The organism is Pseudomonas sp. ACN8 (assembly GCF_002303925.1).
Taxonomy (GTDB): domain Bacteria; phylum Pseudomonadota; class Gammaproteobacteria; order Pseudomonadales; family Pseudomonadaceae; genus Aquipseudomonas.
In genome coordinates this window covers 1-115,343 of sequence record NZ_MRCS01000012.1, presented here as the reverse complement: position 1 = coordinate 115,343, position 115,343 = coordinate 1, and the positions used below count along the sequence as shown (strand labels likewise).

Here is a 115,343-nt window from a genome sequence, read left to right as displayed (position 1 = left end):
ATCGCCGGCCTCTTTGGCGGCCAGCCGCTTGGCCAGGGCGCGCTGGTAGGCCAGGCGCCGGGCCGCCACACTGAGGCCGCGCACGAAGGTGGCTTCGATCACCAACCAGAACATCAGCAGGTACAGGGTGTTGATCAAGCGGTCGCTGAGCTTCAGCGCGGTGTAGTAGTAGCCGAAGCACACCGCCACGAACAGCGCGACGGGCAGGGCGGTGAACAGGATTCCCACCAGTTTGCGGAACAGCGAAGCGTTTTCGTGGGTCGGGCTGCTGATGAGCAGGCGGCTGAGCAGCAGGGTCATCAAGGCGTAGCAGATCAGTACCACCGGCATGCCGAGCACGTCATCGGCCAGTGCCGCCGGTTGCAGTTCGGCAACGGCGACGACAGTCACCAGTGCCATGACCACGATGCCGAGGCGGCGGATCCATCTGCGCAGGAACTCCACCTGGGGCTTTTCCCAGCGGAAATGCAGCTCTGCCACGCCACCTGGCGCGAGGATCCGGTAGGCGGTGTAGAACACCAGCCAGGCCCCGGCCATTTGCAGCAGCGCCGCGCCCATATTGGCGTTCTGCCCACGGGCGTCGATTTGCAGGGCCAGCCCGCACAAGGCGAGGCCCAGGGAAACCGGCATCGCCAGCAGAATATTGATCAGAATCGCCTGTGGCGTGTGCCACTGGCTGTCGCGCTTGAAGTGACCGATGTCCTGGTGAACCTTGATCAGTCGCGCGTACAGATTCTTGCGCCGCCACAGCAGCGCACCGATCAGCAGGGCCAGCGGCAGGAACAGCAGCGGGCGCTGGGTCAGGCCGTCGGTCAGTTCGCTCAGGCTTGAAAGGACCGGCAGCGAATCGAGTTGCCGCTGCAGGCGATCCGGCACACTGTGAACCCACTCCAGGTCCAGCGGCTTGTTGCTGGGAATCCAGAACATCTGCTCATCGAGGGTCGCCCGCAGGCTTTGCGCCGTGCTGAGCAGTTGCTTCTGGTTCAGTTGCAGGGTGATGGATTCATTGAGCACCGCGCTCAGTTCGCGGTTCAGTCGCTCCAGCAGGTCGGCGCGGGTGGTGGCCAGTTCCATCAGGCTTTTGCGCAGCTGCGCCGTGACTTGCTCGGGAGGTTGGGTCGACAGCAGGTTTTCGACGTAGGTGGTCGGATTGCTCAGCAATTCCCGTTGCTGGCTGACTTCGAACTGATACAGGCGAATGTCGGCGATCTGGTCGGCCAGGTTGCGGTCGAGCCGCAGGCGCGGCAACGCCTGTTTCTGTTTGTAGAGAATCTTCGAGAGCAGCAGGCTGCCTTTGAGCACATTGATTTGCTCGTCCAGTGCCGCATCGCTCTGGGTCAGGCTGTCCAGTTGTTGCTTGGTCTGCAGGTTCTGCTGGGTGACTTCGTTCAGGCGGTCGGTACTTTTGAGCAGGTAGTCCGAGAGCTTCAGGTTGGCCGCGCTTTCGGTGGCCAAAAGGCTGCTGCCGCCGGCCTTCTGCGCTTCGATGGATTGCTGGGTGACCGTTTCCTGGGACAGCGCCAGGCGCTTCTGGTTGATCAGGGTTTGCAGTTCCTGGATTTCCTGATCCAGGCGGTCGGATCGCTCCGACAACAGGTCATGCTGGCTGTTGCCGAGGTCTTGCAGCTGGGTATTGCCGGCCAGTTCCTGGCGCCGCAGCGGGATCAGGGCGTTCAGCGCTGCCAACTCGGCATTGAGCTGGTCGCGCTGCTCGGCGCTCAGGGTCTTGCCGGCGTCCTTGCCGACCTTGAGGGTGTTGTTGATCTGCTGAATGCGCGTCTGGCTGCTGGATATCTCTGCCTGGGCGCGCTCGGGGCGGGTCTGGGCGGTGATGATCAGGCTGTTGGCATCGGCCAGGGCTTTTTGCAGGTCGCTTTGCTGGGTGGAACGCTCGGTGAGCAATTGTTCAAGCTGCTGGATCGGCTCCTTGGCGAAACGCTGCGCCACCGGCACCACGGTACTGGCCTTGAGGCGGGTCAGTTCACGCTGGTTCTCGATGGTCTGTTTGGGCGCACTGCTCAATTGCTGCTTGAGCGCGACCAGCTTCTGCTCGTAGTCACGCTTGTTGTTGAGCTGGCTCAGCGTGCCTTGCAGGACCGATTGCAGGGCCTTCTGATCGGCTTCCGGCAGTTTGCGGTCGGCGATCTTGTCCAGACTCGCTTGCACGGCTTCGCTGGAGGGCGGTTCGGCCGCTTGCAAAGTACTGACAGAGAGACTCAAACCCAGCAGGGCGATGGCGAAGATGGAGCGCAGATTAGGCATAAAGACCGGTCAAGCAAGTGATAGTGGAAGCAGTTTAGAGGAAGAGTCCGGGACCCGGGCGACTTCCTTCGGGGAATCTGACGCCCACTTTACCGATCTTGTTCCCGTCCATGACGGCCACGGTCCAAATGGTGTTGTTCCATTCCACCTGGTCACCCACCACCGGCGCGCCGCCAACCTTCTGGGCAATGAAGTGGCCCAGGGACATGTCCGGATCGATGCCTTCGACCTTCAGGCCGTACAAGGCCGCAACCGCGGCCAGTTGGGCGTCTCCTTCGAGTACGAAGTCGCCGAAGAAGCGCAGATCGAGGCCCCGTTGTGGCGCCTGGCTGAAGAGTTTTCCGAGGGCCGGCAGGTTGTGTTCATGGCCGATGACACACAGCAAATCATCGACTTCCAGCACCGTACTACCCGACGGATGGAGCAGTTGCTGGCCGCGAAACAGGGCGGCGATACGGGTGCCTTCGGGCATTTTCAGCTCGCGCAGGGGCGAACCGATGCACCATTTTTCCGCGCCGAGGCGATAGACGAACAGCTCCCACTCGCTGGTGACGTGCACTTCCAGGGCTGAGCGGGAGATGGGAGCAGGCTCCGGGGGCACCGTCACCTTCAGCAGTTTGGCGACCCACGGCAGGCTCGTGCCCTGAACCAGCAGCGACACCAGCACGATAAAAAACGCGAGGTTGAAGTACAGCTGGGCATTGGGCAGGCCGGCCATCAGCGGGAACACCGCGAGAATGATCGGGACCGCGCCGCGCAGGCCGACCCAGGAGATGAACGCCTTCTCGCGACCATGGAAGGCCTTGAACGGCAGCAGGCCAACCAGCACCGACAGTGGCCGGGCAAACAGAATCATCCACAGCGCCAAGGCCAGTGCCGGCAAGGCGATAGGCAACAGATCGTGAGGCGTCACCAGCAGCCCCAGCACCAGGAACATGCCGATCTGCGCCAGCCAGGCCATGCCGTCGAGCATGTGCAGGATGCCGTGGCGGCTGCGCACCGGCCGGTTGCCGATCACCAGGCCGCAGATGTACACCGCCAGGAAGCCGCTGCCGTGCAGGGCGTTGGTCAGGGCAAACACCACCAGGCCGCCGGCAATCACCAGGATCGGATACAGGCCGGTTGCCAGGTTGATGCGATTGACCAGTTGCAGCATGAGCCAGCCACCGCCCAGGCCAATGACGCCACCGATGCCGAATTCGCGCAGCAGGTGGGTCAGCAGGCTCCAGTGCAGGCCGGTCTGGCCGCTGGCGAGCATGTCGATCAGGGTGACGGTGAGGAACACCGCCATCGGGTCGTTGCTGCCGGATTCGATTTCAAGACTGGCGGTTACCCGTTCGTTCAGGCCCTTGCCACCCAATAGCGAGAACACCGCGGCGGCGTCGGTGGAGCCGACGATGGCGCCGATCAGCAGGCCCTGGATCAAGTTCAGGTTGAACAACCATGCGGCCGCCATGCCGGTCAGCCCGGTGGTAATCAGCACGCCGACCGTGGCCAGAGAGAGCGCCGGCCATAACGCCACGCGGAAACTCGACACTCGGGTGCGCAAGCCGCCGTCGAGCAGGATCACCGCCAGTGCGAGGTTGCCGACCAGATAAGCCGTGGGGTAGTTATCAAAAAGAATGCCGGCGCCATCGACACCGGCCGCCATGCCGACGGCCAGGATGATCACCAGAATCGGGATGCCGAGACGGGACGAAAGTGAGCTCACCAGAATGCTCGCACCTACCAGCAACGCACCGATCAAGAACAGGCTGTTGATGGTCGTCGCATTCAAAGGCAGTACTCCAGAAAGCTGAAAGGCGGGCGAAAACTGACCGTGCAGTCTGCGTGCCAGCGATTCTAACCTGTTGAAATGTGATGCTGTCAAAAAGGTTTTGTGTCATCGCAGAGCGCCGGACTGAGGTCTTGAGCGCGGCTTGTTTCCACCGGTTGCGCCTTGTGGCGACGAAGTGCAGGAACCAGATGGGCCAATCACAGTCTTTAAAACTCGCGAGGAAGGTTGCCCGTCAGCAAAATCAAGGCTTTGCGCCTGTATAACCCTGGCATCCAGGGTGACTTTTCTTTATCGTACGCGCCCTTTGAAAACGCCCGGAAAATCAAAATGTTGGAAGCATCCCTAAGCCAATTGGAACAACTGGTCAGCGACCTGGTACAACAGAACCAGAACCTGACCGCGGAACTGGCCCAGGCCAAAGATGAAAACGAAAGCCTGCAACTGAGCCTGATGGAACACGAAGAGAAGCAAGGCGCCACGGCGGCTCGCATCCAGGCCCTGGTTGAGCGCGTCAGCGCAGGCCCTGTCAGCGCATGAGTTACAACGCCGCAGGGGTAAAAGTCGTCTCGATCCTGGGGGAGGACTATTCGATCAAGGCACCGGCCGGGGAAGAGCAGACCCTGCTGGACGCCGCGTTGATGTTGAAGGCAGCCCTGGCCGAAACCAAGCGCAAGTACCCGACGCTGATCGGTGACCGACTGCTGGTGCTGGCGGCGATGAATCTGTGCTCCCAGCAGATTGAAATGCAGAAACAGCACAAGCTCGAACTCGACCGTTACCAAGAGCAAGTCAGCGCCACGGTTGAAGTGATTTCCAAGACGATCAATCAGGCCTGATCGGCTTTGCGCACAACCAAAGAATAGATTGTCGGTTGGTTTGTATACAATCGGCACGGCTGTTGCAGTGTTTCAGCCTCTTATTCTTTGGGGGTGCTCCATGCAGTTCTGGCGACGCAGTATTCAATGGCAGTTGATCCTGAGCATGGGCACCGCTCTGCTCGTCAGTATCCTGATCGTGGTTGGCATTTATACCCTGGTGGTCAACCGCCTCGCCCAGAGCTATCTGGTCGAGCAAGCCTTGCCGTCGAGCATCGAAGCGATGCGCAACGATATCGAGCGCATCCTCGTTCAACCCCTCACCGCCGCCAAGGACATCGCCAGCAACAGCATGGTGCGCGACTGGCTGGCCGGGGGTGAAGACAGTGCCCGGACCGGCACCTTTACTACCTATCTCGAAGGCATCCGCGCCGAGCACAAGGCCTTTACCGCGATTATCGTCGGCACGGCGTCCAACCATTACTTCACCGAAAAAGGCCTGGACCGGACCCTCAGTCGATCCAACCCGAAAGACGCCTGGTTCTACGCGTTCCTCGATAGCAACCAGCCGCGCACCCTCAATATCGACAACGACACGGCCACCGGAGAATTGGCGCTGTTCATCGACTTCAAGGTCGAGCAGGCCGGCAAAGTCGTAGGCGTTGCCGGGCTTGGGCTGAGCATGAAAGAGCTGTCTGAGCTGATCCACAATTTCAGCTTTGGGGAGCGCGGCAAGGTCTATCTCGTGCGTTCCGACGGTTTGATCCAGGTTCACCCCGAGGCGCAATTCAGCGGCAAGCGCACGCTGGCTGAGCAGATTGGCGAGTCAGCGGCGCAAGCCGTCATTGGTCAAAAAACTGCCACAAACAGCAGCTTTACCCGCGATGGCGAAGATTTCCTCGCCTTGAGCCTGCCATTGCGCGATCTCGGCTGGACCCTGGTGGCCGAAGTGCCACAGTCGCAGATCTACGCCGAAGCCCGCCGCGCCATGTGGATGAGCAGTGGCATTGGCCTGGCAGTGGCCCTGGTGTGTCTGCTGCTGGTGGTATTGCTGGCCCGTGGGCTGGTACGGCCGATTCGTCAGGTAACAGCGGCATTGGTAGCAATCGGTAGCGGCGGTGGAGATTTGACCCACCGGTTAGATTCCAGCCGCGCCGATGAGCTGGGTGATCTGGCCCGGGGGTTCAATCGCTTTCTCGACAGCCAGCGCGACATGATCGGTGAAGTGCTGACCACCAGCGAACGACTGCGCACTGCTGTCGGCCAGGTCGCACGGGTTGTGGATAACACCGCCGAACGCTCCGGTCGCCAACAGGAAATGACCGACATGGTCGCCACTGCAGTCCATGAAATGGGCCTGACCGTTCAGGAGATCGCCCAGAACGCCGGCAACGCGGCGGTCGCCTCGCAAACGGCTCGGGATGAGGCGATGCAGGCACGGGAAGTGGTGGGTGGATCGATTCGGCACATTGAAAGCATGTCCGACGAAATCGGTGTCGCCGCCAGCGCTGTGGGTGAATTGGCGCATCAGGTGGCTTCGATCGATCAGGTGTTGGCAGTGATTCGCGGGATTTCCGAGCAGACCAACCTGCTGGCGCTCAACGCCGCTATCGAAGCGGCGCGGGCTGGGGATATGGGGCGTGGGTTTGCCGTGGTCGCTGATGAAGTGCGGACCCTGGCGCGACGCACTCAAGCCTCCACCGATGAAATCCAGCAGATGATCGGCAGCCTCAAGCAGGGGGCGGAGAATGCGGTGTCGTCGATGCATTCCGGGCAAGCCGCGACCGGCACGGGTGTCGAGTCCAGCCAGCGTACCGGCGCTTCATTGACCGCGATTACCGGGCAAGTTGAGCGCATCAGCGACATGAACCATCAGGTGGCGACGGCGACGGAAGAGCAGTCGGCGGTGACCGAGGAAATCAACCGCAACGTGCAGGGGATTTCCGACCTGGCGCGGGCGACGGCCGGGGAGGTCAAGGCCTGTCGGGATGATTGTCAGACGTTGCAGCGGTTGGCGGATGATCTGGCGCGGCAGATGGGTGGGTTCAAGCTGAAGTGATGTGGCGTCAGTGCGGACGCCTTCGCGAGCAGGCTCGCTCCCACAGTAGTGCGTGTACGCATTCAAATGTGGGAGCGAGCCTGCTCGCGAATGGATTTCAGCTAATCCACAAAAACTGGATCAGAACCACTCATCCTGCATCCCCAGGCAAACATCATCCCGAGCCTCAAGAATCGCCAGTTCATGGTGGCACCCCGGTACTTCCCAGGTCAGGAAGTAGCGTGCCGCCTGCAGCTTGCCTTTATAGAAGCTCACATCCGCCGCATTACCCTTGGCCAACCCTTCCTCGGCACGGATCGCCTGTTCCAGCCAGCGCCAGCCAATCACCGTGTGACCAAATACCTTCAGGTACAACGCCGAGTTCGCCAGGCTGCTGTTGACCTTGCCCTGGGCCAGATCGGTCAGCAGGCCGATGGTCACGGTTTGCAGGCGCGCCACCAGTTTCTCCAGCGGCTCGCGCAGCGGCGTCAGCGAATCAAACGCCTGTGCTCGTTCGCCAGTGTCGGCGATCAGGCGGATCAGTTGCTTGAGTCCCGCACCGCCGTTCTGCGCCAGTTTGCGGCCCAGCAGGTCCAGCGATTGGATACCGTGGGTGCCTTCGTGGATCGGGTTCAGGCGGTTGTCGCGGTAGTACTGCTCTACCGGGTATTCGCGGGTGTAGCCGTGGCCGCCGAGGATCTGGATCGCCAGTTCGTTGGCCTTCAGGCAGAACTCCGACGGCCAGGATTTGACGATCGGCGTCAGCAAGTCCAGCAGTTCATGGGCCTGTTTGCGTTCGGCTTCGGTCGCAAGGGTGGTGGTGTCATCGAACAGCCGCGCCGCGTACAGGCCAAGGTCGAATGAGCCTTCGACGTAGGCCTTTTGTGTCAGGAGCATGCGTTTGACGTCGGCGTGCTGAATGATCGCCACCGGCGCGGTGTTCGGGTCCTTGCTGTCCGGTACGCGACCCTGTGGACGCTCGCGGGCGTAGTCCAACGAATACAGATAGCCGGCGTAACCGAGCATCACCGCCCCCATGCCGACGCCGATCCGCGCCTCGTTCATCATCTGGAACATGTAGCTCAAGCCCTGGTGCGGCTTGCCCACCAGATAGCCGACGCACTCGCCGTTATCGCCGAAATTAAGTGCTGTAGAGGTGGTGCCACGCCAGCCCATCTTGTGGAACAGCCCGGCCAGCAACACATCGTTGCGCTGGCCGAGGCTGCCATCGTCGTTGACCAGGAACTTGGGCACGATGAACAGCGAAATGCCCTTCACCCCGGCCGGCGCGTCCGGCAGCTTGGCCAGCACCATGTGTACGATGTTTTCCGACAACGGGTGATCGCCGCCGGAGATGAAGATCTTGTTGCCCTTGAGGCGATAAGTGCCGTCGGACGCAGGTTCTGCGCGGGTACGAATATCCGACAGCGACGAGCCCGCGTGGGGTTCGGTCAGGGCCATGGTGCCGAAGAAACGGCCGTCGATCATCGGTTGCAGGAAGCGGCGCTTCTGCTCTTCGGTGCCGAAGCTTTCGATCAGGTTCGCCGCGCCCATGGTCAGGAACGGGTATGACGTCGAAGCCGCGTTGGCCGATTGAAAGTGCGCGAAGCAGGCCTGGGACAGCAGCGTAGGAAGCTGCATGCCGCCAGCGTCGAAACTGCGCGCGGCGTTGAGGAAGCCGGCTTCGAGGAAGGCATCCACCGCCGGTTTCACTTCCGGAATCAGAATCGCCTGACCGTTCTCGTAGCGCGGTTCGTTCTCGTCGCCCTTGCGGTTGTGCGGAGCGAAGAATTTCTCGGCGATGCTGCGGGCGGTACCGATGGCCGCATCGAAGGTTTCGCGATTGTGCTCGGCAAAACGCTCACGCTGGGTCAGGCCCTCGGCATCAAGGACTTCATACAGCTCGAAAGCCAGATTGCGGGAACTGAGCAACGTCTCGGACATGGCGGCCTACCTTTTGTTGGAATGGGCCGAGTCTAGGCTTGTGAATTTATGCTGAATAGCATGATTGATGAGCGTGATAGTTGGGTAGAGAAGTGACCTAGCAGGCACCACAAAACAACTGTAGGAGTGAGCCTGCTCGCGATGACGGCGGCACATCCGAAACAGATGTGACCGACAGACCGCTATCGCGAGCAGGCTCACTCCTACAGGGATTTGATTGTCAGGCAGCCATTGCGGCTGCCCGGTTTATCGGTTTTAACCGATGGTCATCAAACTGGCATTACCACCCGCTGCAGCCGTGTTGACGCTCAGCGCACGCTCGATCACCAGGCGTTCCAGCGCAATGTTGGTTTCGCCTTGCGACAGGCCCTGCACACCGACGATGGCGCCGGCGCGCTTGGCAACCTGCTGGCACACCGCACGCAACTGGTCGGAGTGACCGTGATGCACAACCGCATCAAACACCACTTCGTCCTTGTTCCAGTCGGAAACCAGCTTGATGCGTGCCTGAATGTCCTTCGGCAGGCGTGCGAACAAGGCCTTGGTCATGTCAGCTTCCGGCCATACCGCCGAACCACCGACAGCCAATACCGCTGCCAATTGAGTCAGCAGATCGCCTTCGACTTCCGCCAGGCACAGCACGTGTTCACGCGGCAGGATCGCATAGCTGTTGCGCTCGCCGGTCGGGCCGGCCAGGAGACGGGTGATGCCGCTTTGCGATTGCGCGGCGAACTGCACGCACAGGGTGCTCAGGTCGGCGAACTTGTGGCTGTCGGCCCAGGCTTTCAGGGCGGTCAGCGGCTTGCTCATGGCGTCGCGCAGACGAACGTCCGGTGCCGCGGCAGCATCGCCACGAGCGAAGGACTGTTCGATCGCATCCGCAGGGCGGGTCGACAGCAGGCGGTACAGGTACAGCGGGCCGCCGGCTTTCGGGCCGGTACCCGACAGGCCTTCGCCGCCGAATGGCTGCACGCCTACTACTGCGCCAACGATGTTGCGGTTGACGTAGACGTTACCGGCATTGACGTTGTCGATCACCTTGGCGATGGTCTCGTCGATGCGGGTGTGCACGCCCAGGGTCAGGCCGTAGCCGGAAGCGTTGATCTGGCCGATCAGTTGATCGATGTCCTTGCGCTTGTAGCGAACAACGTGCAGCACCGGGCCGAAGATTTCTCGCTGCAACTCGTCGAAACTTTCCAGTTCGATCAGCGTTGGCATCACGAAGGTGCCGCGTTTGACTTCTTCAGCATCGGCGATGGCCACCTGGTACACGCTGCGACCTTTGTCACGCATGGCCTGGATGTGCTTCTCGATGCCAGCCTTGGCTTCGGCGTCGATCACTGGGCCGATGTCCACGGACAGACGCTCAGGGTTGCCCAGACGGCTTTCAGCCATCGCGCCCTTGAGCATTTCGATGACGCGGTCTGCGGAATCTTCCTGCAAGCACAGTACACGCAGAGCCGAGCAACGCTGACCGGCACTGTCGAAGGCCGAGGACACCACGTCGATCACGACTTGTTCGGTCAGTGCCGAAGAGTCGACGATCATTGCGTTCTGGCCACCGGTTTCGGCGATCAGCGGGATCGGACGGCCCTGGCTGTCCAGGCGACCGGCAATGTTGCGTTGCAGCAAGCGCGCGACTTCGGTGGAACCGGTGAACATCACGCCTTTAACGCGATCATCGCCGACCAGACCGGCCCCAACGGTTTCGCCACGGCCCGGCAGCAGTTGCAGCACGCCTTCCGGGATGCCGGCTTCGAGCATCAGGCGCACGGCCTGAGCAGCGACCAGCGGAGTCTGTTCGGCAGGTTTGGCCAAAACCGGGTTACCGGCGGCCAACGCAGCAGCCACTTGACCACTGAAGATCGCCAGCGGGAAGTTCCACGGGCTGATGCATACAACCGGACCCAATGGACGGTGAGCGTCGTTGGTGAAGTCGTTGCGTGCCTGTACCGCGTAATAACGCAGGAAGTCCACGGCTTCACGCACTTCGGCGATGGCATTGGCGAAGGTCTTGCCGGCTTCGCGGGCCAGCAGGCCCATCAGTGGCTGGATCTCGGCTTCCATCAGGTCGGCGGCGCGTTCCAGGATCGCGGCGCGCTCGGCGGGCGGAGTGGCCTGCCAGATCGGTGCAGCGTTGAGGGCGCACTGGATCGCGTTGTCGACGTCTTCGACGGTCGCTTCCTGCACATGACCGACCACGTCACGCAGATCGGACGGGTTCAGCACAGGGGCTGGAGTTTCGGTGCTGGAGGCGCAACCGAGCATCGGCGCCGCTTTCCAGTGGTTATGTGCAGTAGCGAGAAGCGCGCAGGACAGCGACGCCAAACGATGTTCGTTGGCCATGTCGATGCCGCTGGAGTTGGCGCGCTCGGAGCCATAGAGGTCGCGCGGCAGTGGAATGCGTGGGTGCGGCAGGCCGAAACCACCTTCCACAGTCGCCATCTGCTCGATGCTGGCTACCGGATCGGCCACCAGTTCCTGGATCGAAATCGACTGGTCGGCGATGCGGTTGACGAACGAGGTGTTCGCGCCGTTTTCCAGCAGGCGACGCACCAGGTAAGCCAGCAGGGTTTCGTGGGTGCCGACCGGAGCGTACACGCGGCACGGACGGTTCAGCTTGCCTTCGGAAACTTTGCCTACAACCTGTTCGTACAGTGGTTCACCCATGCCGTGCAGGCACTGGAACTCGTACTGGCCCGGGTAATAATTCTGACCGGCGATGTGATAAATGGCCGACAGGGTGTGGGCGTTGTGCGTGGCGAACTGCGGATAGATGACTTCCGGCACCGACAGCAGCTTGCGGGCGCAAGCGATGTAGGAAACGTCGGTGTACACCTTGCGGGTGTAGACCGGGTAGCCTTCCAGGCCTTCGACCTGGGCGCGCTTGATCTCGCTGTCCCAGTACGCGCCTTTCACCAGGCGGATCATCAGGCGATGACGGCTGCGGCGAGCCAGGTCGATCACGTAGTCGATCACGTACGGGCAACGCTTCTGGTAAGCCTGGATCACGAAGCCGATACCGTTCCAGCCAGTCAGTTGCGGCTCGAAGCACAGGCGCTCGAGCAGATCCAGCGACAGCTCGAGGCGGTCGGCTTCTTCGGCGTCGATGTTCAGGCCGATGTCGTATTGCTTGGCCAGCAGGGTCAGCGACAGCAGGCGCGGGTACAGCTCGTCCATCACGCGCTCGTACTGGGCGCGGCTGTAACGCGGGTGCAGGGCGGACAGCTTGATCGAGATGCCCGGGCCTTCATAAATCCCGCGACCGTGGGAGGCTTTGCCGATCGAGTGGATGGCTTGTTCGTACGAGGCCAGATACTTCTGGGCGTCGTGCTCGGTGAGCGCGGCTTCACCCAGCATGTCGTAGGAATAGCGGAAGCCCTTGGCTTCGAACTTGCTGGCGTTGGCCAGGGCTTCGGCGATGGTTTCGCCGGTCACGAACTGTTCGCCCATCAGGCGCATGGCCATGTCGACGCCCTTGCGGATCATCGGCTCGCCGCTCTTGCCGATGATGCGGCTCAGGGACGAAGTCAGGCCGGCTTCGTTGTGGGTCGACACCAGTTTGCCGGTCAGCAGCAAACCCCAGGTGGCGGCGTTGACGAACAGCGACGGGCTGTTGCCCAGGTGCGGCTGCCAGTTGCCGGTGCTGATCTTGTCGCGGATCAGGGCGTCGCGGGTGCCTTTGTCCGGGATGCGCAGCAGCGCTTCGGCCAGACACATCAGCGCCACGCCTTCCTGGGACGACAGGGAGAATTCCTGCAGCAGGCCCTGGACGATGCCGGCACGGCCGCCGGCGCTCTTCTGGTTGCGCAGTTTTTCAGCAATCGAGGCAGCGAGCTTGTTGGTGGCTTCGGCCATTGGTGCCGGCAGGCGTGCCTGCTCGATCAGCATCGGCACGACTTCTGGCTCGGGGCGACGGTAGGCGGCGGTGATCGAGGCGCGCAGTACCGATTGCGGCAGGATGCTTTCGGCGAATTCGAGGAAGCACTGATGGGCGTGATCCAGAGGCGCGTCGACGCTGTCGTCGGAATCCTTGGTCGAACCGTTCAGCTCGGACAGGGTTGCACCACCCTCGAGTTTTTCCAGGTAATTGAAGATTGCCTGCTTGATCAGCCAGTGCGGCGTGCGATCAATCGAGGTCGCGGCGGCCTTGAGGCGTTCGCGGGTCGGGTCGTCAAGTTTGACCCCAAGGGTGGTGGTAGCCATGTTTTTATCCTCATGTTTGCCACGACTGCGTGGCATCAGCTGGCGGCAAGATTAGCCGTGCGACTGTTGAGGTGCAACCGGGTGCAACCCTTTTTTTGTCGGAATATTACGCAGCTCGTCAGGAAATAAATTCCGGTACGCGAGTGCTGCCTCTGCTTGGTGCTTTTTAGGGTAGTTGGCTCTCGTTCTTGCTCCGAAAAGGAGCAAAAAACCGGGTTTGAAATTTATTTCCGACTGGGTGCAACTTATTCTCGAGAAACTGGTTGCACCTTATTTGCTTTGTTGAATAGCATTCGTGCCCAAGGTGCAACCCGGACAAAATCCGGGTACTCCGGCTGATGGCTTTCCTGGGGAAACATCAGTCATAAATGCGCGGGAACCCGGATCGTCTGTCAAACGTATGCGTTTGCGAGCGGTTCACCAGCCGCCGCTACATAAAAACAAAGCCAGGGCGTAACTTAATGAGCGTAAGCAATCCAACCCTGATCACGTTCGTGATCTACATCGCAGCAATGGTGCTGATCGGCTTGATGGCCTATCGCTCCACCAACAACCTTTCCGACTACATTCTGGGCGGCCGTAGCCTGGGCAGCGTCGTGACCGCACTGTCCGCCGGTGCCTCCGACATGAGCGGCTGGTTGTTGATGGGCTTGCCCGGCGCGATCTACATGTCCGGTCTGTCCGAAAGCTGGATCGCCATCGGCCTGATCATCGGCGCCTACCTGAATTGGCTGTTCGTCGCCGGCCGTCTGCGTGTGCAGACCGAGCACAACGGTGATGCACTGACCCTGCCGGACTACTTCGCCAGCCGTTTCGAAGACAAAAGCGGCCTGCTGCGGATCATCTCCGCGGTCGTGATCCTGGTGTTCTTCACCATCTACTGCGCTTCCGGCATCGTGGCCGGCGCCCGTCTGTTCGAAAGCACCTTCGGCATGTCCTACGAGACGGCGCTGTGGGCCGGTGCCGCGGCGACGATTGCCTACACCTTTATCGGCGGATTCCTGGCCGTGAGCTGGACCGATACCGTACAAGCCACCCTGATGATCTTCGCGTTGATCCTGACGCCGGTTATCGTGCTGCTGGCCACCGGCGGCGTCGACACCACTTTCCTGGCCATCGAAGCGCAAGATCCAAGCAACTTCGACATGCTCAAGGGCACCACTTTCATCGGCATCATCTCGCTGATGGGCTGGGGTCTGGGCTACTTCGGCCAGCCGCACATCCTGGCGCGTTTCATGGCTGCCGATTCGGTTAAGTCGATCGCCAAGGCCCGTCGTATCTCCATGACCTGGATGATCCTGTGCCTGGGCGGCACCGTGGCCGTCGGCTTCTTCGGTATCGCCTACTTCTCGGCGCACCCGGACATGGCTGGCGCAGTCTCCGAGAACCACGAGCGTGTGTTCATCGAACTGGCCAAGATCCTCTTCAACCCCTGGATCGCGGGTATCCTGCTGTCGGCCATCCTGGCTGCCGTCATGAGCACCCTGAGCTGCCAGTTGCTGGTGTGCTCGAGCGCCCTGACCGAAGACTTCTACAAGACCTTCCTGCGTAAATCCGCTTCCCAGGTCGAACTGGTCTGGGTCGGCCGTGCCATGGTGCTGTTGGTGGCCCTGGTTGCCATCGCTCTGGCGGCCAACCCGGAAAACCGTGTACTGGGTCTGGTGAGCTACGCCTGGGCCGGCTTCGGTGCCGCATTCGGTCCGGTCGTGCTGATCTCCGTGATCTGGAAAGACATGACCCGCAACGGCGCACTGGCCGGTATCCTGGTCGGCGCGATCACCGTGATCGTCTGGAAACACTTCGAACTGCTGGGCCTGTACGAAATCATCCCTGGTTTCATCTTCGCCAGCCTGGCGATCTACTTCGTCAGCAAAATGGGCACGCCGACTGCCGGCATGTTCCAGCGTTTTGCGGCTGCTGAGGCTGATTACCGTTTGAACAAGTGATGAGAGGTGGGTTGAACTCTACCCATCGCTGATAAAAGAACGGCTCGCAGCTTTATGCTGCGGGCCGTTTTTTTTGCTTCTCCAATATCCGTGATGCCCGTCATCATCTGCGAATTTTCCGGGCAGGGTCCTCGGACGTTTCCTTCAAAACGTAGCGGTTTTCATGAAGTGGTGCGATGCGAGTTCCGTCGATAGTCTTTTGCGGTCACTGACAATTCAGTGGTGGGGTGTAGGAACCTCTCAAGGCCGATGGGAAGCACTTAGCGTCAATACTTGGTTTGCGGTCGTTTACATGCGCCCGTAAGATCAGTTGCGGCAGCTATGCGCGGGCACGCTTCGGCGTGGTCGGGTTTTCCCAAAGGTCTCGATATTCCTACCCCGCGCTTAGCTGCCACCCTGGCCTGTAGGAAGGCTGATGGCAGCTCCGATTCATCTTTGGGAGCTACTAATGAAAACAATTCACCCTGACCCACCTTACAAAAAACCAATCCCCCATCCCGACAACCGCTTCATGGCATTGACCAGCAACTGCACCGACATGCCCACCCTGTTCGTCGACACCCACGCGCCACTCGACATCCTCACCGACGCCGCCAACTACAGAATCCGCGCAGTAACCCAAGTGCTTGAGAACCTGTCCATGCGCGGTTCGATCGAGTGCGAGTCGTTCATCCTCAGCGATTTCGCCTTGCTCTGTGCAATTACGTTACGCGATGGCTGTGATGTGCTGGATGTGGTTGGGCGGCGGTTGCGGGGGCGGCCTACAGCGGCGGCGTAGGCGTCACCACAAGATCAAACGATCTCGGGCTTCATCTTCGCCAGCCTGGCGATCTATATCGTCAGCAAATTGGGCGCACCGTCTGCGGGCATGCTGAACAAATAAGGCCTCCAGCGAGGCTTTTAGCTTCCTGATTGAAGAAGACGGCCCGCATCCGATGGATGCGGGCCGTTTTTTATTGGGGATCAGTCAAGATCGGCATCGGGCTGATTCAGAAAGATCAGCACACCCAGTATTGCCATGTAGAACCTGAAGGCTGCGTCCTGACCATTCCAGATGTCGGATTGCCACATCAGAAACCACTCGCCGCCAACAACCATGAAGCCGAAAAACCACACGAAAAACCCTGTCGTCAAACCCGCTACGGCCCACTTCCTGGCCTGCCTGAATTCATGCCCACCGGCTGACCGTGAGCGCCAGAGCTGTAGTGCGCCGTAGCCAAGCAGTCCACAGGTAATGGCTTCGCCAAGGATGATCAGCCAGTAGGCCCCATGCCACACCCAAGGCAGATCAATTGCGCGATACCGGGCGGCGTTGTCAGGGAAGGTGGTGTCCATGCTCAGCACGTGCCGGACGAAGTTGAAGTTGGAACCGTAGTCGGTGATGTTGTTGAACACGGTCATGAAGGCGAATGCGGCGAGCGCCAGGGTCATTGCAATCTTTGCGTAGCGAATGGTCATTGGTGCGTCCTTTGCTTTTTTCGACAAAGAACGCTATCACGCCGGTTTGCAGGTTCGGGAATCTTCCTGTTGTGAGGCGTTTCTGAATTTGTCGAGTGATGGTGCATGCTTGTTGCCGCTATGAATGCTCGAAGTGTCCGCTCAGCCGCCAACCCCTGACTTGCCGGCCGGTAAAAGGTAAACTTCCCGGCCTTCGCAGGAGCAGCCATGAATTATCGTCACGCCTTCCATGCCGGCAATCACGCCGATGTGTTCAAACACCTGACCTTGACCCGCCTCATCGCCCTGATGTCGCGCAAGGAGCAGCCGTTTGCCTATCTCGACACCCACGCCGGCATCGGTCTGTATGACCTTCAGGGTGATCAGGCCAGCCGTACCGGTGAGTACCTGGAAGGCATTGCGCGTTTGTGGGATCAGCCGGATCTGCCGATCCTGACCGCTGATTACATGCAAGTGCTGCACGAGATGAACCCGGATGGCCAGTTGCGCTATTACCCGGGGTCGCCGGAGTTGGCGCGGCGTCTGACTCGCCCGCAGGACCGTGTGTTGCTCAACGAGAAACACCCGGAAGATGGCGTGCTGCTCAAGGACAACATGGCCGGTGATCGCCGGGTCAAGGTGCACTTGGGCGAGGGCTGGCATGTGCCGCGGGCCTTGCTGCCGGTGCCTGAGAAGCGTGCGGTGATGTTGATCGATCCGCCGTTCGAGCAGCTCGACGAGATGCAGCGCTGTGCCGCGTCGTTGAAAGAAGCGATCGGCCGGATGCGCCAGACCGTGGCGGCGATCTGGTACCCGGTGAAGGATCAGCGCGCGCTGCGCCGCTTCTATCAGGACCTGGCCGGTACCGGTGCGCCGAAGTTGTTGCGGGTGGAGTTGCTGGTGCATCCGCTGGATACGCCCAACAGCCTGAACGGCTCCGGGCTGGCGATTGCCAATCCGCCGTGGGGGCTTGAGGAAGAGTTGCGTGAGCTGCTGCCGTGGTTGTCCCGGAAGCTGGGGCAGACCCAGGGTGGGTGGCAGATGGATTGGTTGATTGCCGAGAGTTGACACTGTACCTGTAGGAGCGAGCTTGCTCGCGATGGACGCAAAGGCAACGCGTTAAATCAGAAAGTACGCGCTATCGTTAACGACCATCGCGAGCAAGCTCGCTCCTACAGGTTTGTTGACCGATTAAATCGGGCAGGTCACGCCGGTACCACCAATGCCGCAATAGCCTTCCGGGTTTTTCGCCAGGTATTGCTGGTGATACGCCTCGGCAAAGTAGACGGTCGGGGCCTGGTCGATTTCGGTGCTGATTTCACCGAGACCGGCCTTGGACAGCTCGACCTGGTAGGTTTCCTTGCTCTTGAGCGCCGCGTCCAGTTGTTCCGGGCTGGTGGCGTAGATCACCGAACGGTACTGGGTGCCGATGTCATTGCCCTGGCGCATGCCTTGCGTCGGGTTGTGCAATTCCCAGAACATCGCCAGCAGTTCTTCGTATCTGACCTTGGCCTTGTCGTACACCACCAGCACCACTTCGGTGTGGCCGGTCAGGCCCGAGCAGACTTCTTCGTAGGTCGGGTTCGGCGTGAAACCGCCGGCGTAACCGACCACGGTGCTGACCACGCCTTCACGCTGCCAGAAGCGGCGTTCCGCACCCCAGAAGCAGCCGAGGCCGAAGATCGCGAAGTCGACGTCTTCGAAGAACGGGCCGAGCAAGGGGGTGTCTTTAAACACGAAGTGCTTTTCAGGCAGGGTCATCGCGGTTTCGCGGCCGGGCAGAGCTTGTTCTTTAGTCGGGAGCACGTTTTTGTTCACCAGAATTTCCGAGCGCAGAACCATGATCAGTCCTCTCAGTCAGGTTGGGTTGTAAATAAACAGGCTGTCAGTGTGCCCAATACCTGCCCGATACGCACTACCTTGTGGGAGCGAGCTTGCTCGCGATGAGGGCATAACTTTCAGTATCAATGTCGACTGATCCACCGCTATCGCGAGCAAGCTCGCTCCCACAGGTTCTTTGCCTGCCACAGAATCTGTGTCCGCCGCAGATTCTGTGTTTGTCAGGCGATTGGGCCGCGCGGGTAGCGTTTGAGCTTGTCGATCAGCTCGTTGCCCGGGATCGGACGGTCGAACAGGTAGCCCTGGCCGACGTCGCAGCGGTGACGGCGCAGGAACGACAACTGGTCGGCGGTTTCGATGCCTTCGGCCACGACCTTGAGCTTCAGGTTGTGGGCCATGGCGATCACCGCGGAGGTGATTTCCATGTCGTCCTGGTTGTCCGGGATTTCGTGGATAAAGCTTCGATCGATCTTGATGATGTCGATGGGGAATTTTTTCAAGTAACTGAGCGACGAGTAACCGGTGCCGAAGTCGTCCATGGCCAGGGTCAGGCCCAGGCGTTTGAGCTGGTCGAGCTGCAAGTGGGTGTCTTCGGTGGCTTCCAGCAACAGGCCTTCGGTCAGCTCCAGCTCCAGCAAATGAGCCGGCAGGACTTCTTCCTTGAGGATGTTGGCAATGGAGGCGACCAGGTCCGGGTCGGAGAACTGCTTGGGCGACAGGTTGATCGCCACTTGCAGGTTGCCCAGGCCGGCGGCGGTCAGGGCTTTGCTCATGCGGCAGGCCTGGCGGGCGATCCATTTGCCGATCGGAATGATCAGCCCGGTTTCTTCGGCGACGCTGATGAACTGGTCCGGGCGGATCATGCCCTTTTCCGGATGGTCCCAGCGCAGCAGTGCTTCCATGCCCAATAGGCGACCACTGCGCAGGCACAGTTTTGGCTGATAGAACACGTCGAGTTCGTTCTGGGTCAGGGCGCGGCGCAGGTTGTTTTCGACGAACAGTTTGTAGCTGGCCTCGGCGTTCAGCGCTTCGGTGAACACTTGCACCTGGTGTTTGCCGTTGGCCTTGGCCTTGTGCAGCGCCAACCCGGCGTTGCGCATCAGGGTTTGCGGGTCGCGCCCGTGCAGCGGTGCGCAGGCCAGGCCCACGGAGCCGGTGACGCTGATCAACTGGTTGTCGACGAACATCGGTTTGTCGAGGGTCGCCAGCAACTGGTTGGCCACTTGCTGGCCCTCCGTGAGGTCGCTGTCGTCCAGCAATACGGCGAATTCGTTACTGGCGAATCGCGCCAGGCTGCCGCTAGGGATCAGGCTGTTGCGCAGGCGCCGGGCCAGGCTGATCAGCAGTTTGTCGCCGGTCTGGTGGCCGAGGCTGTCGTTGATCCGCTTGAAGTTGTCGATGTCCACCAGCAACAGGCTGATCGGCGCGTCGCTGTCCCGGGCGAAGCGTTCATCGAGGTTGCGGATGAACGCCGGGCGGTTGCCGAGGTTGGTCAGGTTGTCGGTGTAGGCCAGGCGCTCGATACGCTGCTGTGCGAGCTTGGTCTGGGTGATGTCTTCGTAGATGCCGATGTAGTGCGTCAGCTCGCGGTTGTCGCCGTAAACCTTGGAGATCGACAACTGGCCCCAGTAGGGTTCGAGGTTTTTGCGGCGGCTTTTGAATTCGCCCTGCCAACTGTTGCTCTTGGCAAGTGCTGAAGGCGCGTCGAACAGCAGTTCGCTGAGGTTCTCCAGGGCTGGCAGTTCTGACAGACGCTGGCCGTGCACTTCTTCGGTGGAATATTGGGTGATTGCGGTGAAGCTCGGGTTGACGTATTCCACCACGCCATCGCAGTTGACCAGCAAAAAGGCGTTCGCACTTTGTTCGACCGCGCGCTGGAACAGGTGCAGGGCGCTGGTGGCGGTTCGCCGGTTGTGGTTGCTGATGACCTGGGCAAACTGGTCCGCCAGTTCTCCGGCGAAGGCGATTTCATCCGACTGCCAGGCGCGGGTCGCCCCGGTTTGCTCCAGGCACAAAACGCCGACCACCTGGCCATCGACGCGGATACTGGCGTCGAGCATTGCGTTGACGTCGCGCGGGCGCAGGCTTTCGGCCATCTCCCGGGTGCGCGGGTCGCGCATGGCGTTATGGGCGTCGATGGCGCGGCCGGTGTGCAGGGCGTCGAGGTAATCGGGGAAAACGCTGACGTCGATCGGTTGCGGCAGCAGGTATTGCTGATTCGTGCGGTGATAGGCCGAGATCGGCACCAGCATCGAGCCTTCGAGGTGCCACAGGCTGGCGCTGTCGATTTCGTAGATGTCGCAGGCGCTGCGGGTGATCAGCTCGGCGGCTTCGCGCAAGGAGTTGTTGCTGCTGTAGCGTTGACGGGTGAGCAGCAGGATCAGGTCCTGCTGGGCACGCACCCGGTCCAGATGCAGCAGTTGCTCCTGCTGGGCGCGCTGATTGAGTTCCAGGGCAATCTGCAGGCGCGAGTTCTGGGTTTCCAGATCCAGGGCCGGTTGCAGCGGGTCATCTTCGAACAGGCCGTCGATGACCAGCAGGTAGCCGCGCAACAGATGTCGATTGTGTTGTTTGTAGGCTTCGCCCAGCTCCAGCAGGCTTAGGGAGCCAGAGGCGGTGTGCAGGGTGTAGCGGATCAGGTAGTGCGTGCTTTCAGTCAGCTGTTGCTGGATCGCGTCGTGCAGTTGATAGCGCGCTTGCGGCTCCATCAGGCTGGCGTAGGGCGAACCCACCAGCGCACACAGCTCAACGGCGGGCAGGCCGAACTGGCGTTCGCAATTGGGGTCGAGAAACAGCAGCGCCCAGCTGGGTTCATTAAGCCGTTCGAAACGCAGCATGCCGAGCCGCGAGGGCACAGGCAACTGCGTCACTACCTCGGCCACCATACGGCTGGCGGCATCGGGTTGGCTTTTCATGGAGGGAAACTCGCTTCGAATATGCTGAACGCGCCGGGCTCTCGCCCTCTTTACTGTTGCCTGCGGCAAGGTTGCATCATTGCGACACCGACTGACAAGAGAGATGAAGGCCAAGTGCTATAAGAATATGTCGGCAGACGACGGGTTTTCTTCAGTCGGTGGTAAAAAGTATCGCTATTCGCCGAAAAATCGCAGTTTTGCAAGTATTGCAAATGACTGCGATCTGTTTCCGGGTCAGCGAATCGGGATGCCAATGGACTGCAAAAGCTTGCCCTCCCGGTCGTGATAATTCACCTGGAGCTGCCCGGCATCGACGACCAGGTGGGCAAAGTTATCCTGGCTGATCACGTTGCTGGTCAGCTCATGCCGATAGTCGCCGGAGGCGGTGCGGACCAAGGGTTGATCGAGGGCGAACGTGGAAGCCGTGGCATAGGGCAACATTCTGCTGTTGCACAGCGGTGACGAGACGATGGTGTGGACTTCGAAGTCCGGGTCCTCGCTGTGGGTCAACCGGCTGGTCAGCGAACCGTGAACATCACCGGAAATGAACACGACGTTCGTGATGCGGTGTGTGCGAATGGTCTCCAGCAACCGCAGCCGTTGTTCGGGGAAGGCCTGCCAGGCGTCATCATCCGAGCGTTTTTGGTCAGGGTAGAACATGACACTGGTGACCACGAATTTGACCCGCGCCGGGCTGTCGATCAGCCAGTCGCACAAAGCCTGTTCCTGGGCTGTATCGAGAATGCGTCGGTCAGTGGCCGACAGATTGCGTCGAGTTCGACTGTCGGTCACAAACCATTCGATATCGCCTTCATTAAATTGATACCAGTATTTGTCCAGTCGTTTATTTACAAGTCCATCATCGGTGAGTGCATGAGCTGGACTATGGCTGGCCTGATACAACTCATAGGCCCTGATCGCGTTTGCATATAAGTAGTCATCGGACTTGCTCTTGTTGGCGGGCCAATTGTCTTCTATTTCATGGTCGTCAAGGATCATGTAAGTGGACAGGCTGGACATTAATCTGGCGATATTTATCTGCGAAAACGCCACACGATATTTATGCAGGATTTCCTTGAGTTCCCGATCCGGGGCAATGATGTTCAAATCATCGACATAGATTTGGTCGCCCGTCATCACCAGCGCACTGACGGGAGGACTGGCTTGCTCCACCAGACGTGAAATTGAAGCGAAGATTCTGTCGCCCAGGTGAGGGGCCGATGCGATACCTGCGGTTATGCGCAAGTATCGGCAGGAACCGACAATGTAGGCCTTTGGCAGGCCGGCCTGGCTGGAACGGGTCCGCAGGTGATAAACCTGCCGTGGCCATTGCAGCGGCAGTTCATTCAGCGTGTCGATGGTGTGCACCGGACTTATCGGGCTGAACCACCCCGCCTGATACTCATAGTCGGAGTCGGCGGACAGGTTGTTTAGTGCAAAGACTTCGCACATGTCGCGCTCGGGTTCGAGTTTCGCAAAGTTGCCTGTTGACCATTGGTCTTCGCCTTGTCGTCTATAACGGATGCCGGCAAATACCAACGTGTTTTTATTGTGTTCGCCGCGCAAGAAAATACGCGCGTGATTAGTTGTGATGTGGCCAATAATCGGGCCGACAGTTGGTTTAAGCATGTTTGAATCCATTCGGCTGCTTGTGAATTGGTTAGATGGTTGTTTCGGATGTAATAAGTAGACTTGCAGCCAAGGCTAGTTATTTGGCCCGAAAAAATATCTGGCAGAAATGGATTCGAGTTGTGGGCGATATCAGCCACAAATGTAGGAAGACGTTTTAAGTAAAACATCAGGCAAAAAAAGCCCCGCCAAATTGGCGGGGTTGAGGTACGAGCGTGGCGCTCGGAAACGTGGAACGCAACTGGCCCTCCGGTGAAGGAGGGCCGGTCGGTGTTACAGGAGCATGGTGCGGATGTCGCCCAGCAGATCGCTCAGACGCTTGGTGAAGCGTGCAGCAGCGGCGCCGTTGATCACACGGTGATCGTAGGACAGCGACAGTGGCAGCATCAGTTTCGGCTGGAAGGCTTTACCGTCCCAGACTGGCTGGATGGTTGCCTTGGAAACACCGAGGATCGCCACTTCCGGCGCGTTGACGATCGGCGTGAAGCCGGTGCCGCCAATGTGACCGAGGCTGGAAATGGTGAAGCAGGCGCCTTGCATCTCGTCCGACGAGAGCTTCTTGGTCCGGGCTTTTTCAGCCAGGGAAGCAGCCTCGGCGGCCAGTTGCAGCAGGCTCTTCTGGTCGACGTTCTTGATGACCGGCACCAGCAGGCCATCCGGGGTGTCGACGGCGAAGCCGATGTTCACGTATTTCTTGCGGATGATCGCTTTGCCGCTTGGCGCCAGCGAGCTGTTGAAGTCCGGCAGTTCCTTGAGCAGGTGTGCGCAGGTCTTGAGCAGCAATGGCAGCACGGTCAGCTTGACGCCGGCCTTCTCTGCAACGGCTTTCTGGGCAACACGGAACGCTTCGAGTTCGGTGATATCCGCCGAGTCGAATTGCGTCACGTGCGGCACGTTCAGCCAGCTGCGGTGCAGGTTGGCGGCGCCGACCTGCATCAGGCGGGTCATCGGCACTTCTTCGATTTCACCGAAGCGGCTGAAGTCCACGACCGGAATCGGCGGGATGCCCGCGCCACCGTTTGCGCCGGCAGCAGCGGCCGGTGCTTCCTTGGCCTTCTGCATCATGGCCTTGACGTAAACCTGCACGTCTTCCTTCAGGATGCGACCGTGCGGACCGCTGGCGCCAACGGCGTTCAGCTCGACGCCGAATTCACGGGCCAGTTGACGCACGGCAGGGCCGGCGTGAACTTTTGCACCAGGCTTGGCTGGCGCGGCGACCGGCGCAGCAGCAGGTGCAGCGGCGGCGGTAGGAGCAGCAGCTGGAGCCGGTGCGCTCGGAGCAGCAGCGGCAGGCGCCGGTGCAGCGGCCGGAGCGGCGCCTTTGACTTTCAGCTTGAGGATCAGGTCGCCGGTACCGACTTCGTCATCGAGCTTGATGGAAACGCTTTCCACCACGCCAGCGGCTGGCGAGGGGATTTCCATGCTCGCCTTGTCGGATTCCAGGGTGATCAGCGACTGGTCGGCCACAACGGTGTCGCCGGCCTTGACCAGGACTTCGATGATCTTGGCCTTGCCTGAAGAACCGATGTCCGGAACGTGGATGTCCTGAACGCTGTCGGCCACTGGAGCAGCCGGTGCCGCAGCGGCAGGGGCAGGCGCAGCGGCGGCAGCTGGCGCGGCAGCCTGGGCCGGAGCAGCAGCCGGTGCAGCAGCACCCGCCACTTCCAGGTCCAGGATCAGGTCGCCGGTGCCGACTTCGTCGTTGAGCTTGACGCTGATGGCCTTGACCACGCCAGCGGCAGGCGACGGGATTTCCATGCTCGCCTTGTCGGACTCCAGGGTGATCAGCGATTGATCAGCCGCGACGGTGTCGCCGACCTTGACCTGGATCTCGATGATCTGGGCCTTGCCCGACGAACCGATGTCCGGCACGTGCACTTGCTGAACCGAAGCGGCGGCAGGGGCAGCGGCAGGCGCGGCAACAGGTGCCGCAGCCGGTTTGGCCTCAGCCTTGGCAGCCGGTGCGGCTGCCGCAGGGGCCGCTTGCGCGGCACCTTCGACTTCCAGCTCCAGCAGTTCGTCGCCTTCTTTCAGGCGATCGCCCAGCTTCACTTTCAGGCTCTTGATGATACCGGCCTTCGGCGCAGGCACTTCCATGCTCGCCTTGTCCGATTCCAGCGTCAGGATGCTCTGGTCGGCTTCGATACGGTCGCCGACCTTCACAAACAGTTCAATTACTTCACCTTCACCGCTGCCGATGTCAGGTACGCGAATGAGTTCGCTCACAAAATCTCTCCTCAGCAGTCCAGTGGGTTGCGTTTTTCCGGGTTGATACCGAACTTGGCGATGGCCTCGGCCACCACTTTAGGTTCGATGTCGCCACGGTCAGCCAGTGCTTCCAGGGCTGCCAACACCACGAAATGACGGTCGACTTCGAAGAAATGACGCAGTTTCTTGCGGCTGTCGCTACGGCCGAAACCGTCGGTGCCCAGGACTTTGAATTCCTTGGACGGTACCCACTGACGGATCTGCTCGGCGAACAGTTTCATGTAGTCGGTTGAGGCGATGACCGGACCTTTACGGCCGTTCAGGCACTCTTCGACGTAGCTCAGCTTAGGCTTCTGGCCCGGGTGCAGACGGTTGGTGCGCTCAACGGCCAGGCCGTCGCGACGCAGTTCGTTGAAGCTGGTAACGCTCCACACGTCGGCGCCGACGTTGAACTCTTCGCGCAGGATCTTCGCTGCTTCACGGACTTCACGCAGGATGGTGCCGGAGCCCATCAGCTGAACGTGGTGCGCCGCTTCGCGGTTGTCTTCTTCGAGCAGGTACATGCCTTTCTTGATGCCTTCTTCGGCACCGGCCGGCATGGCTGGCTGCTGGTACGACTCGTTCATCACGGTGATGTAGTAGAAGACGTCCTGTTGCTCTTCGGTCATCTTCTTCATGCCGTCCTGAATGATCACCGCCAGCTCGTAGCCGTAGGTTGGATCGTAGGTGCGGCAGTTCGGGATGGTCGCGGCCAGCAGGTGGCTGTGACCGTCTTCGTGTTGCAGGCCTTCACCGTTCAGGGTGGTACGGCCGGCGGTGCCGCCGATCAGGAAGCCACGGGTGCGGCTGTCGCCAGCGGCCCAGGCCAGGTCGCCGATACGCTGGAAGCCGAACATCGAGTAGAAGATGTAGAACGGCAGCATCGGCTGGTTGTGGCTGGAGTACGAAGTACCGGCAGCGATGAAGGAGCTCATGGCGCCCGCTTCGTTGATGCCTTCTTCGAGGATCTGGCCCTTCTGGTCTTCCTTGTAGAACATCACCTGGTCTTTATCGACTGGCTCGTAGAGCTGGCCGACGGAGGAGTAGATGCCCAGTTGGCGGAACATGCCTTCCATACCGAAGGTACGGGCTTCGTCCGGGATGATCGGCACGATGCGCGGACCGATTTCCTTGTCCTTGACCAGTTGCGCGAGGATCCGCACGAAGGCCATGGTGGTGGAGATTTCGCGGTCGCCCGAGCCGTCCAGGATCGCCTTGAGGGTGTCCAGTGGCGGAGTCGGGATGTTGAAGCTCTTGGCGCGACGCTGAGGTACGAAGCCGCCCAGTGCGGTACGACGTTCGCTCAGGTAACGGGCTTCGGCGCTGCCTGCTTCCGGTTTGAAGAATGGCAGGTTTTCCAGCTCGTCGTCCTTGACCGGGATGTCGAAGCGGTCGCGGAACAACTTCAGGCTTTCGACATCGACCTTCTTGGTGTTGTGCGCAGTGTTCTTCGCTTCGCCGGCACCGGTGCCATAACCCTTGATGGTCTTGGCCAGGATGACGGTCGGTTGTTCCTTGTGGTTGACCGCTTCGTGGTACGCCGCGTAGACCTTGTACGGGTCGTGGCCACCACGGTTGAGCTTCCAGATCTCGTCGTCGGACAGGTCTTCGACCATCGCCTTGAGTTCTGGCGTGTTGAAGAAGTGTTCACGCACGAACGCGCCGTCTTTGGCTTTGTAGTTCTGGTACTCGCCGTCGATGACTTCATCCATGCGGCGTTGCAGGATGCCGTCGACGTCCTTGGCCAGCAGTGGGTCCCAGAAACGGCCCCAGATGACTTTGGTCACGTTCCACTGAGCACCGCGGAACACGCCTTCGAGTTCCTGGATGATCTTGCCGTTGCCGCGAACCGGGCCGTCGAGGCGCTGCAGGTTGCAGTTGATGACGAAGATCAGGTTGTCCAGCTTTTCGCGGCCGGCCAGGGAGATAGCGCCCAGGGATTCCGGCTCGTCGCACTCGCCGTCGCCCAGGAAGCACCAGACTTTCTGTTTGCCTGGCTGGATGAAGCCGCGGTGTTCCAGGTACTTCATGAAGCGTGCCTGGTAGATCGCCTGGATCGGGCCCAGACCCATGGATACGGTCGGGAACTGCCAGAAGTCAGGCATCAGCCAAGGGTGCGGGTAGGACGACAGGCCCTGACCGTCGACTTCCTGGCGGAAGTTGTTCATCTGGTCTTCGGTGATGCGGCCTTCCATGAATGCGCGGGCGTAAACGCCTGGCGAGGTGTGGCCCTGGAAGTAGATCAGGTCGCCGCCGTGTTCTTCGGTCGGGGCCTGGAAGAAGTAGTTGAAGCCGATGTCATACAGGGTCGCACTGGAAGCGAAGCTGGAGATGTGACCGCCGAGGTCGGAATCCTTCAGGTTCGTACGCATTACCATGGCCATCGCGTTCCAGCGTACCAGCGAGCGAATGCGGCGTTCCATGAACAGGTCGCCAGGCATGCGTGCTTCGTGGGTTACCGGGATGGTGTTGCGGTAAGGCGTGGTGATGGCGTAAGGCAACTGCGAACCGCTGCGGGTCGCCAGTTCACCCATACGGGTCATCAGATAGTGAGCACGGTCTTCGCCTTCTTTGTCGAGAACCGATTCCAGGGCGTCCAGCCATTCCTGGGTTTCGACGGGATCGAGGTCTTGCATGGCTTGCTCCAGGGCGGAAAGGCTACCAGAATCGGTTGCCTGAGTTAGCGACTGGCCTTGTGGGCAGACGTTATGAATTCTTGGATTGCCGACAGGTTGTTCCGGCGGCGTGTAGTTTTACTACAAATCTTCCGGCATTTCAGCCCGGCTAATGTATATACGAGTAGTAAAACTACAGAAGAGCGGCTTGTGGCCCCCGGCTGCGTTGTGAGAATAATCGTTAAGGTTGGTCTTTTTCCAACTACAAAAGGTAAAAGCTTGATGCTGGCTGCCAAAATTAAAGAAATTTCAGCTATTTCTAACTTTTGTTCGACACTCCCTCAGGTAGTGGGTTTTCGAAAACCACTACATGCAGTCCGTTGTACGCCGATCAAGGATAGACCATGAGCCTCCCTTCGCTTGCTGAACTGCCCGCCATTCTCCTGCCGTTTGTCACCCGCGCCGAGCAGTCGTTCCGGGCTGCCGTCGCTGCCTTGGACGATGACCACGGTCTGTCTGCCTGGACGCCGGAGCGCTGGGCGCAATTTGCCCGCGTCACCGCCGCCAGCGATTTCGTGATTGAACAGTGTGTTCGTGACCCTTTGATGTTGCTGGGGCTGGTGCAGTCCGGCGAACTGGACCGCCGCTTCGCCCCCGGTGAGTTATGCGGGCAGATCGCGGCCGCCGTGAGCGTGGCCGAGACCGACGATCAGCTTGGCCGCGCCTTGCGTCGCCAGCGAGCCCGCCATCAGGTGCGGATCATCTGGCGCGACCTGACCCGCCAGGCCGATTTGATCCAGACCTGCCGCGACCTTTCGGACATGGCCGATGCCAGCATCGATCAGGCCTATCAATGGTTGTACCTGCGCCATTGCCAGCAGTTCGGCGTGCCGACCGGGCGGCGCAGCGGCGAGCCGCAGCAGATGGTCGTTCTCGGCATGGGCAAGCTCGGCGCCGTGGAGCTGAACCTGTCGTCGGACATCGACCTGATTTTCGCCTATCCCGAGGGTGGTGAAACCGTCGGCGTCAAACGCCCGCTGGATAATCAGGAGTTCTTCATTCGTCTGGGCCAGCGGCTGATCAAGGCCCTGGACCCGATGACCGTCGACGGCTTTGTATTCCGCGTCGACATGCGCTTGCGTCCTTACGGTTCGGCGGGCGCACTGGTGCTGAGCTTCAACGCGCTGGAGCAGTATTACCAGGACCAGGGTCGCGACTGGGAACGCTACGCGATGATCAAGTCGCGGGTGGTGGCCGGCGATCAGGTAGCCGGCGCGCAGCTGCAAGAGATGCTGCGCCCGTTCGTTTACCGGCGTTACCTGGATTTTTCCGCCATCGAAGCGCTGCGCACCATGAAGCAGCTGATCCAGCAGGAAGTGCGGCGCAAGGGCATGGCCGATAACATCAAGCTCGGCTCCGGCGGTATTCGTGAAGTCGAGTTCATTGCCCAGGCATTCCAGCTGATCCATGGCGGCCGTGATCTGAGCTTGCAGCAGCGCCCACTATTAAAGGTGCTGAGCACGCTGGAAGGTCAGGGTTATCTGCCGCCGGCCGTGATCAGCGAAATGCGTGAAGGTTACGAATTCCTGCGTTACACCGAACACGCGATTCAGGCGATTGCCGATCGCCAGACGCAAATGTTGCCCGATGGCGAGCAGGATCAGGCGCGCATTGCCTTTATGCTGGGTTTCGCCAACTGGACGGCGTTCCACGAACAGCTGATGTATTGGCGCGGCCGTATTGCCTGGCACTTCGGGCAGGTGATCGCCGATCCCGATGAAGAGCTGGGCGCCGAAAGCGAAGTGGTGGTCGGCGGTGAGTGGTTGCCGCTGTGGGAAGAGGCCCAGGACGATGAGGCCGCCTGCCGCCAGCTGGAAGAGGGCGGTTTCAAGGATGCCCCAGAGGCCTTGAGAGCCCTGGCCGGTTTGCGCGGCAGTCCACAATTGAGGGCGATGCAGCGTCTGGGGCGCGAACGTCTCGATGCTTTTATTCCGCGATTGCTGGCACAGGCCGTGGAGCATGACAATCCGGACCTGGTATTGGAACGAGTGCTGCCACTGGTCGAAGCCGTGGCCCGTCGTTCGGCGTACCTGGTGCTGTTGACCGAGAACCCCAGTGCGTTGCGGCGATTGCTGACGCTGTGCGCGGCGAGCCCGTGGATCGCCGAGCAAATTACCCGTTTTCCGCTGCTGCTCGACGAATTGCTCAATGAAGGCCGACTGTTCAAGCCGCCACTGGCGCCAGAACTGGCCGCCGAATTGCGCGAGCGTCTGACACGGATTCCCGAGGACGACCTCGAGCAGCAAATGGAAGCCCTGCGCCATTTCAAGCTGGCGCACCGCTTGCGGGTAGCCGCCTCGGAAATCGCCGGCAGCCTGCCGCTGATGAAAGTCAGCGATTACCTGACCTGGCTCGCCGAGGCGATCCTGGAACAAGTGCTGGCGCTGGCCTGGAGGCAAACGGTGGCCAAGTACGGCACACCGCTGCGCACCGATGGCACCTTGTGCGATCCCGGCTTCATCATTGTCGGTTATGGAAAAGTCGGCGGCCTGGAACTCGGGCATGGTTCGGACCTGGACCTGGTGTTCATCCACGACGGCGATCCGCAGGCTGAAACCGATGGCGTCAAACCCATCGACGGCGCGCAATTTTTCACCCGGCTGGGGCAGCGGATCATTCACTTGCTGACGGCGCAGACCAACTCCGGGCAGCTGTATGAAGTGGACATGCGCCTGCGGCCTTCCGGCGCGTCGGGCTTGCTGGTGAGTTCCCTGGGGGCGTTTGCCCGTTATCAGGAGAACGAAGCCTGGACCTGGGAGCACCAGGCGCTGGTGCGGGCGCGGGTGTTGGTGGGCAGTCAGGATGTCGGCCAGGCCTTCGAGAAAGTCCGTGCTGCGATATTGGGCAAGACGCGTGACCTGCCAACCCTGCGCCAGGAGGTCAGCGAGATGCGCGCCAAGATGCGCGATAACCTGGGCAGCAAGAGCACCGCGGCCGGCACCGGGGCAAATGCCTTCGAAGCCACGGCGCCGTTCGATATCAAGCAGGACGCCGGAGGTATCGTCGATATTGAATTTATGGTGCAATACGCGGCCCTGGCGTGGTCCGAAACACACCCGCCATTGCTGCGCTGGACGGACAACATCCGCATTCTGGAAGAGCTTGAGCATGAAGGGCTGATGCCCGTCGAAGATGCCAGCCTGTTGCGTGAAGCGTATAAAGCGTACCGTTCCGCCGCCCACCGGCAGGCCTTGCAGAAGGGCCCGGGGGTGATTCCGGGCGACCAGTTCGCGGACGAACGGCGGCAGGTCATGCGGATCTGGCGTGAGCTGGGGCTAAGCTGAAACGGGATATTTGATACGCCAATATCCCCTGTAGGAGCGAGCTTGCTCGCGATGAACTTGAGAGCGCAGCGGGGTGCCAGACTTGCCGCGTTATCGTTAACGACCATCGCGAGCAAGCTCGCTCCCACAGTAGATCTGCAGTGTCATGCGGATCGAGGTACACCAATACCCAATGTGGGAGCGAGCTTGCTCGCGATAGCGGAGTGACAGTCGACAGCAATGTTGAAGGTGATGACCCATCGCAAGCCACCGTGCTCCTGCAGAGATTTTCGAGGCGGGGAGGCGTAGGCCTCCCCGGTTCGTTTATGGAAACCACATGAAAATTCTGATCGTTGGGCCCAGTTGGGTCGGTGACATGGTGATGGCGCAGACACTTTTCCAGTGTCTGAAACAACGCCACCCGCAATGCGAAATCGACGTGCTGGCCCCCGAGTGGAGCCGGCCGATTCTTGAGCGCATGCCCGAAGTTCGTCAGGCCTTGAGCTTTCCGCTCGGTCACGGTGTCCTGGAGCTGGCAACGCGTCGACGCATCGGCAAATCCCTGGCCGGCCAGTACGACCAGGCGATCCTGTTGCCCAACTCCCTGAAGTCGGCGCTGGTGCCGTTCTTTGCCGGCATCCCGAAACGCACCGGCTGGCGTGGCGAATTGCGCTATGGCCTGCTCAATGATGTGCGCACGCTGGACAAGGATCGTTACCCGTTGATGATCGAGCGCTTCATGGCCCTGGCGTTCGAGCCGGGCGCTGAATTGCCAAAACCCTATCCGCGCCCGACGCTGCAGATCGACCCGGTTACCCGCGAAGCAGCGTTGGCCAAATTCGGCCTGACCCTCGACCGCCCGGTGTTGGCCCTGTGCCCCGGCGCCGAGTTCGGCGAGTCCAAACGCTGGCCGTCCGAGCATTACGCCAAGGTGGCCGAAGCGAAGATCCGCGAGGGCTGGCAAGTCTGGCTGTTCGGTTCGAAAAACGATCACGCCGTGGGCGAAGACATCCGCGCGCGGCTGATTCCCGGCCTGCGTGAGGAGTCAGTGAACCTCAGCGGCGGCACCTCGCTGGCCGAAGCCATCGACCTGATGTCCTGCGCCGATGCGGTAGTGTCCAACGACTCCGGCCTGATGCACGTCGCCGCCGCGCTGAACCGCCCGCTGGTCGCCGTCTACGGTTCGACATCGCCGGGGTTCACGCCACCGCTGGCCGAGCACGTCGAAGTCGTTCGCCTGGGTATCGAATGCAGCCCATGCTTCGACCGCACCTGCCGTTTCGGCCATTACAATTGCCTGCGCCAGCTCATGCCGCAGGCTGTGAACGAAGCCTTGCAGCGGTTGCAAGGCACTGTGGTCGAGGTCAAATAACTTGCGGGTTCTGTTGATCAAGACTTCTTCGTTGGGCGATGTCATTCACGCGTTGCCGGCGTTGACCGACGCGGCGCGGGCGATTCCCGGCATCAAATTCGACTGGGTGGTGGAAGAAGGCTTTGCCGAGATCCCGACCTGGCATCCGGCGGTGGGCAAGGTGATTCCGGTGGCGATCCGTCGCTGGCGCAAAAACATCTGGCAGACCATCAAGAGCGGTGAGTGGAAGCGCTTCAAGCAAAGTGTTCGCGCCACGAATTATGACTTGGTGATCGATGCCCAGGGCTTGCTGAAAAGCGCCTGGCTGACCCGTTACGTCAAGGCCCCGGTGGCCGGCCTTGATAAAAGCTCGGCGCGTGAGCCCATCGCTGCGCGCTTTTACGATCGACGCCTGGCCGTTGCCCGCGGGCAGCATGCGGTGGAGCGAGTGCGTCAGTTGTTCGCCATCGCGTTGGGCTATGACTTGCCCAAAGGCCTGGGTGACTACGGCCTGAATATCGAGCGCCTGGTGGAATTGCCGCGCAAGAATCCGTACGTGGTGTTTCTGCATGGCACCACCTGGGACACCAAGCACTGGCCCGAAGCGTACTGGCGCGAACTGACCGAGCGAGTCGGCTACCTGGGCGTCGGGGTGAAGCTGCCGTGGGGCAATGCGCAGGAGAAAGCCCGGGCCGAGCGCATCGCTGCCGGTTTCAAACACGCCGAAGTGTTGCCCAAGCTGAACCTGGCCGGTGTCGGCAAGGTGTTGGCGGGTGCACAAGCCTGCGTGGCGGTGGACACCGGCCTCGGCCATCTGGCCGCCGCGCTGGATGTACCGACGCTGTCGCTGTTCGGCCCGACCAATCCGGGCCTGACCGGCGCCTATGGCAAAGTGCAGATTCACTTGGCCAGCGACTTCCCTTGTGCGCCGTGCCTGCAAAAGAAATGCACTTATCAACCGACGGCTGAAGATGCCCGTCAATTTGACCTCAAACGCGAGTGGCCGTTGTGCTTCACGCGTCTGAATCCCGAGCGTGTCGCCAGCCGACTGAGCACGTTGTTAATGGCTGAGGAGCTGCGCTGATGCAATTGGCATTTGTCTTGTACAAGTATTTTCCGTTTGGCGGCTTGCAGCGCGATTTCATGCGAATCGCCCTGGAGTGTCAGAAGCGCGGCCATCAGATTCGCGTCTACACGCTGATCTGGGAAGGCGACGTACCGCCGGGTTTCGAAGTGCTGGTGGCGCCGGTCAAGGCGTTCTTCAACCATCGGCGCAACGAAAAACTCAGCGAATGGATGGAGGCGGACCTGGCCAAGCGCCCGGTGGATCGCCTGATCGGTTTCAACAAGATGCCGGGCCTGGACGTCTACTACGCCGCTGACGGCTGTTTCGAAGACAAGGCGCAGAACCTGCGTAACTCGCTGTATCGCCGTTGGGGCCGCTATCGCCACTTCGCCGAATACGAGCGGGCGGTGTTCGCCAAAGAGGCGAAGACCGAAGTACTGATGATTTCCGAGGTCCAGCAGCCGCTGTTCATCAAGCATTACGACACGCCGCTGGAGCGCTTTCACCTGCTGCCGCCGGGCATCGCCCAGGATCGTCGCCGGCCGGTGGATGCCGATGACATTCGCGCCGGGTTCCGCGCTGAATTCAATCTCAAGGACGACGAACTGCTGCTGGTGCAGATCGGCTCCGGGTTCAAGACCAAGGGCGTCGATCGCAGCCTCAAGGCGTTGGCGGCATTGCCCGCTGATCTCAAGAAGCGCACCCGGCTGTTTGTAATTGGCCAGGATGACCCCAAGTTATTCCAGATGCAGAGTGCGACATTGGGGCTGGGTGATAACGTCACCTTCCTCAAGGGCCGCAGCGATATCCCGCGTTTCCTGTTGGGTGCCGATCTGTTGATCCACCCGGCGTACAACGAAAATACCGGGACGGTTTTGCTCGAAGCCCTGGTGGCCGGCCTGCCGGTGCTGGTGAGTGCGGTGTGCGGTTATGCCCATTACATCGCCGAGGCCGATGCGGGTCTGGTGCTGGACGAACCGTTCGATCAGGCACAACTGACGCAGTACCTGACCGGCATGTTGAACGACGCTCAAGCAAGGGCGGCCTGGAGCCGCAATGGTCTGGCCTTCGCCGAAACGGCCGACCTCTACAGCATGCCGCAGCACGCGGCCGATGTGATTCTGGCGGAGCACGCTTAAATGAAGTTGATGCTGGCTGAACCGTTCAAGAGCCTCTGGGCTGGACGCGACCCGTTCGCCGAAGTCGAGGGACTCAAGGGCGAGGTGTACCGCGAGCTGGAAGCGCGCCGGACATTACGCACGGAAGTCGACGGCAACGGGTTCTTCGTGAAAATCCACCGTGGCATTGGCTGGGCCGAAATCTTCAAGAACCTGCTCACTGCCAAGCTTCCTGTACTGGGGGCCGGCCAGGAGTGGAAGGCCATTCAACGCCTCCAGGAAGTCGGCGTGCCGACCATGACCGCCGTCGCGTATGGCGAAAAGGGCAGCAACCCGGCCGACCAGCACTCCTTCATCGTTACAGAAGAGCTGGCGCCGACGGTCAGCCTGGAAGACTTCAGTATCAACTGGGTCAAGCAGCCGCCCGAGCCAAAACTCAAGCGCGCGCTGATCGCCGAAGTCGCACGCATGACCGGCATGATGCACCGTGCCGGGGTCAACCACCGCGACTGCTACATCTGCCATTTCCTGCTGCACACCGACAAGCCGGTGACTGCCGACGACTTCAAACTCTCGGTGATTGACCTGCACCGCGCCCAGACCCGTCCGGCGATCACCTCGCGCTGGCGCAACAAGGACCTGGCCGCGCTGTACTTTTCCGCGCTGGACATCGGCCTGACCCGTCGCGACAAGTTGCGTTTCCTCAAAGGCTATTTCCAGCAGCCGCTACGCCTGATACTGAGCGAAGAAGCCGGGTTGCTGAGCTGGCTCGACGGCAAGGCCAACAAGCTCTACGAGCGTAAACAGCGATACGGGGATGCGCTCTGATGTCGGGTTGGAAACTGGATCCGGCCTACAGCGAGCTGGCCGATGACTTTGGCAGCCTCGAGGCTGTGTTTGCGCTGCAAGGCGAGCGTTTGACCAGTGACGTGCTCTCGGAGGTCATCCGTGTCGAGCGCAAGGGCGTCAACTATTACGTAAAGCGGTATGTGGGCGCTGGTAAAGGCTTGCGGCGTTACCTGGGCAAGCCTCGGGTGAAGATGGAATGGCAGAACCTCAAGCGGTTCGCCAAGTGGGGCATCCCCACTGCGCAAGTGGTGGCCTGGGGGCTGGAGCGGCGCGGTGCGGCCTACGCTCGCGGCGCGATGATTACCCGGGAACTGCCGCGCACCGAAGACTTGTCGGCACTGGCCGAGCGCCGCGACCCGAAGCTGTCGGATCGCGCCTGGGTCGATACCGTCAGTCGCCAGCTGGCCCAATACACCCGGACCATGCACGACCACCACTTCACCCATAATGATTTGAAGTGGCGCAACCTGCTGATCGACGATGAGGCTCGAGTGTTTCTGATCGATTGCCCCAACGGCGATTTCTGGCGCGGTTTCTGGCTCAAGTACCGTATTACCAAAGATCTGGCGTGCCTGGACAAGGTCGCCAAGTATCAATTGTCGGCTACCCAGCGCCTGCGCTTTTACCTGCAATACCGCAACCGGACCCGGCTCAACGCCGCGGACAAAAAACGCATCCGGCACGTGGTTAGATTTTTCGAGGGACGCGAATGACTGATTTTCTGGCCGCTGAAGACCGAGCGCTGCTTGAGCGCCATGGCCTCGGCACGTTCGAGGCGCTCTGGGCCAAACAGCTCGATGCGGTGGACGAACCCAACACCGGTCGCGGCGGCTGGAGCAGCGTGTTTCGGCTGGATCTGGAAGGTCATGGTTTCTACCTCAAGCGTCAAAGCAACTACCTGACCCGCACCTTGCGTGCCCCGTTCGGCGAGCCGAGTTTCGCTCGCGAGTTTCGCAACATCTCCCGTTACCGGAAGATGGGTATTCCGGCGCTCGAAGCGGTGTTCTACGGCGAGCGCAAGGTCGATGGCGAAGTCCGCGCGATCCTGATGACCCGTGCCCTGGACGGTTGGGACGACCTCGATTCGCTGCTGCAGCGCTGGGCTCAATTGAGCCCTGAGCAGCACACGGAAATCCTCAAGGCCAGTGGCGAACTGGCCCGGCAGCTGCACGCTGCACGCCAGGTGCATGGGTGCTTTTATCCCAAGCACATTTTCATGCGCGCCACCGGCAACGGCTATCAGGCTCAATTGATCGACCTGGAAAAGACCCGGCCGCTGCTGTACGGGCAGCGTGACCGAGTCAAGGATCTGGAACCGCTGACGCGCCGCGCGCCCGAGTGGGGCGAGTCGCAGCTGCGGCAATTGCTGGCCGCCTATCTGGACCAACCGCAGGACAGCTCGCTGATCGACAGCTGGCTGCAGCGTTTGACCACGCGGCGCAGCCAGAAGGGGCCGCGCTGATGCGTTTATCCGAATTGAAGTCCGCCGGCCGCAGCCCGGCCTTGCCGCTGAGCGTTTCGCTGGCCGACGCCGCCGGCCCTGCCGAGCTGCAACTGCTGAGCCTTTTGCGGGTGTTGCCGGGGCAGCGTTATGTCGGTGCCGGCGTCTGGCGCGGCCGGCCGGTGTTGGCCAAGTTGCTGGTCGGCAGCAAGGCTGCGCGGCACTTCCAGCGTGAGCTCGATGGCGTGCGTTTGCTTGCCGCTCAAGGATTGACCACGCCGCAGCTGTTGGCCGATGGCCTGAAAGAAGGCGAGGGCGGTTGGCTGTTGTTCGAGTTTTTGGAGGGCGCCGAAAGCCTGGGTGATACCTGGAAGCAGGTTGAGCAGCAACCGGTACTGTCCGATGGGCAAGGGGCAGTGCTGGCCGAGGCGTTAGGGGCGATCGGCCAGATGCACCGCAAAGGTCTGTGGCAGGAGGACCTGCACCTGGACAACCTGCTGCGTCAGCGTGGTCGTCTGTACTTGATCGACGGCGCCGGGATTTGCTCCGAAACGCCGGGGCAGCCGCTGTCCCGGCAGAAGGTCCTGGAAAACCTCGGGGTGTTCTTCGCCCAGTTGCCGAAGTCTATTGAGCCCTTCATTGAAGAGTTGCTGGTGTACTACCTGCTCAGCAACGGCGAACACGCCTTGCCCATGGAAGCGTTGCAGAAGCAGATCGACAAGGTCCGCAGCTGGCGCCTCAAGGATTTCCTGATCAAGGTCGGCCGCGAGTGCACGCTGTTCAGTGTCCAGCGCGGGGCCTTCGAATTGCGGGCGATTCGCCGCGAGGAAGTGCCGTCGATGGTGCCTGTGCTGGAGCAGGCCGATGCCCTGCTCGATCAGGGGCATCTATACAAGACTGGCGGTGCTGCGAGCGTCGGCAAGGTCGAGGTGGATGGCCGCACGCTGGTGATCAAGCGCTACAACATCAAGGGTTTTGCCCACTGGCTCAAGCGTTTCTGGCGTCCGAGCCGGGCCTGGCATTCCTGGCGCGAAGGCAACCGGCTGGCATTCCTCGGGATTGCCACGCCCAAGCCGCTGGCGTTGCTGGAAAAGCGTTTCCTGTGGCTGCGAAGCCGGGCCTACCTGATCACCGAGTACCTGTCGGGTCCGGACATCATCGAGCGTTTTGCACCGTATGTTGAAAACGGCGACGCACCGGAAACCGAGCTGCTGGCACTGGATCACCTGTTCGCCGAGTTGATTCGCCTGCGCATCAGTCATGGCGACTTCAAGGGGCATAACCTGTTCTGGCAGCAGGATCGCTGGGCGTTGATCGACCTCGATTCGATGTGCCAGCACGGCTCTCTCGGCAGCTTCGCCCCAGCGTATGCCAGGGATCGCGCACGGTTCATGCGCAATTGGCCTGAAGGTAGTGCCCTTTATCAGGTCATTGATCAGCGGTTGCCCAAAGACATCTCCAGCGCTGCTTAAACCGCTATCGCGAGCAAGCTCGCTCCCACAGGGATTGGTGGTGAACACAAAACTTGTGAGCACTTTGGTCCAAATGTGGGAGCGAGCCTGCTCGCGAAGAGGCCCGCAAGGCCGCTCAGAAAAGCAGACAGGTTCTTGTGAACCGTCCTACGCGATCTTGGGAAGTCATGAACTGTAGCTAGAATCACCCCGATGCTAGTTTGCCTGACGTTCTCGGAGGGCAGGCTTTGACGATCAAAATGGCAGTTTCAGCGGGTGTTTTATCAGTGTCGCTAACGGGCTGCGGGACCGCCGCCACCGTCTTGCAGGATGAAGCCGAAGCCGCGCAGGGGCTGCGCAGGCAAAAGACCTATTGCCAATCCATTCCCCGGGTCTACAGCGGCCTGGCCTACGACTTCTGTGTATTGAATGCACCACCAGACCCTACGGGCATCCTTGTACCGCTTGTATTGGTGGACCTGGCCCTGTCTGGCGCGCTGGACACCGTTGTCTTGCCGTACACGATTTACCGGCAAAGCGTGGACGGCAATATTTCCATCTATTGGCGACCTGCGCGCGGATAAAAAATAACGCGAGGCCCCGGCCGCAGTTGCATGCCGCTTGCGGCTAGAGGTTTGCCGCTGCTTTTACGCTATAATCCCGCCCTTTAGCTGTCTCTCGCCCCTTGCGAGGGCACATTAATTTTTGAGGCGCTTGCGCCTGCATGCAGACTAAAGAGGCTAGACCCCTGTGGCATTGACGATTCTTGGCCTGTCCGGCGCCCTTAGCCATGATCCTTCCGCAGCCCTGTATATCGACGGCAAGCTGGTCGCGGCGGCTGAAGAGGAACGCTTCGTACGCGATAAACATGCAAAGAACCGCATGCCTTACGAATCGGCGAAATTCTGCCTGGAACAGGCCGGTATCAAACCGTCCGACGTTGACGTGGTGGCGATTCCATTCGCACCGATCAGCCTGTTCGGCAAGGCCCGCTGGCAGTACGCCAAGCGTTACTGGTACGCCCCGGACCGCGCCCTCGACGCGATCCTGATGGGCAACCGTCGCTACAAGCGCTATCGCAACAAGATCGTCTGGTGCCTGGAACAACTGGGTTTTGATCCGAAGAAGATCAAGATCGAGCCGGTCGAACACCACCTGGCCCACGCCTCCAGCGCTTATCACTGCTCCGGTTTCAAAGAGAAAACCGCGATCCTGGGCATCGACGGCAAGGGCGAGTACGCCACGACCTTCTTCGGTTATGGCGAAAACGGCAAGATCCACAAGATCAAGGAATTCTTCGATCCGGACTCCCTCGGCGGCCTGTACGGCGCGATCACCGAGTTCCTCGGTTTCGATATGCTCGACGGTGAGTTCAAGGTCATGGGCATGGCGCCGTACGGCGACGCCAGCAAATACGATTTCTCGCGCCTGGCTTCGTTCGAGAACGGCGAGCTGGTGATCAACACCGACTACGCCAACGTCATCGGCCTGCGTCGCTACAAAGAGAAGGGCAAGGGTTACTACTTCTCGCCGAAGCTGATCGAGTGGCTGGGTCCAAAGCGCGAAGGCGATATCGCTGATGAGCCTTACATTCACTACGCTGCCAGCATTCAAGCGCTGTTCGAAAAAATTGCGCTGCAGATGATCGACTACTACCTGGGCGACGTGCTCAAGCAAACCGGCAAACTGGCCTATGCCGGTGGCTGTGCGTTGAACGTCAAGCTGAACCAGAAAATCATCGCCCGCGACGACGTCAAAGAGCTGTTCGTACAGCCAGCATCCGGTGACGCCGGCACCGCAGTCGGCGCGGCGGCCTATGTGTCCCACGCCCGTGGCGTACCGGTCGAGAAGATGGAACACGTCTACCTCGGCCCGTCGTACAGCAACGAAGACGTGATTGCCGCATGCGCCCGTCACGAGAACAAGCCGACCTGGCGCAAGCTCGACAACATGCCGGAGCAGATCGCCAGGATCATGGTCGATGGCAACCCGGTCGCCTGGTTCCAGGGGCGCATGGAGTTCGGTCCGCGTGCACTGGGCGGTCGTTCGATCATCGGTTGCCCGAGCATTCCCGGCGTGGCCGACCGCATCAACCACCAGATCAAATTCCGCGAGCGCTGGAGGCCTTTCTGCCCGTCGATGCTCGACACCGTGGCGCCGCAGATGATCAAGATCGATCACCCGGCTCCGTTCATGACCTTCACCTTCGAAGTGGCGGAAGAATGGAAAACCCGCGTGCCGGAAGTCGTCCACGAGGACGGCACCTCTCGCGCCCAGGTGCTCAAGCGCGAATACAACCCGCGTTACTACGACATGATGAAAGCGCTGGAAGTGCTCACCGGCAACGGCGTGTCGCTCAACACCTCGCTCAACCGTCGTGGCGAGCCGATGATCTGCTCGCCGACCGACGCTCTGAACATGTTCTTCGGTTCGGATCTACAGTATCTGATCATGGAAGACATCCTGGTGGTCAAAGAGGGCGCAAACGCCTATGACACGTTCGGCTGAACGCCATGTGCTGCAGTTCTGCCACGGCTATGACGGGCCGTTCCTGGACTGCGCACGGCAGTACGCCAGCCTTTTCGCAGGGACCGGTTATCGCGTGACCACGGTGTTTCTCACCGGGGTTGCCGATGCCGAAGTCGCCGCGGGCTGCGCCTCCGACGAAGTGCTGTTCATGGAGTACAGCTCCAAGGCCATTCGTGGTCTGAAGCTGGGTGCCATCGGCGATCTGCGCAAGATCGCCGCCTCGCGCAACTTCAGTTTCTGCATCGCCCATCGCTTCAAGCCGATCTATATCGCCTTGCTCGGCACGTCGTTGCCGGTCATTGGCGTGCATCACGCTTTTGATGATTACAAGCGTGGCAGCCGCAAACTGTTCGCGCATGTTTTCCGCAAGCGTTTGGGTCTGCTCGGTGTGTCCGACGCCGTGCGCGACGACATGCGCCAATGCCTGCCGAAGTGGCCGGCTTCGCGGATCCAGACCTTGTACAACCGTATCGATGTGGGCGCCTTGCAGGCGACCCAAGTGTCGGCTCGCGAGGCCCGGGAAACCCTCGGTTTGGCGGCGGATGCCTGGATCGTCGGCAACGTCGGGCGGCTGCATCCGGACAAGGACCAGGCCACGTTGCTGCAGGGTTTCGCCGAGGCATTGCCGGGCTTGCCCGCCAACAGCCAGCTGGTGATTCTCGGCAAGGGGCGCCTGGAGGAAAACCTCAAGGCCCAGGCCCGGGAGCTGGGCATCGGTGACCGGGTTCTGTTCCTCGGTCAGGTGCCGGATGCGCGTAACTACTTCCGTGCCTTCGATGTGTTCGCACTGAGTTCCGATCACGAACCGTTCGGCATGGTGCTGCTGGAGGCCATGGCCGCTGGCGTACCCTTGCTGGCCACGGCGTGCGGCGGAGCGAAAGAGGTGGTGGAAGGCGTGGGCATCCTGTTCCCGTTGGGCGATGCCGAGCGTCTGGCCCAGGGGCTGCAACATCTGGCCGGCATGGATGATCAGCAACGCCGGCAGTGTGCCGAGTTGATGCTCGAGCGCTTGCGCGAACGCTTCTCCGATCGCGCGGTGCGCGATGCTTTCTGGCATTTGCCGCACGTTACCGAACTGGCACAGAGGGGCTGATGCTCAACCGATTTCAAGGCTGGCGCGAGCGTGGCTGGGCGGTCGTCGATGCCTCGACTTACGCCGAAACCTGGCAGCGTTATGGCGGCAGCGTCGCGACTCATCCAATTGTGGTCGAGCGGCTGGCGCAACTGGCTGACATTCCGGTGCGTTACCTGGCCTGGGTGCAGGGCGATGAGGTCAAGGCGGCGATCCCGACCTGGGGCCGCGACCTGGCCTTGTCCAAGGACGTGCTCAAGCGTCGCGGCAAGAAAGGTCTGTTCGACCTGGGCAACGCCGAGATCATCCTGCCGGCCGCTGCCGATACCCAGGCGCCTTTGCGCCATCGCGCGCGTTATCTGTCGGCGCTGAACGAAGGCCGTTTCGCTGGCATCAAGTTGCAAGCCGAACAGCTGGCCATGGCCCGCACGCCCGAAGAACTGTCGAAAAAATTCCGCTATAACCAGCGCCGCGAATTGCGCCTGCTGGAAGAGGCCGGTGGCGTGGTGCGGCCGGTGTCCGAATTTTCCAGCGCTGAGCTGGCGGCGATTTACTGCGACCTGTTCCAGCGCCGCTGGGGTTTCCCGGCGACGGGTGCCGAGCGCATGGCCGACGTCATCGAATTGCTGCGTGAGTTGCTGATCGGCTCGGTGATTTTTCTCAACGATGCGCCAATTGCGATTCAACTGGTGTACCGCGTCGAAACCCCGCAGTGGATCAGCGTCGAGTACATCAACGGCGGAGTCGATCCCGAGACTCGTGAGTTCAGCCCTGGCAGTGTGCTGAGTTTCCTCAATACGCAAAGCGCCTGGGAGCATGCCCGGGCGCAGGATAAACCGTTGCGCTTTTCCTTCGGTCGCGCCGACCGTGAATACAAGGATCGCTGGTGCAACCCCGTGCCGGTCTTTACCGTATGAGCCAAGCCATGAGTCGCAAACAGCTACTGCTCAAGCGCCATCGGCGCAACAAACGTATCGGTCTGTTGATTGCGCTGGTGCTGTTGATCGTCATGGGTGTGCTGGTGGCCTGGTGGTTGCCGCTGGTGCTGGCGGCTCTGGGCTGGATGGCCCACGAGGCCTGGTTTGCCGACCACCTGTTCTACTCACCGAAAGACGATTACCAGTACAGCTTTCCCCCCTACACGCCGCAGCCCAAGGTGCACCTGAACGGTGAGCATTTGCGGCTGGACGAGGGTGTGATGCTGGTCGACGACGCGACGCTGGTGCTGGCTCTGCGGGTAAAAAGCACCTGGCTGGGACGCTTTATCGATCCGGTGGTCGAGTTGGCGGGTGGCGAAAACCCGGACCGACAAACCTTCGAACGGGGCGTGAACGGCCTGCGTTACCTCAATCTCAGTGGTCAGGCTCAGGCGCTGTCCCGTGGTGACCTGCGCTTGCGCGGGCGTTTCTGTCGCGTGTTCGGTGAGCCTGTGCTGTGGGCACTGGAACATCCGGATTACCGGCGTCAGCGGGTCATGGTCATCGCGCCCCACGCCGATGACGCCGAGCTGGCGGCCTACGGTTTGTACAGCCAGGCCGACGAAACCTGGGTTGTCACGCTGACGGCGGGCGAAATCGAAGCCGAACATTATCGGCAGATGGGCCTGAACAAGGCCGATGCGGCTCGCATGAAAGGCCGCCTGCGCACCTGGGACAGCATCGCCGTGCCACGTTGGGCCGGTGTACCCGAGGCCCACTGCGTACAGCTGGGTTATTTCTGCCTGCAACTGGCGAGCATGCAGGCCGCGCCAGCGGTGGCGGCGGGATCGCGGGAAGCTGACCTGAGCGATACCCGCCTGTTCCGTCAGTTGAATCCTTTCACGCTGCCCGGCGATGCCGATGGCGCGCCGACCTGGAACAACCTGCTGGCGGATCTGCGTGAGTTGCTGCTGCGGGCCCGTCCCGAGGTCATCGTTTTGCCGCACCCGACCCTCGATCCGCATCCCGATCATGTCTGCGCCCAGGCGGCAGTCCTCGAAGCCTTGCAAGGCCTGGACTGGCAACCGACCACACTATTGGGTTATGCCAACCACCTGCACGACAACGACCGCTGGCCAATGGGCGATACCGGTGATGGCATCGCCTTGCCACCGGCCTTCGATCCGGCCCAACCGATGCAGCCTTATTGCCTGCCCTTGCCGCTGGAGCAACAGCGCGACAAGGCCATGGCATTGGGCATGATGCACGACCTGCAGCCGGCGATGCCGTTCAAGCGTCGCTTGCGTCGGTTGATCCAACGCTTGTTGGCCGGCCGGTTGCCGCCTACCTATGGCCAGAACGAATTCTTTCGCAAGGCAGTCCGGCGCCACGAGCTTTTGTGGTCCATCAAGCACACACCAGGCAATGTTTCTCAGCGGGGAGAGTTATGAGTCAGCGGTCAAAGGTCCTGCAACTGCAGCCTGACTACAACGTCAAAGCCCATGATTTCGCCGACCTCGCGGAGCAAATCGTCAAGGCCCTGCCCAGTGATCGCTATGAGGTGACCGCTGCGTTTCTGCGCGGCAAGCCCGGGCCGGGGGAAGCAGTGAGCCGGGCCGACCGTTCGGTGTACTTCGAGTTTTCCGACAAGTCCCTCAAGGGCATGCGCCTGCGGGTCATGTGGCAGTTGTACAAGTTCTGCCGTCGGGAAAAATTCGATGTGGTGATCTGCAACCGCTTCAAGCCAGTGAACATGATGCTGACGCTCAACCGCTGGTTGAAAGTGCCGTTGTGCATCGGCATTTCCCACGGATTTGGCGAGTACGACCGTTTTTACCGACGCCGCCAGACCCAGCGCCTGATCGATCGTCACTGGCGCTTTGTCGGCGTGTCGCCTGCGGTGAAACAGTATCTGCTGGACTGTGACTGCGGCTTCACCGACCAGAATACCTATGCCATCACCAATGCCATCGACATCGAGCAAGCCGAAGGTCTGCAACACAGCCGTGAAAAGGCCCGTGAACTGTTGGGCATCGATCCGTCGGTGCGGCTGATCGGTGCGTTGGGGCGACTGGTGCCGGTCAAGGGTCATATCTATTTGCTGCAGGCCTTTGCCGCGCTCAAGGACAAATACCCCAATACCCAACTGGCGATCATCGGTGCCGGCCGCGAAGAGTTGCGCCTGGCGGCGGAAATCGACCGCCTCGGCCTCAGTGGCCGCGCCCATTTGCTGGGGTTCAAGGAAATTGCCCTGCAGTACATTCGCGCTTTCGATATCTGGACCATGCCCTCCCTGGCCGAAGGCCTGGGGCTGGCGCTGCTTGAAGGCATGAGCGGGCATTTGCCGGTGATTGCCTCGAACGTGCCGGCCATGTTGCCGCTCATCGAAGGCGCCGGTGGCCTGGCGATTACGCCGAAGGATGTGCCGACGCTGCAGGCGGCGCTGGACACTTACCTGGGGCTGTCAGATGACGAGCTCAAGGCCAGGGGCGAGCAGGCTTTCCGTTATCTGCAACAGCACCATGACATTGAAGAGTTCCGTCGCGAATACCTCAATCTGATCGACTCCGGCCTGGAACAGGCCCGCAAGGAACAGCCATGAACGACGCGCAGCCCATCGTCACGGTCATTATCGCGTCGTACAACCACGCTCCTTACATCGAGGAAAGCATTCTCAGCGTCCTCAACCAGACCTATCGGAACATCGAGTTGTTGGTGGTCGACGATGGCTCGAAGGATGACAGTGTCGAGCGGATCAAGGCGTTGCAGGCCGTCCATGGTTTCGACTTCCGGGTCCAGGAAAACCAGGGGCTGACCAACACCCTCAACGGTGCGATTGCCCGGGCAAAGGGCAGCCTGATCGTGCCGTTCGGTTCGGATGACATCATGCTGCCGGAGCGAATCGCCGCCCAGGTCGCGCATATGGACGGCAAACCCGAGGTCGGCATTTGCGCCGGTAACATCGAACTGATCGATGCCGACGGCAATCTCTACCCCGAGAAGCGCCAGCGCCGGGATGTGCCGTTCCGTCGTCTGGACTTCGATGATATGTTCCTGGAGCGCAAGCCCTATCCTCCGGCACCCACCCTGATGATCCGCCGCGAAGCGCTGGAGAAGGTGGGCGGTTTCGACCCGACCATTCGCCTGGAAGACTTGTTGATCGAGTTGAAGGTGACCCACGCCGGTTACTTCATCGATGGTCTGAATATGTTGATGGCGCGCTATCGCAAGCACGCCACCAACTCCTACAAGAACCACCGCTTCATGATCGACAGCATCCTGCGCACTTACGCGCTCTTCAGCGATCACCCGCTGTATGACGAGGTGCGCTACAAGTTTCTCAATTCCATGTTCCTCAAAACTGCCAACCGTGACCGCAAACTGGCGCGGGAGTTGCTGGCGCAGATTCCGCTCAAGGCCTGGAACAAGAAAACCTGGCGTGGGTTGGGCCGTATGCTCTTCTCACGGCTGGAGAAAGGCTGAGCCAAAGGCTGGATCAAGGGGGGATAAAAGGCGGGGCATTGTCCTCGGCGACATGTCCCGGCGATTGCTCAACGTTGTTGAGCCGTCTCCTCCGCAAGTTCTTTTCTCGGCTTCCTGTTCTGGCGCAACCAGTGCAGGGTTTTCTTGCCGGCATCGATACCGGGCTTTTCGATGTACAGGTAAGTCAGGCTGCTGATGATGATCAGCAGGCAACTGCACACGGCCAGCAACGGAAGGAAGACCCAGGCTTGCCGGGCGTCCAGATGCAATATCGGCGGCAGTCGCTGCACCAGTACCCAAAGTACGAAACCGTGCAGCAAATACGTGCTGTAGCTGATTTCCCCCAGCCAGCGGATGCTGCGTGGTCTCAGGGCGCCGAACAGGGTATTGCCGGACGCCACGATCACAAAGAACAGTGAAAGCAGCAGCAGCGCTCCCGGGTTGAATGCCCGGTTGAACGCCGTAAAGGCGATCGCCAAGGCGAGCAGTGCGACGATGCCCGCCAGCGGAGACAGGCTCCAGGCGACGAATTGTGGACGGCGAATCCAGTACGCCGCAGCGATGCCGCCGAGGAAGCTGGCCAGGAAGTGCTTCTTCAGCGAGTGTTCCCAGCCGACCACCTGGTACAGGGTGTAGATGCCGATCAGGCACAGCACCGTCTGCATCCAGCCGCCGCGATATATGAACACCATGGCGGCCAGTGGCAGGGCCAGGTAGAAAAACACCTCATACGCCAGCGTCCAGGTGACGTTGGAGATCAGCATGCCGCTCTGGTGGTACTGGTTGACGTCTGGCCGGTCGAAGGTCAGCCAGGCCAGAGCCTGGCCGATGACCTGGGTGCCGGAATCCTTGAGTTCCCAGTCCTGCAAATAGAACACGCAGGCAAACACGGTCAACATCAGCGGCAGGTAGAGCGGATAGAGGCGAAACAGCCGCGATACCGCAAATGCCAGCCAGTCGTGTTGCCGCCCGTGGGTGAGCAAGCGGTCCCAGAACAGAAAGCTGGTGATCATGAAAAAGAGGGCGACGCTGCCCTGGCCGAGCTGCGAGTAGAAGTTGCTCGGCGGAAAATCGATCACGCCGGTTTGCAGAAAGATCCAGGTAATGATCGAGTGGTGCACGAACACGCCGAAGGCCAGGTACCCGCGCAAGCCGTCGATACCGGCAAAACGGCTTTCGCCGGAATGCTTCAGCTGTCGGGTAAGTCTCGGCACGCTGCGCAACAGTAGCGCAGCGGTCGCGATGGCCAGCAGGTAGGCCGTCATCGCGATAAGTGGGTTGATTTCTATCATCAGTGAACCTGGGCCGGAGGGCTCCCGGCCAGCACGTGCCTGTGCAAATGATCCACGTCGGCTTTCGAAGCCGTCGCGGCGTATCCCTGCAGCAGTGCTTCGAAGTGATCCTCGAACAGCCAGTGGCGATCTGATGCATAGCGCTGCATGTGGCGCAGATTACGCCGACGCAGGGAAGGGCTCAACGATGAAGGGTAAATTCGCAGGTCGGCCAGATCGATCAGGCCGAACTCGCCGTCCTCCAGCACCAGCACATTGCCCAGGTGCAGGGAGCGGAAGTAGACCCCTTGCTGGTGCAGTTGAGCCATGAATTTGCCGAAACGCTCCACCAGTGCCTGGCGCACCGCCGGGGCAGTGATGCCTTGCAGGATCTGGCGCAGCGTGTTGCCCGGCAGCGGAGAGTAATGCACAGCGGTGCTGCCGTCTTCGAACCGGTAAAGGTCGAGGATGTGCGGCGTCGGGATGCCCATGCTGCGCAGTTGCACGCTATTGACGGCAAAACGATCGGAGTAGGGTGTGAAGCTGCCCGAGGTATACCAGCGGCGGCGGCGGAACAGCTTGAGAAAACTGCCATCGGTCAGGCGCAGGACCTTGGGGCCCAGACCATCCTCTTCGATGACTTGGGCATCGGCTGTCAGCTGTTGCAGGGCGCCAGGTGTCGCGGTCTTGATCGGCGTGTCCAGCAGGCGTCGGGCCCGTTGATTGATGCTCAATGCGGCAATCAGTGCCAAGGGGATCCACAGCAGGAACCAGTGCTCCTTGGGGCGAGAGATAATTCCGCCACCTTCAGTCAGGCCTGCACCGATACCGAAGGCCAGCCAGGCCGAGGCAATGATAAACAGCGGTTGCACGCGATGGCGCCGGCTGCTGATGAAGCCCCATACGAGAAAGAACAGCCATGGCAGCAGGCCGATAATGCCGACGTAATAGAGCACGCCCAAGGCAAAGCTATGGGGCTCCTGAAGGCTGTAGCCGACGCCGGGGTCCAAGGTCAGCTTGGCGTTGTAGCCGTGTCCGATCCATGGTTGCTCTGCAATCCTGCCCAGGGTCAATTGCCAGAGCTCGATGCGGAAGGAGCTGCCTCTTTCGATGATCTTGTCGGCAAATAACGCGAAAGTTGCGGAACCGGCGAAGAATATGGCGCCAAGCATGAAGGCCGAGCGTCGATTCCAGCAGATGAAACACAGCCAAAGCGCAGCCAGCGTCAGTGCAACCAGTGGGGTCCTGGAACCGGTGGCCAGCACTGTGGCGAACATGATCGCCATCGCCGGTATGCTCAGCCAAAGTATCTGGCGTCGCTTGCAGGTCATGCTCAGGCTCAGCCAGTAGGTACAGAAAAAACCGAAAACGTGGGAACTGAGCAACGGATTGTCGAAAGCACCCAGGCCGATCAGACGCATTTCCGGTTGGTACACCAGGTCGAACCAGTACAGGTTGTAGACAGAGAGGACCAGCGCCACCATTGCGGCGCAGAACAGCAGGGGCTGGATGATTTCACTGCGATGGCGCACCAGCAGGTAGCAGCCAACGAACAACAACAGGGTATGCAATGGCGGTTTGAACTGACCAAAGTCGATTTCGTCCGGCCCCCAGCTCAGGCTAAGCAGTGCCCACGCCACAAACAGCAGGGCTGCAATGACGATCGGTTCGTGCAACAACTCTTTGCCGATCCGTGGACGCAGGCACAGCGCAATCAGAGCGGGAATGCTGAACAGACCGTAGTAAAGCTTGTGATGCACATTGCGCCCCGGCAGGAAAAACAACGCACAAAGCAGTAATAAATAACCGAGCGGAAGGATCCACAAGCAAATGAAATCGAAGATTCTGTTGGAGGTGCTGTTCAAAGCGTTTAATTGCATGCTGGTTAACTTATTCCTGAATTGAGCGACCATACCAAGGCAGGGACAACTGGAAGCTATTTGACGCGCCACAATACACAGACTGTATGCGATTGCCAGAACCCTGGGGAAGCTGTGGTAAAGTCAGCGTCCTTTTCATCGACTTTCGCGTGATATGACCGACTCCAGTCTCTCCGCAAGCCCCTCGAGCTTGAAAATCTACTTCCGCCTGCTCGGCTATGTCCGGCCGTATATCAGCCTGTTTCTGATCAGCATCGTCGGTTTTCTGATTTTCGCTTCGACACAGCCAATGCTGGGCTACATCCTCAAGTACTTCGTCGACGGTCTGTCCAACCCTGAAGCGGTGCTGTTTCCAACCGTACCCTACCTGCGGGATCTGCAACTGTTGCAGGCGGTGCCGTTGTTGATCATCCTGATCGCCGCGTGGCAGGGGTTGGGGTCGTATCTGGGCAACTACTTCCTGGCCAAGGTTTCCCTGGGCCTGGTCCATGACTTGCGGGTCCAGTTGTTCAACAACCTGCTGGTGTTGCCAAACCGGTACTTCGACAAGCATAACTCGGGGCACCTGATTTCACGTATCACCTTCAACGTGACCATGGTCACGGGGGCGGCAACAGATGCGATCAAGGTCGTAATCCGTGAAGGCATGACGGTGATCTTCCTGTTTGCCTCGCTGTTGTACATGAACTGGCGCCTGACGCTGGTCATGGTCGCCATCCTGCCGCTGATCGCCCTCATGGTGCGCACGGCCAGCAAGAAATTCCGCAAGCAGAGCAAGAAAATCCAGCTGGCCATGGGGGACGTGACGCATGTGGCGTCCGAAACGATCCAGGGCTATCGCGTGGTACGCAGCTTCGGCGGTGAAAAGTACGAAGAGAAACGCTTCTTCGACGCCAGCCAGGGCAACACCGACAAGCAGCTGCGCATGACCCGCACCGGTGCCATCTACACGCCGCTGCTGCAACTGGTTATCTACACCGCCATGGCCGTACTGATGTTCCTGGTGTTGTTCCTGCGTGGCGATGCGTCTGCTGGCGACATGGTGGCCTACATCACCCTGGCCGGCCTGCTGCCCAAGCCGATTCGCCAGCTGTCCGAAGTCAGCTCGACCATCCAGAAGGGTGTGGCTGGTGCAGAAAGTATCTTCGAGCAACTGGATGTCCAGCCTGAAGTCGATACCGGCACCGTCGAGCGCGATGTCGTCAGCGGTCGCCTGGACGTGCGCAATCTCAGCTTCACCTACCCTGACACCGAGCGTCAGGTGCTCAATGACATCAGTTTCTCGGTCGAGCCCGGGCAAATGGTGGCGCTGGTGGGGCGTTCGGGCAGCGGCAAGTCGACCCTGGCCAACCTGATTCCGCGTTTCTATCACCACGACAAGGGCGAAATCCTCATCGATGGCGTCGAAGTGGAACAGTACAAGCTGTTGAACCTGCGTCGGCATATCGCCCAGGTGACTCAGCACGTGACCCTGTTCAGCGACACAGTGGCCAACAACATCGCCTATGGCGACCTGGCTGGCGCACCCCGTGAAGACATTGAAAAAGCGGCCAAAGATGCCTACGCGATGGACTTCATTGCTCAATTGCCGGAAGGCCTGGACACTCAGGTCGGGGAAAACGGCGTGCTGCTGTCCGGTGGTCAGCGTCAGCGCCTGGCGATTGCCCGGGCACTGTTGAAGAATGCTCCGCTGCTGATTCTCGATGAGGCGACTTCGGCACTCGATACCGAGTCCGAGCGGCATATTCAGGCTGCCCTGGATCAGGTCATGAAAGGTCGCACCACGCTGGTGATCGCTCACCGCCTGTCGACCATCGAGAAGGCCGACCTGATCCTGGTCATGGATCAGGGGAAAATCGTCGAGCGCGGCACCCATGAACAACTGCTGGCGCAAAACGGCTACTACTCGCGCCTCAACGCGATGGGCCTCGACGCCCCGGCCGAAGACATCGCCTGACCCCGAAAGGGCGAGCCTGGCTCGCCCTTTCGCACACCTGGCGCGCAACGCGCCCGGTGATTTGTATCCAGTCCTTTACGCTTCTTGACCAAACCGGAATAAATCTCGGCAACTTGCTTGTTAAGGTTCCTGAACGAACTTTGACTTGAATCGAGAGGGCCATCCCTTTCCCGCGGGTGTCTGGATGTTGCAACGTTATCTCTGGAAGCTGTTGCCCAAGTCGCAACGGGCTTTTCTGCTGGGGCGCCTGTCGGTCGTGGACCGTCAAGTGGTGAACAAGTCGATGTCGGCCAGCGTCAGTTTCCCCAAGCCCTTCGAGCAGCGTTCCTGCTTGTTCATCCACGTCCCCAAATGTGCCGGCAGCAGTGTCTGTGCGGCCATGTTTGACGACTGGAGCCCGGGCCACTTGCCGTTGTACTGGTACGAGCAGCAATTTCCCGAGCAGTTTGCCGCCAGTTTCAAGTTCGCGTTCGTTCGCGATCCCCTGGAAAGGGCCTACTCGGCCTACGCATTCCTGCGGGGCAACGCCTTGGGGAAGCGGGATCACGCGGCGCAGAAACTGGTCAGCCACTACCGTGACTTTGATGACTTCGTGGGCCGCTGGCTGCACCCGGAGACGATCCAGCGACAGTTGCACTTCGCCGCGCAAACGGATTTCCTGACGGACTCCATGGGCCATCTGGCGCTGGATTTTGTCGGCTACCAGGAGCATCTGGAACGGGATTTCAGGCTGGTTTGCGAGCAATTGGGCTATCCGGTAGAGCTGCCCCACATCAACCGGTCGCAGCAGCGGCGCCCGATGCTGGCGCGTGAGTTCTGCACGGTACGCACCCGCCGGCTGGTGCGGCGGGCCTATCAGCGTGATTACGAGATGCTGGGATTTGAATGAAGCCGGAGCGTGTCGTCACCTGACGAATTCCTGCTCAAAAATTGAGCAATAAAACCCGGCGAATCATCCGGTTGCAGCCACCGCACAAGCCGACACCAACCCTGTGTTAATATCGCGCCCCTGTTCATTCTGTATGTGGGTTGCACCATGAAGTTGTCCATGCCGCGATTCGATCAAGCCCCTGTCTTGGTAGTCGGCGATGTCATGCTCGACCGTTACTGGCATGGTGGTACCTCACGGATTTCTCCTGAGGCACCGGTGCCGGTGGTCAAGGTCGATCACATCGAAGACCGCCCGGGCGGTGCTGCTAACGTTGCCTTGAACATTGCCGCCCTGGGGGCTCCGGCCTCGCTGGTCGGTGTCACCGGCGACGATGAAGCCGCCAACAGCCTGGTCAACAGCCTCAAGGGCGCCGGCGTGCGGGCCATCTTCCAGCGCATTGCGCACCAGCCGACCATCGTCAAGCTGCGGGTCATGAGCCGTCACCAGCAATTGCTGCGTATCGACTTCGAAGAACCCTTCGCCACCGACGCGCTGGCGCTGACCGCGCAGGTCGATGAGTTGCTCGAAGGCATCAAGGTGCTGGTGCTGTCCGACTACGGTAAAGGCGCGCTGAAAAACCATCAGGCGCTGATCCAGGCCGCCCGTGCCCGTGGCATTCCGGTGCTGGCCGACCCCAAGGGCAAGGATTTCTCGATCTACCGTGGTGCGAGCCTGATCACGCCAAACCTCAACGAATTCGAAACCATCGTTGGTGGTTGCGCCGATGAGCACGAATTGGTGAGCAAGGGCGCGCAGCTGATGCACGACCTGGACCTCGGTGCCTTGCTGGTGACCCGTGGCGAGCACGGCATGACCTTGCTGCGCCCGGATCATCCGGCGCTGCACTTGCCGGCCCGGGCCCGTGAAGTGTTCGACGTGACCGGTGCCGGCGACACGGTGATTTCCACCCTGGCGGCCGCGATTGCCGCTGGCGAAGAACTGCCCCACGCGGTAGCCCTGGCCAACCTGGCGGCGGGCATCGTGGTTGGCAAGCTCGGTACGGCGGCCATCAGTGCGCCGGAACTGCGTCGTGCGATTCAGCGCGAGGAGGGTTCCGAACGCGGTGTACTGGGCCTTGAGCAACTGTTGCTGGCGGTTGATGATGCCCGCGCGCACAACGAGCGGATCGTGTTCACCAACGGTTGTTTCGACATTCTGCACGCCGGCCACGTGACCTATCTGGAGCAGGCGCGGGCACAGGGTGATCGCCTGATCGTGGCGATCAACGACGATGCATCGGTCAGCCGCCTGAAAGGGCCGGGCCGCCCTATCAACAGTGTCGACCGGCGCATGGCGGTGCTGGCCGGCCTGGGTGCGGTGGACTGGGTCATCAGTTTCTCGGAAGGCACTCCGGAAAACCTGCTGAGCGCGGTCAAGCCGGACGTGCTGGTCAAGGGCGGCGACTACGGGATCGACCAGGTGGTCGGCGCGGACATCGTGAAGGCCTACGGCGGTACCGTGAAAGTGCTGGGGCTGGTGGAAAACAGCTCCACCACGGCGATTGTCGAGAAGATCCGCAAGTCCGAGTGACGCAGCTTTTGTAGGAGCGAGCTTGCTCGCGATGGAGTCAGGGCGCACGCGTTGAATCAGTAGATACGCGTCATCGTTAACGACCATCGCTGGCAAGCCAGCTCCTACAGGGTTATGTGCACGCCTTCAGGAGCTGACTTTTTTACGCGGCACGATTTTCTTCAGCAGCAATTTGGCCTTGCCGCGCAACCGCGCCAGGCCCGAATCCTTCCCCGGCGGGGTCAGACCCTGCTGTCTCACCCAGTCCTTCCAGCGAATCCGCTCATCGCGAACCAGCCAGCCCTCCTGTTGGGCGAAACTCTCGGCCAGGTACAGTCCTCGCGTGCTGGCGGGGTACAGCTGATCCTTTTTCAAGGTGTAGAGCTCAGCCATCGGGTGGCCGTCCTGCAAGGGCATCAAGTACAGATCGGGGCGCTTGCGGTCGAGGCGAGCAACGAGTTGGTCGCCTTCCAGTCGCTCATCGACATGGAACAGGCTCAGTGATTTGGCTTCCTTGGGAACGTCCAGGCGCAAGTCGTAGATCAGTTGCAGCGACGCCGTTGGCAAATGCACGTAAGCCCGTGGGCGCTCTATCAGCATCAGGTTGGCGCAACGTACCGGTCGCGCCGAGCCGGACAGTGGCGACAGGCGAAACGGCAGGGCTTCACGGTAATGCAGGGCGGCCGAGTAGGGCGCCGGTAGCCAAGTGTCGTTGAATCGCCCACTGAGCCAGCCTTCCGGGGTTTCCAGCAGGCATTCTTCGGCTATCTCCTGGATCGCCGTGTGCAAGGGCAGGTTCAGTTCGTGGGCCGGCACGTATCCGGATATCAGCTTGAGCACCACATCGCCACGGTCCTGCCGGCGTTGGCGCACCAGCACCCAATAGTCGCGATTCTGCCAATGCAGGGTCAGGCGCACCGAAACCCCGAGGTTGGCCAGTTCCAGTGCAAACCGTTCGCTGTCGCCGACCGTCACCGGCCGACGACGTTGCAGGGTCTGGGAGAAATTCAGCGGCCTGCCAACGCTCTGATAAGCCAGGCCTTCGGGGGTCGCTTCGACGAATAATGGCAGGGTCTTGAAGTTGCTCGGGTTCTTTCTGATGAGCGTACGCGACATGTCGGCTCCTGCTTAAGGCCGCGTGGGCGGCGTCAGTGGCTACGTAGGACCTGGGCAACGGTCGCGACATTGTGGGCGAGGTGCAGCGGATTGATGGTCCCGACAATAGCACTGGCAACACCCGGATGTTCAAACAACAACTCGAAACTGGCGCGCACCGGATCCACGCCCGGACTCAGGCAGACATGACCACTGGCGAGGGCTTTCTTGACCAGAATGGCTTTGCCGTGTGCAGCAGCATAGTCAATGACGGCCTTCTCGTTTTGTTCGTTCAGATTGTAGGTGACCATCGCGCAGTCGCCTTGCTCCAGTGCCTTCAGGCCACCGTCGACGGTTTTTCCGGAAAACCCGAAACCGCGAATCTTGCCTTCGGCCTTGAGCGCGGCGAGGGTCTCGTAGGCTTCGCAGTCATTGAGGATCGCCAGGTCGTTACCATCGGAGTGCACCAGCACCAGGTCGATGAAGTCGGTTTCCAGGCGTTGCAGGCTGCGCTCCACGGACATTCGCGTGTGCGCGGCGCTGAAATCGTGGCGGGACTGGCCGTCGGCAAACTCTTCGCCGACCTTGCTGACAATCACCCAGTCCTGACGCTGGCCGCGCAACAACGGGCCGAGGCGTTCTTCGCTGCGACCATAGGCCGGGGCGGTGTCGATCAGGTTGATGCCCAGGTCGCGGGCGAGTTTGAGCAGCATGCGTGCTTCGTCGTCATCGGGAATCCGGAAGCCGTTGGGGTACTTCACCCCTTGGTCGCGGCCCAGTTTCACCGTGCCCAGGCCCAAGGGGGAAACCAGCAGGCCGGTGCTGCCCAGCGGGCGATGCAAGTCGTGCAGGGTCGGTTGGCTCATGGCAGCAGTTGCTCCCAGGCAGGTACACCCATCGGCGGCTTCGGCAATTCAGGCAGCGCTGCCGGGTGGCCTGGCTGGATACCGTCGCGGTTCAGGCTGGCGATCACGCGGTCGGCGAAGTCCGGCGCCAGGGCGAGTTTGGTCGGCCAACCCACCAGCAGTCGGCCTTCCTCGGCCACAAAGGCGTTGTCGGGACGGGTCAGGCCTGATTGCAGGGGCTCGGCGCGATCCACGCGCAAGGTCGCCCATTGCACTGTGCTCAGGTCGATCCATGGCAGCAACTGGCCGAGTTCTTTCTGTGCGGTGGCGATCTGCTCGGCGGGCTCACGGGTCACGCCTTCGGATTCCGCGATATCGCCGCCCAGGTACCAGACCCATTGGCCATCCGCCGCCGGGTGCGTGGTCACGGTGATGCGCGGTTTGGTGCCACCGCCCAGGCAGTGGGCGTACAGCGGTTTGAGGCTTGGCCCCTTGGCGATGATCATGTGCAACGGGCGGCGCTGCATGGCGGGCTGGCTCAGACCCAGCGTTTCAAGCAATACCGCGGTGCCGGCGCCGGCGCTCAGGACGATGCGCTGGGCACGGATCTCGCGCTCGTCCACCTTCAGGCCGACCAGCACGCCGCCTTCCAGCAGCGGCTCGATCTTCTGCCCGGCGAGCAAGCCATCTCCGGCCAGCTCGGCCAGGCGCTGGATCAGGCTCGGCACGTCGACCACCAGTTCCGCCAGGCGATAGACCTTGCCCTTGAAGCGCTTGTCTTGCAGGGCTGGCGGCAATTGCTCGCCCTTGACCTGATCGACGCGACCGCGCACGGCTTTGCTGGCGAAGAAACTGGTGAGGTTGCCGGCGAGGGTGCCGGGGGACCAGAGGTAATGGGCCTCGGACAGCAGGCGTACGCCGGACAGGTCCAGCTCGCCGTCACCGGCCAGGGCTTCACGCCAGCGGCGCGGCATGTCGGCAATGGCTTCCGAGGCACCGGTCAGGGCACCATGCAGCGCGTATTTGGCACCGCCGTGGATGATGCCCTGGGACTTCACACTCTGCCCGCCGCCGAGGCTGGCGCTTTCCACCAGCACGGTCGAAAAACCCTGGCGACGCAGGCGCGCATTCAGCCAGAGGCCGGCGACACCAGCGCCGACAATCAGAACGTCGGTGGAAATAACGGATGGCATTCGGCGACCTCTGTGTTCAAGACGAGGGCGCAGTATACAGACTCGACGAAGAGCAGATTTGTTGGCGGATGCAAAACCTGTAGGAGCGAGCCTGCTCGCGATGAGGGCGTGTCAGTCGATATCAATGTCGACTGATACACCGCTATCGCGAGCAGGCTCGCTCCTACAATGAGTCGTGATTCGAATTTAGTGCCCGGCAGTCTTGGAGAACAACTGGATGACCACAACGCCCAGCACGATCAACGCCATCCCCAGCATCGCCGGCACGTCCAGTTTCTGCCCGTAGATAAACAGCGCCGCGACGCTGACCATCACGATCCCCATGCCGGCCCACACGGCGTACGCCACACCCACGGGAACGCTGCGCACCACCAGGGTCAGCATCCAGAAGGCGATCCCGTAACCAACGATGACCAGCACCAGTGGCAGCGGGGTACTGAAGCCTTTGACCGCTTTCATTGAAACAGTGGCAATCACTTCGGCGCAGATGGCAATGGCCAGGTAGTAGTAGGCGGTCATGGGTCAATCCTCGTGTGAAGTGTTGCTCTCTGAGGTCGGCATTCTAGAGATTCGCCAGATGCGGTAAAGTCATTACCTATCTGTTTAAGAGATGGGTGAGCCATGAGCATGCAATGGAATCTGGAGCAGTTGCGGTTGTTTGTCAGCGTAGCGGAGCAGCGTTCGTTTTCTGCCGTGGCGCGCGGTCAGCGCAAGGCGCAGTCGGCGGTCAGCAGCTCGATAGCGTTGCTGGAGGAAGACCTGGGCGTCAGCCTGTTCGACCGCAGCAGTGGCCGTCAGCCAAAACTCACCGAAGCCGGCACGGCATTGCTGGACGAAGCGCGGGAGGTGTTGCGCCAGTGCGAAAGGCTCAACGGCCGGGCATTGGCGATGATGCGCGGGCAGGAGGCGCGACTGCGCGTGGCACAGGATGAGGCGATGCCTTATCAGCCGATCATCGAAAGCTTCGAAGCCCTGGCGGAAAAATTCCCCAGCCTTGAAGTGCAACTGACCAGCGCCGCCCAAGGCGATGTCGCGCGCAAGCTGGTGGAGCGGCGCGCCGATCTGGGGCTGCTGTTCTTTCACGATCAGATTCCCGAGGCGCTTGAGCGGCGGGTGCTGGGCAGCGTGGAAATGGTCACGGTGTGTGGCAAGGATCATCCGTTGGCGGACAAAGGCGCAGTGGACGGCCAACAACTGGCGCTACATCGGCAGTTGCTGATGTCCACGGAGTCGAGCATTTATCCCGGCAGTGATCCGGCCAGCCCGCAGGTCTGGCGCGCCGACAGCTTCTATGTGATGGCCGAATGGCTGGTGCGTGGCCTCGGCTGGGCCTGGTTGCCGCGCCACGTGGTGCAGTACCCGACCTATCAGAACCAGATGGTCGAACTGGTCAGCGAATGGACCCCGCCGGCCCTGGTAGTGGAACTGGTGTGGCGCCGGGATGAACCGCTTGGTCCGGCCGCGCGCTGGCTCGCCGAACGTTTTGCCGTGCACTTGCAGACGATAGGCGAAAAAAGCCGATAAACTCCGCCGCCATGAATAGAACTCTCTACACCGCGCTGTTTTATCTGGGGCTGCCATTGGTAGCGATTCGGCTTTGGCTGCGTGCGCGCAAGGCGCCGGCATATGCCAGGCGCATCGGCGAGCGCTTCTCCTGCGGGATGCCGGCGATGAAACCGGGCGGCATCTGGGTGCACGCTGTGTCGGTGGGCGAAAGCATTGCGGCGGCACCGATGATTCGTGCCTTGCTGGCGCGTTATCCGGATCTGCCGATCACCGTGACCTGCATGACCCCGACCGGTTCGGAACGCATCCATGCACTGTTCGCCCAAGAGCCGCGCATCCAGCACTGTTATCTGCCCTATGACTTGCCTTGCGCTGCCCGGCGTTTCCTCGATCGGGTTCAGCCGAAACTGGCAGTGATCATGGAAACCGAGCTGTGGCCCAACCATATCCATCAATGCGCCAAACGCGGGATCCCCGTGGCGTTGGCCAATGCGCGGCTGTCCGAGCGTTCGGCCAGGGGATACGGTCGGTTCCCCAAGTTGACCCAGCCGATGCTGGCCGAGATGAGCCTGTTTGCGGTGCAGACCGAAACCGAGGCGCAACGCTTGCGCGACTTGGGCGCACGGACCGAAACCGTCGAAGTGACCGGTTCGATCAAGTTCGACCTGACCATCGACCCGCAACTGCTGGAGCGCGCTGTTGAGCTGCGAGGGCAATGGCAGGCGCTGGAACGACCGGTGTGGATCGCGGCCAGTACCCATGACGGCGAAGACGAGGTGGTGCTGGCGGCTCATCGTCAGTTGTTGGCCAGTCACCCCGATGCCCTGCTGATTCTGGTGCCGCGTCATCCGGAACGCTTCAATCCGGTGTACGGGTTGTGCCAGCAACAAGGGTTTGCCACGGTCCGGCGTTCCAGTGGCGATGCGGTCAGCGCGAATACCTCAGTGTTGCTGGGCGACACCATGGGCGAGTTGCTGTTTCTCTACGCCCTGGCTGACAGTGCCTTCGTCGGTGGCAGCCTGGTGCCCAATGGCGGGCATAACCTGCTGGAGCCGGCGGCCCTGGCTAAACCGGTATTGAGCGGTCCGCATCTTTTCAACTTCCTCGAAATCGCCGCGCAGTTGCGCAGTGCCGGGGCGTTGCAGGAAGTGGAAGATGCCGAAGGGCTGGCGGTGGCGGTGCAGCGGCTGTTCGAACTGCCGCGAGATGCGCAGCGCATGGCAGAGGCCGGGTTGAACGTGATGCGTGCCAATCAGGGGGCATTGCAGCGGTTGCTGGACGGGTTGGGGCGGTTGATCGAGCGTTAGACCGAGTTGTATTCATTCGCGAGCAGGCTCGCTCCCACACTCGAAACACTGTGGGAGCGAGCCTGCTCGCGAAGCTTTAGCTTTTACTGATCAGGCCGCGCCTTCAATTGCTCCTCTGCCGCCTTGGCCAGATCCGGAGGCAAGAAATCCTTGTCCGGGTTGTAGTTCGGGTTGAGCCAGCGTGCCAGGGTTTGCAGATCCCCCGGATTCAACGTGCCGGCCTGTTGCTTCAAACGCAGGTTGTCGAGGATGTAGTCGTAGCGGGTGTTGTTGTAGTCGCGCACCGAGGTGTAGAGCGAGCGCTGCGCATCCAGCACGTCGACGATGTTTCGCGTACCTACCTGATAGCCGATTTCAGTCGCTTCCACCGCGCTCTGGTTGGAGATGATCGATTGCTTGCGCGCCTGTACCTGCTCGACATCGGTGTTTACCGCGCGGTGCAGGTCGCGGGTGTTTTCCACGATGCTGCGGCGCAGGGATTCGCGTTGCTGCTCGGTCTGGTCCAGCTGTGCATAGGACTGACGCACCTGGGAATTGATCAGGCCGCCGCTGTAGATCGGGATGTTCAGTTGCAGGCCCACGGTGGTTTGCTCGACGTTGCCGCCATAGGATGGTTGGCCCAAGGGAACCGGATTGCTGAAGCCCAGCGCATCGTTGTCGCCTTTCTCGTACTTGGCGATCGCATCAACCGTTGGCAAGTGCCCGGACCGGCGTTGCTTGAGGGTCTGCTCGGCGGCGCTGACGGCATAGTTGCTGGCCAACAGATTGAGGTTCTGTCGGCCCGCCGTTTCGACCCAGGCCTTGGCGTCGTTCGGTACTGGCGGCAGGATCGGCAGGTTATGGCTGATGCCCCAGATCGAGTTGTACTGGCGGTTGGTCAGGGTGATCAATGCTTCAAAGGCGTCGTCCACCTGGCGCTGCGCAACGATGCGGTTGGCGCGTGCGGTGTCGTAGCTGGCCTGTGAGTTCAACACGTCGGTCTTGTCCGAGAGGCCGACATCGAAACGCTCGTTGGATTGATCGAGCTGGCGTTTGAACGCCGCTTCTTCGGCCTTGGTCGAGGCCAGGTTGTCCTGGCTGCGCAGCACATTGAAATAGCTGTCAGCGGTTTGCAGGATCAGGTTTTGCTCGGTCGCCGAGAGTTGCAGGGCAGCCTGTTCGTTGACTTCCTTGGCGGCCTGGAACTGGAACCAGCGATCGGCGCGGAACAAGGGTTGCGCCAGGGTGGCCTGGTACGAATGAGCATCGCGGTTGGTCGTACTCGAAGGTTGATCGAGCGACGTACGCACCTCGGAAATATTGGCGCCGCCCGAGAGGTTCGGCAGCAGCCCGGCGCGGGCCTGGGGCACGACTTCTTTCTGCGCGCCGTATTGGGCAATGGCAGCCGCCAGGTCGGCGTTGTTGTTGACGGCTTCCTGATAAACGCTGACCAGGTCCGTCTTGGCCGATAAGGGCACATCTGCTGCCCAGGCCATTCCGTTGGACGCACAAGACACGGCAAGGGCCAGTGAGAGTTTGCGCAGCATAGACGATCCCTAGAATTGATATTACGGAGGTAATTTGAGCGCCAAGGCTAAGGCCATGGTTTGACAGCGTCAATGCGCGGCTCAGCGTAGCGAGTGTAGTTGTGCATTGGTACGGCAACAATCCTGATACTGCGTGTAATTACGCCATTCATCACGGCACTTGCAGTGGGGTTGGCGTTCTTTGCCAGTTGTGTCTAGACTGGCCGGGTTCTTGTCGGGGTGCCTTGCTATGAGGCTGAGATCGAATAATTTCGGATCCCGTTGAACCTGATCAGGTTAGCGCCTGCGTAGGGAACAAGATTTCTCGTCACCCGGCGAGTCCTCTTGTGCTTCGTCCGGGATGTTGTTCGACAATCGAACACCCCTCGAGCACTGAGCACAGCACAGCTGGTTTCTCCAGCGCCCGTGCGTCCATTCGTTTACAGGTTCGCTCCGACAAAAAATCCACTGCCTGGATGTGTGTCTGGAGAGCCCGTGATGACTACAAAATCAAAAATCGCCACCAACCTGAGTGACTCGGCCAAGGTCGATCAGCAATCGGTGCAGCCGTTTACCCGCTCGCAAAAAATCTATGTTCAGGGCACTCGCCCGGACATCCTCGTGCCGATGCGCGAAATCAGCCTCGACGTGACGCCGACCGACTTCGGCGGCGAGGTCAACGCACCGGTAGTGGTGTACGACACCTCGGGCCCGTACACCGATCCCAATGTCATCATCGACGTGCGCAAAGGCCTGGCCGATGTGCGTTCGCCGTGGATCGAATCCCGTGGCGACACCGAGCGCCTGAGCGGCCTGAGCTCGAATTTCGGCCAGGAGCGCCTTGCCGATCCGGAATTGACCAAGCTGCGCTTCGCCCACGTCAACAACCCGCGCCGCGCCAAGCCGGGGGCCAACGTCAGCCAGATGCACTACGCCCGCCAAGGCATCATCACCGCCGAGATGGAATACGTCGCCATCCGCGAAAACATGAAGCTGGAAGTGGCCCGTGCCGCCGGCCTGCTGGACCAGCAACACGCCGGCCACAGCTTCGGCGCCAGCGTGCCGAAAATCATCACCCCTGAATTCGTCCGTGACGAAATCGCCCGTGGCCGCGCGATCATTCCGGCCAACATCAACCACACCGAACTGGAACCGATGATCATCGGCCGTAACTTCCTGGTGAAGATCAACGGCAACATCGGCAACAGCGCACTGGGTTCGTCCATCGAAGAAGAAGTGGCGAAACTGACCTGGGGCATTCGCTGGGGTTCGGACACGGTCATGGACCTGTCCACCGGCAAGCACATCCACGAAACCCGTGAGTGGATCATCCGTAACTCGCCGGTGCCGATCGGTACGGTGCCTATCTACCAGGCCCTGGAAAAAGTCGGCGGCGTGGCCGAAGACCTGACCTGGGAGCTGTTCCGCGACACGCTGATCGAGCAGGCCGAGCAGGGCGTCGACTACTTCACCATTCACGCCGGCGTGTTGCTGCGCTACGTGCCGATGACCGCCAAGCGCGTGACCGGCATCGTCTCCCGCGGCGGTTCGATCATGGCCAAGTGGTGCCTGGCGCACCACAAAGAGAACTTCCTCTACACCCATTTCGAAGACATCTGCGAAATCATGAAGGCCTACGACGTCAGCTTCTCGCTGGGCGACGGCCTGCGTCCGGGCTCGATTGCCGACGCCAACGACGAAGCGCAGTTCGGCGAACTGGAGACCCTCGGCGAGCTGACCAAGATTGCCTGGAAACACGACGTGCAGTGCATGATCGAAGGTCCTGGCCACGTGCCGATGCAGTTGATCAAAGAGAACATGGATAAGCAGCTGGAGTGCTGCGACGAGGCGCCGTTCTACACCCTCGGCCCGCTGACCACCGACATCGCGCCGGGATACGACCACATCACCTCCGGTATCGGTGCGGCGATGATCGGCTGGTTCGGCTGCGCCATGCTCTGCTACGTGACGCCGAAGGAACACCTGGGCCTGCCGAACAAGGATGACGTGAAGACCGGGATCATCACCTACAAGATCGCCGCGCACGCCGCCGATCTGGCGAAGGGGCACCCGGGCGCACAGATCCGCGACAATGCCTTGAGCAAGGCGCGTTTCGAATTCCGTTGGGAAGACCAGTTCAACCTGGGCCTCGATCCGGACACCGCGCGTTCGTATCACGATGAAACCCTGCCGAAGGATTCGGCCAAGGTCGCGCATTTCTGCTCCATGTGCGGGCCGAAATTCTGCTCGATGAAGATCACCCAGGAAGTCCGCGAATATGCGGCCAACCAGCGGATCGAAGCGGTCGACGTGGACGTCGTCCAGGGCATGGCCGAACAGGCCGAGCGGTTCAAGAAGGAAGGCAGTCAGCTTTACCAGAAAGTTTGACCTGACCTGAAAGGGTGGGGCCTGTACAGGCCTCATCGCCAGCAGGCTGGCTCCCACAGGGGATTTGTGTTGTTCGCAAGTTCCATGTGGGAGCCAGCCTGCTGGCGATAGCGGTCAACACAACAACAAATGTCCCTCTGAGATAACACCCTTGAGCATTCAACCCAGCACTTACTCCCCCGATATCGCGGTGCCGAGCGACAAACGTGTCTTCGGCGGTCGCGACCTGTTTTCCCTGTGGTTCTCCCTCGGCATCGGCCTGATGGTGTTGCAGACCGGTGCATTGCTCGCACCAGGCCTGGGCCTTTCCGGTTCGTTGCTGGCGATTTTCCTCGGCACCCTGGTCGGCGTTCTGCTGCTGGCGGCGGTCGGGGTGATCGGCAGCGACACCGGTCTGTCGTCGATGGCCGCGCTCAAGCTCAGCCTCGGTGCAAAAGGCGCGAGCCTGCCGGCGGTGCTGAATCTGCTGCAACTGATCGGCTGGGGTTCGTTCGAAATCATCGTTATGCGCGATGCCGCCAGCCTGCTGGGCGCCAAGGCCTTCAGCGAAGGCAGCCTGCTGTCCAATCCGGTGCTGTGGACGCTGATCTTCGGCGCACTGGCGACCTTGTTGGCCGTTAGCGGTCCATTGACTTTCGTGCGGCAGATCCTGCGCAAATGGGGTATCTGGCTGCTGCTGGCCGCGTGCACCTGGCTGACCTGGAACCTGTTCGCCAAGGCTGACCTGGCCGCGTTGTGGGCCCAGGCCGGTGACGGTTCGATGCCGTTCGCCGTGGGGTTCGACATCGCGATTGCCATGCCGCTGTCGTGGTTGCCATTGATTGCCGACTACTCGCGTTTCGGCAAGCGGGCGAAAAGCGTCTTCGGTGGCACCGCCATTGGTTTCTTCATCGGTAATTTCTGGCTGATGAGCCTGGGCGTGGCCTACACCCTGGCGTTCGCGCCGAGCGGTGAAGTCAATGCCTTGCTGCTGGCGCTGGCCGGGGCCGGCCTGGGGATTCCGCTGCTGCTGATTCTTCTGGATGAATCGGAAAACGCTTTTGCCGATATTCACTCGGCGGCGGTGTCCAGCGGGATTCTGTTGCGCGCCAAGGTCGAACACCTGGCACTGGCCATCGGCGTTATCTGCACGCTGATTGCCCTGCTGGCGCCGCTGGCCCAGTACCAGAACTTCCTGCTGCTGATCGGTTCGGTGTTTGCGCCGTTGTTCGGCGTGGTGCTGGTGGACCACTTCATCCTGCGCAAGCGCAGTGCCCAGGTGGCCTGGGCCGCATTGCGCTGGCCAGCGCTGCTCGCCTGGCTGGGCGGGGTCAGCACCTATCACTTGTTGGCCAACCTGTATCCGGATATCGGCGCAACCCTGCCGGCACTGGTAGTGGCAGGGTTGCTCCAGCTGGTGCTGGGCCGGGCCTTCAGTTACGGCCGGGAAACAGCTCGGGCTTGATGATGCCGTTCAGGCGAGGGTAGGGGATCTTCAGTTCGACATGGCCCAGCGCGTAAGGCGCGATGGTGCTGGTTTCGTACTTGAGGATCACCCCACCGTAGGTCAGCGCCACGTTCCGGGTTTTCTGGAACGGCCAGCTCTTCACGAACTCCGGTTCCTGATCGAGCTTGGTGCTGATCAACCAGCTGTTGTGTGCCACTTGCGCGGCTTTCCAGAACGCGTCTTCCTGCCCCGGCACCAGCATGTCCGACAGCGTCAGCACTTTATGCTGTTGGCGCGAATAGTTGATGAAACCTCGACCCGGGGTGCCATGGGCACCGCCGGTGTCCAGGTAACTGGACAATTCGACGATCACCAATCCGTCATGCTGCTCACGTACCTTCGCCTGCAGATAGCTGCTGTAGCGCGGGCCGGCGGTGCGCAAAAACTCTTCGCGGTAGGCCGCCAGGGTCGGCGCGACTGGTGCGTCGGGCGAGGTGCGGGTCATTTGCAGCAGGCGCTTTTCGATGATGCCGTCCAGTGCGGGCTCGTCCGCAAAGTGCAGGGTGTCGATGTTGACCAGCGGGCAATCCGGGTTGCTGCAACCGGGCTTGAGTTGCTCGGAGGCGTCGCGGGTGGTTTCCAGCGGCGTCCGGTAGTTGGGCTGGAACAGGCTCGCGCAAGCGCCCAGGGTCAGGGCGATAGTGGCCACGGAGGCGATTTTGAAAAGCGACATGAGCGTCCTTTCTGAAACAGGGGAAGGCAAAAAGTTACCGGCTTCGACTCTCAACAAAGCAGTCAGTTCGCCACTAAGCTAATTAGAGTGGGTTTCACCCTCACCGTCTATCCCGCTGACGGGAAAGGGGCTGCATCAAACGTCACGGGCGCGTTAGGATGGCGCGAAGTCGAGGCCCGGAAAAAAAGCAGCCTCGAACAGGATTTGCAGTAACGAGGATAGTCATGACGGATTTTACCAACGCCATTCCGACCGCCGTTGATATCGTGCGGCGCGAAAAGTGCTACGAGGGCTTCTACAAACTCGAACGCGTGCACTTGCGCCACGAATTGTTCGCCGGGGGCATGAGCCGCGAGATCAATCGTGAAGTGTTCGTTCGCCATGATGCGGTCTGCATGCTGCCCTACGATCCGCAACGCGATGAAGTGGTGCTGATCGAGCAGTTTCGCGTCGGTGCCATGGACAAGACCGACAACCCGTGGCTGATCGAACTGGTCGCTGGTCTGATCGACAAGGATGAAGTGCCGGAAGCAGTTGCTCACCGAGAGGCGCAGGAGGAAGCTGGGCTTGAAATCGGGGCGCTCTGGCCGATGACCAAATACTTTCCATCGCCGGGCGGCAGCAACGAATTCGTGCATCTGTACCTGGGGCGTTGCGACACTACCGGGGTTGGCGGCCTGCATGGGCTGGAGGAAGAGGCAGAAGATATTCGCGTCACGGTCTGGGCGTTCGAAGATGCCCTGCAAGCCGTACGCGACGGACGTATTGCCAACGCGGCGAGCATCATTGCCTTGCAATGGCTGGCTTTGAACCGCGTTGAAGTGAGGGGGTTATGGTCGTAAACAAGCTGCGCGATCGCTATCGGGTGGACCTGGTGGGGCTGCAAGCGTCCTGCGAGGCGAACTACGCGCGCTTGATGCGACTGCTGCCGGACATGCGCAGCGAGCCCGCCGCGCGGCGCATCGCCGTGACCCATGGCGACCAGATGCTCGGCGTGCTGGCGCTGGAGGTGCTGCTGACCTGTCCTTACACCACGACCCTGCAAGTGCGTCAGGAGCACAGCCTGCCCTGGCTGCCGGTGCCGCAACTGGAAGTGCAGGTCTATCACGACGCCCGTATGGCCGAAGTGGTCAGCGCCGAACATGCACGACGCTTTCGCGGCATCTATCCTTACCCGAATGCCTCGATGCATCAGCCGGACGAAAAGGCCCAACTGAACATGTTTCTGGGCGAATGGCTGAGCCATTGCCTGGCGCTGGGGCATGAGTACGAAGTAGTACGTTAGTTGTGAACCCTGTCAGGTTCTCGGATTTCCCCTTTCGGTCATCCCCCAGCATAATTGCGGCACTTACCCATCCCCGTGATCACGCCCTGGGAGAACGCCTTGCCGAGCGTATCCACATTGACCACCGCCGATCCGGCGTTATTGGTGCAACTCTCCGACAGTCACCTGTTTGCCGAAGCGGACGGCGCGTTGCTGGGCATGAACACCCGCGACAGTCTGCAAAAGGTCATCGAACTGGTGCGCGCGCAACAGCCGCGGATTAACTTGATCCTGGCCACGGGGGATCTGTCCCAGGACGGGACGCTGGAGTCCTACCAGCAATTTCGCGACATGACGCGCCAGCTCGATGCGCCGGCACGCTGGATTCCCGGCAATCACGATGAGCCGCGAATCATGGCCAAGGCGGCGGTGCAGAGCGCTTTGCTGGAACCTGTGGTGGATATCGGCAACTGGCGAGTCACGTTGCTCGATTCGGCGGTGCCAGGCTCGGTGCCAGGTTATTTGGAAGATGAACAGTTGCAGTTGCTCGCCCGCGCGTTGAGCGAAGCGCCGGAGCGTCATCATCTGGTGTGCTTCCATCATCATCCGGTTTCGATTGGTTGCGCGTGGATGGAGCCTATCGGTCTGCGCAATCCCGAGGCGTTTTTTGAAGTGCTGGATCGTTTTCCGCAGGTGCGCGCCGTGCTGTGGGGGCATGTGCACCAGGAAATCGATCAAATACGTAACGGCGTGCGTCTGATCGCCTCGCCGTCGACCTGCATCCAGTTCGAGCCGGGCAGCGAGGATTTCAAGGTTGGCGAACAGGCACCCGGGTATCGCTGGTTGCGGTTGCTACCCGATGGACGGCTGGAAACCGGGGTAGAACGGGTCATCGGCTTCGATTTCACCGTGGATTACGGCTCCAACGGCTACTGAAACACCCCCCCCCCCCTGTAGGAGCGAGCCTGCTCGCGATTAACCTGAGAACGCCGCGGTGCGCCAGGTTTGCAGCGTTATCGTTGACGACCATCGCGAGCAAGCTCGCTCCTACAGTAAACTCCGCCTCTTTAGCCGACGCACAGGGAGCTCAAATGTCCGGTTCGATCCTTTATATCCACGGCTTGAACAGCTCGCCGTTGTCGAAGAAGGCCTGCCAGTTGATCTACGTGATGGAGCGACTGGGCCTGAGCGAATACTTGCGTGTTCCGGCGTTGCACCACCACCCGCGCCGGGCTATCGAGCAGTTGGAGCAGGCGATTGCCGAGCTGGGGCGGCCACTGCTGGTCGGCAGCTCGCTCGGCGGCTACTATGCCACTCACCTGGCTGAGCGCCTTGGCTTGAAAGCCCTGTTGATCAACCCTGCCGTCAGCCCGCACCGGATGTTCGACGGCTTTCTGGGGACGCAGAAAAATCTGTATACCGATGAGACCTGGGAAATGACCCACGACCACGTGACAGCCCTGGCTGAACTGGAAGTGCCGGCGCCCCAGGATCCACAGCGTTATCAGGTATGGTTGCAGACGGCTGACGAAACGCTGGACTATCGCCTCGCCCAGCAGTATTACCGGGCATGCGCCTTGCGTATTCAGGCCGGTGGCGACCACAGTTTCCAGGGTTTTGCCACGCGACTGCCGGCCATGTTGAGTTTTGCCGGCATTGGCGCCGATTTGTATCAGGCAATCGATTTCACCGCATTGTGAGCGATAGCCCCATGAATTCCTTTTTCACCGAACACTGACGACGAGACCCCATGGCCACTCCCAGCGCTAGCTCTTATAACGCAGACGCCATCGAAGTCCTCTCGGGCCTCGACCCGGTGCGCAAGCGCCCCGGCATGTACACCGACACCAGTCGGCCGAACCACCTTGCCCAGGAAGTCATCGACAACAGCGTCGACGAAGCCTTGGCCGGGCATGCCTCATCGGTACAGGTGATCCTGCATGCCGACCATTCCCTGGAAGTCAGCGATGACGGCCGTGGCATGCCGGTGGACATTCACCCCGAGGAAGGTGTTTCGGGCGTCGAGTTGATCCTCACCAAGCTGCATGCCGGCGGCAAGTTTTCCAACAAAAACTACCAGTTCTCCGGTGGCTTGCACGGAGTGGGTATTTCCGTGGTCAACGCCTTGTCCACCGAAGTTCGGGTGCGTGTAAAACGTGACGGCAACGAATACCAGATGACCTTCAAGGACGGCTACAAGGCCACCGAACTGGAAATCATCGGCACTGTCGGCAAGCGCAACACCGGTACCAGCGTATTCTTTGCGCCGGACCCGAAATACTTCGACTCGCCGAAATTCTCCATCAGCCGCCTCAAGCATGTGCTCAAGGCCAAGGCCGTTCTGTGCCCGGGCTTGCTGGTCAGTTTTGAAGACAAGGCCACCGGCGAAAAAGTCGAATGGCATTACGAAGACGGCCTGCGTTCCTATCTGGTGGATGCGGTCAGCGAATTCGAGCGCCTGCCGGACGAGCCGTTCTGCGGCAGCCTGGCCGGTAATAAAGAAGCGGTGGATTGGGCACTGCTGTGGCTGCCGGAAGGCGGCGATGCGGTACAGGAAAGCTACGTCAACCTGATCCCGACGGCCCAGGGCGGCACCCACGTCAACGGTCTGCGCCAGGGCCTGCTCGATGCCATGCGCGAGTTCTGCGAATTCCGCAGCCTGTTGCCGCGCGGCGTGAAGCTGGCGCCGGAAGACGTCTGGGAACGCATCGCCTTCGTTCTGTCGATGAAGATGCAGGAACCGCAATTCTCCGGCCAGACCAAGGAGCGCCTGTCGTCCCGTGAAGCGGCGGCGTTCGTCTCCGGTGTGGTCAAAGATGCGTTCAGCCTGTGGCTCAATGCCAACCCGGAAACCGGCATGCTGCTGGCGGAACTGGCGATCAACAACGCCGGCCGTCGCCTCAAGGCCAGCAAGAAGGTCGAGCGCAAACGCATTACCCAAGGCCCGGCGCTGCCGGGCAAACTGGCCGACTGTGCCGGGCAGGACCCGATGCGTTCCGAGCTGTTCCTGGTGGAAGGTGATTCCGCCGGCGGTTCCGCCAAGCAAGCGCGGGACAAGGAATTCCAGGCGATCCTGCCGTTGCGCGGCAAGATCCTCAACACCTGGGAAGTCGACGGCAGCGAAGTGCTCGCCAGTCAGGAAGTGCACAACATCGCCGTGGCCATCGGCGTCGATCCGGGCGCGGCGGACATGAGCCAACTGCGCTACGGCAAGATCTGCATCCTCGCCGACGCCGACTCCGACGGTCTGCACATCGCGACCTTGCTGTGCGCCTTGTTCGTCCAGCATTTCCGCCCGTTGGTGGATGCCGGTCACGTCTATGTCGCGATGCCGCCGTTGTACCGCATCGACCTGGGCAAAGAGATCTACTATGCCCTCGATGAAGCCGAACGCGATGGCATCCTCGATCGCCTGGTGGCCGAGAAGAAGCGCGGCAAGCCGCAAGTCACCCGATTCAAGGGGCTGGGCGAAATGAACCCGCCGCAGCTGCGCGAGACCACCATGGACCCGAACACCCGGCGTCTGGTGCAGTTGACCCTGGAAGATTTCGAGGCGACCTCGGAAATGATGGACATGCTGCTGGCGAAGAAGCGCGCCGGTGACCGCAAGACCTGGCTGGAGTCCAAGGGCAACCTGGCCGAGGTGCTGGGCTGATGCGTCTGGGCTTTGCCCTGCTCTGTGGGTTGCTGCTGACGTCGATTACGGTATCTGCCGAGCCGGCGCCACAGCTGCGCGTGTTGTCCGGGCATGTCATCGAGGGTATGCGCGGCGGCAACCTGTCCGGCCTGGCGCAGTGCGGCAATGACCTGTGGGCGGTTTCCGACCGCGACGATGACCAGATCTACCGCCTCGATACCCGCGAATCCGTGTGGCAGGCACAAACAGTGCGCATCGACGTACCGCTGGTGCCTGACAGCGGTTTGCCCTGGGGGCTGAAGTCCCGCGTCTGGGTAGCTTCGTTCGTGCGTGGCGGCGATCTGGACTTCGAAGGCATCACCTGCGACAGCGCCGGCAATCGCTACATCGTCAGCGAAGGCCATGCCGCTGTCTTGCAAGTGCCGCCAACCGGGCCTGCCACCTGGCTGAAAATTTCGCCGATGATGGTTCGCGAAGCACGGGCCAGAGGCCTGCTCTTGCAATTCAACGCGTTGTTCGAAGGGCTGGCGATCAATCCGGCGGGGGATCAGATGTGGCTCGCCGCCGAGCGTCAAGGTCGGGGACTGCTGATGATCAAGCGCAAGCAAACGTTGTGGGATTGCGACGGTGGCTGCGTGCTGCTGAGCGAGGCGGGCATGGAAATGCAGCCCGAGCAGTTTCCCCATGCCAAGGCTGTCCCACGGGACTTCTCTGATCTGTCGCTGTTCAACGGCAAGCTGTTCACCCTTGAACGCAATGCCTTCCAGATCTGCCGCCGGGATGCGCAGACGGCCAAGGTCGAGCGCTGTTGGTCGTACGCCGCCGAGTTGTTGCAGGAAAACCGTCGTTATTCACAGAACTACGGGCTGGAAGAAGCGCTGATCGTGGATGCCGATGGCGCCTGGATCGGTGTCGACAATAATTTCGGCGCACGCGCCGATGGCGAAGTCCGCCCGGTGGTCTGGCGCTTCGCCGCACCGGAAGGTGGCTGGAGTGCCAAACCATGAGACAACAACGCCCGGGGCAGCGTATCGGCCGGGTGTTCATGGTGCTGGCCTGGTGTGCGGCGCTGTTTCTGGCCACGCGGTTTTTCGCCCAGTGGGAAGCGCGTCAGCAAAATCCGAATGTGGTGGTCAGTTCGGAGCAGGGCGAAGGTTTCATCGAGGTGAAACTGGTGAGCAATGTGCAGGGGCATTTCGTCGCCAGCGGCCAGATCAACGGCCAGCCGGTGGACTTCATGCTCGATACCGGTGCAACCGATGTGTCGATTCCGGCGGGCCTGGCCAAGCGCTTGAAGCTCGAAGAAGGATTCGGCGTGACCCTGAGCACGGCCAATGGCCTGAGCCAGGGCTATCGCACCCGTATCGAACGCCTGCAACTGGGCGACATCGTGCTGCGGGATGTACGCGCACTGGTGGCCCCGGGGCTGCATGGCGATCAGGTGTTGCTCGGCATGAGCGCACTGAACAAACTTGAATTTACCCAGCGCGGTGGCACCATGCTGCTGCGCCAGACAACGAACCGATGAGGCCCGCATGAGCGACTCCCTTGATCTCAGCCTGGACGGTGTAGAACGCCGGTCACTGGCTGACTTCACCGAAAATGCCTACCTCAACTACTCCATGTACGTGATCATGGACCGTGCCCTGCCGCATATCGGCGACGGCCTGAAACCGGTACAGCGCCGCATTATTTATGCGATGAGCGAGTTGGGGCTGGACGCCGATTCCAAGCACAAGAAATCGGCGCGTACCGTCGGTGACGTGCTCGGTAAGTTCCACCCCCACGGCGATTCGGCCTGCTACGAAGCCATGGTGCTGATGGCCCAGCCGTTCAGCTATCGCTACACGCTGGTCGACGGCCAGGGCAACTGGGGTGCGCCGGATGATCCCAAGTCCTTCGCCGCCATGCGTTACACCGAAGCGCGGCTGTCGCGTTATTCCGAAGTGCTGCTCAGCGAGCTGGGCCAGGGCACGGCGGATTGGGGCCCGAACTTCGACGGTACCCTCGACGAACCGCTGGTGTTGCCGGCACGTTTGCCGAATATCCTGCTCAACGGCACCACCGGTATCGCCGTGGGCATGGCCACCGACGTTCCGCCGCACAACCTGCGGGAAGTCGCCACGGCGTGCGTGCGTTTGCTCGACGAGCCCAAGGCCACGGTCGAACAGCTCTGTGAGCACATCCAGGGCCCGGACTACCCGACCGAAGCGGAAATCATCACCCCGCGCGCCGACCTGCTGAAAATCTACGAAACCGGTCGCGGTTCGGTGCGCATGCGCGCCGTGTATCACATCGAAGACGGCGACATCATCGTCACCGCGCTGCCGCATCAGGTCTCGGGCGCCAAGGTGCTGGAGCAGATCGCCGCGATGATGCAGGCCAAGCCGTCCAAGGCGCCGCAAATTGCCGACCTGCGTGACGAATCCGACCACGAAAACCCGTGCCGGATCGTGATCATTCCGGGGGCGCGGAAAAACTTCGACCACGATGCCCTGATGCAGCACCTGTTCGCCAGCACCGAGCTGGAGTCGAGCTACCGGGTCAACATCAATATCATCGGCCTGGACGGCAAGCCGCAGTTGAAAAACCTGCGGGCGCTGCTGGTCGAATGGCTGGAGTTCCGGGTGCAGACCGTGCGTCGTCGCCTGCAATTCCGCCTCGACAAGGTCGAGCGTCGCCTGCACCTGTTGGACGGTTTGTTGATTGCCTACCTCAACCTGGATGAAGTGATCCACATCATCCGTACCGAGGAGCATCCGAAAGCCGCGCTGATCGAACGTTTCGCCCTCAGCGAAATCCAGGCCGACTACATCCTCGACACCCGTCTGCGTCAGTTGGCGCGACTGGAAGAGATGAAGCTGCGTGCCGAGCAGGATGAACTGCTCAAGGAACAAGCCAAGCTGCAAGCCCTGCTGAGCAGCGAAACCAAGTTGAAAAAACTGGTGCGCAGCGAACTGATCAAGGACGCTGAAACCTACGGGGATGACCGCCGGTCGCCTATCGTCGAGCGCGCCGAAGCCAAGGCCCTGACCGAGCACGATCTGCTGCCGAACGAGAAAGTGACGGTGGTGCTGTCGGAAAAAGGCTGGATTCGCTCCGCCAAAGGCCACGAGATCGACGCCACCGGGCTTTCCTACAAGGCCGGGGACGGTTTCAAGGCGCTGGCAGCCGGGCGCTCCAACCAGTTTGCGGTGTTTATCGACTCCACGGGCCGCAGTTATTCGGTGGCCGCCCACACCTTGCCGTCGGCCCGTGGCCAGGGCGAGCCACTGACCGGTCGCCTGACGCCGCCACCAGGGGCGAGTTTCGAATGCGTGCTGATGCCCGAAGACGATGCGCTGTACGTGATCGCTTCCGACGCCGGCTACGGTTTCGTGGTCAAGGGAGAAGACCTGCAGGCCAAGAACAAGGCGGGCAAGGCCCTGCTGAGCCTGCCGAACAACGCCAAGGTCATGCTGCCGCGCCCTGTGGCCGATCGTGAGCAAAACTGGCTGGCGTCGGTGACGACCGAAGGTCGCCTGCTGATCTTCAAAATCAGCGACCTGCCACAATTAGGTAAAGGCAAAGGCAATAAGATCATCGGGATTCCCGGTGAGCGAGTGGCCAGTCGTGAAGAGTATGTGACGGACATCGCCGTATTGCCGGACGGTGCAACACTGGTGTTGCAGGCCGGAAAACGTACTTTGTCACTGAAAGCGGACGATCTTGAGCACTACAAGGGTGAGCGTGGTCGTCGTGGTAACAAATTGCCGCGTGGTTTCCAGCGGGTAGATGCACTGCTCGTCGAAAGCCCGGTCAACTGAGCGCTACTGCGTTCAGTTGACCGAAGAACGCGAGTTTGAGGCGCCGATCTACGATTTAACCCGTAGTTCGGCGCTTTGCGCTGGAGTCGGAACGCATATTCACGGATGATATGGCCTTTCAAGCGCCGGCACTGCCGCGCGTTCTTCATATTTATTGAGTATTTTTACTGTGATCAGCCTTTTTGCGATCACCTGGATGGGACGATGACTGCTCTGCGCCTTCCTTTTATTCTTTTGCTCGTCGGCGTTCTTGGCCTGGCGGGTTGCAGCGTTCACCAGCCGGTGTCGTTGTATCAGCTGGACGCTGGTAGTCCGGTTCAGCCCGCACAGAACGCGGGCATGGCGGTATTGTTGGGACCGGTCACCGTGGCCGACTACCTGCAACGTGAGACCCTGTTGCAGCGTCAGCCTGATGGCAGCCTGCAGGCCTCGACTGACGGTCGTTGGGCTGGCAGCCTTTCGTCGGATATCGATCAGCTGCTGCTGCGTCAGGTCGCAGGTCGCCTGGACAGCCAGCGCGTAGTGCTGGCCCCGGCGACAGTGGGCTTCACGCCGGATGTTCAGGTACTGCTGACCATCACGCGCCTGGACTCGGGTGAAAAACAACCGGCGATCCTCGACGCGCAATGGCGCCTGATCGACCGTCGCGGGCAGGTCCGCGACAACCGCATCATCCATTTGCAGGAACAGCATGCCGGTACCACGGCGGCGCAGGTCCAGGCACAGGGTGTGTTGTTGCAACGACTGGCCGAACAACTGTCGGTGGCGCTCAAGCCCCTGGCCAATCAGCCGCCGATCGCCGAAGTTCCGCGCAAACCGGCAGCCAAGGCGCCAGCACCTGCGGTAGAGCAGGAAAAGCAGCCGAAGATCCCGATGGCCGCGCCTATTCGTACGGATATGGAAGTGTTCCGCTTCTGACCCTGGATGGATTTGAAACAAAGCCCGCATTGATGCGGGCTTTGTTGTTTCTGCGGGTTGGAGATATCTAGCGCCTGTTCTGGCCTCATCGCGAGCAGGCTCGCTCCCACAATTGATCCGGACAGCCCACAGGAGGGGGTTCACTGACGATCCCCTGTGGGAGCGAGCTTGCTCGCGATGAGGCCAGAACAGGCCACAAAAAAGCCCGCAGACGATCGCTTATCTGCGGGCTTCTTCAGATCGGGGCCTGCGGCTTAAGCGCGGCGCTCGTGCATCCGCGCCAGTTGCCGCTCGAGCATCGACGGATACGGCTCCATCAACCGCTCCACGCAGCATGCGCCCTCAGGGCTGGCGATCGGGCGGATCCGTGCACGCTGGCGGATCAAGGCGTCGTCACTGATCTTGCGCTCCACCAGCAGCAGGTTGCGGCTGTGTTGCGACAGCGCCAGGGCGTCCTGGGCGGGGTCGGTCAGCAGCAGGTCGATCTGGCTCAGGCCGAACAGTTCGTCGCCCAGGGTCAGGCCCAGCTGCAACTGCAGGGTGATGCCGCTGTCCGCGACTTCGATCTGCAACTGGTGGCCTAGAGCCCGCAGCAGCTCGCCACAGCAGATGGCGTTGGTCAGGTAATCGTCGCCGCTGTCTTCGGTGTGGAACAGCATCAGTGTGCTGCCATCGTTCAAGGTCTCCACTTCGCCCTGATACAGCGAAGCGGCCTGGTCGAGGCAATCGCGATAGCGTTCGAGCAGCTCTTCAAGTCGCGCACGCGGCAGGCGTCGCAGTTGCTCCTGGGAACCCAGTTGCACCGCCAGCACCGCGCTGTGTTGCGGCACGCTCGGCGTGGCCTTGCGAATCACCGGTTGTGGAGGGCTGTCCAGCGACTCGTCGCGCAGATCGGCGAACGGGTCTTCATCATCGTCGTCTTCAACAGTGCTGACGATCTGCCGTGGCGCTGGCTTGAGCGCCGCTACCGGGCGGCTCTCGTCGAAACTCGGGTCGCGCAGGTTACGGACTTCGAAGGCCGGGTCGGCCTCGTCATCGACGTCGTCGAATTCCGGTTCCGGTTCCGGCACAGGGGCGGGCTCCGGGGCGAAGTTGGCGTGCAGCTGGCGCGCCAGGTCGCCGATTTCGTCCTGGCGGTCGGTGCCCGGGGTGTATTCGTCGATGTTGCGCAGCCACACCCGCAATTGCAGCAGCGGCGTTGAGAGATAACGCCCCATGCGCAGGCTCAGGGCCAGGGACAGGGCCAGCAGGATGGCGCTCAGAATGCCCATGCTTTGCAGGCTGATGGTCATCGGCTGCTGGAACTGGTCCATGTCCAGGCTGATGCGCAATTGCCCGGCAGTCACGTCCTGGAAGGTGATTTTGCTCTGGTACATGCCCTCGGCTTCGCCCAGCAGGCCATGCTTGGGACGCTGGCCGGATTCGGCGAGGATGCGGTTGTCCGGGCTGTAGATGGCGGCGTGGGCCACCAGTTTGTTCTTGGTCAGGTTATTGAGCAGCACATTGAGGCTGAGGATGTCGTTGGACACCAACAGCTCGGTGGCCGAGGTGGCCGTCTGCGTGGTCAGGCTTTCGCCCAGCGCATCCGCCTGCTCGTGCATGGCCTGCTTGAACTGCAGGCCCATCACACCGGCATAGATGACCAGGGCCAGGGCGACCAGAATCACGTTATGGCTGGCGATGCGCAATGCAATCGGTACACGGCGGTGGCGCAGTGCCCGGAAGATCAGCAGGAAGAAGTTATCGGTTTTTACTGGCGTAGGCCGGTTCACTTGAGCTCGGCTCTTTTGTCCGTGGAGTTGACGCGCAGTATAGCGACAGGCCCTAGACCGTCAAAGCGCTCACGGTGCCCGATGGTCACTGAAAGTGGGTAGAATGCGGTTTTTTTCCACCTGCGGGGGTGCGCCTTGCGCGAAATCGTCCTGATAAACATCACGGGAGTCGACCGTCCGGGTCTGACTGCGGCCATTACCGGCGTTCTGGCCCAGGGTGGTGTGAACATTCTCGACATCGGTCAGGCGGTGATCCACGACACCTTGTCGTTCGGCATCCTGGTTGAAATTCCCGACACCGAGCAAGGCAAGTCCGTGCTCAAGGACATCCTGTTCAAGGGGTACGAGCTCGATCAACAGGTGCGTTTCACGCCAGTGTCCGAAGTGGATTACCAGCAGTGGGTCGGCAACCAGGGCAAAAAACGCCACATCGTGACCCTGTTGACCCGCAAGGTGACAGCCGGGCAGTTGCAGGCCGTGAGCTCGATCACCGCCAAATATGGCCTGAACATCGACCATATCGATCGTCTGTCCGGGCGCATGCCGCTGGACACTCCGGCCGACAAGGGCAAGGGCTGCATCGAGTTTTCCGTGCGTGGCGAAGCGGCTGATCCGCAGGCGCTGCGTGCCGAATTCCTCAGCGTTGCCCAGGAACTGAACGTCGACATCGCCTTCCAGGAAGATTCGCTGTTCCGTCGCAACCGTCGTCTGGCGGTGTTCGACATGGATTCGACCCTGATCGAAGCCGAAGTCATCGATGAACTGGCCAAAGCGGCGGGTGTCGGCGACAAGGTCTCGGAAATCACTGAACGGGCAATGGCCGGCGAACTGGACTTCCGCGCCAGCTTCAAGGAGCGCCTGGCCTTGCTCAAAGGCCTGGACGTCAATGTGCTGGACTCCATCGGCGCCTCGCTGCGCCTGACCGAAGGCGCCGAAACCCTGTTCGCTGAACTCAAGCGACTGGGCTACAAAACCGCGATTCTGTCGGGCGGCTTCACTTACTTCGCCAAGCAATTGCAGGCGAAGCTGGGTATCGACTATGTGTTCGCCAACGAACTGGAAGTGGTCGACGGCAAAGTCACCGGCGTGGCGATAGAGCCGATTGTCGATGCGCAGCGCAAGGCGGACTTGCTGAAGGAACTGGCACACAAGGAAGGCTTGCGCCTGGAGCAGACCATTGCGGTCGGTGACGGTGCCAACGATCTGCCGATGCTGGCGATTGCCGGGTTGGGTGTGGCGTTCCGCGCCAAGCCGCTGGTCAAGCAGTCGGCCAAGCAAGCGATCTCGACCCTGGGGCTGGATGGCGTGCTGTATCTGCTGGGTTTCCGCGATCGCGACGGACAGCTCTAACACCGCAAACTACTGTAGGAGCGAGCTTGCTCGCGATGGGCGTTAACGATGACGCGGGCAATCTGAATGCCCGCGTCGCCTCGCCGTTCATCGCGAGCAAGCTCGCTCCTACATATCAGGCCTTCGGCAGGCCCATGCCCTGACCCATCTGCACCGCCGTACCTGCGGTCATATCTTCTGCCCACTTGACCTGATCCGGCCCGAACAGCACGACAGCGGTCGAACCCAGCTTGAAGCGACCCAGTTCCGCACCTTTTTCCAAGTGGATCGGCGCACGTGCGGCTTCGTCGTAGCGGAAGGTTTTCAGCTCGCGTTTCGGCGGCGTGACCAGACCGGCCCAAACGGTTTCAATCGACGCAACGATCATCGCGCCCACCAGCACCACGGCCATCGGTCCGCGCTCGGTGTCGAATATGCACGCCACGCGCTCGTTGCGGGCGAACAGTTCCGGAACGTTTTCAGCGGTTGTCTGGTTGACCGAGAACAGGCGACCCGGGATGTAGACCATCTCGCGCAGGGTGCCGGCCAGTGGCATGTGCACGCGGTGGTAGTCCTTCGGCGACAGGTAGATGGTCGCGAAGTCGCCGCCCATGAACGGCGCAGCGTTTGCCGCATCGCCACCCAACAGTTCCAGCACGCTGAAGCTGTGGCCCTTGGCCTGGAACACACGACCGTGTTCGATCGGGCCAAGCTGGCTGATCGCGCCGTCGGCCGGGCTGAGGATCGCGCCCGGAGTCTCGTCCAGCGGGCGGGCACCGTCTTTCAGCGCGCGGGTGAAGAACGCATTGAAGTGCTCGTAGGCGGTCAGGTCTTCGACCAGCGCCTGGGACATGTCCACCTGATAGCGCTTGGCGAACCAGGCGGTAAAGGCATTCTTGAACCAGCGCACGCGGCATTCGGCGATGCAGCCGGCCAGTCGCGAGAGCAAGTTGTGGGGCAGCAGGTACTGGCCGAGGAGAAACAGACGCTTGTTCATTAACGGTCCTTAAAAATCTCAAATGTCTACCGGGGTATCGGGATGGTTGCCCCATTCGCCCCAGGAGCCGGCGTAGCCTTTGACCCGCGGATAACCGAGAGCCTTGGCCACCAGATAGGTGAAGCCAGAACGATGGTGGGTCTGGCAGTGGGTAATCACTTCTTTGTCTTTGCTGATCCCGAGTTGTTCGAGGATCTGCGGCATGTCGGTGCGGATGCGCAACTGGCGTGCCTTATCCATGCCGGCGGTCCATTCGAAATTGACCGCGCCGGGAATGTGTCCGCCCTTGGCTGCCAGGACTTTCTCGCCGGAAAACTCCAGCGGTCCGCGTGCATCCCAGATCGCCAGATCGGCGGCACCGAGACGGCTTTGCAGGTATTCGCGAGTGGCGGTGGGTTCGTCGTGCAAGGCCAGTGGAACCGGGCCGCCCACGGGTGGCGGGATCTGGATCGACATGGGCAAGCCTTCCGCCAGCCAGGCCGTCAGGCCGCCGTCGACATAGTGGTACTTGCCGTGGCCGATGACATCCAGCAGCCAGATGAAGCGCCCGGCCCAGCCGCCGCCTTCGTCGTCATACACCACGTAGACTGCGTCGGGGTTGTGTCCCAACTCACCAAACAGCGTTTCGAGTGCTGCCTTCGGGGGCATCAGTCCCGGGGCGGGGGCCTGGCCGAGCTGCGTGCGCTTCGGATCGACAAAGCGCGCCCCGGGAATGTGCCCTTCGGCGTAGCGGGCGGGACTGGTCAAGTCCACCAGAATCAGTTCGCGGGCGTCGAGGCGAGGGAGCAAGTCGCTCGGCTCGATCACCAGCGGCAAGCCAGAGAAGTCAGACATGTGAGGTCTCCAGAGCACAAAAGGGAGGATTGTAACGCAGCTTATTGGCCACGGTGGCTAAAGCTGTGCAGGGCTTTTTCGATGCATTGCGCGGTTTTACCGAAGGCCTGTACGGAGATTTCCGAAAACGGCCCGCCGCCTTGATCCGCCACGACGATCATGATCACCCGGCCATTGTTGACCAGCGAACGCAGCAGCAGGTGTTCGCCGCTGAACTGCGAGCGCAGGTTGTTGGGTAGCAGGGCCGAGAATTGCACGTTGTTGGCTGGCGTCAGGCGCACCTGGGCCTGCTGCGCAAGCAGGCGTTGCAACACGTTGCTCTGGCTGACCACGAAGTTCAACCCGGCAGCCTCCTTCGGCAGGCCGGCCGTCTGGTGCACACGCAGGTTGGTGTGGGTGCGGTCGGCCATCAGGATCATCACCCGACGCATGCCGCAGGCCACGAGGGCGTCCCGGGCGGCGATGGTCAAGTGCATGGCGTTGGTGAAGCGACTCGGCTCGACCAGCAATTCGGCACATTGCTTGCGCCACTTCGCCAGGTCTTCGGCGGTGGGTGCCGCTGCTGGCAGTAAGCCTGCGTGGACGCGGTTCATGCCCCACGGCCAGATCAGCGATTCGGCGGGGTGCCAGAGATCGGGCATGGCGTGATGGCGTGCGCTGTTGGCGGCTTGCTGGTGCAGTTGTTGCTGCAGCTCGTCCATCGGCATTTGCAGGTAAAGGCAGGTCAGGTACTGCCAGCGCTCACTGTGGGGGCTGTCCCAGGCGTGTTGCGCCGACAGTGCCAGCCCGTTGGCCAGCAGCACCGTATTGGCCGGTTGATTGAGCCAGCGGCGCAGGGTCGGATCGTCATCGAGGCGGTTCTGCTGACGCAGTGGATGCTCGCTGTCACGGGCGATGCGCAGGACTTTCACCAGTTCCCGCTGTTCGGTGAGCAGCAGGCGATAACCCTGCTGCACCCAGATCGGCAAGCGCCAGACCTCTACCAGCGCCTGACCGATGTCCAGCAGGCGTACGCCAAACAGTTGCTGCTCGACTTTGCGTGCCGACTCGCCTTTATGGATGACCCGCAGCTCCCAGTCTTCGAGCAGTTTCGGATGGGTCAGCGCCAACGGCCACAGGGGCGAAAGAAACAGCAGGCTGCCCCAATGGATGTCCTGCCACAGCCGCGCCAGGCGGCTGGCAAAAAAACCGTTGGCCTGTTGCGTGGCGTGCTGGCTGATCATCTGCAACTGACGCAGGGCTTTGGGGATCTCGGACTGGGGTTCGACGGGCAACCGCGCGAGCAGTTCTTCGGTGCGCTTCAGGCCGAGGCGATTGATCGCAATCTCGAGGTTTTCCGCAGGCTCGATCATGCCGCCATGGGTATGCCGGTTGGCTTCGCGAATCACGCTCAAGGCCAGTGCCGGGCTGCCTTGCATGAGGTCGGCGATATCGCGCAGCGAGCTGCGGCTGTCGCCGATGGCCTTGCAGACCCGGTCGTGACTGGCTTGCGGAACCGGCAGGCGCACGCCATCGAGCAGCTTGACCCAGCCTTCGAGAGTGGTCGGTTTCGGGGTTGGAACGTTCGTTTCGTTAACCATGGTGGGAGGCGATCATCGTCAACATTACCTGGGCCCGGAAGGGGTCAAATTAGCTTTTCGCCTGAACTGGCTATAGTCTGGCGCAGTTTTGCCGATAAGTAGAAGAAGAGATTTTTTAACTTCCGAATATGACCTTGAACCCGACTCAGTAAGTGCTCTCCTAACCTATGGCTAAAATTATCGGCATCATCGTCGTATTCGCGAGCGTGCTCGGCGGATACGTGCTTTCCCACGGCAAGATTGCCGCCCTGATCCAGCCTTTCGAGGTCATGATCATCGGCGGCGCGGCCCTCGGCGCTTTCCTGCAGGCCAACCCCGGCTACATGACCATGCACGTGCTCAAGAAGTCCCTGAGCATGTTCAGTTCGCGTTTCAACCACGGCTTCTACCTTGAAGTGCTGGGCCTGATCTACGAGATCCTCAACAAGAGCCGCCGCGAAGGCATGATGGCCATCGAAGGCGACATCGAAGATGCCGCCGCGAGCCCGATCTTCGCCAAGTACCCGACCGTTCTCAAGGACGAGCGCATGACCGCGTTCATCTGCGATTACCTGCGCATCATGTCCTCCGGCAACATGGCTCCCCACGAGCTGGAAGGCCTGTTCGACATGGAACTGTTCAGCCTCAAGGAAGACCTGGAACACCCATCCCACGCCGTCAACGGCATCGCCGACGCCATGCCCGGTTTCGGTATCGTCGCGGCGGTATTGGGTATCGTGGTGACCATGGCTTCGCTGGGTGAAGGCGACCAGAAGTCCATCGGCCTGCACGTGGGTGCGGCACTGGTGGGTACCTTCTTCGGTATTCTCGCCGCCTACGGTTTCTTCGGCCCGCTGGCCCATTCCCTGGCCCACGATGCCAAGGAAGAGCTGAACGTCTACGAAGCCATCAAGGCCTCGCTGGTGGCTTCGGCTTCCGGCATGCCGCCATCGCTGGCCGTGGAGTTCGGGCGCAAGGTTCTGTACCCGGCGCACCGTCCAAGCTTCGCCGAGCTGGAACAAGCGGTTCGCGGTCGTTAAGTTATGGAAAACAATCAGCCGATCATTATCAAGCGCGTCAAGCGCATTGCCGGCGGGCACCACGGGGGCGCGTGGAAAATCGCCTTCGCCGACTTTGCCACGGCGATGATGGCGTTCTTCCTGGTGTTGTGGCTGCTGTCCACCGCCACGCCGGAACAGAAGATCGCCATCGCCGGTTACTTCAAGGACCCGATCGGCTTTTCCGAAAGCGGCACGCCGTACATCATCGATCTGGGTGGCACGCCGACCATGGCGCCGGAAAACACCCTCAACCCCGAGGTCAAGTCCCAGCCACAGCCGGACAAGGTCACTATCGATACCGACCAGGTCGAAGGCATGGCCGAGCAGGTCGAAAAAGAGCGCCTCGAACTGTTGCTGCAAGAATTGCAGAACAAGGTCGAAGAAAACCCGCAGATGCAGAAGTTCAAGGACCAGATCCTGTTCGAAATCACGCCGGACGGCCTGCGTATCCAGATCATGGACGCGGAAAACCGCCCGATGTTCGATTCAGGCTCGGCTCGCTTGAAGCCGTATTTCGAAGACATCCTGCTGGCCATGGCCGACACCATCAAGGCGGTTCCGAACAAGATCAGCATCAGCGGCCACACCGATGCCAAGCCATACACCGGCACCGGTGATTTCGGTAACTGGGAGCTTTCGGCCAACCGTGCCAACGCCGCACGGCGTGCGCTGGTGGCGGGCAGTTATCCGGAGGCACAGGTGGCGCGGGTGGTCGGTTATGCCTCGTCGGCCCTGTTCGATCGCGAGCATCCGTTCAATCCGGTCAACCGTCGCATCGACATCGTGGTGCTGACGAAGAAAGCCCAGCGTGCAATCGAAGGATCGCAAGGTGCGGAGCCTGCTGTTGATGCGCCGCAAGGTTCGGCTGCTCCGGGAGCTGCACCGGCTGAGCCGGTCGACCCGAACGCGTTGCCGGCGGACAAGGAACCGCTGCCGGCCCACGAGCTTCGTGAGCGTCTGAATCTGTTCGACGACCCGGCACCGAAACCGGGTGAGCCAGCCAAACCGGCTGAACCGCCCAAGCAGTGACCCACAAGAAAGCCGACAGCGATGTCGGCTTTTTTGACGGCGGTTTCTACTTTAAAAGCCGCGGATGACTCGGGCCTTGAGATCGGTGTGAAAGCGATCCGCATTGGATTTGTTAACGCTACGCACCGACTCGCTACCGTTCACCGAATCCAGTGACATCGAGCGCTTGAGCGTCGATTCGTTTCGATAGGCATCAATAAAGAACTCGATGTCCCGGTCGCTGGTCAGCTTGGGCCATTTATCGAGGTACAGTGGCAGCTCGGTCGGGCCGGTCTTGAACGAGCAGATGCGTCGGTTGGTGATGGTCGCCTCGCCGATTTCGAACGGCACCCACCAGGACAGTGCGGTTTTCTCCGACACCACCGCCAACAGGTGCGTGCATTCGCTGATGTTGCGGGTGATCACTCCGGTGATGTCATCGGTGGTCTGGGATTCGGCATCCAGTACGTCGAGGTAGGTCTTGATGTTGGCCTGGATCAGGCGCGCGTTGATTTTAACCGCGTGGGCGCGATCCATGTGGCGGTAGCTGATAAACACTGGCATTAGAAATGTCCCTTGATCGCGAGTTCGCGGTAATAGGCGCCGAGGGCGGTGAGGCGGCAGCCGGTGGAGTGGATGGCGGCGTAGTACATGTGTTCGGCGTCCACCGGTTCGACCAGGCTGTGGCGGTTGCACTTTTGCAGTTGGGCGAAGACCTCGCCCTGTTCCGGGTTGAACTCGGGTTCGGTGGGCTCGAAGCTGGGGGAGAGGGGGTACACCGACTCCGCTTCGGCAAACCATTCGGGGAGTTTGCGCAGGATTTCCTTGGGGATCAGCGGCGACACTTCGCGCAGGGAAATGAATTGCGAAACGTTGGTCTTGAACACCGGACGCTGTTCCCAGGCATCGAGGGCGTTGTCGACAAACGAGTAGAGGCTGCCGGGAGTGATCTTGCCCAGGATGTTCGCGGCTCCGCCGTGCAGAGCCTGGAGCAGCAATCCGGTGAACACGCCGTGCTGCACGCCCTCCATCGCCGGCTCTTCCTTTTTGCAGGCGGTCAGGATGGTCATGCCTTCGCCGACCACGCTGCCTTCACTTCGCAAGGCGCGCAGTTCGCCGGCCGAGCCGCTCTGGCAACAATCGAGAATGATCACTTTGTTCTTGATCTTCGTGGCCTTGCTCGCCCAGTTGAGAATGTCGCTGAGACGAATTCCGTCCTTGGCGCTCTTGTAGTCCTGCGGGATCAACATGCCTTCGTCGGTGTCGGTGTCGAAGCTGCCGTGGCCGGCGAAATACAGCAGCGCGACATTGCAGTCCCCGGCAAACAGTTCGCGGATCTGGTCTTCGAGTTTTTCCCGGCTCAGGTAGTCCTCGGCGGAGGTCAGCACGATGTTCTTGAAGTTCGGATCGCCATTGGCGTCGGTCTTCAGTACCGAGGCCATGGCCATGGCGTCATTGCTGCAACCGCTCAGGCGCGACACATGGGTGTAGTCGTTGATGCCGATAAACAGTCCCTTGCGCATGGTTACACCGCCGTATGCTTGCGAATCGCATCGATGATGCTGTTGGTGTTCCACGCACATTCGGCATGTGCCGCGTCACGTACCACCGTGGAAATGCGTTCGGCGCCGAACGGCTTGATCGCAATGATCACCTTGCCCATGCGCTTGGCGATCTCGATTTCCTTGTTGATCCACTTGCTGTAGGTGGAGTACATCCCGGCCATGATCAATACCGCCGAACACGGGCGGATCTTGTTTTCGATGGCCTCCTCAAGTTGTTTGTCGGTTTTCGCACCGACAATCGGGTTGTCCGGTGGCACCGAAAAATTCTTGTACGTGAAACCGGGCTTGGCGTTGAGCAGGCGCACGAGATTGTCGTGGGCGTCGGAGTAATTCCACGAGTGGCTGATGAACAGATGGTAGGTTTGCATGGGTGTCCCTCGGTGTCGCAGGAGTGCGAAGAGGGTTTGAACTTAGGTGATTGCAGGGCGGCCACAAGGGGGCGGCGCGGAAAGAGAAATGCCCTACAAGCGGGCTTATGCATGCCTTACAGAAAAGTCTGATGTTTAAGCGGGGGGGAAGATCCAGCCGCCGGCCGCCCCGCTGAAGGCAGGGCGGTCGGCACGTCTGTTTAGTAGCCGTTTTCCGGCAGGCTGGCGATGATCGAGCGGTAGCTGTTCATCCGTTGCTGCTGCACGCGGCCGTCTTCAAGGGCCTTGAGCAGGGCGCAACCGGGTTCGCGGTCGTGCTTGCAGTCACGGAAGCGGCAGGTGCCGAGCAGATCGTTGAACTCGATGAAGCCGGCTTCGACGTCGGCGCGGCTGACGTGGCCCAGGCCGAATTCGCGGATACCCGGGGAGTCGATCAACTCGCCGCCGCCGGGGAAGTGGAACAACCGCGCGGTGGTGGTGGTGTGGGTGCCCTGGCCGGACAGTTCGGACAACGGACCGACGCGGGTTTCGACTTCCGGCAGCAGGCTGTTGACCAGCGACGACTTGCCGACACCTGACTGGCCGACGAACACGCTGATGCGTCCGTCCAGTTGCTTCTGCAACTGCTCCATACCGTTGCCGTGGTGCGCCGACACTTCCAGTACCGGATAGCCGAGTGTGCGGTACACCGCGAGCAAGGCATTCAGCGCAGGAGCGTTGTTGTCGTCGATCAGGTCGAACTTGTTCAGCAGCAACAGCGGTTTGATGCCCGCATGCTCGGCCGCGACCAGGTAGCGGTCGATCAGGTTGGCGTGGGGCTCGGGCAGCGGTGCAAACACGATGACGATCATGTCGACGTTGGCCGCCACAGGCTTGAGCTGACCACGGCTGTCCGGGCGACACAGTTCGGTGTTGCGCGGCAGTTGCGCCACGATCACGCCGATACCCTGGTTGCCGGCGCGCCAGACCACCTGATCGCCGGTCACCAGCGCCGGCAGGTTGGCGCGCAGGTGGCAACGGAATACCTGGCCGGCCAGTTCGCCGTCGCGGGCCTCGACTTCGACCTGCACACCGAAGTGCGCGATCACCAGGCCGTGCTGTTCCGGGCCCAGATCGCCGCCCTCAAGCGCCTCGACAGCCGAGGACTCGCGTTTGGCGGCGCGGGCAGCGCGTTCGCCCTGAATCTTTTCGATGCGCCAGTTTTGACGACGATTGAGTTGGCGTTTGGCCATGGGTGTTCCGTATAAAGAATGCAGCGATTAGGTAAAACGGCCGCGAGTTTAGCACGCCCGGCTACCGGCCTAGGCTAAACTGCGCAGCATTGCCTAGGAGCCAAACATGCAAAACCCACAGAACCTGATCTGGATCGACCTGGAAATGACCGGTCTGAACCCGGACACCGACGTCATCATCGAAATGGCCACCATCGTCACCGACAGTGACCTGAACACCCTGGCCGAAGGCCCGGTGATCGCCATTCACCACAGCGACGAAATCCTCGCTGGCATGGACGAGTGGAACACCCGTCAGCACGGTGGTTCCGGGCTGACCCAGCGTGTTCGCGACAGCCGCATCAGCATGGCCGAAGCCGAAGCCGAAACCATCGCCTTCCTGGAAAAGTGGGTGCCGAAGGGCAAGTCGCCGATCTGCGGCAACAGCATCTGCCAGGACCGTCGCTTCCTTTATACCCACATGAAATCCCTGGAAAGCTATTTCCACTACCGCAACCTCGACGTGTCCACGCTCAAAGAGCTGGCTGCGCGCTGGGCACCGGACGTGCGTGACAGCTTCAAGAAGGGCAGCACTCACCTGGCCCTGGACGACATCCGCGAATCGATCGCCGAGTTGCAGCACTACCGCAAGCATTTCATCAAGTTCTGAATCACGGCCGTCCGTACCGGACCCATCGCGAGCAAGCTCGCTCCCACAGGTACAGCGCCGCCCCTATGGGAGCGGGCCTGCTCGCGATGACGTCAGTTCAGTCACCTTGGATGGCTGAGGCGAATCTCGGGCGCCCTCTTTTGGTGCCTGGATGAACTGAGTAGACTGCGCGCCTTTCTGCAAGGACCGCCACTATGCTGCTGATGCTCTACCTGATAGCCATCACCACCGAAGCCATGACTGGCGCCCTCTCTGCCGGCCGGCGCGGCATGGACTGGTTCGGTGTAGTGCTGATCGCTTGCGTCACGGCGCTGGGCGGCGGTTCGGTGCGAGATGTGCTGCTCGGGCACTACCCGCTGACCTGGGTCAAACACCCGGAATACCTGGTGCTGACCACGGCTGCCGCCATGATCACGGTGTTCACGGCGCGCTGGATGCGGCATCTGCGTTCACTGTTCCTGGTACTCGACGCCATGGGCCTGGTGGCGTTCACCCTGATTGGCTGCATCACCGCCCTGGAAATGGGCCATGGCATGTTGGTGGCATCGGTCAGCGGTGTGATCACCGGCGTATTCGGCGGCATCCTGCGGGATATTTTCTGCAACGATATTCCGCTGATTTTCCGGCGTGAACTTTATGCCAGTGTTTCGTTTGCGGCGGCATGGTGTTACATGCTGTGTATCTACCTGCAATTACCCGGTGAACAATCGATTCTGATCACCCTGTTCGGTGGGTTTTTGCTGCGCTTGCTGGCGATCCGTTTCCACTGGGAAATGCCCAAGTTTGTTTATAACGACGAGCATTGAGTGTTATAGCTCTTGTTGCTGCAAGAGAATGTGCGGTAATTATTTAGCACTTTATGAACTGTTGCTTTTTATAAGCTGAATTTTCATTTCAGTTTATAGGCGACAAGTAATGGTTGACGCATGTTCAGAGACTTGCACGGGTAATAGTCGTAATCAATTCATCGAAGAAAAAATCCCGAACTGGCTGATCCAGGCGTTACCTCACAGACGCTTGGCGCTGCGACAAGCGCCTGTGGCCGTTGCTGATTGGTACAGAACCGCCTCAAAGGCCTCTCACGCTGCCCTGGCCCAAGCTGTCAAGACTGCCTGGTTGTCGCAGTCCAGGCTGGATAAAGTGTTCGAGCCGCTTGCCGATGCCCGTCGGTTTGCCGAGCCTTTGCTCCAGAAGGCGTTGAAAGATCGATTTGGAGTTGAACTGGATGTCTCCCGAACGTTTCTGCGGCTCTACCTGCCAACGGGAATTTTGAATGGATATAAAGTTAAAACCCTTTCTCTGCTTGATGCAGCGTTGCATAACTTCGAAGTGAAGGAGTCGGCTGCGAATTATTTTGACAGTGCGTCCTGTTTTATCAGTGAGCCCGATGCTCGTGGTCACTTCAGTATTCTGTCGCTTAATAAGCAGATAGGTATTGATGCGTTTATTTTGGCTTGCCGCGATCTGGATATCGGTGGTCAGTACTCACAGCAATTGGAAGCCATGTTGTTACCGACGGATGCGGTAGCCAAGGCCGTCCTGGAATACAGAGTAAAAACCAGTCAAAAGGACGCGTTCAGAGCGGCGGTGTTGTTGGCGCGGATGAAAGGGGATATTTGCGCGGATTCACAGGTCTTGCTGTTGCGCCTGCTTGATGGGGTGCGCAGCCCGGGCATGCATTGTTATCAGTTGCAGATCATGACGGCCCGGCTGACCGGGATCATGCTGCTGGCCGGTGATCTGGAGCGTTCTTCCTGGGTTGAGCCGCTTTTGGTTTACATCCCCGATGATCCACTGCACCCGATCAAGGAATATCCGTCGACGCTGGCGTTCAGGGCGACATTGATTGAGCAACTGCGCTCTCCGGTCTACCAAAGGTTTTTTGCACGGTTTATTGATCATGCGCAGCGCGGGGCGTTTTTTGCCGCGCTCGACCAGCAATTGAACGTTGTGAAGTGGCATCCCCCGCAACCAGCAGATCCACGACCCGCCTGGCGCAATACGCCAATTGATAAACCCGTACTGCGATTTCACATGCATAAGGTTCAGAGTGATCCGTGGCAATGGTTGTATCAGGGCGCGCTCAACAAAATCCTCAATGACGCACGCAATATCGCTGTGCCCACAGCGGACGAAGACCGTCAGTCTCGCTGGGAGTTTTGGGACAGTCTGCAGAACGTGGCGTCCATCATTCTTCAGGTCGCCACCTTGGTGGCCGTGCCGTTCGTGCCTTTCGCGGGCGAGTTGATGCTGGCCTACACCGCCTATCAATTGCTGGACGATACCTTTACCGGCATTCTCGATTGGGCCGAGGGGCAGGTCGCCGAGGCGGCCGACCATTTGCTGGGCATCGCCGAAAACCTGGCGCAACTGGCGGCTTTCGGAACGGCGGCGACTGTGGTTGGCAGAGTGCTGGCGATCAAGCCTTCGGCATTTGTCGAGGGGCTCAAGCCGGTGACGCTGCACGACGGACGCACACGCTTGTGGAATCCTGACCTTGCGCCTTACGAGCAATCGGTCTCGCTACCGATGGGAGGTGCTACGGACGAACTGGGTCTTGAGCATCACGCTGGCAAGACTTTCCTCACGCTTGAAAGTCGCACTTATGAAGTGGCTGCCGACCCTGACAGCGGCGCCTACCACGTGCGCCACCCGGAGCGGCCGACCGCCTATCGACCGCGCCTGACCCACAACGGCGAAGGCGCCTGGGCCCATGAAGTCGAGCGCCCGATGGAGTGGCAAGGTGCGCAACTGTTCCGGCGTCTTGGACACTCGGTTGCGGAGTTTTCCGATATCACGGCAAGGCGCATTCTTGCAGTGAGTGGCATCGATGAGGCGGTGCTGCGGGACTTGCATGTTCACTCTCGGCGCCCGCCTGCGTTGCTTGAGGACAGCATTCGGCGGTTCAGGCTCGATGACCGAATCAGTACATTGCGTGCCCAACTGTTGAGTGCCGATCCTGCGGTGTATGCGCGTGTCGAACCGCAGATGCAGGCTCAATTGCTACAGATGCATGGGGTCCGCATATTTGAAAGTCAATTGCGCAATGGCAAGGGCCTGCAAGCCATCGTTGAGTCATTGGACGATGCAACGTTGAAAAAGCTGCTGGGTGTGAACCCGACGTCTGGCGATTCTCTGCCGGCGATTGAAGTTCGCTGCGCGCTACTGCGTGCGCGCATGGCTGACTGGGCCAAGGTGCATCGTTCCGAGTTGTTCAATGCCAGGGAACTTGCGTTCGAACACAGCACCGAAGAGGAAATCCGACAATTACGGCGGGTTTTTCCCGAGCTGCCCAAAACCATTTGCAAGGAGCTATGGCGCAATGCCGGCGCTTCCGAGCATTTGCGAATTCACAACCGACTCGGAATAAGCCGACCAATGGCGTACGAAGCACTGTCTTATTTGCGAGAGCTGCGCCTCAGCCGCGCGTGTGAGGGCCTCTATCTGGAAGCCGTCAGTCATCCGGACAGTGACAGGATCGCACTGCATATGTTCGAAAAAATCAGCGGCTGGTCACCCCATGTTCGCCTTGAGGTGCGCGGCGAACAGTTCACCGGCACATTGCTGGACAGCGTTGGCAGTCCCGAGGCGCCTGTCCTTGGAGTGCTGGTCAGACAGAACGGCAAGTATCAGGCCCATGATGCCTTTGGCGTGCAACTGCATGGATTCGACACCCTCTATGGCGCGGTGATGCATGCGCTTCCCGACGGGCAACGCTCGGCGTTGGGGCTGTCCTACTCGAGCCGGGGCAGTGAGTTGAAACAATTGATCCAGCAACAACCGTTACCCTCGCGCGCTACGCTGCGAAAACTGTTTGCCCAGCCGCCAGTGGGCCCGGACGCCCGTTCGCCCATGGGGCTTGCGGTAGGACGGTCCGGTTATCTGTTGGGCGGTGGGGATTTCAAATCGGTCGAGTCGCGACCCATCGAGCAACGCTTGCGTGCGCTTTATCCAACGCTGTCTGAAGAGGATCTGGCGGACTTGCGTAGCGAGCGCATGACCGGGGATCCATTGCAGGCCGTCACCCGCCTGGAAAACGAGTACCTCACGCTGGTCAATGAGCTGGAGATCTGGGTCAAGGCAGTCCCCGAGCGTCATCCGCTCACCGGTTTGCCACTGGATGCCGGTACTGTCGAGGATCAAGTCCGCAAAAGACAGGCCTTCATGGAAGAGCTCAAAGCCAGTTGGTCGCGCAAGCAGACCTCCGCAAGCCCGTATGAGCCTTACCACTTTTATCTGTACCTCGACATCATCGGCGAGTTGCCGGAACTGTCCGCCGATTTTAGCCATGTGACCGAGTTGGTCTTGGGAAGCCATCATCAGCCCTTGCAAGGGCATGGTTTTCTAAAGGGGTTTACCGGGCTGCAGTTTCTTACACTGGAGGGGATCAACCTGGAGACTTTCCCCATGGAAATTTTTCAGATGCGCCGCCTGGAGTCATTGACGCTTAACCGTTGCGCCTTGCGTCTTTCCGAGCCTGCAGCAGAAGGGCTGTCACGCATTGAAAGCCTGAAGTTGCTGAGTCTCAATGACAATCCATTGGGGATCAGTCCGCATCTGGGATTCATGAAGGGGCTGCGTGACGTTTATCTGCATGATGCCGGGTTATCTGAAGTGCCATCTGGTCTGTCTGGTCTTGAATATTTATCGAGAGTTGATTTGACGTCCAATGACATCATCGAAGTGCCGGACGAATTTTTTGATATTCCGGATACTCGTACCATTGATGTGGATCTCAGTGATAATCCCTTGGGGTTGGAAACTATTGCAGGAATTAATGAGTATCTTGATCGTGCGAGCCTGGATAGAAAGATCTTGATTCGATTTGATGAGTTGCCATCCGAGGAAGATAGTTTTTCAAGTGACTTTGAAGATGGCTCCGCAGACAGTGCTATCAGTAGTGGTGAGGAGAGCGATGGAGGCCAAGGTTGAGTTTTGATGTGGATGCTGTTTACATGGTTTGACTCTTTTCTGTGTGCTGTCTCGTGAATCATTGATGTAGTTTTATCTGTGTGGGGCTGGTCTAAGTCGCTCGGTTCGGCCCTTCATATAACTTCAAGCTATTATTTGATCACGCAAGAGGGAGTCGATTTATGGTGGATGAAAATTCCAGGCCGGCACGGATAACTACGTTCAAAGTACAACTTGACGGTGGAACGGGCGCGCGGTCAAAAACGATTTATGCCAATGGCAGGATGCAGGTCCGGGTTCAAGTGTTACTTGCTGCCGTTGATGGGAGCGGCAAGAAGGTTATGTTGCCGCCGTCGGTTTATCTGACGGTGAGGTTAATCAACTACAAGACCGGAGAGTTGTTGGGGGATGGCTGGGAGGCCAGCGCTCCCAACCGTTTCTCGCGAGAGTTATATAACATTCCATTGGACTGGAAGGACGAACCACCACCCGTGGATCCCTACACCCGGGTGATTACCTATTGGGTTTCCAGTTCGGTCGCCCTGGATATGCAGATTGGTGCCGTGGTCATCTTGAATGATGTAGTGATTCGTACCAATGGTACAACAGCCGGATTCAGCGCAACCAGTAGCGTAACAATCGAGGCACAACCTCCGGTTGTTTATGATTTCGCGAAGTTTAACTTGAGTGCAGTTGCAAGCAGTCCTGTTTCTGCGACGACGATTACCCATTTTTACTTGGGATTGAATGTCGAAGGGAAACAGATAAAGCTGGTTGGGTGGTCAAGTCGGATTGATGCGAGCATTAATGTGTTTTCCAGAAATCATTTGGCGTTCGAGTGTCGTGGGTATCATTCGGATAATGCTTACTGGTGGAGGTCGGTCTGCCATGTTGGAGGGGTTGATGAGGCAGAGTTGTTCGTGGTTCTTCCTTCGGGGCGTGAATCGAATAGGCCTCAGATATACCGTGTTCCAATTAATGATAGAAAAGGCATGTTGTCCATTGTTCAGGGGGTGACTCTGGATTTTACTGCTGATGAGTATGTAGGTAAAAAAGGTTTATTTTATTTTACCGTATACGATGTTTTTGGTACGGGACATGATTTGTGCTTGCGTTTTGATAACTCTGTTTTTCCAAACTATTTTGTTCTCGAGAGGGGTTAGCTGTTCTCGTTGAGTTAAAAATGTTTGTATTCAACGAGCATTGATGCACATCAATCAGGATGATGGTATGTCTGAAAAAACAAATACGCCTATTTTTTCCAATGCCTTTAACTTTTCCGAGTTTTTGAGTGGCGGGGTTGACCCCCGAACCGGCCTGTACACGTTCAATTTATCGCTGGGTAATATCAATTCATTGGCGTTGAATGGGCCGTCGCCGGAGATCAGGCTTCAGTTCAGCCCGCTCAATACCATTGATAGCGGATTGGGGGCCGGATGGTCGTTGCCGTTGTCGTACTATGATCGGGTGAACAATACGCTGTCGTTATCCGGTGGTGACAGTTACAAAGCGGTGCCGGTTGTTGATGGGCTCAAATTTACCGAGCCCCATGTGGAGGATTTCAACGTCACCCGCTCCGTCGCAGGTCAGTATTCACTGCGGCATAAAAGCGGTCTGCGGGAAGAACTCGAAGACTTCGATCAGACTGGCTTCGCAGTGCCGAAGCGGATCGTCGCAGCCAATGGCGGCGAAATCTATCTGGACTACGCCGCGCACCAGGGTCGGCCGGTACTGGTTGCGCTCAGAAGTAACGAACAAGCTTTACTGAGCCTTACCTACAGCGACGCGAAAGTCGTCCTCACTCGCTATCCCGGTACGGAATGTGAAGCACAGTTTACGTTGATACTGAGTAACGGCGAGGTTTCCGAGATCAGACTGCCGACCGCAGAACGATGGTCATTTGCCTATGAACAAAAGCAGGGGTTTCTTTGCCTGACTGAGGTGAACTCGGCGTTGGGCGCACGTGAGTTGATTGGTTATGCTGAAGACGGTCACGCCTTCCCACCCGGGGCGCCTGTCGAGACGTTGCCGTACGTGATTTCGCACACCGTGTTCCCGAAGGTCAAACAACCCGCCATCGTGACGGAGTACGAATTCTCCACGCATAACTTTCTCGGGTTCGATGATGGGCTTGTCTGGTCGCAGGAGCAGGACAGCCTGAGTGCGGCAGCGGAGGACTATTGCTACACCTCGACAGAGCGGCGGATGCAAGGCACAACCCTCCGCTCCACGACGGTAAGGACTTACAACAAATATCATCTGCTGCTCTCGCAGGTGACTCGGCGCGGGCAGGCTACGACGTCATCAACGACGCAGTATCACCTCCTCCCGGGCAAAAGTATTACGGAGCAACCCGCGCAATTTCGCCTGCCGTTGAGTCGCACCGACCTGTACAGGAATGAAGGTACGGGCAAGCAGCGCGAAGAGGTGACGCGAACGGAGTTCGACAGGTTCGGTAATTTGTTGAAGCAGGTCGATCCTTCCGGCGTTACCACAGTCAGCGAGTTTTACGCGGCATCCGGCGCTGAGGGTTGCCCCGCCGATCCCTTGGGTTTTGTCCGTTTCGAGAAGCAGCGTACGGTCCATCCTGCCGAGGGCCCCAAAGGGCTGGCGCCAGCTCCTGTGACCATCACTCGCTATCGCTATCAGTTGCTGAAGGGGCCGGCTGGAAGCTCGCCGCAACATGTCGTGCCTGTCGCGGAGGCGTTCTGTGAGCAGACAGCGGATGTTGAAACGCTGCACTTGCAAACGGATCTGGCTTATTTCGCTCTGTCGGATGAACCTCATCGGCGGGGCCTGCTGAAAAAACAGACCCGCACGCAGCAGGGGCATGCGACCCATTGCGAGTTTTCCTACACCGTGCAGGCCGCGAATCTGCTCGTGCAGACAGTACTGACCGGCTTCGACGGAACAAGAACGACAGACTCCAGGACCTACTCGGCATTGAGTGGGGTATTGGTGTCCGGGAAAAATCAGGAGGGGCTCGCCACAGACTTCGTCTATGACACCATGGGTCGCCCCCTGGCTGAAACCGTTGCCGAAGGGACAAAATACCAGGCGCGGCGCCATTCGCTGTGCACAGCTGCGACCAAGTCCTCACCCGCATCATTGCTTAACACCGACGCCAGCGGCGTGCAGCAGCGGGTAACTTACGACGGTGTCGGGCGCGTTGTGACAATCGAGGAGCAGGACAGTGATTCCTCGGCAGATGGACCTTTGCGAGTGGTTTTTACGGCGCAGTACGACGGGATCGGTGAGCTTGTCGCAGAAGTGCGCACCGATTGGCTCGCTGGTGTCGCGCTGCCCCTCAAGCAAAGCTTTGTCTTCGATGATTGGGGGCAGATCCAGACCACTCTTTCCCAGGACGGCCTCAAGCACCACGACAACCATGATCCAGTGACCCGACAACTATCGCGCTGGACCGAAGGCGCTGGCAAAACGGTTACGCAGTTCAATGATTTCGAAAAGCCAGTCAGTGTCGAAGTGTTCGACCGCACGGGGCAAAGCCTGGGCAAGACGATGCATGTCTATGACGGGCTTGGCCGCGCTGTCAGCCAGACGGATCCCGAGGGAAACACCACGACATACACGTACGATGTTTTTGGCCGGTTGCTGTGCAGTGTGTTGCCCGATGGCACAACCGTGGAGACCAGGTACGCCAGCCACAGTCACCTGTCATTACCCGTTGAAATCAAAGTGGGGACGCAAAGCATTGGCAAGCAGACATTCGATGGTCTCGCCAGGCTTACCCGGAGCGAAGTGGGTGGCCGGGAAACCGGCTTGCGATATGACGATGACTCGAAGCACCCTGTGGTCGAAATCAGGCACAGCGGTGAGCGTATCAAGTACACCTATGAGCGTGACCTGGGTGGCAAAGTGGTTCGGCGCGAGGCCTTGGGGGGCGAGAATGCTCCGCTCCCCGGCCCGGCACTCGAGGCCGATTACACCTATGAAGCCAGGCAGGGGGCGTTGATCGGTTGTAGTGAGCAGGGCCGGACATCGACCTTCGAATACAGTCGCTCCGGCAAGTTGCGGCGTGAGACATCAACCGGGACAGGCCAGAAAAAGGCCACGGCCGAATACAGCTACTCACTGGCCGGACGGTTGCTGGCCTATACCGATGTGCTGGGTAAACAACACAAGACGACCTACGACGTCTTCGGGCGCCCCGAAACCCATGTACAAGATGAGGTAAAGGCAGATTTTTCCTACAACGCCTTGGGGCAGTTAGTCAGCATCCATGCCCAGGATCCTGATAGCGGCAGTTCACTGATAACCCGTTTGGTCTACGACGACTTGGGGCGAGAAGTCTTGCGCAGTTTTGACTCCAGCAGGAACGTCACGCAAACCCTGGCGTCGCGATACACCTTGAGCAACAAGCTGGCCCAAAAAACCCTGAAAAATGGCGACCTGGTTGTTCGCGACGAGTTGTTTACCTACGACGTACGTGGACGACTCACGGATTACCAGTGCGAAGGATCGCTGCGGCCGCGCGACTTCCAGGGTAAGGAGATCATTCGGCAAACCTATGTTTTCGATGCACTGGATAACATCCTGACGCTGAAAACCGAATTTCCCGGTGGCAGCAACCTGACAACCTACGCATACAGCGAGGTCGATCCGACGAGGCTGGTCGGCATCAAGCATAGCCATGGGGACTACCCGGCGCCGGTGACCCTTGAGTACGACGCAAATGGCCAACTGGTTCGGGATGAGCAGGCGCGCAGGTTGACCTACGATGCTTTTGGGCGACTAACGCAAGTGGCCAGTGCGCAAGGCGCTGTCTTGCGTGGTTATGGTTATGACGCCCTGGACAAACTTGTCCAGTTGTCATCGGCGGATAAGTTATCCACTCAGCGCTACTATCGCGACGGGCGGGTCATCAATGAGGTGTGCGACAACGAGGCGATCACCTGTCTGCGTCAGGACGGCCTTCTGTTGGGACGGCATCAAACGGGGACAAACCCGGAGTTCAGGTTGGCCGGTACCGATCGGCAGCAGTCTGTTCTGAGCGAAATCACGGCAAGCGAACAGAGCGAAATCGTTTACAGCCCCTATGGGCATCGTCTGGCGGAAGGCGGGTTGTTCAGCCTGGCTGGATTCAATGGCGAGCAGCTTGATCCGGTGACAGGGCTGTATCTACTGGGCAATGGACATCGCGCCTACAGTCCGGCCTTGATGCGTTTTCTCGGTCCAGACAGCCTGAGTCCTTTCGGTGCGGGCGGGTTGAATCCGTATGCCTACTGCCTGGGCGACCCCATCAATCGGGTCGATCCCACAGGGAATTTCTCCTGGCAAAGTATTCTGGGCATTGCGCTGGCGGTGGTGGGAATCGTCGCCAGTTTTGCCTCTTTTGGCGCTGCAACGCCATTGGCCATTCTTGCGCTTGGACTGGGGACGATTTCCGGCCTGACCGGCATCGCTGGTGTGGTTGCCACAGAACTGATGCCGTCCTCGGCGGCAGGTGAGGTGTTGGGTTGGATCAGTGTGGCGACAGGTCTTGGGGCATTCGTCGGGGGTGGCCTTGCCGCCACCAAGGCATACACCCAGTGGGGCAGCAAATTGCTGACCACACCGCCTACCAACGTCTCGGCATTCGGTTATCGGCCGGGGGTGTTGGCAGGTGGAGGAAGGGGGGTGGCCAAAGGGGCGCGAGGGGGTAGCAGAACGCCGCAAGCTGCCGCGAAAGCGCCAGGACCGGAAAGATGGACGTTAGTGGATGATGTTGGCAGGAACGATTTCACCCCGAACGGAAGACCCGGCAATGTTGCACGCAGCAAATATGCCGACTTCAAAAGGGGGGTAGAGGAGGGCTTGAGCCCTCACGAGTCCGCAAGAGCCCATCTGGGCAACAGTTATGATCCGTACCCCGGTTACAGCGGTTATACGAGAGTTGTCAGTGAAGTCCGGGCGAGCAATCAGGCGGCGGCGAATGCAGGCGGGAGATCCAGGCAGGTCCCGGCGTTGATCTCCGAACCACACCATATCCATGCGCGTCTCGGCGGATTCGACCGGGTTTTTTTCCTGGAGTATCGAACGGAAATGAGGGTGGTCATCAAGCAGATCGGATCACACGATCCTCAATGGTAACAGTCTGGTCATGGGACTCATGTTGATAGGCCTAAACGGCACGTAGAGCATGCTGCTGTAGCGCCCACTCCACATGCTCCCTGACCAGCTCCGACGGATACTCCCGTCGCGCCTTCAGCGCCTCCAGCACCGGAATCGTTGAAGGCGCATTCCCCAACCCCACCGCCAGGTTGCGCAACCAGTTTTCGTAACCGGTCCGACGCAGCGGCGAGCCTTCGGTGTTGCTGAGAAACTTCTCTTCATCCCACATGAACAGTTCCGCCAGCCCGGCATTGTCCAGATTGTGCCGCGGCTTGAAGTCGCTTTCACCGGATGGCCGGGCGAAGCGGTTCCACGGGCAGACGATCTGGCAATCATCGCAACCGAACACCCGGTTGCCGATCAGTGGCCGCAGGTCTTCAGGGATCGCGCCTTTGAGTTCGATGGTCAGGTAGGAAATGCAACGTCTGGCGTCCAGCACATAGGGGCCGACGAAGGCGTTGGTCGGGCAGATGTCGAGACAGGCACTGCAACGGCCGCAATGTTCGGTGGCGTGGGGCGGGTCGACCGGTAGCGGCAGGTCGACGAACAGTTCGGCGAGAAAAAAGTAACTGCCGGCCTTGCGATTCAAGACCAGAGTGTTTTTGCCGATCCATCCAAGCCCCGCCTGTTCGGCGATGGCTTTTTCCAGCACCGGGGCACTGTCGACAAAAGCGCGGAAGCCGAACGGTCCGATCTCGGCCTGAATTTTTTCCGCCAGTTGTTGCACGCGTTTGCGAATCAGCTTGTGGTAATCACGGCCGAGGGCATAACGGGAGACGTAGGCTTTTTCCGGTTGGGCCAACACTTTCGCCATTTGGGTGTCGCCGGCCAGGTAGTCCATGCGCAGCGAAACCACGCGCAAAGTGCCCGGCACCAGCTCTTGCGGGTGCGAGCGTTTGCTGCCGTGGGCGCCCATGTAGTCCATTTCGCCGTGGTAGCCGGCTTCGAGCCAGCGTTCCAGATGCTGCTCATGCTCAGCCAGGTCGAGGCCGCTGATGCCGACTTGCTGGAAGCCCAGCTCTCGGCCCCAGTCCTTGATGGATTGGGCGAGGGCGGGCAGGTCTGTGGTAATAGCGGGCATGAGACGAGAGAAACCGGAGCTGAGGTGCGTATAATTCTGCCAGACATCGGAGCCTGAAGACGCATGCCGCACACTAAAGATGAATTACCCGACGTGCTGTATAGCGCCGCCCAGGTGCGAGCACTCGACGCGAGCCTGATCGCCGCCGGTACGGCGGGCTTCGAATTGATGCAGCGCGCGGCGCGGGCGACGTGGCGGGCGCTGGTACGGCAGTGGCCGACGGCGAACGAACTGAGCGTGTTGGCCGGACATGGCAATAATGCAGGCGACGGGTATCTGGTGGCTGTGTTGGCCCAGCGTGCCGGTTGGGCGGTGCGGGTGCTGGCGGTGGGGGATCCGCAGCGTTTGCAGGGTGATGCGGCCTTGGCCCATGCCGAGGCAGTGTCCGAAAACGTGCTCATCGAGCCCTGGACGGCACAATCCGGATTGCGCGGCATTGTGCTGGATGCTTTGCTTGGCACCGGCCTGAGCGGTGATGTGCGTGAGCCCTATGCCAGCGCCATCGCCGCGATCAATGCCAGCGGGCTGCCGGTTGCGGCGGTGGATATTCCGTCAGGGTTGTGCGCGGATACGGGCCGCATCCTTGGTCATGCCGTGCATGCCGACCTGACGGTCACGTTCATTGGCTTGAAGGTAGGGCTGTTCACCGGTGATGCCGCGAATGTGACGGGTGAGCTGGTGTTCAACGATCTGCAGGCTGATCCGCAGTTGCTGGACGGCACTGCGTTCACGGCTCGGCGACTGAATATCGGTAACCTGCCGCGTCTGGCGTCCCGGGCACCGGCATCCCATAAAGGCAAGTTCGGCCATGTGCTGCTCATTGGCGGTGATCGCGGTTACGGTGGGGCAATCTTGCTGAGTGCACAAAGTGCTCTGCGTAGCGGTGCGGGCATGGTTTCGCTGTCCACCCGTCCGGAACATGTTTCGCCAGCGCTTTCTCGAATTCCGGAAGCCATGGTGCTGGGCACGTCGTCGGCCAATCAACTGATGGGGATGCTTGAGAAGGTATCGGTGTTGGTGGTCGGGCCGGGTCTGGGCCAGGCAGGGTGGGGGCTCAGCCTGCTGTCGGCTGCGGCCAATGCGCATTTGCCACAAGTCTGGGATGCCGATGCCCTGAATCTGCTGGCTGGCGGGCACGTCGATCTGCCCAGCGATTGCGTGATCACCCCGCATCCGGGGGAGGCGGCACGTTTGCTTGGGGTGAGCACTGCCGATGTTCAGTCTGACCGTCCCGCCGCAGCCCATGCCTTGAGCAAAAAATATACAGCGGTCGTCGTCCTCAAGGGTGCCGGCAGCCTGATCGCCCATCCCGACGGGCGTCTGGCGCTTTGTCATCAGGGGCACCCGGCCATGGCCACTGCCGGTCTGGGCGACGTGCTGGCCGGTTTGCTCGGCGCATTGCTGGCCCAGGGCATGGAGCCATTCGACGCGGCCTGCCTGGCGGTCTGGCTGCACGCCAATGCCGGCGAGCAACAAGGAAAATCGGGCCGTGGGCTGGCGGCCAGTGATCTGATCCCAGCCATTCGTCAGTTGTTGGAGGAGCAAGCACCGTGTCTGAAGTAACCCTGTACCTGGCCGATGAGCAGGCCATGAGCGACTTTGGCGCACGCATTGCCCGAATCACCCGAGGCCATGGCCTGATCTTCCTCGAGGGTAACCTGGGGATGGGCAAAACCACGTTGTCCCGAGGCATCATCCGCGGCCTGGGACATGTCGGGGCAGTCAAAAGCCCGACCTTCACCCTGGTCGAGCCCTATGAGATCGGTGACATTCGCGCCTTTCATTTCGATTTGTACCGTCTGGTCGATCCGGAAGAGCTAGAGTTCCTCGGTATCCGTGACTATTTCGAAGACGATGCCCTGTGTCTGATCGAATGGCCCGATAAAGGTGCAGGCTTTTTGCCAAAGCCTGACCTGACCATTACCATTAGCCCGCAAGACAGCGGGCGTTCGCTGAAAATTTTATCCCAGGGCTCGCGTGGCGAGGCCTGGTGTGCCGCTTTGGCATTGGAATCCAAATAGATGATGGGGTTAGGTATGCGCTTTCGCGCGTTGGTGGCTGCCGTAGGGGTGTTGTTTTTGGCGGTGACCGTCGACGCTGTGGCCGATTCGAAGGTCAACAGTGTTCGTCTGTGGCGGGCACCGGACAACACACGACTGGTGTTTGACCTGACCGGCCCGGTGCAACACAGCGTCTTTACCTTGACGGCCCCGGATCGCCTGGTCATCGACATCAATGGCGCAACCCTCGGTGCGCCGCTCAACGTCAACACCTCGAATACGCCGATAACCGCCATGCGCTCGGCTCAACGCACGCCGACCGACCTGCGGGTGGTCATCGACCTGAAAAAGGCTGTGACGCCGAAAAGCTTCTCCCTGGCGCCGAACGCCCAGTACGGCAACCGGTTGGTGGTCGATCTGTTCGATAACGCCGCAGACGCCGCGCCTCCACCAGCGCCGACACCGTCGGTCGCCACGGTGCCCGCCGTGCCGGTCACGCCGACGGAACCTGCAATCAAGTTGCCACCGGCGCCAGCAGGCAAGCGCGATATCGTTGTGGTAATCGATGCCGGTCACGGCGGTGAAGACCCGGGTGCTTCCGGCTCTCGCGGTCAGCGCGAAAAAGACGTGGTATTGCAGATTGCCCGCGAAACCCAACGCCAGGTCAACGGCATGAAGGGTTTCCGCGCGGAACTGACCCGTACCGGCGACTACTTCATTCCGTTGCGCGGCCGTACCGAAATCGCCCGCAAGAAAGGCGCCGACCTGTTCGTCTCGATCCACGCCGACGCCGCGCCGTCTGCCGCCGCTTTCGGTGCCTCCGTATTTGCCCTGTCCGATCGTGGCGCGACTTCCGAGACCGCCCGCTGGCTGGCCGACAGCGAAAACCGTTCCGACCTGATCGGTGGCGCCGGCAACGTCAGCCTCGATGACAAGGACCGTATGCTCGCCGGCGTGTTGCTTGACCTGTCGATGACGGCATCCCTGACCTCCAGCCTGAACGTTGGCCAGAAGGTGCTGAGCAACATCGGCCGGGTGACACCGCTGCACAAGCAACGGGTTGAACAGGCCGGGTTCATGGTGCTGAAGTCGCCGGATATTCCATCGATCCTGGTGGAAACCGGGTTCATCTCCAACGCCAACGAAGCCTCGAAGCTTGCCGCATCAAACCACCAGCAGGCGCTGGCGCGTTCGATCAGTAGCGGCGTGCGTCAGTTCTTCCAGCAGAACCCGCCACCGGGCACTTACATTGCCTGGCTGCGCGACTCCGGCAAGATTGTGCAGGGGCCACGTGACCACCGCGTCAACCCGGGCGAGACCCTGGCGATGATTGCCGTGCGCTATCAGGTGTCGCCCGCGACCCTGCGCAGCGCCAACAGCCTGTCGAGCGATGAGCTCAAGATCGGTCAGCACCTGACTATTCCGAGCACTGAACTGGCGGCCAAAGAATGAATCAGGTCGTGAACAACGGCGCGCGAATCGAGCTGCTCAGCCCGCGACTGGCGAACCAGATTGCCGCGGGTGAGGTGGTCGAGCGCCCGGCTTCGGTGATCAAGGAACTGCTGGAAAACAGCCTCGACTCCGGCGCCAAACGCATCGACGTCGATGTGGAGCAGGGCGGCGTCAAGCTGCTGCGGGTGCGCGACGATGGCAGCGGCATTTCCGCCGATGACCTGCCGCTGGCCCTGGCCCGTCACGCCACCAGCAAGATCCGTAATCTGGAAGATCTTGAACAAGTCATGAGTCTGGGGTTTCGCGGCGAGGCCCTGGCATCGATCAGCTCCGTCGCGCGCCTGACCCTGACCTCACGCACCCGCGACGCCGATCAGGCCTGGCAGGTCGAGACCGAGGGCCGTGACATGGCGCCCCGCGTGCAGCCTGCGGCCCACCCGGTGGGCACTTCGGTTGAAGTGCGCGACCTGTTTTTCAACACGCCGGCGCGACGCAAGTTTCTCAAGACCGAAAAAACCGAATTCGATCACCTGCAAGAAGTGATCAGGCGCCTGGCCCTGGCGCGCTTCGATGTGGCGTTCCACCTGCGCCACAACGGCAAGACCATCCTCAGCCTGCACGAGGCCCATGATGATGCGGCCCGTGCTCGACGCGTGGCGGCGATCTGCGGTCCGGGTTTCCTGGAGCAGGCACTGCCGATCGAAATCGAGCGCAATGGCCTGCACCTGTGGGGCTGGGTCGGCCTGCCGACCTTTAACCGCAGCCAGGCCGATTTGCAGTATTTCTTCGTCAATGGTCGTGCCGTGCGCGACAAACTGGTGGCCCACGCGGTGCGCCAGGCCTATCGCGACGTGCTGTTCAACGGTCGGCACCCGACCTTCGTGCTGTTTTTCGAAGTCGATCCGACCGGTGTGGACGTCAACGTGCACCCGACCAAGCACGAAGTGCGCTTCCGTGAAGGGCGCATGGTTCACGATTTCCTCTACGGCACCTTGCACCGCGCCTTGGGCGATGTGCGCCCCGACGATCAACTGGCGGCGCCGGTTGCGACGGCCATCGTCCGGCCTACCGGCCTTGAAGCCGGTGAGTTCGGGCCCCAGGGCGAAATGCGCCTGGCCGCCAATGCACTGCTGGAGCAACCCCAGGCTGAGCCGTCGTTCAATACGCCGGCGGGTTCGGGGGCTGGCGCGGGTTATCAGTATCAATACACGCCGCGTCCGCAGTCCGGTGTGCCTGTCGCCGAAGCGCAGGCCGCCTATCGCGAGTTTTTTGCGCCGTTGCCCGAGGCCAATGCCGTCGCGCTGCCGGCCGGGCAGGATGACATCCCGCCACTCGGTTATGCGCTGGCACAACTCAAGGGCATCTACATTCTTTCGGAAAACGCCCAGGGCCTGGTGCTGGTGGACATGCACGCCGCCCACGAGCGGATCATGTACGAACGCCTCAAGGTCGCAATGGCCAGCGAAGGCCTGAGCGGCCAGCCGTTGCTGGTGCCGGAGTCCCTGGCCGTCAGTCAGCGTGAAGCCGATTGCGCCGAGGAACATGTCGCCTGGTTCCAGCGCCTGGGCTTTGAATTGCAGCGCCTGGGCCCGGAAACCCTGGCGATCCGGCAGATCCCGGCACTGCTCAAGCAGGCCGAAGCCAACCGGCTGGTCGCCGACGTCCTGGCTGATCTGATGGAGTTCGGCACCAGCGACCGCATTCAGGCGCACTTGAATGAATTGCTCGGGACCATGGCCTGTCACGGTGCGGTTCGCGCGAATCGGCGTTTGGCCTTGCCGGAAATGAACGCTCTGCTGCGTGACATGGAAAACACCGAGCGCAGCGGTCAATGCAACCATGGCCGACCGACCTGGACCCAGCTGGGCCTGGACGATCTGGACAAACTGTTCTTGCGCGGTCGTTGATGAGCCAGTTCCCACCTGCGATTTTCCTGATGGGCCCGACCGCCGCCGGCAAGACCGACCTGGCCATCGAACTCACCAAGGTCCTGCCTTGCGAGTTGATCAGCGTCGATTCGGCGCTGGTCTACCGTGGCATGGACATCGGCACCGCCAAGCCTTCCAAAGAGCTGCTGGCGCAATATCCACATCGTCTGATCGATATTCTCGACCCGGCCGAGAGCTATTCGGCCGCGGATTTCCGCCGTGACGCCCTGGAGGCCATGGCCGATATCACCGCGCGCGGAAAAATTCCGCTGCTGGTGGGCGGCACCATGCTCTATTACAAGGCTTTGGTCGAAGGTCTGGCGGATATGCCGGCCGCCGATCCCGAGGTCCGCGCGCAAATCGAAGAAGAGGCTGCGCGCCTTGGCTGGCAAGCCTTGCACGAACAATTGGCGGTGATCGATCCGGAGTCCGCAGCGCGAATACATCCGAACGATCCTCAGCGATTGAGTCGAGCGCTGGAAGTTTATCGTGTCAGCGGTCAAAGCATGACCGCCCTGCGTTTGCAACAATCTGTGCAAAGTACTGAAGCAGCCGCTTCGGGACTGCAACAATTGCCCTATACTGTCGCGAACTTGGCCATTGCTCCGGCAAATCGCCAGGTACTGCACGAGCGAATTAAACAAAGATTCACTTTAATGTTGGAACAGGGATTCATTGACGAGGTCGTAGCCCTGCGTAATAGAGGTGACCTGCATACCGGGTTGCCGTCTATACGTGCAGTAGGCTACCGCCAAGTCTGGGACTACCTGGATGGCAAGCTGACGTCAGCCGAGATGCAGGAGCGTGGAATCATTGCCACGCGCCAGTTGGCGAAACGCCAGTTCACCTGGCTGCGCAGTTGGACTGATCTGCATTGGCTGGACAGTCTGGATTGCGACAATCTGCCGCGCGCCTTGAAATACCTTGGGACCATCTCCATATTGAGCTGAGTCCTTGCAATTGCCGTCTATCCTTGGGGGTGTGGCGGCCAAAGCCATCTGATTACCTATTTTTTTATATTGAATCCTTAAAGGAGTGCGGCACATGTCAAAAGGGCATTCGCTACAAGACCCTTACTTGAATACTTTACGTAAAGAGAAAGTTGGGGTGTCCATCTACCTGGTCAACGGTATCAAGCTGCAAGGCACGATCGAGTCTTTCGACCAGTTCGTTATCCTGCTGAAAAACACCGTCAGCCAGATGGTCTACAAACACGCGATCTCTACAGTGGTGCCGGTTCGTCCAATTCGTCTGCCTAGCGCAACCGAATCCGAAGCAGGTGACGCTGAGCCAGGTAACGCCTGATAGGAGTCTCCTTTGTTCTTTGAGCGCCACGGTGGTGGTGAGCGAGTTATCCTCGTTCACTTGGATGGACAGGACCCTGAGGCGCGCGAAGATCCGCAGGAGTTTCAGGAATTGGCTAATTCGGCGGGTGCCGAGACCGTTGCGTTTTTTAACGTGCCGCGTCATCGGCCAACCGCCAAGACCCTGATTGGCAGTGGCAAGGTCGAGGAACTGCGCGACCTGGTCAAAGCCGAACAGGCCGATCTGGTGATTTTCAATCACATCCTCACGCCCAGTCAGGAACGTAACCTCGAACGTGTTTTCGAGTGTCGCGTGATCGACCGTACCGGTCTGATTCTCGATATTTTCGCCCAGCGCGCCCGTACCCATGAAGGCAAGCTTCAGGTCGAACTGGCCCAGCTTGACCACATGAGCACCCGGCTGGTTCGTGGCTGGACTCACCTTGAGCGCCAAGGTGGCGGTATCGGTATGCGAGGCCCGGGTGAAACCCAGCTGGAAACCGACCGCCGTTTGCTGCGGGTTCGCCTGCGGCAGATCAAGGGGCGCCTGGAGAAAGTGCGCAGCCAGCGCGAACAGTCGCGCCGTGGCCGATCGCGTGCGGATATTCCTACCGTGTCGCTGGTGGGGTACACCAACGCCGGTAAGTCCACGCTCTTCAATAACGTGACGAAATCCGACGTCTACGCAGCTGACCAATTGTTTGCCACGCTGGACCCGACCTTGCGTCGTCTGGATATAGACGATCTGGGGCCGATTGTCCTGGCGGACACTGTGGGTTTCATTCGCCACTTGCCCCACAAGCTGGTCGAAGCATTTCGGTCTACCCTCGAAGAGTCGAGCAACTCCGATCTGTTGTTGCACGTGATCGATGCGGCCGAGCCCGATCGCATGTTGCAGATCGAGCAGGTCATGGTGGTGCTGGGCGAGATTGGTGCTCAGGACTTGCCGATCCTCGAGGTCTATAACAAACTCGATTTGCTTGAAGGCGTTGAGCCACAAATCCAGCGCGACGAAAACGGCAAGCCCCAACGGGTCTGGCTGTCGGCGCGCGATGGCAGTGGTCTGGAATTGCTTGAACAAGCCATTGCCGAGTTACTGGGCAGTGATTTGTTTGTCGGTACCCTGCGCTTGCCGCAACGATTCGCTCGACTGCGTGCGCAGTTCTTCGAACTTGGCGCGGTGCAGAAAGAAGAGCACGACGAAGAAGGCATCAGTTTGCTGGCCGTTCGTTTGCCCCGGGTCGAGTTGAATCGACTGGTAAGCCGCGAAGGATTGCAGCCGATGGAATTCATCGAGCAACACACTTTGCAATAAAAGCCTGAGAAAGCGGTTGTGCCGTGGTGACAGGCATTCTGTAGCATTGGTCGGCGCGCCGTGGGTGCGTCTTTGCTTTATCAGATGGAGAGCGCTATGGCTTGGAATGAGCCGGGTGGCAACTCGAATAATCAGGATCCTTGGGGTGGCAAACGTCGTAACAACGGCGACCGCAAGGGGCCACCGGATCTCGACGAGGCCTTCCGAAAGCTGCAGGAAAGCCTGAACGGTTTGTTCGGTGGCGGTAAGAAACGTGGTGGCGACGACGGCGGTGGTCCGGGCAAGAGTGGCGGCTTTGGCGGCCTGCTCGGCATCGGTCTGGTCGTGTTGGCCGCCGTTTGGCTGTACAGCGCGGTTTATGTCGTCGACGAGCAGGAGCAAGCTGTAGTGCTGCGCTTCGGCAAGTACTACGAAACCGTGGGTCCGGGCCTGAACATCTACTTCCCGCCGATCGACAAGAAGTACATGGAAAACGTCACGCGTGAGCGTGCGTACACCAAGCAGGGCCAGATGCTGACTGAAGACGAGAACATCGTCGAAGTGCCGCTGACCGTGCAGTACAAGATCAGCAACCTGCAGGACTTCGTGCTGAGCGTCGATCAGCCGGAAATCAGCCTGCAGCACGCGACCGACAGCGCCTTGCGCCATGTGGTGGGTTCCACCGCGATGGACCAGGTACTGACCGAAGGTCGTGAGTTGATGGCCAGCGAGATCAAGGAGCGTCTGCAACGCTTCATGGACACCTATCGCACCGGTATCACCGTCACCCAGGTCAACGTTCAGAGCGCAGCGGCACCGCGTGAAGTCCAGGAAGCCTTCGATGACGTGATCCGTGCCCGGGAAGACGAGCAGCGTTCGCGCAACCAGGCCGAAACCTATGCCAACGGCGTCGTGCCGGAAGCTCGTGGTCAGGCCCAGCGCATCCTTGAGGATGCCAACGGTTACCGTGACGAGACCGTCTCGCGCGCCAAGGGTGAGGCCGACCGCTTCACCAAACTGGTCGCCGAGTACCGCAAGGCCCCTGAAGTCACCCGCCAGCGTCTGTACCTGGACACCATGCAGGAAGTCTTCAGCAACACCAGCAAGGTTCTCGTGACCGGCAACAAGAACGGCCAGAACAACCTGCTGTACCTGCCGCTGGACAAGATGGTCGAAAGTGGTCGCAGCACCGGCACCCAGGTGAGCAGTGGGGCAGCCACCAGCAATGAAGCGAATGCGCGTGCGGCAGCTGATCTGCAGCAACAGCCAGCACGTACCAGGGAGAGTCGCTGATGAGCAATAAATCGCTGATCGCCCTTATTGTCGGCGTCGTCGTGGCGATCGCTGCCTGGAACTGCTTCTACATCGTGGCTCAGACCGAGCGTGCGGTGTTGCTGCAGTTCGGTCGCGTGGTCCAGACCGATGTTCAGCCAGGCCTGCATGTGAAAGTGCCTTACGTTAACCAGGTGCGTAAATTCGACGCACGCCTGATGACGCTGGATGCACCGACACAACGCTTCCTGACGCTGGAAAAGAAAGCCGTGATGGTCGATGCCTACGCCAAGTGGCGCGTGAAGGACGCAGAGCGTTACTACACCGCGACTTCCGGCCTCAAGCAGATCGCCGACGAGCGTCTGTCCCGTCGTCTGGAATCGGGCCTGCGTGACCAGTTCGGTAAGCGCACCCTGCACGAAGTGGTGTCGGGTGAGCGTGATGCGCTGATGGCGGATATCACGGCTTCGCTGAACAAGATGGCCGAGAAAGAGCTGGGCATCGAAGTGGTCGATGTTCGGGTCAAGACCATCGACCTGCCCAAAGAAGTGAACCGCAGCGTGTTCGAGCGTATGAGCACCGAGCGTGAGCGTGAAGCTCGCGAGCACCGCGCCAAGGGTAACGAGCTGGCCGAAGGCATCCGTGCCGACGCCGATCGTCAACGCCGTGTGCTGCTGGCTGAAGCCTATCGTGAATCCGAAGAGGTTCGCGGTGACGGTGATGCCCAGGCTGCTGCGATCTACTCCAAGGCCTACGGTCAGGACCAGGAGTTCTACGCGTTCTACCGTAGCCTGCGCGCCTACCGTGAAAGCTTCGCGAACAAATCCGACGTCCTGGTCCTCGACCCAAGCAGCGACTTCTTCCACTACCTGGAAAAAGCCAAGCCTTGATACGGCGTTGACCTGATTTATCCCCCGCCGGGCGGCTAAAACCTCTGGCGGGGTGATCCTTTGGGAAAACGTGTGTATGATGCGGCAGCCGGGAAATTCCCGGTTTTTTTGCGTCTGCATGTTTGATTGCTGTTTTCAAGCAGATGCCGGGCCGATTGGCTCGACAGTTTTTCGAGGAAAGTGGTTGGCGAAGCCGGTAGAAGGGCTTTTCGCTCCGTCGCTCATGCGCGTGGTTTGTGCGCAAGCCGATCATTTTCTGCTTCACTCAAGGCTCGCCGACAGGCTGGTCGCCCGGAGATAGGGGAAGGCGTAATGGCAACGGTAGACCGCTGGCTTCTGCCAGATGGCATCGAAGAAGTACTGCCACCGGAAGCTGCGCGTATTGAAGTCGCGCGTCGTCAGGTGTTGGATCTGTTCCAGAGCTGGGGTTACGAGTTTGTCGTGACTCCCCATATCGAGTACCTGGAATCCCTGCTGACCGGCGCGGGCCAGGACCTGGATCTGCGCACCTTCAAGGTCATCGACCCGCAATCGGGCCGTCAGATGGGTTTCCGTGCCGACATCACGCCGCAAGTGGCGCGCATCGATGCGCATACCCTGCGTCGTGAAGGCCCAAGCCGTCTGTGCTATGCCGGTAGTGTCCTGCACGCTCAGCCTCGCGCCTTGTCGTCCTCGCGCAGCCCGATTCAACTGGGTGCCGAGTTGTACGGCGACGGCAGTCCGAGCAGCGACGTCGAAGTCATCAGCCTGATGCTGGCCATGCTGCAACTGGCCGATGTGCCGGATGTGCACATGGACCTCGGTCATGTTGGCATCTACCGTGGCCTGGCCCGCGCGGCCGGTTTGTCCGGTGAAGTCGAGCAGCAGTTGTTCGATGCCTTGCAACGCAAGGCCATCGACGAGGTCGTTACCTTGACCGAAGGCTTGCCTGCCGATCTGTCGGGCATGCTGCGGGCGCTGGTTGACCTGTGTGGTGGTCGTGAAGTGCTGGTTGCGGCCCGCGAGCGCCTGGCCAAGGCGCCGGCCCCTGTTCTGGCAGCGCTGGACGACTTGCTGGCAATTGCCGAGCGGCTGTCCGTGCGTTTCCCCGAGCTGCCGCTGTATTTCGACCTGGGCGAGCTGCGCGGTTACCACTACCACACCGGTGTGGTGTTCGCCGTGTTCGTACCGGGTGTTGGCCAGTCCATTGCCCAGGGTGGTCGTTACGACGACATTGGCGCCGATTTCGGTCGCGCCCGCCCGGCGACTGGCTTCTCCACTGATTTGAAAACCCTGGTGACCCTGGGGCGTGCTGAGATCGAGTTACCGTCTGGCGGTATCTGGATGCCTGACAGTACGGATGCGGCACTCTGGCAGCAGGTTTGCCAGTTGCGCAGTGAGGGTCAGCGTGTCGTTCAGGCCTTGCCTGGACAACCTTTGGCCGCTGCCCGTGAAGCGGACTGCGACCGGCAATTGATTCAGCAGAACGGGCTTTGGCAAGTATCGCCACTGGCTTCTTGAGTTTTCCCGCCGGCTGCCGCCGGCACCAAGTTTGCGCGAATGAGGACAAGTGTTATGGGTAAGAATGTCGTAGTCCTGGGCACCCAATGGGGTGATGAGGGCAAAGGCAAGATCGTTGATCTGCTGACCGAACATGCTGCCGCCGTAGTGCGTTACCAGGGTGGCCACAACGCTGGCCACACGCTGGTGATCGACGGCGAAAAAACCGTCTTGCACCTGATCCCGTCGGGCGTGCTGCGCGAAGGCGTGCAGTGCCTGATCGGCAACGGCGTGGTGGTTGCACCTGACGCCCTGCTGCGCGAGATCACCAAGCTGGAAGAAAAAGGCGTACCGGTGCGCGAGCGCCTGCGTATCAGCCCGTCCTGCCCGCTGATCCTGTCCTTCCACGTTGCGCTGGACCAGGCCCGTGAAAAGGCCCGTGGCGAGCTGAAGATCGGTACCACCGGTCGCGGTATCGGCCCGGCCTACGAAGACAAGGTTGCACGTCGTGGCCTGCGTGTGGGCGACCTGCTCAACATGCCGCGCTTTGAAGACAAACTGCGTGAACTGGTGGATTACCACAACTTCATGCTGGTGGGTTACTACAAAGAGCCAGCCATCGAATTCGACAAGACCCTGGCCGAATGCAAAGAATACGCTGAGCTGCTCAAGCCGCTGATGCTGGACGTGACTGCCGAGCTGCACGACCTGCGTCGCGCTGGCAAAGACATCATGTTCGAAGGCGCCCAAGGCTCCCTGCTGGACATCGACCACGGTACCTACCCGTACGTGACCAGCTCTAACACCACTGCTGGCGGCGTTGCTACCGGTTCGGGTGTTGGCCCTATGTTCCTGGACTACATCCTGGGCATTACCAAGGCTTACACCACGCGTGTAGGTTCGGGTCCATTCCCGACGGAGCTGTTCGACGAAGTCGGTGCGCACCTGGCTAAACAAGGTCACGAGTTCGGCGCCACCACTGGCCGTGCTCGTCGTTGTGGCTGGTTCGACGCTGTTATCCTGCGTCGGGCTATCGATGTGAACAGCATCTCGGGCATCTGCCTGACCAAGCTGGACGTGCTCGACGGTCTGGAAGCCATCAACATCTGCGTCGGCTACAAAGATGCAGAAGGCAATGCCGTTGCCCCGACTGATGCTGACAGCTACGTGGGCCTGCAGCCTGTGTACGAAGAAGTGCCGGGCTGGACCGAGTCGACCGTGGGTGCCAAAACCCTGGAAGAGCTGCCAGCTAACGCCCGTGCTTACATCAAGCGCGTTGAAGAGCTGATCGGCGCGCCGATCGACATTATTTCGACGGGCCCGGATCGCAACGAAACCATCGTTCTGCGCCATCCGTTTGCTTGATAAGTCGTTGATGTAAAACACAAAGGCCCCTTAATTGGGGCCTTTGTCGTTTATGCCTGTTGGACGGCATGACCTTTGCTATTAGCTTTGCCTAAAACGTCACTTTTGGCGTGCCATCAATTTAATGGCGCTTTTGCAGAGGGATATCAAGTGTCGGCCGTTCTCTCATTGTTACAGAGCCGTTTGTTGCGGCCCGTGTTCGTTACCCTTGGTATCGCCCTTTTGGTGCAGGTGCTGGTAGCTGTCGCTCTGACCCGGAGCACGGTGACCGCGCTGGAAGCCGATCTGGGCCTGCGCCTGGGTGCAGACAGCCAAAAGCTTTCCGCTGAGCTTGAGCAGGCTGGGCGCGAAGTCACGTCGAGCCTTGACAGCCTCTCCACCAGTACGCGTCAGCGCCTCACGGCCGGTTTGTCCTCGCGGCTGAAGGATGAGCAGGCGCAGCTGCGCTCAACGCTGGAAAAAGATCTGAAGGACTCCGCCAGCGACATGGCGCAGCTATTGGCCTCTGTCGCGCCTCGCGCCATGTGGGACAACGACGTTCCGACACTTTCCGAATTTGCCCGCCGGGCCCAGCGCAATCCCAATGTGCTGTTCGTGGTGTATGACGACGCGACGGGCCAGCACCTGACGCGCTACCTCAACCGGGAAAATCCGATCAACAAGGCGCTGCTGGAAAAAGGCCAGGGCGAGCGGGCGCTCGACAAGGTGCTGGATGCGGCGAAGAACGATCCATCGGTGTTCTACATCGAGGCCTCGATCAATCCTAATGGCGTAGAAATCGGCAAGGTTCTGATGGGGGTCTCGACTGCTTCGGTTGAGACTGATCTGGCGGCCCTCGACAAGCGCTTCTCGGCATTGATCGCCAGCAGCGACCAGCTGGTGGGCGACAGTCTCAAGGGTGCGGCGGCCGACAGTGCAACGGCCATGCGCTCGCGCCTGCAGTCGGCGCAGTCCACCGCGGCTGAAATGAAGGCCAATACCACCAGCACCGTGCAGGAAGCTGCTACGACATTGCGCTGGCGCATCGGCGTGTGTCTGGCGGTGGTGGGTTTCGGTGTCCTGCTGTTGTTGGCGGTGGTGCTCGGTCGTCGAGTGGTCAATCGCCTGAAAATGCTGATCGTTGCCATGGATGACCTGGCGGCGGGCGAGGGCGATCTGACCAAACGTGTGCAGATCAACAGCAAGGATGAAATCGGCGACATGGCCTCGGCGGTCAATCGCTTTGTGGATAAGTTGCAGCCGATCGTGCGTGAGGCGGGCGATGTGGCCCAGCGTACCGGCGTGGAAATCGGTGCCATGACCTTGCGCAACGCCGGTGCGGATGCCGCGGCTGGCATGCAGCGTGATGAGGTGGCGGAGAGTTTGCGCGCGCTGTCGCAAATGGCTGATGAAGCCCAGTCGGAAAGCCATGCCATGCAGGCGGCGTTGAAGCAGGTGGTGGACATTCGTCAGGCTACCGACGAAAACACCCGGACCTCGGCGAAAGTGGGCAGTCTGATTGAGGAGCTGGCGGGGCAGGTCAACACAGGTGCCCAGGTAATCGAGCGCCTGGCGCAGCAAAGTGAGCAAATTGAGGTGGTGCTGACGGTGATTCACGGGATCGCCGAGCAGACCAACCTGCTGGCGCTGAACGCAGCGATTGAGGCGGCGCGTGCCGGCGAGACTGGACGCGGGTTTGCCGTGGTGGCTGACGAGGTGCGGGCGCTGGCGAGCAAGACGCAGAGTTCCACCGGCGATATTCAGGCGCACATCGTGGCATTGCAGCAAGGTGCCCGTGAGGCGGTGGCTGCGATTGGTCAAGCTGGGCGCCAGGCCAGTGAGGGTTTGCTGGTGCTGCGTGACAGTGCGCGGTTGCAGCAGTCGGTGCAGGCATCCGTCGAGCAGGTGCATGCGGCGATCGGTCTGGCTACCCAGGCCGCGGCGCATCAGGCTCAGGGCGCACAGGCAGTGCGGGGGCGGGTCCAGACCATTCACGCCCAGGCCGAGAAGGCGGCGCAAGCCGTTGTGGAGACCACGGCGAGCGGAAAGGTGCTCGATGGTCTGGCGGCGCAGTTGAAGGCGAGCCTGGGGCAGTTCAGGGCCTGATGCTTTGTCAGGGATGGCCTCATCGCAGCAAGCTCGCTCCCACAATGATGGTTGGCGGACACAAAAATTGTGGGCGCCTCAGATCAAATGTGGGAGCGAGCCTGCTCGCGATGGCGGTCTTAACGACTCAGATACATCCGGGTCGTCAGCAGATAGACCGGCAACCCCGACACCAGTATCAACAACGCCGCATAAGGCGCAGCCGCCGCAAACTCCACATTCGCCGTATGCGCCCAGACTTCCGTCGCCAGGGTGTTCAGCCCGGTGGGGCTCAGCAGCAAGGTCGCCGTCAGCTCCTTCATCGCATCCAGGAACACCAGTGCAAACGCCGCCCCCAGCGCCGGGAAAATGATCGG

General features: G+C 60.4%; 84 protein-coding genes, 3 pseudogenes and 1 riboswitch (1 of these 88 running past the window's edge). Of the genes and pseudogenes, 59 read left to right on the top strand and 28 right to left on the bottom strand.

Annotated elements, in window-relative coordinates:
* Positions 1–2,262 carry the 5' portion of a mechanosensitive channel MscK gene (gene mscK / locus BSF44_RS09150; RefSeq protein WP_095943231.1) on the bottom strand. It extends 1,089 nt beyond the left edge of the window, so only the first 2,262 of its 3,351 coding nucleotides appear in the window; it begins with the start codon at positions 2,260–2,262; its stop codon lies off the left edge, out of view.
* 34 nt (positions 2,263–2,296) lie between these two features.
* Complete coding sequence (locus BSF44_RS09145) at positions 2,297–4,039, bottom strand: potassium/proton antiporter (protein WP_095943230.1); 1,743 nt, start codon at positions 4,037–4,039, stop codon at positions 2,297–2,299.
* Between the two features lie 327 nt (positions 4,040–4,366).
* Between BSF44_RS09145 and BSF44_RS09140 the strand changes: the two genes are divergently transcribed.
* From BSF44_RS09140 to BSF44_RS31070, 4 genes and pseudogenes are all read left to right on the top strand, one after another.
* Entirely contained in the window at positions 4,367–4,576 is a 210-nt protein-coding gene (locus tag BSF44_RS09140) for a hypothetical protein (protein ID WP_095943263.1), read from the top strand.
* Positions 4,573–4,875 carry a cell division protein ZapA gene (locus BSF44_RS09135; RefSeq protein ID WP_095943229.1) on the top strand — a complete coding sequence of 101 codons (303 nt, stop codon included), beginning with the start codon at positions 4,573–4,575 and terminating at the stop codon, positions 4,873–4,875. The genes BSF44_RS09140 and BSF44_RS09135 overlap by 4 nt, the downstream gene beginning before the upstream one ends.
* 100 nt (positions 4,876–4,975) lie before the next feature.
* A pseudogene (locus BSF44_RS31075) lies at positions 4,976–6,049 on the top strand (cache domain-containing protein); the annotation flags it as partial.
* Positions 6,050–6,067: 18 nt separating this feature from the next.
* Complete coding sequence (locus BSF44_RS31070) at positions 6,068–6,913, top strand: methyl-accepting chemotaxis protein (RefSeq protein ID WP_371918239.1); 846 nt, start codon at positions 6,068–6,070, stop codon at positions 6,911–6,913.
* A 120-nt stretch (positions 6,914–7,033) separates the two neighbouring features.
* On the opposite strand, the gene BSF44_RS09125 is transcribed toward BSF44_RS31070, so the two are convergent.
* Both BSF44_RS09125 and putA read right to left on the bottom strand, forming a co-directional pair.
* The gene (locus tag BSF44_RS09125) at positions 7,034–8,836 is read right to left on the bottom strand and encodes an acyl-CoA dehydrogenase (protein WP_095943227.1); all 1,803 of its coding nucleotides are present in this window, start codon (positions 8,834–8,836) and stop codon (positions 7,034–7,036) included.
* A gap of 255 nt (positions 8,837–9,091) precedes the next feature.
* Positions 9,092–13,042, bottom strand: a complete 3,951-nt coding sequence (putA, locus tag BSF44_RS09120; RefSeq protein WP_095943226.1) for a trifunctional transcriptional regulator/proline dehydrogenase/L-glutamate gamma-semialdehyde dehydrogenase — start codon at positions 13,040–13,042, stop codon at positions 9,092–9,094.
* A gap of 461 nt (positions 13,043–13,503) precedes the next feature.
* On the opposite strand from putA, the gene putP reads away from it, so the two are divergent.
* The 3 genes and pseudogenes from putP to BSF44_RS31065 form a co-directional block, all read left to right on the top strand.
* A complete protein-coding gene (gene putP, locus BSF44_RS09115) occupies positions 13,504–14,988 on the top strand; it encodes a sodium/proline symporter PutP (protein WP_095943225.1) in 1,485 nt (494 codons plus the stop codon).
* 448 nt (positions 14,989–15,436) lie between these two features.
* Positions 15,437–15,766 (top strand): hypothetical protein, encoded by a 330-nt coding sequence (locus tag BSF44_RS09110; protein WP_095943262.1) that lies wholly within the window; start codon positions 15,437–15,439, stop codon positions 15,764–15,766.
* A gap of 15 nt (positions 15,767–15,781) precedes the next feature.
* Positions 15,782–15,871: pseudogene (locus BSF44_RS31065) on the top strand (sodium:proline symporter); the annotation flags it as partial.
* A gap of 80 nt (positions 15,872–15,951) precedes the next feature.
* Here BSF44_RS31065 and BSF44_RS09105 read toward each other — a convergent pair.
* Positions 15,952–16,446 (bottom strand): DUF2165 family protein, encoded by a 495-nt coding sequence (locus BSF44_RS09105; protein WP_095943224.1) that lies wholly within the window; start codon positions 16,444–16,446, stop codon positions 15,952–15,954.
* Between the two features lie 207 nt (positions 16,447–16,653).
* On the opposite strand from BSF44_RS09105, the gene BSF44_RS09100 reads away from it, so the two are divergent.
* The gene (locus BSF44_RS09100) at positions 16,654–17,493 is read left to right on the top strand and encodes a 23S rRNA (adenine(2030)-N(6))-methyltransferase RlmJ (RefSeq protein ID WP_095943223.1); all 840 of its coding nucleotides are present in this window, start codon (positions 16,654–16,656) and stop codon (positions 17,491–17,493) included.
* A gap of 123 nt (positions 17,494–17,616) precedes the next feature.
* Here BSF44_RS09100 and msrA read toward each other — a convergent pair whose 3' ends face one another.
* The 5 genes from msrA to aceE all read right to left on the bottom strand — a co-directional run bounded on the left by msrA (position 17,617) and on the right by aceE (position 27,691).
* Positions 17,617–18,267: a peptide-methionine (S)-S-oxide reductase MsrA gene (gene msrA, locus BSF44_RS09095; RefSeq protein WP_095943222.1), complete on the bottom strand. Its 651-nt coding sequence runs from the start codon at positions 18,265–18,267 to the stop codon at positions 17,617–17,619.
* A 218-nt stretch (positions 18,268–18,485) separates the two neighbouring features.
* Positions 18,486–21,179, bottom strand: coding sequence for a bifunctional diguanylate cyclase/phosphodiesterase (locus tag BSF44_RS09090; protein WP_095943221.1), 2,694 nt, complete (start codon positions 21,177–21,179; stop codon positions 18,486–18,488).
* Positions 21,180–21,413: 234 nt separating this feature from the next.
* Positions 21,414–22,808 (bottom strand): alkaline phosphatase D family protein, encoded by a 1,395-nt coding sequence (locus BSF44_RS09085; RefSeq protein WP_095943220.1) that lies wholly within the window; start codon positions 22,806–22,808, stop codon positions 21,414–21,416.
* 273 nt (positions 22,809–23,081) lie between these two features.
* Positions 23,082–25,034: a dihydrolipoyllysine-residue acetyltransferase gene (gene aceF, locus BSF44_RS09080; RefSeq protein ID WP_095943219.1), complete on the bottom strand. Its 1,953-nt coding sequence runs from the start codon at positions 25,032–25,034 to the stop codon at positions 23,082–23,084.
* Between the two features lie 11 nt (positions 25,035–25,045).
* Positions 25,046–27,691 (bottom strand): pyruvate dehydrogenase (acetyl-transferring), homodimeric type, encoded by a 2,646-nt coding sequence (gene aceE, locus BSF44_RS09075; RefSeq protein WP_095943218.1) that lies wholly within the window; start codon positions 27,689–27,691, stop codon positions 25,046–25,048.
* Between the two features lie 383 nt (positions 27,692–28,074).
* Here aceE and glnE point away from each other — a divergent pair, with 383 nt between their 5' ends.
* The 15 genes from glnE (at position 28,075) to BSF44_RS09000 (ending at position 46,270) form a co-directional block, all read left to right on the top strand.
* Complete coding sequence (gene glnE, locus BSF44_RS09070; protein WP_095943217.1) at positions 28,075–31,014, top strand: bifunctional [glutamate--ammonia ligase]-adenylyl-L-tyrosine phosphorylase/[glutamate--ammonia-ligase] adenylyltransferase; 2,940 nt, start codon at positions 28,075–28,077, stop codon at positions 31,012–31,014.
* Between the two features lie 316 nt (positions 31,015–31,330).
* Complete coding sequence (waaF, locus tag BSF44_RS09065) at positions 31,331–32,365, top strand: lipopolysaccharide heptosyltransferase II (RefSeq protein ID WP_095943216.1); 1,035 nt, start codon at positions 31,331–31,333, stop codon at positions 32,363–32,365.
* A 1-nt stretch (position 32,366) separates the two neighbouring features.
* Complete coding sequence (waaC, locus tag BSF44_RS09060; protein WP_095943215.1) at positions 32,367–33,428, top strand: lipopolysaccharide heptosyltransferase I; 1,062 nt, start codon at positions 32,367–32,369, stop codon at positions 33,426–33,428.
* Entirely contained in the window at positions 33,428–34,549 is a 1,122-nt protein-coding gene (locus BSF44_RS09055; protein WP_095943214.1) for a glycosyltransferase family 4 protein, read from the top strand. The genes waaC and BSF44_RS09055 overlap by 1 nt, the downstream gene beginning before the upstream one ends.
* The gene (gene rfaP / locus BSF44_RS09050; protein WP_095943213.1) at positions 34,550–35,356 is read left to right on the top strand and encodes a lipopolysaccharide core heptose(I) kinase RfaP; all 807 of its coding nucleotides are present in this window, start codon (positions 34,550–34,552) and stop codon (positions 35,354–35,356) included.
* Positions 35,356–36,090: a lipopolysaccharide kinase InaA family protein gene (locus tag BSF44_RS09045; RefSeq protein WP_095943212.1), complete on the top strand. Its 735-nt coding sequence runs from the start codon at positions 35,356–35,358 to the stop codon at positions 36,088–36,090. The genes rfaP and BSF44_RS09045 overlap by 1 nt, the downstream gene beginning before the upstream one ends.
* Complete coding sequence (locus BSF44_RS09040; protein WP_095943211.1) at positions 36,087–36,839, top strand: lipopolysaccharide kinase InaA family protein; 753 nt, start codon at positions 36,087–36,089, stop codon at positions 36,837–36,839. The genes BSF44_RS09045 and BSF44_RS09040 overlap by 4 nt, the downstream gene beginning before the upstream one ends.
* Entirely contained in the window at positions 36,839–38,290 is a 1,452-nt protein-coding gene (locus tag BSF44_RS09035) for a lipopolysaccharide kinase InaA family protein (protein ID WP_095943210.1), read from the top strand. Before BSF44_RS09040 ends, BSF44_RS09035 begins: the two co-directional genes overlap by 1 nt.
* A 227-nt stretch (positions 38,291–38,517) precedes the next feature.
* Positions 38,518–38,853: a YceK/YidQ family lipoprotein gene (locus tag BSF44_RS09030; protein ID WP_095943261.1), complete on the top strand. Its 336-nt coding sequence runs from the start codon at positions 38,518–38,520 to the stop codon at positions 38,851–38,853.
* A 166-nt stretch (positions 38,854–39,019) separates the two neighbouring features.
* Positions 39,020–40,777: a carbamoyltransferase gene (locus BSF44_RS09025; protein ID WP_095943209.1), complete on the top strand. Its 1,758-nt coding sequence runs from the start codon at positions 39,020–39,022 to the stop codon at positions 40,775–40,777.
* The gene (locus tag BSF44_RS09020) at positions 40,761–41,891 is read left to right on the top strand and encodes a glycosyltransferase (RefSeq protein WP_095943208.1); all 1,131 of its coding nucleotides are present in this window, start codon (positions 40,761–40,763) and stop codon (positions 41,889–41,891) included. Before BSF44_RS09025 ends, BSF44_RS09020 begins: the two co-directional genes overlap by 17 nt.
* A complete protein-coding gene (locus BSF44_RS09015) occupies positions 41,891–42,787 on the top strand; it encodes an antimicrobial resistance protein Mig-14 (protein ID WP_095943207.1) in 897 nt (298 codons plus the stop codon). Before BSF44_RS09020 ends, BSF44_RS09015 begins: the two co-directional genes overlap by 1 nt.
* An 8-nt stretch (positions 42,788–42,795) precedes the next feature.
* A complete protein-coding gene (locus BSF44_RS09010; RefSeq protein WP_095943260.1) occupies positions 42,796–44,238 on the top strand; it encodes a PIG-L deacetylase family protein in 1,443 nt (480 codons plus the stop codon).
* On the top strand, positions 44,235–45,389 hold the full coding sequence (locus BSF44_RS09005; RefSeq protein ID WP_095943206.1) for a glycosyltransferase family 4 protein: 1,155 nt from the start codon (positions 44,235–44,237) through the stop codon (positions 45,387–45,389). The genes BSF44_RS09010 and BSF44_RS09005 overlap by 4 nt, the downstream gene beginning before the upstream one ends.
* Positions 45,386–46,270, top strand: a complete 885-nt coding sequence (locus tag BSF44_RS09000) for a glycosyltransferase (RefSeq protein ID WP_095943205.1) — start codon at positions 45,386–45,388, stop codon at positions 46,268–46,270. The genes BSF44_RS09005 and BSF44_RS09000 overlap by 4 nt, the downstream gene beginning before the upstream one ends.
* A gap of 68 nt (positions 46,271–46,338) precedes the next feature.
* Here the strand turns inward: BSF44_RS09000 and BSF44_RS08995 are convergent, their stop codons facing one another.
* Entirely contained in the window at positions 46,339–47,562 is a 1,224-nt protein-coding gene (locus BSF44_RS08995) for an acyltransferase (RefSeq protein WP_095943204.1), read from the bottom strand.
* Positions 47,562–49,421 (bottom strand): bifunctional O-antigen ligase/aminoglycoside phosphotransferase family protein, encoded by a 1,860-nt coding sequence (locus BSF44_RS08990; RefSeq protein ID WP_095943203.1) that lies wholly within the window; start codon positions 49,419–49,421, stop codon positions 47,562–47,564. The genes BSF44_RS08995 and BSF44_RS08990 overlap by 1 nt, the downstream gene beginning before the upstream one ends.
* Before the next feature lie 154 nt (positions 49,422–49,575).
* Between BSF44_RS08990 and msbA the strand changes: the two genes are divergently transcribed.
* The 3 genes from msbA (at position 49,576) to hldE (ending at position 53,839) form a co-directional block, all read left to right on the top strand.
* Positions 49,576–51,378 carry a lipid A export permease/ATP-binding protein MsbA gene (gene msbA, locus BSF44_RS08985; RefSeq protein WP_095943202.1) on the top strand — a complete coding sequence of 601 codons (1,803 nt, stop codon included), beginning with the start codon at positions 49,576–49,578 and terminating at the stop codon, positions 51,376–51,378.
* Positions 51,379–51,562: 184 nt separating this feature from the next.
* Positions 51,563–52,267: a sulfotransferase family 2 domain-containing protein gene (locus BSF44_RS08980; protein ID WP_095943201.1), complete on the top strand. Its 705-nt coding sequence runs from the start codon at positions 51,563–51,565 to the stop codon at positions 52,265–52,267.
* Positions 52,268–52,414: 147 nt separating this feature from the next.
* Positions 52,415–53,839 carry a bifunctional D-glycero-beta-D-manno-heptose-7-phosphate kinase/D-glycero-beta-D-manno-heptose 1-phosphate adenylyltransferase HldE gene (gene hldE, locus BSF44_RS08975; protein ID WP_095943200.1) on the top strand — a complete coding sequence of 475 codons (1,425 nt, stop codon included), beginning with the start codon at positions 52,415–52,417 and terminating at the stop codon, positions 53,837–53,839.
* A 126-nt stretch (positions 53,840–53,965) separates the two neighbouring features.
* On the opposite strand, the gene BSF44_RS08970 is transcribed toward hldE, so the two are convergent.
* The 4 genes from BSF44_RS08970 to BSF44_RS08955 all read right to left on the bottom strand — a co-directional run bounded on the left by BSF44_RS08970 (position 53,966) and on the right by BSF44_RS08955 (position 57,470).
* The gene (locus BSF44_RS08970; RefSeq protein ID WP_095943199.1) at positions 53,966–54,934 is read right to left on the bottom strand and encodes a metal ABC transporter ATPase; all 969 of its coding nucleotides are present in this window, start codon (positions 54,932–54,934) and stop codon (positions 53,966–53,968) included.
* Between the two features lie 32 nt (positions 54,935–54,966).
* On the bottom strand, positions 54,967–55,779 hold the full coding sequence (locus tag BSF44_RS08965) for an aldo/keto reductase (protein ID WP_095943198.1): 813 nt from the start codon (positions 55,777–55,779) through the stop codon (positions 54,967–54,969).
* Entirely contained in the window at positions 55,776–56,951 is a 1,176-nt protein-coding gene (locus BSF44_RS08960; protein ID WP_095943197.1) for an FAD-binding oxidoreductase, read from the bottom strand. Before BSF44_RS08960 ends, BSF44_RS08965 begins: the two co-directional genes overlap by 4 nt.
* Positions 56,952–57,137: 186 nt before the next feature.
* Complete coding sequence (locus tag BSF44_RS08955) at positions 57,138–57,470, bottom strand: multidrug efflux SMR transporter (protein ID WP_015093202.1); 333 nt, start codon at positions 57,468–57,470, stop codon at positions 57,138–57,140.
* Positions 57,471–57,572: 102 nt separating this feature from the next.
* On the opposite strand from BSF44_RS08955, the gene BSF44_RS08950 reads away from it, so the two are divergent.
* Both BSF44_RS08950 and waaA read left to right on the top strand, forming a co-directional pair.
* Positions 57,573–58,475, top strand: a complete 903-nt coding sequence (locus tag BSF44_RS08950; protein WP_172435322.1) for a LysR family transcriptional regulator — start codon at positions 57,573–57,575, stop codon at positions 58,473–58,475.
* An 11-nt stretch (positions 58,476–58,486) separates the two neighbouring features.
* A complete protein-coding gene (gene waaA, locus BSF44_RS08945) occupies positions 58,487–59,764 on the top strand; it encodes a lipid IV(A) 3-deoxy-D-manno-octulosonic acid transferase (RefSeq protein ID WP_095943196.1) in 1,278 nt (425 codons plus the stop codon).
* Between the two features lie 83 nt (positions 59,765–59,847).
* On the opposite strand, the gene BSF44_RS08940 is transcribed toward waaA, so the two are convergent.
* Positions 59,848–61,290: a TolC family outer membrane protein gene (locus BSF44_RS08940; protein WP_095943195.1), complete on the bottom strand. Its 1,443-nt coding sequence runs from the start codon at positions 61,288–61,290 to the stop codon at positions 59,848–59,850.
* Positions 61,291–61,495: 205 nt separating this feature from the next.
* Positions 61,496–61,601, top strand: a riboswitch (TPP riboswitch).
* Between the two features lie 166 nt (positions 61,602–61,767).
* Here BSF44_RS08940 and thiC point away from each other — a divergent pair.
* On the top strand, positions 61,768–63,657 hold the full coding sequence (gene thiC / locus BSF44_RS08935; RefSeq protein ID WP_095943194.1) for a phosphomethylpyrimidine synthase ThiC: 1,890 nt from the start codon (positions 61,768–61,770) through the stop codon (positions 63,655–63,657).
* Between the two features lie 151 nt (positions 63,658–63,808).
* Positions 63,809–65,101, top strand: coding sequence for a putative hydroxymethylpyrimidine transporter CytX (cytX, locus tag BSF44_RS08930; protein WP_095943193.1), 1,293 nt, complete (start codon positions 63,809–63,811; stop codon positions 65,099–65,101).
* Here cytX and BSF44_RS08925 read toward each other — a convergent pair.
* Entirely contained in the window at positions 65,070–65,816 is a 747-nt protein-coding gene (locus BSF44_RS08925) for an RsiV family protein (RefSeq protein WP_095943192.1), read from the bottom strand. The genes cytX and BSF44_RS08925 overlap by 32 nt on opposite strands.
* Positions 65,817–66,040: 224 nt before the next feature.
* Between BSF44_RS08925 and BSF44_RS08920 the strand changes: the two genes are divergently transcribed.
* The 9 genes from BSF44_RS08920 (at position 66,041) to BSF44_RS08880 (ending at position 75,441) form a co-directional block, all read left to right on the top strand.
* Positions 66,041–66,658 carry an NUDIX domain-containing protein gene (locus tag BSF44_RS08920; RefSeq protein ID WP_095943191.1) on the top strand — a complete coding sequence of 206 codons (618 nt, stop codon included), beginning with the start codon at positions 66,041–66,043 and terminating at the stop codon, positions 66,656–66,658.
* A complete protein-coding gene (locus BSF44_RS08915) occupies positions 66,649–67,101 on the top strand; it encodes a DUF1249 domain-containing protein (protein ID WP_007977461.1) in 453 nt (150 codons plus the stop codon). Before BSF44_RS08920 ends, BSF44_RS08915 begins: the two co-directional genes overlap by 10 nt.
* Before the next feature lie 99 nt (positions 67,102–67,200).
* Entirely contained in the window at positions 67,201–68,016 is an 816-nt protein-coding gene (gene cpdA / locus BSF44_RS08910; RefSeq protein WP_095943190.1) for a 3',5'-cyclic-AMP phosphodiesterase, read from the top strand.
* A gap of 155 nt (positions 68,017–68,171) precedes the next feature.
* Positions 68,172–68,780 carry a YqiA/YcfP family alpha/beta fold hydrolase gene (locus BSF44_RS08905; RefSeq protein ID WP_095943189.1) on the top strand — a complete coding sequence of 203 codons (609 nt, stop codon included), beginning with the start codon at positions 68,172–68,174 and terminating at the stop codon, positions 68,778–68,780.
* A gap of 50 nt (positions 68,781–68,830) precedes the next feature.
* Positions 68,831–70,735, top strand: a complete 1,905-nt coding sequence (parE, locus tag BSF44_RS08900) for a DNA topoisomerase IV subunit B (RefSeq protein WP_095943188.1) — start codon at positions 68,831–68,833, stop codon at positions 70,733–70,735.
* Positions 70,735–71,724, top strand: coding sequence for an esterase-like activity of phytase family protein (locus BSF44_RS08895; RefSeq protein ID WP_095943187.1), 990 nt, complete (start codon positions 70,735–70,737; stop codon positions 71,722–71,724). The genes parE and BSF44_RS08895 overlap by 1 nt, the downstream gene beginning before the upstream one ends.
* Positions 71,721–72,245 (top strand): TIGR02281 family clan AA aspartic protease, encoded by a 525-nt coding sequence (locus BSF44_RS08890; RefSeq protein WP_095943186.1) that lies wholly within the window; start codon positions 71,721–71,723, stop codon positions 72,243–72,245. Before BSF44_RS08895 ends, BSF44_RS08890 begins: the two co-directional genes overlap by 4 nt.
* A 7-nt stretch (positions 72,246–72,252) precedes the next feature.
* Positions 72,253–74,523: a DNA topoisomerase IV subunit A gene (parC, locus tag BSF44_RS08885; RefSeq protein ID WP_095943185.1), complete on the top strand. Its 2,271-nt coding sequence runs from the start codon at positions 72,253–72,255 to the stop codon at positions 74,521–74,523.
* A 204-nt stretch (positions 74,524–74,727) separates the two neighbouring features.
* Entirely contained in the window at positions 74,728–75,441 is a 714-nt protein-coding gene (locus BSF44_RS08880) for a membrane integrity-associated transporter subunit PqiC (protein ID WP_095943184.1), read from the top strand.
* A 254-nt stretch (positions 75,442–75,695) separates the two neighbouring features.
* On the opposite strand, the gene BSF44_RS08875 is transcribed toward BSF44_RS08880, so the two are convergent.
* Positions 75,696–77,213 carry an AhpA/YtjB family protein gene (locus BSF44_RS08875; RefSeq protein WP_095943183.1) on the bottom strand — a complete coding sequence of 506 codons (1,518 nt, stop codon included), beginning with the start codon at positions 77,211–77,213 and terminating at the stop codon, positions 75,696–75,698.
* Positions 77,214–77,348: 135 nt separating this feature from the next.
* On the opposite strand from BSF44_RS08875, the gene serB reads away from it, so the two are divergent.
* Entirely contained in the window at positions 77,349–78,563 is a 1,215-nt protein-coding gene (gene serB, locus BSF44_RS08870; protein WP_095943182.1) for a phosphoserine phosphatase SerB, read from the top strand.
* Between the two features lie 115 nt (positions 78,564–78,678).
* Here the strand turns inward: serB and asd are convergent, their stop codons facing one another.
* The 3 genes from asd to BSF44_RS08855 are packed head-to-tail and all read right to left on the bottom strand — an operon-like array spanning position 78,679 to position 81,953.
* Entirely contained in the window at positions 78,679–79,539 is an 861-nt protein-coding gene (gene asd, locus BSF44_RS08865; RefSeq protein ID WP_095943181.1) for an archaetidylserine decarboxylase, read from the bottom strand.
* Between the two features lie 18 nt (positions 79,540–79,557).
* Positions 79,558–80,373, bottom strand: coding sequence for a rhodanese-like domain-containing protein (locus BSF44_RS08860; protein WP_095943180.1), 816 nt, complete (start codon positions 80,371–80,373; stop codon positions 79,558–79,560).
* Positions 80,374–80,414: 41 nt separating this feature from the next.
* On the bottom strand, positions 80,415–81,953 hold the full coding sequence (locus BSF44_RS08855; RefSeq protein WP_095943179.1) for an HDOD domain-containing protein: 1,539 nt from the start codon (positions 81,951–81,953) through the stop codon (positions 80,415–80,417).
* Positions 81,954–82,120: 167 nt separating this feature from the next.
* On the opposite strand from BSF44_RS08855, the gene motA reads away from it, so the two are divergent.
* Both motA and motB read left to right on the top strand, forming a co-directional pair.
* A complete protein-coding gene (motA, locus tag BSF44_RS08850; protein WP_008048039.1) occupies positions 82,121–82,972 on the top strand; it encodes a flagellar motor stator protein MotA in 852 nt (283 codons plus the stop codon).
* A 3-nt stretch (positions 82,973–82,975) separates the two neighbouring features.
* Positions 82,976–84,022 (top strand): flagellar motor protein MotB, encoded by a 1,047-nt coding sequence (motB, locus tag BSF44_RS08845; RefSeq protein WP_095943178.1) that lies wholly within the window; start codon positions 82,976–82,978, stop codon positions 84,020–84,022.
* A gap of 51 nt (positions 84,023–84,073) precedes the next feature.
* On the opposite strand, the gene BSF44_RS08840 is transcribed toward motB, so the two are convergent.
* From BSF44_RS08840 to rsgA, 4 genes are all read right to left on the bottom strand, one after another.
* Positions 84,074–84,565, bottom strand: coding sequence for a toll/interleukin-1 receptor domain-containing protein (locus BSF44_RS08840; RefSeq protein WP_095943177.1), 492 nt, complete (start codon positions 84,563–84,565; stop codon positions 84,074–84,076).
* Positions 84,565–85,524, bottom strand: a complete 960-nt coding sequence (locus tag BSF44_RS08835) for a caspase family protein (protein WP_095943176.1) — start codon at positions 85,522–85,524, stop codon at positions 84,565–84,567. The genes BSF44_RS08840 and BSF44_RS08835 overlap by 1 nt, the downstream gene beginning before the upstream one ends.
* A gap of 2 nt (positions 85,525–85,526) precedes the next feature.
* On the bottom strand, positions 85,527–85,934 hold the full coding sequence (locus tag BSF44_RS08830; protein ID WP_046039806.1) for a TIR domain-containing protein: 408 nt from the start codon (positions 85,932–85,934) through the stop codon (positions 85,527–85,529).
* 200 nt (positions 85,935–86,134) lie between these two features.
* Entirely contained in the window at positions 86,135–87,166 is a 1,032-nt protein-coding gene (gene rsgA / locus BSF44_RS08825; RefSeq protein ID WP_095943175.1) for a small ribosomal subunit biogenesis GTPase RsgA, read from the bottom strand.
* Positions 87,167–87,272: 106 nt separating this feature from the next.
* Here rsgA and orn point away from each other — a divergent pair, with 106 nt between their 5' ends.
* The 5 genes from orn to BSF44_RS08800 all read left to right on the top strand — a co-directional run bounded on the left by orn (position 87,273) and on the right by BSF44_RS08800 (position 98,816).
* Positions 87,273–87,815, top strand: coding sequence for an oligoribonuclease (gene orn, locus BSF44_RS08820; RefSeq protein WP_007995036.1), 543 nt, complete (start codon positions 87,273–87,275; stop codon positions 87,813–87,815).
* 194 nt (positions 87,816–88,009) lie between these two features.
* Complete coding sequence (locus tag BSF44_RS08815) at positions 88,010–88,621, top strand: trimeric intracellular cation channel family protein (RefSeq protein WP_095943174.1); 612 nt, start codon at positions 88,010–88,012, stop codon at positions 88,619–88,621.
* A gap of 109 nt (positions 88,622–88,730) precedes the next feature.
* Positions 88,731–92,747 carry a dermonecrotic toxin domain-containing protein gene (locus BSF44_RS08810; protein WP_095943173.1) on the top strand — a complete coding sequence of 1,339 codons (4,017 nt, stop codon included), beginning with the start codon at positions 88,731–88,733 and terminating at the stop codon, positions 92,745–92,747.
* Between the two features lie 161 nt (positions 92,748–92,908).
* Positions 92,909–93,889: a hypothetical protein gene (locus BSF44_RS08805; RefSeq protein WP_095943172.1), complete on the top strand. Its 981-nt coding sequence runs from the start codon at positions 92,909–92,911 to the stop codon at positions 93,887–93,889.
* 43 nt (positions 93,890–93,932) lie between these two features.
* Positions 93,933–98,816, top strand: a complete 4,884-nt coding sequence (locus BSF44_RS08800) for an RHS repeat-associated core domain-containing protein (RefSeq protein WP_095943171.1) — start codon at positions 93,933–93,935, stop codon at positions 98,814–98,816.
* A gap of 31 nt (positions 98,817–98,847) precedes the next feature.
* On the opposite strand, the gene queG is transcribed toward BSF44_RS08800, so the two are convergent.
* Positions 98,848–99,918 carry a tRNA epoxyqueuosine(34) reductase QueG gene (gene queG, locus BSF44_RS08795; protein WP_095943170.1) on the bottom strand — a complete coding sequence of 357 codons (1,071 nt, stop codon included), beginning with the start codon at positions 99,916–99,918 and terminating at the stop codon, positions 98,848–98,850.
* A 63-nt stretch (positions 99,919–99,981) separates the two neighbouring features.
* Here queG and BSF44_RS08790 point away from each other — a divergent pair, with 63 nt between their 5' ends.
* The 12 genes from BSF44_RS08790 to BSF44_RS08735 all read left to right on the top strand — a co-directional run bounded on the left by BSF44_RS08790 (position 99,982) and on the right by BSF44_RS08735 (position 114,987).
* Positions 99,982–101,481, top strand: a complete 1,500-nt coding sequence (locus tag BSF44_RS08790; protein WP_095943169.1) for an NAD(P)H-hydrate dehydratase — start codon at positions 99,982–99,984, stop codon at positions 101,479–101,481.
* Positions 101,469–101,939 carry a tRNA (adenosine(37)-N6)-threonylcarbamoyltransferase complex ATPase subunit type 1 TsaE gene (tsaE, locus tag BSF44_RS08785; RefSeq protein WP_095943168.1) on the top strand — a complete coding sequence of 157 codons (471 nt, stop codon included), beginning with the start codon at positions 101,469–101,471 and terminating at the stop codon, positions 101,937–101,939. The genes BSF44_RS08790 and tsaE overlap by 13 nt, the downstream gene beginning before the upstream one ends.
* Positions 101,940–103,370 carry an N-acetylmuramoyl-L-alanine amidase gene (locus tag BSF44_RS08780; RefSeq protein ID WP_095943167.1) on the top strand — a complete coding sequence of 477 codons (1,431 nt, stop codon included), beginning with the start codon at positions 101,940–101,942 and terminating at the stop codon, positions 103,368–103,370. It begins immediately after the preceding gene.
* Positions 103,367–105,277 (top strand): DNA mismatch repair endonuclease MutL, encoded by a 1,911-nt coding sequence (mutL, locus tag BSF44_RS08775; RefSeq protein ID WP_095943166.1) that lies wholly within the window; start codon positions 103,367–103,369, stop codon positions 105,275–105,277. Before BSF44_RS08780 ends, mutL begins: the two co-directional genes overlap by 4 nt.
* Positions 105,277–106,248 (top strand): tRNA (adenosine(37)-N6)-dimethylallyltransferase MiaA, encoded by a 972-nt coding sequence (miaA, locus tag BSF44_RS08770; RefSeq protein WP_095943165.1) that lies wholly within the window; start codon positions 105,277–105,279, stop codon positions 106,246–106,248. The genes mutL and miaA overlap by 1 nt, the downstream gene beginning before the upstream one ends.
* Positions 106,249–106,342: 94 nt before the next feature.
* Positions 106,343–106,603, top strand: coding sequence for an RNA chaperone Hfq (gene hfq / locus BSF44_RS08765; RefSeq protein WP_007902656.1), 261 nt, complete (start codon positions 106,343–106,345; stop codon positions 106,601–106,603).
* Positions 106,604–106,615: 12 nt separating this feature from the next.
* On the top strand, positions 106,616–107,917 hold the full coding sequence (hflX, locus tag BSF44_RS08760) for a ribosome rescue GTPase HflX (protein WP_008048071.1): 1,302 nt from the start codon (positions 106,616–106,618) through the stop codon (positions 107,915–107,917).
* A 96-nt stretch (positions 107,918–108,013) separates the two neighbouring features.
* Complete coding sequence (gene hflK, locus BSF44_RS08755; RefSeq protein ID WP_095943164.1) at positions 108,014–109,189, top strand: FtsH protease activity modulator HflK; 1,176 nt, start codon at positions 108,014–108,016, stop codon at positions 109,187–109,189.
* Positions 109,189–110,058: a protease modulator HflC gene (gene hflC / locus BSF44_RS08750; RefSeq protein ID WP_056725458.1), complete on the top strand. Its 870-nt coding sequence runs from the start codon at positions 109,189–109,191 to the stop codon at positions 110,056–110,058. The genes hflK and hflC overlap by 1 nt, the downstream gene beginning before the upstream one ends.
* Before the next feature lie 312 nt (positions 110,059–110,370).
* Complete coding sequence (locus BSF44_RS08745; RefSeq protein ID WP_095943163.1) at positions 110,371–111,558, top strand: ATP phosphoribosyltransferase regulatory subunit; 1,188 nt, start codon at positions 110,371–110,373, stop codon at positions 111,556–111,558.
* 54 nt (positions 111,559–111,612) lie between these two features.
* On the top strand, positions 111,613–112,902 hold the full coding sequence (locus BSF44_RS08740; protein WP_095943162.1) for an adenylosuccinate synthase: 1,290 nt from the start codon (positions 111,613–111,615) through the stop codon (positions 112,900–112,902).
* A 150-nt stretch (positions 112,903–113,052) separates the two neighbouring features.
* Entirely contained in the window at positions 113,053–114,987 is a 1,935-nt protein-coding gene (locus BSF44_RS08735; protein ID WP_095943161.1) for a methyl-accepting chemotaxis protein, read from the top strand.
* 119 nt (positions 114,988–115,106) lie between these two features.
* Here BSF44_RS08735 and BSF44_RS08730 read toward each other — a convergent pair.
* A pseudogene (locus BSF44_RS08730) lies at positions 115,107–115,343 on the bottom strand (iron ABC transporter permease); the annotation flags it as partial.

Excerpts from the sequence above, each read along its gene's own strand:
- BSF44_RS09140 (WP_095943263.1), top strand. The coding sequence starts at position 4,367 with ATGTTGGAAGCATCCCTAAGCCAATTGGAACAACTGGTCAGCGACCTG.
- BSF44_RS09135 (WP_095943229.1), top strand. The coding sequence starts at position 4,573 with ATGAGTTACAACGCCGCAGGGGTAAAAGTCGTCTCGATCCTGGGGGAG.
- BSF44_RS31070 (WP_371918239.1), top strand. The coding sequence starts at position 6,068 with ATGATCGGTGAAGTGCTGACCACCAGCGAACGACTGCGCACTGCTGTC.
- BSF44_RS09125 (WP_095943227.1), bottom strand. The coding sequence starts at position 8,836 with ATGTCCGAGACGTTGCTCAGTTCCCGCAATCTGGCTTTCGAGCTGTAT.
- putA (WP_095943226.1), bottom strand. The coding sequence starts at position 13,042 with ATGGCTACCACCACCCTTGGGGTCAAACTTGACGACCCGACCCGCGAA.
- putP (WP_095943225.1), top strand. The coding sequence starts at position 13,504 with ATGAGCGTAAGCAATCCAACCCTGATCACGTTCGTGATCTACATCGCA.
- BSF44_RS09110 (WP_095943262.1), top strand. The coding sequence starts at position 15,437 with ATGAAAACAATTCACCCTGACCCACCTTACAAAAAACCAATCCCCCAT.
- BSF44_RS09105 (WP_095943224.1), bottom strand. The coding sequence starts at position 16,446 with ATGACCATTCGCTACGCAAAGATTGCAATGACCCTGGCGCTCGCCGCA.
- BSF44_RS09100 (WP_095943223.1), top strand. The coding sequence starts at position 16,654 with ATGAATTATCGTCACGCCTTCCATGCCGGCAATCACGCCGATGTGTTC.
- msrA (WP_095943222.1), bottom strand. The coding sequence starts at position 18,267 with ATGGTTCTGCGCTCGGAAATTCTGGTGAACAAAAACGTGCTCCCGACT.
- BSF44_RS09090 (WP_095943221.1), bottom strand. The coding sequence starts at position 21,179 with ATGAAAAGCCAACCCGATGCCGCCAGCCGTATGGTGGCCGAGGTAGTG.
- BSF44_RS09085 (WP_095943220.1), bottom strand. The coding sequence starts at position 22,808 with ATGCTTAAACCAACTGTCGGCCCGATTATTGGCCACATCACAACTAAT.
- aceE (WP_095943218.1), bottom strand. The coding sequence starts at position 27,691 with ATGCAAGACCTCGATCCCGTCGAAACCCAGGAATGGCTGGACGCCCTG.
- glnE (WP_095943217.1), top strand. The coding sequence starts at position 28,075 with ATGAGCCTCCCTTCGCTTGCTGAACTGCCCGCCATTCTCCTGCCGTTT.
- waaF (WP_095943216.1), top strand. The coding sequence starts at position 31,331 with ATGAAAATTCTGATCGTTGGGCCCAGTTGGGTCGGTGACATGGTGATG.
- BSF44_RS09055 (WP_095943214.1), top strand. The coding sequence starts at position 33,428 with ATGCAATTGGCATTTGTCTTGTACAAGTATTTTCCGTTTGGCGGCTTG.
- rfaP (WP_095943213.1), top strand. The coding sequence starts at position 34,550 with ATGAAGTTGATGCTGGCTGAACCGTTCAAGAGCCTCTGGGCTGGACGC.
- BSF44_RS09045 (WP_095943212.1), top strand. The coding sequence starts at position 35,356 with ATGTCGGGTTGGAAACTGGATCCGGCCTACAGCGAGCTGGCCGATGAC.
- BSF44_RS09040 (WP_095943211.1), top strand. The coding sequence starts at position 36,087 with ATGACTGATTTTCTGGCCGCTGAAGACCGAGCGCTGCTTGAGCGCCAT.
- BSF44_RS09035 (WP_095943210.1), top strand. The coding sequence starts at position 36,839 with ATGCGTTTATCCGAATTGAAGTCCGCCGGCCGCAGCCCGGCCTTGCCG.
- BSF44_RS09020 (WP_095943208.1), top strand. The coding sequence starts at position 40,761 with ATGACACGTTCGGCTGAACGCCATGTGCTGCAGTTCTGCCACGGCTAT.
- BSF44_RS09015 (WP_095943207.1), top strand. The coding sequence starts at position 41,891 with ATGCTCAACCGATTTCAAGGCTGGCGCGAGCGTGGCTGGGCGGTCGTC.
- BSF44_RS09010 (WP_095943260.1), top strand. The coding sequence starts at position 42,796 with ATGAGTCGCAAACAGCTACTGCTCAAGCGCCATCGGCGCAACAAACGT.
- BSF44_RS09005 (WP_095943206.1), top strand. The coding sequence starts at position 44,235 with ATGAGTCAGCGGTCAAAGGTCCTGCAACTGCAGCCTGACTACAACGTC.
- BSF44_RS09000 (WP_095943205.1), top strand. The coding sequence starts at position 45,386 with ATGAACGACGCGCAGCCCATCGTCACGGTCATTATCGCGTCGTACAAC.
- BSF44_RS08995 (WP_095943204.1), bottom strand. The coding sequence starts at position 47,562 with ATGATAGAAATCAACCCACTTATCGCGATGACGGCCTACCTGCTGGCC.
- BSF44_RS08990 (WP_095943203.1), bottom strand. The coding sequence starts at position 49,421 with ATGCAATTAAACGCTTTGAACAGCACCTCCAACAGAATCTTCGATTTC.
- msbA (WP_095943202.1), top strand. The coding sequence starts at position 49,576 with ATGACCGACTCCAGTCTCTCCGCAAGCCCCTCGAGCTTGAAAATCTAC.
- BSF44_RS08980 (WP_095943201.1), top strand. The coding sequence starts at position 51,563 with ATGTTGCAACGTTATCTCTGGAAGCTGTTGCCCAAGTCGCAACGGGCT.
- hldE (WP_095943200.1), top strand. The coding sequence starts at position 52,415 with ATGAAGTTGTCCATGCCGCGATTCGATCAAGCCCCTGTCTTGGTAGTC.
- BSF44_RS08970 (WP_095943199.1), bottom strand. The coding sequence starts at position 54,934 with ATGTCGCGTACGCTCATCAGAAAGAACCCGAGCAACTTCAAGACCCTG.
- BSF44_RS08965 (WP_095943198.1), bottom strand. The coding sequence starts at position 55,779 with ATGAGCCAACCGACCCTGCACGACTTGCATCGCCCGCTGGGCAGCACC.
- BSF44_RS08960 (WP_095943197.1), bottom strand. The coding sequence starts at position 56,951 with ATGCCATCCGTTATTTCCACCGACGTTCTGATTGTCGGCGCTGGTGTC.
- BSF44_RS08955 (WP_015093202.1), bottom strand. The coding sequence starts at position 57,470 with ATGACCGCCTACTACTACCTGGCCATTGCCATCTGCGCCGAAGTGATT.
- BSF44_RS08950 (WP_172435322.1), top strand. The coding sequence starts at position 57,573 with ATGAGCATGCAATGGAATCTGGAGCAGTTGCGGTTGTTTGTCAGCGTA.
- waaA (WP_095943196.1), top strand. The coding sequence starts at position 58,487 with ATGAATAGAACTCTCTACACCGCGCTGTTTTATCTGGGGCTGCCATTG.
- BSF44_RS08940 (WP_095943195.1), bottom strand. The coding sequence starts at position 61,290 with ATGCTGCGCAAACTCTCACTGGCCCTTGCCGTGTCTTGTGCGTCCAAC.
- thiC (WP_095943194.1), top strand. The coding sequence starts at position 61,768 with ATGACTACAAAATCAAAAATCGCCACCAACCTGAGTGACTCGGCCAAG.
- BSF44_RS08925 (WP_095943192.1), bottom strand. The coding sequence starts at position 65,816 with ATGTCGCTTTTCAAAATCGCCTCCGTGGCCACTATCGCCCTGACCCTG.
- BSF44_RS08920 (WP_095943191.1), top strand. The coding sequence starts at position 66,041 with ATGACGGATTTTACCAACGCCATTCCGACCGCCGTTGATATCGTGCGG.
- BSF44_RS08915 (WP_007977461.1), top strand. The coding sequence starts at position 66,649 with ATGGTCGTAAACAAGCTGCGCGATCGCTATCGGGTGGACCTGGTGGGG.
- BSF44_RS08905 (WP_095943189.1), top strand. The coding sequence starts at position 68,172 with ATGTCCGGTTCGATCCTTTATATCCACGGCTTGAACAGCTCGCCGTTG.
- parE (WP_095943188.1), top strand. The coding sequence starts at position 68,831 with ATGGCCACTCCCAGCGCTAGCTCTTATAACGCAGACGCCATCGAAGTC.
- BSF44_RS08895 (WP_095943187.1), top strand. The coding sequence starts at position 70,735 with ATGCGTCTGGGCTTTGCCCTGCTCTGTGGGTTGCTGCTGACGTCGATT.
- BSF44_RS08890 (WP_095943186.1), top strand. The coding sequence starts at position 71,721 with ATGAGACAACAACGCCCGGGGCAGCGTATCGGCCGGGTGTTCATGGTG.
- parC (WP_095943185.1), top strand. The coding sequence starts at position 72,253 with ATGAGCGACTCCCTTGATCTCAGCCTGGACGGTGTAGAACGCCGGTCA.
- BSF44_RS08880 (WP_095943184.1), top strand. The coding sequence starts at position 74,728 with ATGACTGCTCTGCGCCTTCCTTTTATTCTTTTGCTCGTCGGCGTTCTT.
- asd (WP_095943181.1), bottom strand. The coding sequence starts at position 79,539 with ATGAACAAGCGTCTGTTTCTCCTCGGCCAGTACCTGCTGCCCCACAAC.
- BSF44_RS08860 (WP_095943180.1), bottom strand. The coding sequence starts at position 80,373 with ATGTCTGACTTCTCTGGCTTGCCGCTGGTGATCGAGCCGAGCGACTTG.
- BSF44_RS08855 (WP_095943179.1), bottom strand. The coding sequence starts at position 81,953 with ATGGTTAACGAAACGAACGTTCCAACCCCGAAACCGACCACTCTCGAA.
- motA (WP_008048039.1), top strand. The coding sequence starts at position 82,121 with ATGGCTAAAATTATCGGCATCATCGTCGTATTCGCGAGCGTGCTCGGC.
- motB (WP_095943178.1), top strand. The coding sequence starts at position 82,976 with ATGGAAAACAATCAGCCGATCATTATCAAGCGCGTCAAGCGCATTGCC.
- BSF44_RS08840 (WP_095943177.1), bottom strand. The coding sequence starts at position 84,565 with ATGCCAGTGTTTATCAGCTACCGCCACATGGATCGCGCCCACGCGGTT.
- BSF44_RS08835 (WP_095943176.1), bottom strand. The coding sequence starts at position 85,524 with ATGCGCAAGGGACTGTTTATCGGCATCAACGACTACACCCATGTGTCG.
- BSF44_RS08830 (WP_046039806.1), bottom strand. The coding sequence starts at position 85,934 with ATGCAAACCTACCATCTGTTCATCAGCCACTCGTGGAATTACTCCGAC.
- rsgA (WP_095943175.1), bottom strand. The coding sequence starts at position 87,166 with ATGGCCAAACGCCAACTCAATCGTCGTCAAAACTGGCGCATCGAAAAG.
- orn (WP_007995036.1), top strand. The coding sequence starts at position 87,273 with ATGCAAAACCCACAGAACCTGATCTGGATCGACCTGGAAATGACCGGT.
- BSF44_RS08815 (WP_095943174.1), top strand. The coding sequence starts at position 88,010 with ATGCTGCTGATGCTCTACCTGATAGCCATCACCACCGAAGCCATGACT.
- BSF44_RS08810 (WP_095943173.1), top strand. The coding sequence starts at position 88,731 with ATGGTTGACGCATGTTCAGAGACTTGCACGGGTAATAGTCGTAATCAA.
- BSF44_RS08805 (WP_095943172.1), top strand. The coding sequence starts at position 92,909 with ATGGTGGATGAAAATTCCAGGCCGGCACGGATAACTACGTTCAAAGTA.
- BSF44_RS08800 (WP_095943171.1), top strand. The coding sequence starts at position 93,933 with ATGCACATCAATCAGGATGATGGTATGTCTGAAAAAACAAATACGCCT.
- queG (WP_095943170.1), bottom strand. The coding sequence starts at position 99,918 with ATGCCCGCTATTACCACAGACCTGCCCGCCCTCGCCCAATCCATCAAG.
- BSF44_RS08790 (WP_095943169.1), top strand. The coding sequence starts at position 99,982 with ATGCCGCACACTAAAGATGAATTACCCGACGTGCTGTATAGCGCCGCC.
- BSF44_RS08780 (WP_095943167.1), top strand. The coding sequence starts at position 101,940 with ATGATGGGGTTAGGTATGCGCTTTCGCGCGTTGGTGGCTGCCGTAGGG.
- mutL (WP_095943166.1), top strand. The coding sequence starts at position 103,367 with ATGAATCAGGTCGTGAACAACGGCGCGCGAATCGAGCTGCTCAGCCCG.
- miaA (WP_095943165.1), top strand. The coding sequence starts at position 105,277 with ATGAGCCAGTTCCCACCTGCGATTTTCCTGATGGGCCCGACCGCCGCC.
- hfq (WP_007902656.1), top strand. The coding sequence starts at position 106,343 with ATGTCAAAAGGGCATTCGCTACAAGACCCTTACTTGAATACTTTACGT.
- hflK (WP_095943164.1), top strand. The coding sequence starts at position 108,014 with ATGGCTTGGAATGAGCCGGGTGGCAACTCGAATAATCAGGATCCTTGG.
- hflC (WP_056725458.1), top strand. The coding sequence starts at position 109,189 with ATGAGCAATAAATCGCTGATCGCCCTTATTGTCGGCGTCGTCGTGGCG.
- BSF44_RS08745 (WP_095943163.1), top strand. The coding sequence starts at position 110,371 with ATGGCAACGGTAGACCGCTGGCTTCTGCCAGATGGCATCGAAGAAGTA.
- BSF44_RS08740 (WP_095943162.1), top strand. The coding sequence starts at position 111,613 with ATGGGTAAGAATGTCGTAGTCCTGGGCACCCAATGGGGTGATGAGGGC.